The 109,001-nt window shown below is 55.0% G+C and carries 82 protein-coding genes and 2 pseudogenes; 33 read left to right on the top strand and 51 right to left on the bottom strand.

Annotation, left to right across the window (positions count from 1 at the left end; translation table 11 throughout):
• Both OSC10802_RS42915 and gloA2 read left to right on the top strand, forming a co-directional pair.
• Positions 1–2,263, top strand: a 2,263-nt coding sequence (locus OSC10802_RS42915; RefSeq protein WP_044172143.1) for a CHAT domain-containing protein, incomplete at its 5' end; no start/stop codon positions are given.
• 160 nt (positions 2,264–2,423) lie between these two features.
• Complete coding sequence (gloA2, locus tag OSC10802_RS0132570) at positions 2,424–2,810, top strand: SMU1112c/YaeR family gloxylase I-like metalloprotein (RefSeq protein ID WP_017720957.1); 387 nt, start codon at positions 2,424–2,426, stop codon at positions 2,808–2,810.
• Between the two features lie 527 nt (positions 2,811–3,337).
• Here the strand turns inward: gloA2 and OSC10802_RS0132565 are convergent.
• The 11 genes from OSC10802_RS0132565 to OSC10802_RS0132520 form a co-directional block, all read right to left on the bottom strand.
• The gene (locus tag OSC10802_RS0132565) at positions 3,338–4,609 is read right to left on the bottom strand and encodes a glycoside hydrolase family 10-like protein (protein WP_017720956.1); all 1,272 of its coding nucleotides are present in this window, start codon (positions 4,607–4,609) and stop codon (positions 3,338–3,340) included.
• Between the two features lie 142 nt (positions 4,610–4,751).
• Complete coding sequence (locus OSC10802_RS45100; protein ID WP_017720955.1) at positions 4,752–6,530, bottom strand: S-layer homology domain-containing protein; 1,779 nt, start codon at positions 6,528–6,530, stop codon at positions 4,752–4,754.
• Positions 6,531–6,751: 221 nt separating this feature from the next.
• Entirely contained in the window at positions 6,752–7,015 is a 264-nt protein-coding gene (locus OSC10802_RS42905) for a BrnA antitoxin family protein (RefSeq protein WP_026099014.1), read from the bottom strand.
• Positions 6,978–7,256 carry a BrnT family toxin gene (locus OSC10802_RS0132550; protein WP_017720953.1) on the bottom strand — a complete coding sequence of 93 codons (279 nt, stop codon included), beginning with the start codon at positions 7,254–7,256 and terminating at the stop codon, positions 6,978–6,980. The genes OSC10802_RS42905 and OSC10802_RS0132550 overlap by 38 nt, the downstream gene beginning before the upstream one ends.
• A gap of 264 nt (positions 7,257–7,520) precedes the next feature.
• Positions 7,521–8,408 carry an alpha/beta fold hydrolase gene (locus OSC10802_RS0132545; protein WP_017720952.1) on the bottom strand — a complete coding sequence of 296 codons (888 nt, stop codon included), beginning with the start codon at positions 8,406–8,408 and terminating at the stop codon, positions 7,521–7,523.
• A 296-nt stretch (positions 8,409–8,704) separates the two neighbouring features.
• A complete protein-coding gene (locus OSC10802_RS0132540) occupies positions 8,705–9,049 on the bottom strand; it encodes a DUF1815 family protein (protein ID WP_026099012.1) in 345 nt (114 codons plus the stop codon).
• 656 nt (positions 9,050–9,705) lie between these two features.
• Positions 9,706–9,918: a DUF2839 domain-containing protein gene (locus OSC10802_RS0132535; RefSeq protein WP_017720950.1), complete on the bottom strand. Its 213-nt coding sequence runs from the start codon at positions 9,916–9,918 to the stop codon at positions 9,706–9,708.
• Between the two features lie 220 nt (positions 9,919–10,138).
• Positions 10,139–11,710, bottom strand: coding sequence for an ATP-dependent DNA helicase (locus tag OSC10802_RS0132530; protein WP_026099011.1), 1,572 nt, complete (start codon positions 11,708–11,710; stop codon positions 10,139–10,141).
• 261 nt (positions 11,711–11,971) lie between these two features.
• The gene (locus tag OSC10802_RS51815; protein WP_155969003.1) at positions 11,972–12,151 is read right to left on the bottom strand and encodes a hypothetical protein; all 180 of its coding nucleotides are present in this window, start codon (positions 12,149–12,151) and stop codon (positions 11,972–11,974) included.
• A 390-nt stretch (positions 12,152–12,541) separates the two neighbouring features.
• Complete coding sequence (locus OSC10802_RS0132525) at positions 12,542–13,393, bottom strand: hypothetical protein (protein ID WP_017720948.1); 852 nt, start codon at positions 13,391–13,393, stop codon at positions 12,542–12,544.
• Between the two features lie 58 nt (positions 13,394–13,451).
• The gene (locus OSC10802_RS0132520) at positions 13,452–14,024 is read right to left on the bottom strand and encodes a hypothetical protein (protein ID WP_155969001.1); all 573 of its coding nucleotides are present in this window, start codon (positions 14,022–14,024) and stop codon (positions 13,452–13,454) included.
• Between the two features lie 126 nt (positions 14,025–14,150).
• Here OSC10802_RS0132520 and OSC10802_RS0132515 point away from each other — a divergent pair, with 126 nt between their 5' ends.
• From OSC10802_RS0132515 to OSC10802_RS51810, 3 genes are all read left to right on the top strand, one after another.
• The gene (locus OSC10802_RS0132515; RefSeq protein WP_017720946.1) at positions 14,151–14,360 is read left to right on the top strand and encodes a hypothetical protein; all 210 of its coding nucleotides are present in this window, start codon (positions 14,151–14,153) and stop codon (positions 14,358–14,360) included.
• Between the two features lie 45 nt (positions 14,361–14,405).
• Positions 14,406–17,051, top strand: coding sequence for a response regulator (locus OSC10802_RS42900; protein ID WP_017720945.1), 2,646 nt, complete (start codon positions 14,406–14,408; stop codon positions 17,049–17,051).
• A gap of 319 nt (positions 17,052–17,370) precedes the next feature.
• Positions 17,371–17,550: a hypothetical protein gene (locus tag OSC10802_RS51810; protein ID WP_155968999.1), complete on the top strand. Its 180-nt coding sequence runs from the start codon at positions 17,371–17,373 to the stop codon at positions 17,548–17,550.
• Positions 17,551–17,580: 30 nt separating this feature from the next.
• Here OSC10802_RS51810 and OSC10802_RS0132505 read toward each other — a convergent pair whose 3' ends face one another.
• The 3 genes from OSC10802_RS0132505 to OSC10802_RS0132495 form a co-directional block, all read right to left on the bottom strand.
• On the bottom strand, positions 17,581–18,180 hold the full coding sequence (locus tag OSC10802_RS0132505; RefSeq protein WP_017720944.1) for a DUF1517 domain-containing protein: 600 nt from the start codon (positions 18,178–18,180) through the stop codon (positions 17,581–17,583).
• Between the two features lie 276 nt (positions 18,181–18,456).
• The gene (locus tag OSC10802_RS0132500) at positions 18,457–20,022 is read right to left on the bottom strand and encodes a pentapeptide repeat-containing protein (RefSeq protein WP_017720943.1); all 1,566 of its coding nucleotides are present in this window, start codon (positions 20,020–20,022) and stop codon (positions 18,457–18,459) included.
• Positions 20,023–20,086: 64 nt separating this feature from the next.
• Positions 20,087–21,613, bottom strand: a complete 1,527-nt coding sequence (locus OSC10802_RS0132495) for a pentapeptide repeat-containing protein (RefSeq protein WP_017720942.1) — start codon at positions 21,611–21,613, stop codon at positions 20,087–20,089.
• 105 nt (positions 21,614–21,718) lie between these two features.
• Between OSC10802_RS0132495 and OSC10802_RS0132490 the strand changes: the two genes are divergently transcribed.
• The 3 genes from OSC10802_RS0132490 to OSC10802_RS0132480 all read left to right on the top strand — a co-directional run bounded on the left by OSC10802_RS0132490 (position 21,719) and on the right by OSC10802_RS0132480 (position 24,555).
• On the top strand, positions 21,719–22,567 hold the full coding sequence (locus OSC10802_RS0132490) for a prephenate/arogenate dehydrogenase (RefSeq protein WP_017720941.1): 849 nt from the start codon (positions 21,719–21,721) through the stop codon (positions 22,565–22,567).
• A 283-nt stretch (positions 22,568–22,850) separates the two neighbouring features.
• Positions 22,851–23,636: a hypothetical protein gene (locus OSC10802_RS0132485; RefSeq protein ID WP_017720940.1), complete on the top strand. Its 786-nt coding sequence runs from the start codon at positions 22,851–22,853 to the stop codon at positions 23,634–23,636.
• 1 nt (position 23,637) lies between these two features.
• Entirely contained in the window at positions 23,638–24,555 is a 918-nt protein-coding gene (locus OSC10802_RS0132480) for a DUF1822 family protein (protein WP_052334372.1), read from the top strand.
• A 162-nt stretch (positions 24,556–24,717) separates the two neighbouring features.
• Here OSC10802_RS0132480 and OSC10802_RS0132475 read toward each other — a convergent pair whose 3' ends face one another.
• From OSC10802_RS0132475 to OSC10802_RS42885, 6 genes and pseudogenes are all read right to left on the bottom strand, one after another.
• The gene (locus tag OSC10802_RS0132475; protein WP_017720938.1) at positions 24,718–25,914 is read right to left on the bottom strand and encodes a DUF8738 domain-containing protein; all 1,197 of its coding nucleotides are present in this window, start codon (positions 25,912–25,914) and stop codon (positions 24,718–24,720) included.
• 725 nt (positions 25,915–26,639) lie between these two features.
• Positions 26,640–28,049: pseudogene (locus OSC10802_RS46905) on the bottom strand (transposase).
• Between the two features lie 217 nt (positions 28,050–28,266).
• A complete protein-coding gene (locus OSC10802_RS0132460) occupies positions 28,267–28,488 on the bottom strand; it encodes a hypothetical protein (protein WP_017720936.1) in 222 nt (73 codons plus the stop codon).
• 110 nt (positions 28,489–28,598) lie between these two features.
• Positions 28,599–28,745 carry a hypothetical protein gene (locus OSC10802_RS51805; RefSeq protein WP_155968997.1) on the bottom strand — a complete coding sequence of 49 codons (147 nt, stop codon included), beginning with the start codon at positions 28,743–28,745 and terminating at the stop codon, positions 28,599–28,601.
• A gap of 47 nt (positions 28,746–28,792) precedes the next feature.
• Positions 28,793–28,984 carry a hypothetical protein gene (locus tag OSC10802_RS0132450; protein ID WP_017720934.1) on the bottom strand — a complete coding sequence of 64 codons (192 nt, stop codon included), beginning with the start codon at positions 28,982–28,984 and terminating at the stop codon, positions 28,793–28,795.
• A 119-nt stretch (positions 28,985–29,103) separates the two neighbouring features.
• Positions 29,104–29,328, bottom strand: a complete 225-nt coding sequence (locus OSC10802_RS42885) for a hypothetical protein (RefSeq protein ID WP_052334371.1) — start codon at positions 29,326–29,328, stop codon at positions 29,104–29,106.
• A gap of 214 nt (positions 29,329–29,542) precedes the next feature.
• Here OSC10802_RS42885 and OSC10802_RS51800 point away from each other — a divergent pair, with 214 nt between their 5' ends.
• Complete coding sequence (locus OSC10802_RS51800; RefSeq protein ID WP_017720932.1) at positions 29,543–29,698, top strand: hypothetical protein; 156 nt, start codon at positions 29,543–29,545, stop codon at positions 29,696–29,698.
• A gap of 131 nt (positions 29,699–29,829) precedes the next feature.
• Here OSC10802_RS51800 and OSC10802_RS0132435 read toward each other — a convergent pair whose 3' ends face one another.
• From OSC10802_RS0132435 to OSC10802_RS42875, 7 genes are all read right to left on the bottom strand, one after another.
• The gene (locus tag OSC10802_RS0132435; RefSeq protein ID WP_017720931.1) at positions 29,830–30,030 is read right to left on the bottom strand and encodes a hypothetical protein; all 201 of its coding nucleotides are present in this window, start codon (positions 30,028–30,030) and stop codon (positions 29,830–29,832) included.
• Positions 30,031–30,898: 868 nt separating this feature from the next.
• A complete protein-coding gene (locus tag OSC10802_RS0132430; RefSeq protein ID WP_017720930.1) occupies positions 30,899–31,474 on the bottom strand; it encodes a Uma2 family endonuclease in 576 nt (191 codons plus the stop codon).
• A 776-nt stretch (positions 31,475–32,250) separates the two neighbouring features.
• Entirely contained in the window at positions 32,251–33,276 is a 1,026-nt protein-coding gene (locus OSC10802_RS45095) for a PIN domain-containing protein (protein ID WP_155968995.1), read from the bottom strand.
• A 188-nt stretch (positions 33,277–33,464) separates the two neighbouring features.
• Positions 33,465–34,997, bottom strand: a complete 1,533-nt coding sequence (locus OSC10802_RS0132420; RefSeq protein WP_017720928.1) for a site-2 protease family protein — start codon at positions 34,995–34,997, stop codon at positions 33,465–33,467.
• 768 nt (positions 34,998–35,765) lie between these two features.
• Positions 35,766–36,704, bottom strand: coding sequence for an N-acetylmuramic acid 6-phosphate etherase (gene murQ / locus OSC10802_RS0132415; RefSeq protein WP_017720927.1), 939 nt, complete (start codon positions 36,702–36,704; stop codon positions 35,766–35,768).
• Positions 36,705–36,773: 69 nt separating this feature from the next.
• Positions 36,774–37,142: a DUF3110 domain-containing protein gene (locus OSC10802_RS0132410; protein WP_017720926.1), complete on the bottom strand. Its 369-nt coding sequence runs from the start codon at positions 37,140–37,142 to the stop codon at positions 36,774–36,776.
• 295 nt (positions 37,143–37,437) lie between these two features.
• Positions 37,438–38,322: a calcium-binding protein gene (locus OSC10802_RS42875; protein ID WP_017720925.1), complete on the bottom strand. Its 885-nt coding sequence runs from the start codon at positions 38,320–38,322 to the stop codon at positions 37,438–37,440.
• Positions 38,323–39,110: 788 nt separating this feature from the next.
• Between OSC10802_RS42875 and OSC10802_RS45090 the strand changes: the two genes are divergently transcribed.
• Positions 39,111–45,707 carry a translocation/assembly module TamB domain-containing protein gene (locus tag OSC10802_RS45090; RefSeq protein ID WP_017720924.1) on the top strand — a complete coding sequence of 2,199 codons (6,597 nt, stop codon included), beginning with the start codon at positions 39,111–39,113 and terminating at the stop codon, positions 45,705–45,707.
• 249 nt (positions 45,708–45,956) lie between these two features.
• Here OSC10802_RS45090 and OSC10802_RS0132395 read toward each other — a convergent pair whose 3' ends face one another.
• From OSC10802_RS0132395 to OSC10802_RS0132370, 6 genes are all read right to left on the bottom strand, one after another.
• Positions 45,957–46,607, bottom strand: a complete 651-nt coding sequence (locus tag OSC10802_RS0132395; protein ID WP_017720923.1) for a GNAT family N-acetyltransferase — start codon at positions 46,605–46,607, stop codon at positions 45,957–45,959.
• A 251-nt stretch (positions 46,608–46,858) separates the two neighbouring features.
• The gene (locus OSC10802_RS45085) at positions 46,859–47,863 is read right to left on the bottom strand and encodes a GUN4 domain-containing protein (RefSeq protein ID WP_052334370.1); all 1,005 of its coding nucleotides are present in this window, start codon (positions 47,861–47,863) and stop codon (positions 46,859–46,861) included.
• Positions 47,864–47,896: 33 nt separating this feature from the next.
• Entirely contained in the window at positions 47,897–48,889 is a 993-nt protein-coding gene (locus OSC10802_RS42860; RefSeq protein ID WP_017720922.1) for a hypothetical protein, read from the bottom strand.
• Between the two features lie 611 nt (positions 48,890–49,500).
• Positions 49,501–51,942: an adenylate/guanylate cyclase domain-containing protein gene (locus tag OSC10802_RS0132380; RefSeq protein WP_017720921.1), complete on the bottom strand. Its 2,442-nt coding sequence runs from the start codon at positions 51,940–51,942 to the stop codon at positions 49,501–49,503.
• A 34-nt stretch (positions 51,943–51,976) separates the two neighbouring features.
• Entirely contained in the window at positions 51,977–53,542 is a 1,566-nt protein-coding gene (locus tag OSC10802_RS0132375; RefSeq protein WP_017720920.1) for a sensor histidine kinase, read from the bottom strand.
• Entirely contained in the window at positions 53,539–54,120 is a 582-nt protein-coding gene (locus OSC10802_RS0132370) for a Rab family GTPase (RefSeq protein WP_232731864.1), read from the bottom strand. Before OSC10802_RS0132370 ends, OSC10802_RS0132375 begins: the two co-directional genes overlap by 4 nt.
• A gap of 383 nt (positions 54,121–54,503) precedes the next feature.
• On the opposite strand from OSC10802_RS0132370, the gene OSC10802_RS0132365 reads away from it, so the two are divergent.
• Positions 54,504–56,276 (top strand): putative bifunctional diguanylate cyclase/phosphodiesterase, encoded by a 1,773-nt coding sequence (locus OSC10802_RS0132365; RefSeq protein ID WP_017720918.1) that lies wholly within the window; start codon positions 54,504–54,506, stop codon positions 56,274–56,276.
• A 786-nt stretch (positions 56,277–57,062) separates the two neighbouring features.
• On the opposite strand, the gene OSC10802_RS55105 is transcribed toward OSC10802_RS0132365, so the two are convergent.
• From OSC10802_RS55105 to ychF, 5 genes are all read right to left on the bottom strand, one after another.
• A complete protein-coding gene (locus tag OSC10802_RS55105) occupies positions 57,063–64,232 on the bottom strand; it encodes a PAS domain S-box protein (RefSeq protein ID WP_017720917.1) in 7,170 nt (2,389 codons plus the stop codon).
• Positions 64,233–64,393: 161 nt separating this feature from the next.
• On the bottom strand, positions 64,394–64,927 hold the full coding sequence (locus tag OSC10802_RS0132355) for a Rab family GTPase (protein ID WP_026099009.1): 534 nt from the start codon (positions 64,925–64,927) through the stop codon (positions 64,394–64,396).
• 17 nt (positions 64,928–64,944) lie between these two features.
• Entirely contained in the window at positions 64,945–67,971 is a 3,027-nt protein-coding gene (locus OSC10802_RS45525) for an OmpA family protein (RefSeq protein ID WP_017720915.1), read from the bottom strand.
• 79 nt (positions 67,972–68,050) lie between these two features.
• Entirely contained in the window at positions 68,051–68,665 is a 615-nt protein-coding gene (locus OSC10802_RS0132345) for a hypothetical protein (protein ID WP_017720914.1), read from the bottom strand.
• Between the two features lie 508 nt (positions 68,666–69,173).
• Positions 69,174–70,265, bottom strand: coding sequence for a redox-regulated ATPase YchF (ychF, locus tag OSC10802_RS0132340; RefSeq protein ID WP_017720913.1), 1,092 nt, complete (start codon positions 70,263–70,265; stop codon positions 69,174–69,176).
• A 126-nt stretch (positions 70,266–70,391) separates the two neighbouring features.
• Between ychF and OSC10802_RS0132335 the strand changes: the two genes are divergently transcribed.
• The gene (locus OSC10802_RS0132335; protein ID WP_017720912.1) at positions 70,392–70,751 is read left to right on the top strand and encodes a hypothetical protein; all 360 of its coding nucleotides are present in this window, start codon (positions 70,392–70,394) and stop codon (positions 70,749–70,751) included.
• 55 nt (positions 70,752–70,806) lie between these two features.
• Here the strand turns inward: OSC10802_RS0132335 and OSC10802_RS0132330 are convergent, their stop codons facing one another.
• Entirely contained in the window at positions 70,807–71,109 is a 303-nt protein-coding gene (locus OSC10802_RS0132330) for a hypothetical protein (protein ID WP_017720911.1), read from the bottom strand.
• A gap of 335 nt (positions 71,110–71,444) precedes the next feature.
• Between OSC10802_RS0132330 and OSC10802_RS0132320 the strand changes: the two genes are divergently transcribed.
• The 3 genes from OSC10802_RS0132320 (at position 71,445) to OSC10802_RS0132305 (ending at position 74,999) form a co-directional block, all read left to right on the top strand.
• Positions 71,445–72,938, top strand: a complete 1,494-nt coding sequence (locus OSC10802_RS0132320; RefSeq protein WP_017720910.1) for an aminotransferase class I/II-fold pyridoxal phosphate-dependent enzyme — start codon at positions 71,445–71,447, stop codon at positions 72,936–72,938.
• A gap of 278 nt (positions 72,939–73,216) precedes the next feature.
• Positions 73,217–73,810, top strand: coding sequence for a precorrin-6Y C5,15-methyltransferase subunit CbiT (gene cbiT / locus OSC10802_RS0132315; protein ID WP_017720909.1), 594 nt, complete (start codon positions 73,217–73,219; stop codon positions 73,808–73,810).
• A gap of 319 nt (positions 73,811–74,129) precedes the next feature.
• On the top strand, positions 74,130–74,999 hold the full coding sequence (locus tag OSC10802_RS0132305) for a phosphatidate cytidylyltransferase (RefSeq protein WP_017720907.1): 870 nt from the start codon (positions 74,130–74,132) through the stop codon (positions 74,997–74,999).
• Positions 75,000–75,413: 414 nt separating this feature from the next.
• On the opposite strand, the gene OSC10802_RS0132300 is transcribed toward OSC10802_RS0132305, so the two are convergent.
• A complete protein-coding gene (locus tag OSC10802_RS0132300; RefSeq protein ID WP_017720906.1) occupies positions 75,414–76,241 on the bottom strand; it encodes an LmeA family phospholipid-binding protein in 828 nt (275 codons plus the stop codon).
• A 364-nt stretch (positions 76,242–76,605) separates the two neighbouring features.
• Between OSC10802_RS0132300 and OSC10802_RS0132295 the strand changes: the two genes are divergently transcribed.
• Both OSC10802_RS0132295 and OSC10802_RS0132290 read left to right on the top strand, forming a co-directional pair.
• A complete protein-coding gene (locus OSC10802_RS0132295; protein WP_017720905.1) occupies positions 76,606–77,397 on the top strand; it encodes a pseudouridine synthase in 792 nt (263 codons plus the stop codon).
• On the top strand, positions 77,394–78,200 hold the full coding sequence (locus tag OSC10802_RS0132290) for a helix-turn-helix domain-containing protein (RefSeq protein ID WP_017720904.1): 807 nt from the start codon (positions 77,394–77,396) through the stop codon (positions 78,198–78,200). Before OSC10802_RS0132295 ends, OSC10802_RS0132290 begins: the two co-directional genes overlap by 4 nt.
• A gap of 209 nt (positions 78,201–78,409) precedes the next feature.
• On the opposite strand, the gene malQ is transcribed toward OSC10802_RS0132290, so the two are convergent.
• Positions 78,410–79,912, bottom strand: a complete 1,503-nt coding sequence (gene malQ / locus OSC10802_RS0132285) for a 4-alpha-glucanotransferase (protein ID WP_026099005.1) — start codon at positions 79,910–79,912, stop codon at positions 78,410–78,412.
• Between the two features lie 690 nt (positions 79,913–80,602).
• Complete coding sequence (locus OSC10802_RS0132280; RefSeq protein WP_369797140.1) at positions 80,603–81,013, bottom strand: 4-alpha-glucanotransferase; 411 nt, start codon at positions 81,011–81,013, stop codon at positions 80,603–80,605.
• A 374-nt stretch (positions 81,014–81,387) separates the two neighbouring features.
• On the opposite strand from OSC10802_RS0132280, the gene OSC10802_RS0132275 reads away from it, so the two are divergent.
• The 10 genes from OSC10802_RS0132275 to OSC10802_RS56230 all read left to right on the top strand — a co-directional run bounded on the left by OSC10802_RS0132275 (position 81,388) and on the right by OSC10802_RS56230 (position 91,574).
• The gene (locus OSC10802_RS0132275; RefSeq protein ID WP_017720901.1) at positions 81,388–81,816 is read left to right on the top strand and encodes an NUDIX domain-containing protein; all 429 of its coding nucleotides are present in this window, start codon (positions 81,388–81,390) and stop codon (positions 81,814–81,816) included.
• A 346-nt stretch (positions 81,817–82,162) separates the two neighbouring features.
• Positions 82,163–82,654, top strand: coding sequence for an ankyrin repeat domain-containing protein (locus OSC10802_RS42850; RefSeq protein ID WP_198525337.1), 492 nt, complete (start codon positions 82,163–82,165; stop codon positions 82,652–82,654).
• A gap of 84 nt (positions 82,655–82,738) precedes the next feature.
• Positions 82,739–84,880 carry a trypsin-like peptidase domain-containing protein gene (locus OSC10802_RS45070; RefSeq protein ID WP_017720898.1) on the top strand — a complete coding sequence of 714 codons (2,142 nt, stop codon included), beginning with the start codon at positions 82,739–82,741 and terminating at the stop codon, positions 84,878–84,880.
• A 169-nt stretch (positions 84,881–85,049) separates the two neighbouring features.
• A complete protein-coding gene (locus OSC10802_RS0132255; RefSeq protein ID WP_026099004.1) occupies positions 85,050–85,337 on the top strand; it encodes a hypothetical protein in 288 nt (95 codons plus the stop codon).
• A gap of 13 nt (positions 85,338–85,350) precedes the next feature.
• Positions 85,351–85,701, top strand: coding sequence for a hypothetical protein (locus OSC10802_RS0132250; protein WP_017720897.1), 351 nt, complete (start codon positions 85,351–85,353; stop codon positions 85,699–85,701).
• A gap of 84 nt (positions 85,702–85,785) precedes the next feature.
• Positions 85,786–87,147 carry a protein kinase domain-containing protein gene (locus OSC10802_RS0132245; RefSeq protein WP_017720896.1) on the top strand — a complete coding sequence of 454 codons (1,362 nt, stop codon included), beginning with the start codon at positions 85,786–85,788 and terminating at the stop codon, positions 87,145–87,147.
• 264 nt (positions 87,148–87,411) lie between these two features.
• Entirely contained in the window at positions 87,412–88,383 is a 972-nt protein-coding gene (locus tag OSC10802_RS0132240) for a phosphate/phosphite/phosphonate ABC transporter substrate-binding protein (protein ID WP_017720895.1), read from the top strand.
• Positions 88,384–88,393: 10 nt separating this feature from the next.
• Complete coding sequence (locus OSC10802_RS0132235; protein WP_017720894.1) at positions 88,394–89,116, top strand: phosphonate ABC transporter ATP-binding protein; 723 nt, start codon at positions 88,394–88,396, stop codon at positions 89,114–89,116.
• Positions 89,117–89,185: 69 nt separating this feature from the next.
• Positions 89,186–89,977, top strand: a complete 792-nt coding sequence (gene phnE, locus OSC10802_RS0132230) for a phosphonate ABC transporter, permease protein PhnE (protein WP_198525336.1) — start codon at positions 89,186–89,188, stop codon at positions 89,975–89,977.
• A 433-nt stretch (positions 89,978–90,410) separates the two neighbouring features.
• Positions 90,411–91,574 carry a Rid family detoxifying hydrolase gene (locus OSC10802_RS56230; protein WP_369797139.1) on the top strand — a complete coding sequence of 388 codons (1,164 nt, stop codon included), beginning with the start codon at positions 90,411–90,413 and terminating at the stop codon, positions 91,572–91,574.
• Positions 91,575–91,846: 272 nt separating this feature from the next.
• Here OSC10802_RS56230 and OSC10802_RS0132215 read toward each other — a convergent pair whose 3' ends face one another.
• Both OSC10802_RS0132215 and OSC10802_RS0132205 read right to left on the bottom strand, forming a co-directional pair.
• The gene (locus tag OSC10802_RS0132215) at positions 91,847–93,856 is read right to left on the bottom strand and encodes a glycoside hydrolase family 10-like protein (RefSeq protein ID WP_017720891.1); all 2,010 of its coding nucleotides are present in this window, start codon (positions 93,854–93,856) and stop codon (positions 91,847–91,849) included.
• A gap of 508 nt (positions 93,857–94,364) precedes the next feature.
• Positions 94,365–96,533 carry a glycoside hydrolase family 10-like protein gene (locus tag OSC10802_RS0132205; protein WP_017720889.1) on the bottom strand — a complete coding sequence of 723 codons (2,169 nt, stop codon included), beginning with the start codon at positions 96,531–96,533 and terminating at the stop codon, positions 94,365–94,367.
• 243 nt (positions 96,534–96,776) lie between these two features.
• Here OSC10802_RS0132205 and OSC10802_RS0132195 point away from each other — a divergent pair, with 243 nt between their 5' ends.
• The 3 genes from OSC10802_RS0132195 to OSC10802_RS0132185 all read left to right on the top strand — a co-directional run bounded on the left by OSC10802_RS0132195 (position 96,777) and on the right by OSC10802_RS0132185 (position 97,978).
• Positions 96,777–97,151: a hypothetical protein gene (locus OSC10802_RS0132195; protein ID WP_017720887.1), complete on the top strand. Its 375-nt coding sequence runs from the start codon at positions 96,777–96,779 to the stop codon at positions 97,149–97,151.
• 124 nt (positions 97,152–97,275) lie between these two features.
• Positions 97,276–97,527 (top strand): hypothetical protein, encoded by a 252-nt coding sequence (locus OSC10802_RS0132190; RefSeq protein WP_017720886.1) that lies wholly within the window; start codon positions 97,276–97,278, stop codon positions 97,525–97,527.
• Between the two features lie 10 nt (positions 97,528–97,537).
• Positions 97,538–97,978: a hypothetical protein gene (locus tag OSC10802_RS0132185; RefSeq protein ID WP_017720885.1), complete on the top strand. Its 441-nt coding sequence runs from the start codon at positions 97,538–97,540 to the stop codon at positions 97,976–97,978.
• 86 nt (positions 97,979–98,064) lie between these two features.
• Here OSC10802_RS0132185 and OSC10802_RS0132180 read toward each other — a convergent pair whose 3' ends face one another.
• The 4 genes from OSC10802_RS0132180 to OSC10802_RS51795 all read right to left on the bottom strand — a co-directional run bounded on the left by OSC10802_RS0132180 (position 98,065) and on the right by OSC10802_RS51795 (position 100,338).
• On the bottom strand, positions 98,065–98,328 hold the full coding sequence (locus OSC10802_RS0132180; protein ID WP_017720884.1) for a hypothetical protein: 264 nt from the start codon (positions 98,326–98,328) through the stop codon (positions 98,065–98,067).
• 114 nt (positions 98,329–98,442) lie between these two features.
• Positions 98,443–98,748: a Mo-dependent nitrogenase C-terminal domain-containing protein gene (locus tag OSC10802_RS0132175; RefSeq protein ID WP_017720883.1), complete on the bottom strand. Its 306-nt coding sequence runs from the start codon at positions 98,746–98,748 to the stop codon at positions 98,443–98,445.
• A gap of 567 nt (positions 98,749–99,315) precedes the next feature.
• The gene (locus OSC10802_RS42840) at positions 99,316–99,942 is read right to left on the bottom strand and encodes a helix-turn-helix domain-containing protein (RefSeq protein ID WP_017720882.1); all 627 of its coding nucleotides are present in this window, start codon (positions 99,940–99,942) and stop codon (positions 99,316–99,318) included.
• Between the two features lie 255 nt (positions 99,943–100,197).
• On the bottom strand, positions 100,198–100,338 hold the full coding sequence (locus OSC10802_RS51795) for a hypothetical protein (RefSeq protein WP_155968989.1): 141 nt from the start codon (positions 100,336–100,338) through the stop codon (positions 100,198–100,200).
• A 165-nt stretch (positions 100,339–100,503) separates the two neighbouring features.
• On the opposite strand from OSC10802_RS51795, the gene OSC10802_RS0132160 reads away from it, so the two are divergent.
• Positions 100,504–101,430: a hypothetical protein gene (locus tag OSC10802_RS0132160; RefSeq protein WP_026099002.1), complete on the top strand. Its 927-nt coding sequence runs from the start codon at positions 100,504–100,506 to the stop codon at positions 101,428–101,430.
• Positions 101,431–101,778: 348 nt separating this feature from the next.
• On the opposite strand, the gene OSC10802_RS51790 is transcribed toward OSC10802_RS0132160, so the two are convergent.
• Positions 101,779–101,931, bottom strand: a complete 153-nt coding sequence (locus OSC10802_RS51790) for a hypothetical protein (RefSeq protein ID WP_155968987.1) — start codon at positions 101,929–101,931, stop codon at positions 101,779–101,781.
• Between the two features lie 28 nt (positions 101,932–101,959).
• On the opposite strand from OSC10802_RS51790, the gene OSC10802_RS45065 reads away from it, so the two are divergent.
• The gene (locus tag OSC10802_RS45065; RefSeq protein ID WP_155968985.1) at positions 101,960–104,407 is read left to right on the top strand and encodes a HEAT repeat domain-containing protein; all 2,448 of its coding nucleotides are present in this window, start codon (positions 101,960–101,962) and stop codon (positions 104,405–104,407) included.
• 542 nt (positions 104,408–104,949) lie between these two features.
• Here the strand turns inward: OSC10802_RS45065 and OSC10802_RS0132150 are convergent.
• A complete protein-coding gene (locus OSC10802_RS0132150; protein WP_017720878.1) occupies positions 104,950–105,222 on the bottom strand; it encodes a GlsB/YeaQ/YmgE family stress response membrane protein in 273 nt (90 codons plus the stop codon).
• A 559-nt stretch (positions 105,223–105,781) separates the two neighbouring features.
• Here OSC10802_RS0132150 and OSC10802_RS45060 point away from each other — a divergent pair.
• Complete coding sequence (locus tag OSC10802_RS45060; RefSeq protein ID WP_017720877.1) at positions 105,782–108,448, top strand: HEAT repeat domain-containing protein; 2,667 nt, start codon at positions 105,782–105,784, stop codon at positions 108,446–108,448.
• Between the two features lie 415 nt (positions 108,449–108,863).
• On the opposite strand, the pseudogene OSC10802_RS51780 reads toward OSC10802_RS45060, so the two are convergent.
• Positions 108,864–109,001: pseudogene (locus OSC10802_RS51780) on the bottom strand (pentapeptide repeat-containing protein); the annotation flags it as partial.

Here is a 109,001-nt window from a genome sequence, read left to right as displayed (position 1 = left end):
CAGCCTTAACAATTTGGCAGCACTCTACGGTTCCCAGGGGCGCTACGAGAAAGCGGAACCGCTGTATGAGGAAGCTTTGGCGATGTATAAGCGCCTATTTAAAAGCGACCACCCCAATGTAGCCCTCAGCCTCAACAATTTGGCATTGCTCTACTATTCCCAGGATCGCTACGAGAAAGCGGAACCGCTGTTAGAGGAAGCTTTGGCGATGTATAAGCGCCTGTTTCAAGGCGACCACCCCGCTGTAGTCACTAGCCTCAACAATTTGGCAGGATTACTGGCGGCGACAAATCGCCCCGTTGAGGCGCTGGCACGAATGAAACAAGCCGCTGAAGTCGAAGATAAGATGATTCGCCGCGTGTTTTCCTTCAGTTCGGAAAGCGACCGGCTTGCTTATCTCGAAACCATCAAAGGTAATTATTGGGTGTTGCTCTCCCTCGTCTGGAAATACCTGCGCAACTCACCCGAAGCAGTGCAAACTGCCCTAGATGCAGTGTTCAAACGCAAAGTCCTCACCGCCTCCGCTTGGGCGGCGCTCTCCGAGGCACTTTACAGCGGGCGCTACCCCCACATAGCGGAAGAATTCCAGAAATGGCGCTCTTTAAATACGGAGATTGTTCAGCTCACCTATCCTTCCCCCCTCCCCGATCCCAGCCTGACTTTGGAACAGTTGAAAGCCCAAGAAGCCGCCCACCGGCAGCGGCTCGCCGAGTTGCAAAAAGAGTCTGACAATTTGGAAAAGCTGCTCGCCTCCCAAGTTCCCGAAATCCAACTGCAAGAGCAACCAACGGATCGCCGCGCCGTGGCGCTGGAATTGCCTGAAGGCAGCACCCTGCTGGAATTTGTCTGCTTTAATGTATATGATTTCATCGCCAAGCAAATGCAACCGGCTCGCTATGTAGCGTTTGTCTTGCCTTCCCAACAGCCCGACGCCGTGCAAATGATAGACTTAGGCGAAGCCGAACCCATCGACCGGCTGATTAAGGTGTTTCGCGCGTCAGCGTCTCTCGGCGGCGACAATCTCGGAAGCCGGCTGGAGATGTGGGACACCAACCCCGAACCCGCCCCCGCCTTCCCGCAATACAATCCCGCCGGCTTTATCCCCCTGCGCCAAGCCATTTTCGACCGCATCCGCCCCGCACTCACCGGCTGCAAAGCCCTGATCGTCTCTCCCGATGGCGACTTGAACCTATTGCCCTTTCAAATCCTCCCCAACGACGACGCGGGAGAAACCCTGCTGAGGGACGAATACAGCATCAGTTACCTCAGCGTCGGGCGCGATATTCTGCGCTCCACAGTTCAGCCAAACCGCCCCGCTTCTGTCCCTCTCATTATGGCAGATCCCGATTTTGATTTAGCTGTTCGCAGTCAGGACTTTAGTCCTCCAAGCGCTAAAGCGCTTACTACAAACCGGGATCAAATTCTCAGCACCCTTGATGGCAAAGCCTTTGAACGCGCCCCCGGTACGCGCTATCTGGGAGAAAGCGTTGCCAAAAAGCTGAACCAACAGCCCTATCTCGATAAACACGCCCTAGAAACCCACCTGACAACCAGCCAGTGTCCGCACATTTTGCTGCTCGCCACTCACGGCGTTTTCTTGCCTGACTCGCAAGATCCCCCCCAACCCCCCCTTAAAAAGGGGGGGCTATTAACTACCTCCTTTTCAAGGGAGAGAGATATCTTCAATCGCCTTTCCGCCCCCAAAGCAAACAACCCGATGATGCGCTCTGGAATCGCCCTTGCGGGAGCGAATACCTGGATAGCCGGTGGGGATCTCCCCCCAGATGCCGGGAAAGGATTGCTGTTCGCGCAAGACGTGGCAGCACTGGACTTGTGGGCCAACGAACTCACGGTTTTATCCGCTTGCAATACCGCCATAGGAGATGTTAAAATAGGCGAGGGCGTGTTTGGATTGCGCCGCGCCTTTGCGATTGCCGGTGCCAAAACCCTGGTGATGAGTTTGTGGCCGGTTCCCGACAAGCCAACTGCCCTCTTAATGCAGCGCTTCTTTGACAACTTGCAGCGCGGTTTGGGGCGTGCGGATGCCTTACACGATGCCCAGAATTACCTTCGCACCATTACCGTGGGAGAATTGCGGCAGTTTCCCCTTGGCATGGAAGTCCTGGATGAATTATTAGCAGAAAACAGCCCGTGTTGTCAAGAGGATGATACCCCTTTATCACACCCATATTACTGGGGCGCTTGGGTTTGTCAGGGAGACACCACTCCCTTTAGGGTGGAATTTGCCGGTGCTCCTAATTAAAGGTAAACGGTGCAACCCCGCCCCACCCTCTTGTAGGGGCGGGTTCACCCGAAATCTTTCGGACACAGCGCAGAATCTTCATAAACCCGCCCCCACCACACGCTAATTCCCTAACTGCTATCATCGTTTATAATAATAGCTGTAGCCTGTCCTGTCCCCTATGAAAACAACCGGCATCCATCATGTAGCCATCATCTGCTCCGATTACGAAAAATCCAAGAAATTCTATACAGACATCTTGGGCTTTTCCATCATCGAGGAAACCTTTCGGGAAGCGAGAAACTCCTACAAACTGGATTTGCGAGCCGGCACCGGCGACCAAATTGAGCTGTTTTCCTTTCCCAACCCCCCTGAAAGACCTAATCGCCCGGAAGCGTGCGGATTGAGGCATTTAGCCTTTGAAGTCGAGGACATCGACGAAGCTGTCGCCGACTTGCAATCCAAAGGCGTGCCGGTGGAAGATATCAGAATCGACGAACTCACCGGCAAACGCTTCACCTTCTTTAAAGATCCAGACGGCTTACCCCTAGAAATCTACGAAAAGTAGGGTGCGTTAGCTTCGCTAACGCTACAAATGCTCTAAAAAGTCCGCGAAGGCGGACGAAAGTTTGTGTAGCCGCGATTTCCAATCGCCGGGAATCTTAGAAAAGTAGGGTGGGTTAGCTTCGCTAACGCTACAAATGCTCTAAAAAGTCCGCGAAGGCGGACGAAAGTTGACGAAGCCCGCCTTCGCGGGCTAAAGAATAGAGGGAGACTCTCACAATCTGCGCGGTTTTTTTTTCCAGGAAAGACAAGGAAAGGGGGGACTTTGCCTGCCAGAAAGCTCCCCTCCCCGTGAACGGGGAGGGGTTGGGGGTGGGGTAAAACCCCCTATCAATTCTCCAACACCATCTTTCCAATCGCCCGGGAGCTTTAGCGCGATGCCCTCGCATTCTAAAAAGGGTGGGTTACGCTTCGCTAACGCACCCTACAAATGCTCTAAAAAGTCCGCGAAGGCGGACGCAAGTTTGTGTAGCCGCGATTTCCAATCGCCGGGGATCTTAGCTTTAGCGCGATGCCCCTACCTGATACTCTTTAACTATTTGCCGGTTTCCACCCCTGCAAAACATTAGGTCGTCCCACCGGCACCGAAAACATTCCCTTAAACGCAGCCTCCCGATCCGCCGGCGTCTCCGTCGCCCAACTCGACAAACTTTCGTAGAAAAAGAACGACACCCCAGCCAACCCCCGCTCCCGAACAGCCTTGACTTGCTCCTCAATCTGTGATAGAGGTATAGACCGACCCTTCAACCCCGTCAAAATCCCAATACCCACAGGGATGTGACTCTTCGCCAGATCCACTTCCGCACGCTCCAATTCCTTACTAAACCGCTTCAAATCATTGCGATACACCTGCAAAACAATCTCTTCCGCAAAACCCCGTCTCTCCCAGGTAAACCAGTCCTGCAAATGAGCCGGTAGCGAGAAATGCAGCGGGTTCGGAGACACAGAAATAATGCAGTTAGGCTTTTGCGCCTTCACCGCCCGAAAAACCCGCTCCATGAACTCATTCAGCTTGTCCGCTCGCCAGCGCACCCAGAACGTTTCTTGGAAGTTATCCGACGGAGGCTGCTTAATTTCCTCCTGGTACATCCCAACCGTCAGCTTGTCATAGCCGAATTCCACCGGCAGCGCGAAATGGTCATCAAACTGAATTCCATCCACATCATACTTGCTGACAACCTCCATAATTAAATCTAGCACAAACTGCTGCACTTCTGGGTGAAAAGGATTCAGCCACACTCGCTCGTCAGAGCCTTCCTTCCAAATCTTGGAACCGTCGCGCCGGCTCGTCAGCCAATCCGGGTGGCGCAGCGCTAATTCCGAATCTGCCGGTGCCATAAACCCAAACTCAAACCAAGGAATAACAGCCATCCCTCGTTTGTGCCCCTGCTCAATCACTTCTTTCAGCATATCTCGCCCGCGCACCCCTAAATCTGGGTCGAGAGAGCTGTCTGCCGGCGTTACGAGACGCACCGCACGCCCGGTAACTCGTTCCGCAACTTTGCTAGGATAAAGTGTATACCCCCAATTCCAAATTGTGGGATAGACCGTGTTAAAATTCATCTGAGACAGCCGCTGAATTGACCGGGCGACGCCCCGGCTGGAAAACAGCGCGTCACTGTCAATATTAGTCAGCCAAACCCCCCGGATCTCTTTTGACTGAATGGCAGGCACCTGTGACAGCACCGGCGCTCCAGACGGGAATTTCCTCTCCGCGAAGGCGGGAGATAGAAGCAAAACAATTGTTACAGTCAAGGCAGCCAAGAAAGCAAATCCTAGCTGCCATTTGCGCGGGTAGAACATGTTATCGCAACTTAGAAGTATCTAGGTGGACAGGATTAAATATAACTCAAGTTGCTACTTAAGGAGGCAGAGCCTCCAAAGCGGCGTTCCCAGGCAGAGCCTGGGAACGAGGGTAACGAGGGGAAAAAATCCCAAATTAATATTACCGCCAAACCTGCACGCCACTGCCGGTCACAGTGCTGACAAACAGCTGGCCATCAGGGCTGAAAGTAATAGGCCACGCCGCCGGCTCAAGAGTGCGAAGGGTTCGTCCCGTTGACATATCCCAGAGCACGACTTGATTCCTCCCCGTACCTCCCGGTGGCTGAATATAAACATAGCCGGCAACAGTCTGCAAATCAGAGCTTATAGATGTCACCCAAGCACGCTGATAAGCAGCACCGGCATTCAGGGAAATCGCTCTGCCGGTTCGCCAATCCCACAGTTTAACTCCCTGGATATTCCCCGAATTAGATGACTGCGTAAAGCAGGTATAATCGCAGGTGCTAGCAAGCCGTTGCCCATTGGCAGCAAAAGTAAGAGTACCCACGCCCCCACCATTATTCAGCCGGCGAATTAACCTGCCATTTCCAAAATCCCACAGGTTAATCGTCTTATCCGAAGAACCGCTAGCTAAAGTAGTGCTGTCCGGACTGAAAGCCAAAGCTGTAACTCTCCCTGAATGCCCCGTAAGCGTGCGGATGAGACGACCGGAATACAGATCCCACACCTTAACAGTGCTGTCGGAACTTCCGCTCGCCAAAGTTTGCCCATCCGGACTGAAGGCAACAGCGTGAACGCCGTAGAGGTGCCCAGTGAAGGTGTAGATTTCCGTGCCGGTTTCCACCTCCCAAACTTTAACAGTTTTGTCCGACAAACCGGCAGCAACCATCTGACCGTCGGGACTGAAGGCAATGGCGCGAGCGAAAGTGCCGGTGAGGCTGTTTTGTGGCTCTTGATCCGACGCCCCAAAAGACTCAGCAGCCGTTCCCCGCAACAGAGTTCGCCGCATTTTTCCAGTTTGCAAATTCCACAGCGTCAGGTGAGTTTTTCCCTCGCCCGCCGCACGCTCGTAATTGTGGCTGCTAATCGCCAGCGTTGTGCCGTCGGGGCTAATTGCCACAGCCTGAATTGTAGTGTTACCGCTATTATAAAGCTCGCGATCTACCCGCAGCGTGCGCAGCAACTGGGAATTCTCCCACGAGTTCACCGGCACTTCTTCCTGCGACTGCGCGACATACTCCGCCGGCACCGGCGAACTGTCTCCCAGCAAAGCTTGACACAAAAAAGTTGCCACCTCAGCTCGCGTAGCTTGCTGATTTGGTCTGAGCAACTCCACATTGGGGTAATTGACGACGAGCCGGTTTTCCGCAGCAGCCGCCACCGCACTCACAGCATAGTCCGGAATCTGCGCCGCATCGTTAAAGAGTGTCATTAAATCGAGAGAGGAAAACCCTCCCGAACCGTAATTCATCCCACTCGTCAAAGCCACCAAAACTTGCACGCGGGAAATGTTTTGATTGGGCTGGAACACCTGCCCCGGATAGCCAGAAAGGAAGCCGGTTTGATAGGCTTGCCGGATCGCAGAGAAAGCCCAGTTTCTCTGAGAGACATCGCGAAAGAAAATTGCTGGGCGCACCGTCGTGGCAAAGGGGAAAGCTTTCCGAATCATCGCCGCAAATTCCGCTCTTTTCACCGGCGAATTGGGGCGAAACCGGCCATCCGGGTAGCCGGCGAGTACCTGTTGACTGGTGAGCTGTTCAATACAAGGTTGCGCCCAGTGCCCTCGCATATCGGTAAATCTGCTTTGCGCTGTGGCGGGAGTCCCCAGCAGTGCCGGTGTCAGGGACAGAGCAGCCAGCAGCCAAAGCGACCGCCTCTTGCTGCCGGTGCGGCGGCGTACCCCACCCCTGCCGGTGAGGGCTTTCAAAAATTGTAACATATTCTTGAATTATAGTTATGTCACAATTAACGAAAGGGGCTGAGAGCCATCAGGAATTCGTAGAGTGCGTTTCTCCGGAAAGCACCCTAGAGGGATATCCCTTTGCATCCTAACCGAGATTTGGGTAATAAACCCGGTTTCTCACCCCCCACACGACTGCAAAGAAACCGGCTTTCTCTAAGAAACCCGGTTTCTGAAACTTCCCGGTTTCTGTTCCCCAGCTATCTCCTACTCTCTATATAACGCCGCAACACCAAATTAATCGCGCTTCTATACTCCGCACCTTGCTCTCGAAACCATGCCATCACATCAGCATCTAGCTGAATCAAGTTACTAGCTTGGGCTGCTGGTATTCTCAGAGTAGCATTCTCAAAAAACTCTTCCGTCAGAGGGGGAATATCAGAGTAATCGATTTCCTCATCATTCATCGCCTCTAGTGCAGCCCAATCAGTCCGAGAGGTATTGTTCAAATCGTTGGCGCTCATATCGGTTAGCCCTTCGTGCTGATATAATTCTAATTATATCATATTGTCTTTCTGTCCAAACAATAACCGCTACAGTATTTCGCAAAAAGCCGATACCCAGCCAGCGCTCCTCCCCATAGTCAGTACGCTTATCAAGCTCACTTAGCATGGGGCCATCAAACATCTGAGGAACATCTGCGAAGTCAATCCGATGTTTGATAATGTTTTCCTCTCTCTTCGCTTTGTCCCATTCAAATTGCATAGAGTTTATATCGACGCTAAGTCAACTGTAAATCTATAATAAGCTATTTGGCAGTTATATAAACACCGGGTTTTTGATTTGAAGCGCTCGCCCCTCGTCCAAGAAATCGGGTTTCTCCGACAATTTTGACCGACCAACCGGGAGATTTACCGGCACTAGCATCTCCCCCGCACAATAATCAGAAACCGGGTAACTCCTGCGAAACCCGGTTTCTACATATTCGCTAACTCAGGCACCGGCAACTCGCCCGCACCCACCGGCACCTCAAGATTGCCGCAGAAAACTCAACAATTCCCGATTCACCGTATCAGGAGCTTCCTGCTGAATCCAGTGCCCGCACTGAGGTATAAACTTCAATTTAAAAGGAGCCGAAATCAACTTTTCCAACCCCTCCGTGAGTTTCTGACTCCACAAGAAATCTTCCTCCCCCCACAGCACCAAAGTCGGCACCGTTACCGGCACAGGATCTCGCCCCAAATGCGACAGCCAATTCTGCGGCGACAGCAGCTGCCGGTAGTAATTCAGCGCCGCCGCCAGCACCCCTGGCTTTTCCAGCGCCTGCTGGTATATCTTATTCGCCTCAGCAGTAAAAGCTCCTTGGCGAATCGCAGTTTGCCGAAACAAATTCTTAACAAATTCTCTCAAATTCTGCTGAATCAGCCACTCAGGTATCCCCGGGATCTGAAACGCCAACACATACCAGCTGCGGCGCAACTGGTCGGCATTATTTGTCAGTTCTTGCAAAAACCGCTGCGGGTGCGGCCCATTTAAAATGGCCAGCCGGTGCAAATATTCGGGGAATTTCTGGGCTAGGTGCCACGCAATCGCTCCCCCCCAGTCGTGACCCACAATGTTGGCTCTCACATATCCCAAACCGGAAATCAGACCCCGAATATCCGCACTCAGTGTGTCCAAATCATAGCCACTGGCGGGCTTGTCGGAATCATTGTAACCCCGCAGATCCGGCACCACAACCTTGAAATGCCGCGCCAGAGCGGGGATTTGATACCGCCAAGAATACCAAAACTCCGGAAATCCGTGCAGCAAAATAACCAGCTCACCCTGTCCTTGGGTGACGCAGTGCAAGCGGATACGGTTTGTCTCAACAAAATGGTGCTGCCATCCAGCTTCTTCCAGGGCACTGATCAACACTCGCTCAACCTCCTGCGCTCTGAGCCCACCGCACAGAGCAGTATCTCGTCAAGTACGCTCTCGAGAGGCTTGACAGCGCGGATGGCGAGCGCGTTGCTGCTGCGCGAGGGCGCAGCTGTCGCCCCAAAAGTCTGGTGACACTTCCAATTGCCGGCTCAAGCCCCCATTTTCTAGAGTACCACTTCCGGCATAGAAATGAACCGCACAGCCCACCTCAAGCCGGCTGGCGTCTCCCTTAAGACAGAAGACACCAGCCCGGCGCAGCGCCGGTGGGCAGAGCGTATCGCAATCGCGCCTCAGACCTTTTGAGCCAGGGGCGGGCAGCATTCAGCGGGTGCGATCTGGTACTTCACCAAATTGGCCAATTCCTGCAGCTGGCTGATCGCTTCAGCGCCTTCTAGCTTCATCAGTTCCCGGTCATCCCGCATCTCCGTCCAGGTTATGCCGTAATCCGACACCAGAAACCGGATCAGGTGGTTGTCCGCGAGGCTCACCATGAAAGAGGCACTGTTCATTTGACCGCCGCAGGTATAGCACGATGCCAGATAGCCCCGCCGCTCCAGCACGATGGCCAGGGCCTGAAGGTTCATCACTAAATCCTGGACGAATTGTCTGTGTTGTTCTGCAAGTCTGAGAAACACGGTTGTCCTCCTATCACCACACCTACGATTTTAAGGTGCATTTTATATTTTCTTAAGAATTCAGCAGGCTCGTGGAACCTCCTCGCTGATCGTGACCCCCGGAAACCTGAAAGCTGAGTGCGGGACTTTCCCAGAGCATATCCCTCGGAGCCTGGAGCAGTCGGGGCGTTTGGCGCAAGGCAAAAGGGAACCCTTGCGACTTTGGCCTCTGGCGGGTGTAACTTTTGACTGTTTACTTCCCTCAACTCCCTCACCCTACCGGAAAATTTATCCGGATACTGCAGTTCTAATGTGCGTGGCTGAGCTACAGGTTCCTCCTCTAGGTAGATTGACAGCCTGCCGGCTGTCTGACGATTGGCTGATCCTTGCATCAGCTTAACTGACCGTCCCTGACGTCAAAGTATCAGGAATAACAATTATCAGCTCAATCTCTCTGTTCTCCCGACTCCAGCCGCTCAGATAGAGTTCCATCTATAAAATCTCTGGAAGCAGACCGCTCTGACCGATAAAAAAATTAGGATCGGCTTGAGTCAAGCTCTCTCACTCGCTGGCCGCAATGAACTCCCCAAGCTGACCTAATTTGTTTAGACTTTGTTATCAGATGTATTTAGAATTTATATAGGTCTTCTGCTGGCTAGCGTGTCAGGCCGACAGCTCTAGTTCATGTGCCACCAGCCCAGCCCTGGACCGATGAAGACCACTGTTACCCACGTTACAATCAGCACCCCAATGCCGATCCAGGTTCCGCGAGTCGTCCATTTCATGAACTCGTCAGCTTGCCTTTTGCTGACCGGCAGCCAGGGAAGGATAGTTGGTTCTTGGCCGTATTTGTCCCCGAGGGCAGTTTTGCGGCGCTTGGATTCACCCATAACTTTAGTGAGCCTGTTTACTGTCAGATAGATGATAGCGCTTGCCTTTCTCCGATCGCTCAGTTTCTTAACAAAATTACAGCTTTCCCTCAGGGCCACTCCGATCCGCCCTCACCCATCTGTTAGATTAATTCCATAAAAAAATAAATGGCAGCAGCCATTTTCATGAGTTTGCCGCCAACGTATAGAACAATTATACAAACAGATTTCCTGCCAGTCTCTATGAGCGGTCGGGTTGGGCAAACCAGCTGGGATCGAGATAGTCAGTGCGGGCCAGGGGGCTGAGGGCGGCCAGGACTTGATGGCCATAGCTGCGGTGCAGGACGCGGCTGTCGAAGAGGGCTACCACGCCCTGGCAGTCCCGCACCGGCCTGATGGCCAGCTGCAGCGTGCTCAAAGCCTTGGGCAGCAGGTACAGGCGAAACCAGTCCAGGCGCTGCTGCTTGTAGTGCGCCACCCGACCGGCAACCAGAGGGTTTTCCAGAGAGGGCACCGGCAGCGTGGCGATCGCCAGCAAGTGCGGTGCCGGCAGCACCCCCTGATTCGCCAGCCAAAACTCCCAGCCGGTCACCAAAATCCCCCGGTCATCCAGACAGGTCCTCTCCACCTGAACCCGCGAGCCAAACTCAGCCGCCAGAGCCGCACCGGCGCGAGCCTTGAGCGGCACATCCCCCACAATCAGAACCGTCAGTCCAGCTTCCGCATCGCCGGCACCCAGCAGCGCCCGAAACTCCCGCATCAGGGCCTCTTGAAACTGCGGCGTATTGGGCAAAGGCAGCCGGTCGGGCAAATACAGCTGAATTAACTCATTTTGCCTCGCCGGCGAGAACTTCAGGCAGGTTAGCTCTCCGAGACCCAGCCGCTGGCGGTAAATCGGAGCCCCCACCTCCAAATCCATTGCCGCGCCAATCAGCACCACCGGCTGCTGTTGCCACACGGGGCTGAGCGCCTCAGCCACCTCCACCGGACTGCAGAACAGAGAAAACAGCCCCTGGCGGCGAGCGATTTCCGCCCACAGCAGCTGGCCATTGGTTTGCCAGCGCTGCCAGAAGCCGCACCAGGCAGCCGGCAGGCCCCAACTGCTGTCCGGGCGGAGTTCCGGCCCACCCTCTGTCTGCGCTGATGAACTCGGCTGCAGGGCCCGAAAAAGGCCGGTCAAAATCTCTCGCTCCTCAGCCTCCATCAAACAGCACTCATAAGGATTGGCGGGATGCTGGAACACCGCCCGCGTCAGGCGCACGCGGGCGTCCCTGATCGCCTCCGCCCGGTCCGGGCGGGCCAGCATCAGCTCATTCCAGTCCCCCGGGTGAATGCCGGCACTGAGCAGGCGTTCCGCCCACTCCTCCAGATCGTCCGCGCCATCCACCACCGTCACCACCCCAGCTGGAAACCCGCCCCCACCTTCGAGCCGGTCTTTCAGCCAAGCTTCCGGGGTCGTCAGCAGCAGCCCCTGGAACCCCTCCGAAGGCCAGCGCGAGCCGGTGCGGATGGCCTTGGGCTTGTCAAGCCACTGCTGCAGCTGGGGAATTTCCACATTGAGCACGCGCTGCTGCACCTCCTCAGCCGCCACCAGCACCGCCCGGTTTGGCCACATCAGCAGGGGCATCAAATAGCTCAGCCGGTATCGCCCGCCGGCTGCTGTTGGCGAAACGCCGGTCTGCATCAGGGCGCTGCGCTCCAGCCGCAACGCCCTCGCCACCAGCCGCGCCATCGTCAAATGGTGTGGCCACATTGGCTCGCCGGCTGAGCGCAAGAAAGTGCGCAATGAGTTATGGACTTCTACCTCTATCACGAGTTTGTCGCGCTTGGAATACTGCAATTGTTCCCAGCAGTCAGTGGCTCCTGTACCTTCGGCGCACCGCGCTTGAGCTGTCTGCGGAAAGAGTGCGGTCAAATCTGAACGCGCATCTGCGGAACGCTCTCTATTTCCAGAGCTAAAACCCGCTTTTCGACTGCGCCCGCGACCTGCTGTTACTTTCTCCTCAAATATTATAGGCAGGATTCAATCCTTTGTCGAGCCGTATCGTTTTGGACGTCCCGCCAGGGATTTTTTTTACCGCCAAGACGCCAAGGTCGCCAAGAACAGAGACAGGATGTCATGTTTTGGCGAATCGTTGGCTAGCTCCCACCAAAAGCCGGTGCAAGCAGAAGTTGCGCTTGCCTGTTCGCAATCTTTTTTATCCCCCGCTTGTACCTGCGGATATTTCCTTGGGTTTTCCCCCCATTGTAACATCAACTATTCTGCTCTGTCAAGCCTTTCTTAGAGGCAGATTTTCTGACCGGAAAGTTTTGAGTTCACTGTCTCTTGTCGGGGCGCGATAAATGGCGTCTCCAGGTGCGTTGCGTCTCTACAAGAACGACTGGAAGGCTCAGCTTACAGCCTTGAGAGTCTGCTGCGCAATTTATGCTGGCAGTCCTTGGGAATTGTCACTAGCATTAATTGCACTGGTTTCCTTATGGTAAGCGCATTCCCGGCAGGCAACAAAACCGAAGGGTTAATTAACATTTGTTGCGAAAAGTGCGTGCGGCCAGTGGCAGGTGCGGCTGACACCGGCCCCCCGCCCAAACGGTGGCTCGGACGGGGAAACCCAGAAAGCGGAGTGCGCCTTTTGGCTTTTCAGAGTTACCGGCGTCGAGCGCCGCTGCCAAACCCAGAAGGGCGAGAGGAGCGCCCACTGCCAAAACTGCCGGAGCGGGGCTTAGCGCCGGCAGGGCGGGATTGGCCAGAGGGTTTCAAGGTACTGCTGCCAAAACCGGAGCCAGTGGCTCTGTCGCGGGAGGAAGTCCCAGAAGAGGGGCGAGAGACTCCCGTCTGGGGCGAACTGATCCGGCCCGTCGTGCGCAGTTGGGTGCGATTTCGCTCAGCCACAGGCGGCGCTTGGTAGCGGGTTTGGTAGCTCTGAACCGCTTGGCTGTAGGTATTGCCATACCCACCATAGCCGGTGAGCGGCACTCCGGGCTGGTACACCGGCGGCACATAGTAGCGGGGCGTAAACAGCATGCTGCCTATCGCCTGTCCCGCTAGAGCGCCGGCAAAAGGTGTCCAAAAGCTCGATTCCTGGCGCACAACGACCGTTTGCGGCTGGCCCGTTTGCGGGTTGGTGCGGGTTTCCGTCACCGCGTGGACGTACTCGATCTTGAAATCTTCGCTCAGGTGCAGGGATGCCTTCCCGCCCTCCACCTTCAAATAACTCTTTTGGCCCCCTGAAATTTCCTGGTCGGTCAGGCGAGCCATCTGCAAGTCCGCCGTGTTAAACACCGGCGGTGAGGTGTTGAGCAAAAACAGGCTGTATTCGCCATTGGCGTCATTATAAGTGGCCTGCTGCACGGGATACTGGCCATCGGCCAGCCGAGTTTGAGCGCGCTGAGTGCTGGCGCTGGAGTTGGGAGACCCGACAGCGGAAGGCCCGCCGCAGGCAGCGGTTGTGTACGAGAGCGCCACAACCATTAACAGGGCGATCAGTTTGCGTAACATGGAGCGGGTAAGAGATGAACAACAGCACAGTTTGGGTGCCGGTGCCGCTAAACGCGGCTCAACAGGCACCACTCCCCTCGATCTTAAAAGAGAACTGAAATTGCCATGCGGGCCACCGTTGCGCCGCCGGCGCGGGAAGGGGGGCACCGGCAGCCGGTGCCGGTGCCCTATGCGAGTGGTGTTTTTTTTCAGCGGCAAGTTTTGCCATCCGGTCGATTGACCGCAGTACACCAGAGCAAAAATTGGTATTATAATCAAAGGTTTGTGGGTTAGACTTTTTGTGGTATGTTCTGGTTCGTGCGGGCAGCAACCGAGGCTGCCATCCGGGTAATCCAGTCTCGTGAATCAGAATTAAAGCCCACGAGCCTGGGCAAGCGCCAAAATGACGCACCGCTGAGCTGGTGTCTGTCTCAATCAACTCCACCAGGGCAAGCAACCAATTGTCACAGGCTTTTTCCTGCGCCGCCTCGATCAGATAGAGGACTGCCCGCACTTGTTTTGGCAGCAACAGGCATTTGACGCCAACCTGGTGACGCAAGCAACCGCTGACAGGGGGTTTCAGCGTCCCAGTCTGACCGGTCGGCTGTTCCGTGGCCCCGCTGAGAGTGCCAAGGAGTCGGTTCTTTGGCAAGACGCCCGCCCTGCGGGCTGTGCCGTAAAGGGAGTTACAGCAGTATGCACTTAGGTTAGGACAGGGGGACAGGCGAGACGCCTGTCCTACGCCTTTTTTCCCTAGTTCACTGATGTCCTAACCAATATGACTTTGCGGGTCCGGCTCCGAGGATTGGGGTTTGTGCACTTCGCAATTTTGCCAGACCGGCAAGGAGTGGGAAAAACGAAAGCCAGTTGGGAACAAATGTTTGGGGGCGGGTGGTGGGGAAACCGACAGATGGAGAGCTTTTGCCGCCTAAAATTTAAAGTGGGCCGGCGTGTGGCGGGAGGGGAGTGGCGGCTGGGGCCGATCTGATTTTCTCGCAGCTTTGCAGTCAATTGTCGGGCGTTCTGGGCAAGCATGGAAGAGATTCTGAAAATACTGGTGGTTGATGATGATGAAGTGGACCGTCTGGCGGTGCGGCGAGCGCTAAAGGCGGCGGGCGTGCGCATGGAACTGCACGAGGCCAAAGACTGCGCGGAAGCGATGGCCACTCTCAAAGACCAGAACTTTGACTGCGTGTTGCTGGACTATCACCTGCCCGATGGAGACGGTCTGGCAGTGGTGCGAGCCCTGCAAAAGGCCGGCGTCAGGACTCCCCTGGTGGTGCTCACCGGTCAGGGAGACGAGGAAATCGCCGTCGAGCTGATGAAGGCGGGCGCTTCTGACTATCTCTCCAAAGCGAAGGTATCGCCAGAGAATCTCTCGAAAAGCCTCCACAGCGCCATTCGCCTCTACCGGGCGGAAATGCAAGCCGCAATCGCCAACCTGGCGCGCACCGAAAGCGAAGAGCGCTACCGGTTGGTTCTGGAAGGAGCCAACGACGGGATATGGGACTGGAATATTTCCCGCAACGAAATTTACTGCAATGACCGGTTTTTTGAGATTACAGGGCTGGACTCCGGGTTCTCGGCGCTGACTTACGAGGCGTTTTGCCAGCTGGCGCATCCAGAAGACCGGCAAAAATTTATCTCGGCAGTCACAGCGCACTTGGAGCGGGGCGTTGAATTTAACGTGGAGCTGCGGCTGCGCCACGCTTGCGGGGGCTATCGCTACTGTATCGCCCGCGCCCGCGCTCGCCGGGACGCTTCGGGAGAGCCGTTCCGCATGTCGGGGACAGTCACGGACATGACGGAGCGCAAGCAGGCCGAAGATGCGCTGCGGTTCCTAGCGGAAGCCAGCGAGCTGCTTTCGGCTTCGCTCGACTACCAGACGACGCTGAAAAACTTGGCGAACCTGACGGTGCCCCAACTCGCCGACTGGTGCGCCGTCGATGTCGTCGAGGGCAGTGGGGCGTGGCAGCGGGTGGCGGTGGCGTGCGCCGACTCGTTAAAGCTAGAGTCGGAGTCTGCAGGTTCAGCCGGCAGCGCCGGCGGCATTACCGGCACGCTCTGCAAAACCGCCCCCGCTGCGGGGTTCAGGAGTGACCGGCAGCCGGCTGCCGGTGCGCCAAAAGTGAGAAGCACCGGCCAGTCGGAGTTCTATCCGGAACTTCCTGAGGAGCTGCTAGTCAGTTTTGCCGGCTCAGCTGAACACCGCCAGCTGCTGCGAGAGCTGGGCCCGCTGTCTGCTATCTGTGTCCCCCTTCAGGTTCGCGGGCGGACGCTGGGCACCCTGACTTTTGTCTGTGCGGCGCAAAAAAGGCGCTATGACAGCGGGAGTCTGGCTCTGGCTGAAGACTTGGGCCGCCGCGCCGCTTTGGCGATTGACAACGCCCGCCTTTACCGGGAAGCTCAAGAAGCGAATCGCATGAAAGATGAGTTTCTCGCCACTCTCTCCCACGAACTCCGCACTCCCCTCAACGCCATGCTGGGCTGGGCGCAGCTGCTCAAGAGCCGGAAGCTGGATCAGGAAAAGACGGTTCGCGCCCTGGAGACGATTGAGCGCAACGCTCGCTCCCAGACGCAGATGATTGAGGACCTGCTGGACGTGTCGCGGATTATTCGCGGGCAGCTCAACCTGAATATGCGCCCAGTTGAGCTGGCACCTGTGATTGAGGCGGCTCTGGAGACGGTGCGCCCTGCGGCTGCGGCTAGGGGGATAGAGCTGCTGGCAATTTTTGAGCCAACCTGCGGTCTGGTTTTGGGAGATGTCAACCGCTTGCAGCAAGTTGTGTGGAATTTGCTCTCTAATGCGGTTAAGTTCACGCCGCCGGGAGGGCGAGTGGAAGTGAGGCTCTCGGTGGGAGTGGGGCACCGGGAATGGGGAATCGGACATGGGGAATCGGGCACCGGCTATGCCGGCAACGAATCCTCAGCGCCCTGCTCCCAACCCTCAATGCCGAGCAGCCACGGCGCTGCGCCCTGCGCCCTGCTGCAGGTGACCGACACCGGCATTGGGATTAGCAGCGATTTTCTGCCATTCGTCTTTGAGCGCTTCCGCCAAGCGGACGCCACAACTACTCGGTCTTACAGCGGTCTGGGTCTGGGTCTGGCGATCGTCCGTCACTTGGTGGAACTCCACGGCGGCAGTGTCGGGGCGTACAGTGCCGGTCCGGAGCGGGGGGCGACTTTTACGGTGCGGCTGCCCCTCCTGGAAGGGAGCGAGAAACCCCAGCAGGGCGTGCGCGACGGCAAATCCCGCTCTCAGCCGGCCTGCGGCGGGCCGGCTCACCCCCTCACCGGCTTGCGGGTGCTGGTGGTTGATGACGAGCCCGACACCTGCGACTTGCTCAGTGTCGTCCTCAAGCAATACGGGGCCAATGTCCGCGCTGCCGCCAGTGCCGGTGAGGCGCTAAGCGCCCTGGAAATGTTCAGCGCGGACGTGCTGGTCAGCGATATTGGCATGCCCGGTGAGGACGGTTACGCTCTGATTCGCCGGGTGCGGGCGATGGAAGCCGAGCGAGGTGGGTTCCTGCCGGCTGTGGCCCTAACGGCCTACGCCCGCGAGTCAGACCGCCGGCAGGCCATCGATGCCGGCTTCCAGATGCACGTGCCCAAGCCGGTGGAGCCGGCTCAGCTAGTGGCAACGGTGGCCCTACTGGCTGGCCGCACCGCACCCGTTTGAGATAGGTTTCTTATTTTTTGCATACTTTCGATATTTTGGATTTTGGATGCAATGATTTTGGATGCAATGATTTTGGATGCAATGATTTTGGATTTTTAAAAACGGCACATTCAGCCAGAGTCAAAAATACTGTAAGCTTTTAGGCTTTTAATCTTCCTATCTGCCCAAAGGAGGCAGAGCCGACCGGATGCCGTTCCCAGCTTGAGCTGGGAGCGAGGATAAATGCTTACTGCTATATAGACGTAGGGCAGGCGGGACGCCTGCCCTGAAGGTCTAATGTCCTAATCTAAGTGGCTGCTGCTATAACGCCCTCATCTAAGTGAATACTGCTATAGATGTTTATTGCTATATAAAATTGGGACGCTTTTGGTGGGTGACGCACAGCGTCACCCACCCTACTGTAGAAACGGGATCGATCGCGTCTTCTGGCATCGGAAGCGACAGCTCGCGTCTTTTAGAGAGGGCTAGGGCGGGGCAGGGGGCGGGGCGATGCTGGTGATTAGGCAATTTAAATGTTTACAGCCCGGATTCAGAGGGGGATTAATTCCGGGAAATTTTGCAGCAGCTGGTCGTCGGTGAGTTCGTCGCCGAGCTGAGCCGGTGAGAAATGCACTTGCACGGCGAGCAGGCGGTGGTTGTAGTGCAGGTTAATCAGGGCTTTCAGCCCTGCTTTGAGGGCGGCGATATGGGAGAGGTCGGTTTCGAGATCGGCAACTTCGCCGTCGTAAGCCACTGCCAGCATGACCACCAGGTTGCTCGTCACCGGCAAGGACAGGGGCGCGTCTGGTGCCAATGGGCTGAGGTCGGGCTGGCTCAAATAGCGCTGAGCCGAGTCGGTAAACAGTTCGTTCACATAGTCACCGGCTTCCCCCTGGTTCCAGAAAACATCCCCTTCATTCGCCGCCGATCGCCAGTAGACATCGCACTGCAGTAGGTTCTGGCAGATTTCCACCAGCTGGGAGCCGGCCACCTCGATATCGCCCTCGGCGGCGATAACCTCTCTGCCGGCGCGATTGAGGACGCCCAACAGGGGGGCGACTTCTTCCCCGGCTAAATGGATAAATAAGCGGCAGACCACAATCCGAGTGCGGCCCATCATTTGATTGAACTTGTCGCGCCAAGCGTTCATGTGATTTCCTCACCACTACAGTTAGTTTACCTTGAGCTGTAGCCGGCGGTGGCGCACCCTGAGGGAATTGTCAGTTCAGCGGGCCAAACAAGGCAAGCACCCCAGAAAACACAAATAGCAACCGCAGCCGGCAGCAGGAATATGGCGTTGGCTTGAAACCGGGTTTCTTAAAAAACCCGGTTTCTGGATGTTCCGTTTATTTTTGCCGGCTGCTTGCCGGAGGCGATCCGCGCCTGAAGGTGGGGGCAGCCGGCGGCACGCCAAGACGCCCGCTGCTTACTGAGACTCGATCGAATAGAAACCTTTAATAAAATCGATCACAACAGTGAGGGGGGGGATGGCAAACTGCTGGCCTGACGGCATGCCGGCTGGGCCCTGAGTTGGGGAGCCGGCTTGATTCATAAACCGCTTGCCGAAACTCGGGTGGTGGTAGACACTCAAGCTGCGGTCGCTGGAATTGAGTAATATTGTGTGCGTGGGGGCTTGGAAAAAGCTAGCTCTCTCGACCATTGGGGGAAAAATTTTCGAGAGGTCAATAGCAGCGATCTGGTTGAGGGCTTGACTCATCACCGCACTTAATTGCTGGACGCGCCTGAGTTCTGGGATGCTGAGGTGGGTGGTGGCGTGGGCGCGGAGTTGCTTGACCGAGGTGATGATATTTCTGTGAGTGGCGGAGGCGTTTTCAAAGGGAAGAATTGCCACATAAGCGGTGGGAAATAATTGCTCGTCGCTGTCCACCCTAAAAGTGATCACCGTTCGGCGATAGCCGACTGCAATGCTGGGGGGCTGGCTGAGGCTGGGGTATTGCTGAGCGATTTTGTGATAGCTGGCGGCTAAGACAAAATTAGACTCCTGATCTAGGGGCGCGTCGATGACAATGCGGACAGTTGGCGGCGTTTGATTAAAAAACTTTTTCGAGTCTTCGCCGGTGAAGCGGTAAAGCTGGGTGTGATCTCCGTGGGGGCTGATATCAACCCAGTCGCAAATAATCCCATCCGTTTTCAAACCAAAGCGGGAAACGCCATAAAGCTTGGCACCCGTTAAGGTGGCACCGCTGAGGTCAGCACCCACCCACTCAGCGCGGCTCAAATTAGCTTGAGTGAGATCGGCGTGAACCAAACTGGCATTGAGCAAATTGCTGTTGCTCAAGTCAGCCCCTATCAAATTGGCCCCGCTGAGCTTGGCGTCACTGAGGTTGCCCCACTGCAGGTTGGCACCGCTGAGAACCGCCCAGCGGAGATTGGCCCCGCTGAGGTCGGCTCCGCTGAGGTTGGCGCGGTTGAAGCTCACATGTCTGAGTTCGCAATTATTCAGATTCGCACCGCTGAGGTCGGCTCCGCTGAGGTCAGTTTGGTTCAATTTGGCTTGCTCCAAATTGGCTCCCGCCAGAGATGCGCCCCGCATGTCGGCTTCACTGAGGTTGGCACCGCTGAGGTTGACCTGTCTGAGTTTCGACTCCCTGAGGTCGGCTCCGTTGAGGTTGGCCTCGATGAGATTGGCTCTGCTCAGTTCGGCTCGGATCAGCTCAGCGCGAATCAGGGAAGCTTGAATCAGTTCCGCGTCCGACAGGTTAGCCCGCACGAGGTTGGCCACATTGAGAATTGCGCCGTTTAAATTGGCTTTGCTGAGATTGGCACCGCTGAGGCGGGTGACATTGAGTTTTGCCCCGCTCAGGTTCGCTCCGCTCAGATTGGCTCCACTGAGATTGGCGACACTCAGGATCGCACCACTCAAATTGACCCCACTGAGGTTAACTCTGCTGAGGTTGATCTCGCAGAGGTTGAGACCTGCAAAGTTTCTTTCTCCCGCTGCATATTTTTGTAAGATTTCCTCAACTTCCATCAGAGTTCCCGTTCCAATACTTTTCTATTCTGTGGTGAAAACAAGCAGCTAGCTAGGGGTTAGTTCAAAATTTACTGGAGAGCAAATGCAAGCCCTGTATAAAATTTACAATTACACTGACAGGAGGGAGAGCGAGTTGCTGGCTTTCATCCAAACTGCCCGGGTAGAGTTCGATGAGTTCAGAGGTGTTCATCCAGCGCTTGCCGAAACTGGGGTGGTGGTGGACATCCAAGGTTCGGTTGCCAGAGTTCGTTATCACTGTCAGCGTGGGAGATTGAAAGAACTTTTCGCGCTTTACCAGCCTGGAAAACGTCTCCGATTTTTTGATCTCCTCGATTTTCCCAACCGCTTTATTGAGCAGATTGCTGATATCTTGTGATTCGATCATTTGCACCAAATTGACAATTTTCTCTTGGGTTAATCCGCCATCCTTAAAGGGCAGTATGGCCACATAAGCCGTGGGAAATAATCGAGTGTCGCTGCTGGTCCTAAACGTTAGAATGGTTCGGCGACCGCTGACTTCGATGTTGGGGGGGTAGCCCATCGCTGGGTAGTGGTAAGCAATTTGGTGGTAAGCGACCGCTAAAGCCAGATGGGCGTCGGGATTGAGCTGTGAGTCGATGGTAATTCGGACGGTTGGCAGTGTTTGATTGAAAAATTTTTTCGACTCTTCTGGGCTGAGGCGGTAGGTCACGGACCGGTCGCCGTTCGGGCTCAGGTCAACCCACTCGCAGATCAGCCCTTCTGTTTTCAGACCGAACCTCATCACCTCATACATTTTGGCACCGGTCAAGGTGGCTCCCGACAAGTCCGCTCCTGTCCAATCGACTTCAATCAAATTTGACTGCGTTAGATCCGAGTAGACTAAGCTGGCATTGAGCAGGTTGGCTCCGCTGAGGTCCGCACCTCTTAAATTGGCCCCACTCAATTTTGCCTCGCTCAGGTCCGCCCATCTCAGCGTCGCCCCGCTCAAATCCGCCCATCTCAAATTTGCCCCACTCAGATCCGCCCCTATCAGTTTAGCTTGCGAGAGGTTGGCCCGTCTGAGTTCGGCGTTTCTCAGGTTCGCCCCACTCAGGTCCGCACCCCTCAAATCCGTTTCCCGCAGCGTCGCCCTCTCCAAGTTGGCGGCTTTCAGCGAGGCATTGGTCAGATCCGCCTCGCTCAAGTTGGCACCGGCCAGATTCGCGTGCCTGAGTTTGGCCTCTCTCAAGGTGGCGGCGTTCAAGTTCGCCTCGCTGAGGTTGGCTCTGCTGAGCTCCACTCGGATCAGTTCTGCCCGAATCAGCGCCGCTTGAATCATCGATGCGTCACTGAGATCAGCCCTGATCAAGTTGGCCACGTTGAGGTCAGCGCCGTTCAGGTTGGCCCCGCTGAGATTGGCTCCATTCAGTTTGGCGACGTTCAGTTTGGCGTGACTCAGATTGGCTCCATTGAGATTTGCACCCCCTAAATTCGCGATACTCAGATTGGCCTGACTCAAATTGGCCCCGCTCAAGTTGACTCGACTCAGGTTGGCTTCACAGAGGTTAACAGCAGTAAAGTCCCTGATGCCAGATGCATATTTTTCTAGGAGTTCCTCGGTTTCCATCGGGGGTCCCTTTTAAACATCCCGACTTTACAGTCATAGGACTGGGCATTACCATGCTAGCGTTAAGGCTCAAAATAGAACTCAGTAGCTTGCAGTGGGTGGCAGATGCATATTGGTATTGTGGGGCTGGGGCTGATTGGTGGCTCCCTCGGTTTAGACTTGCGAGCGTGCGGGCACCGCGTTTTGGGGAACTCTCGCCGCCAAGAGACGTGCCAGTTGGCTGTGGCACGCGGGATCGTCGATGATGCTGGTGTGGATTTGACCCTGATGGCAGCCGCAGAGGTGGTGTTTATTTGCACGCCACTTTCCGTCATTGTACCAACGGTCGAGCAACTCATCCCCCATCTCTCACCAACAGCAGTTTTGACCGATGTGGGCTCGGTAAAAACGCCGGTGGTTCAGGCCCTCTCCCCCCTGTGGCCCAACTTTGTCGGCGGCCACCCTATGGCCGGCAAGGCCGAGAGCGGCATTGAGGTTGCCGAGTCCAGTTTATTCGCCGGCAGACCTTATGTCACTACGCCGGTGGCTTCTACCCCACCGGCAGCTCTGGAAGCCGTGGAACAACTGGCCCGCTCCCTCGGCGCTCGCCTCTACCGCTGCAGTCCGGAAGACCACGACCGAGCCGTGGCTTGGATCTCTCACCTGCCGGTGACAGTTAGCGCCAGTTTGATTTCCGCCTGCACCGGCGAACCCGACCCCGCTGTCCTGTCTTTGGCCAAACAGCTGGCCAGCACCGGCTTCCGCGATACCAGCCGCGTCGGCGGCGGCAATCCCGAACTGGGCCTGCTGATGGCCAAGTACAACCGCCGCGAATTGCTGCGAGCCCTTCACGCCTATCGCGGTCAGCTTGACCAGTTTATCTCCCTGATTGAGCGAGAGGACTGGAGCGCCCTGGAGCAACAGCTCACCCAAACCCAACAGGCTCGCCCTGATTTCTTGGAGTTTGATTCATAAGGCGGGGTTTTCAATAGCATTCAGCAGGGACAGGCGAGACGCCTGTCCTACGTCCGTTCCCTAAGTGGCTAGTGCTATTAGAGGAGTTTGGGCGGTGGCCACCGGCAATCCCCCATGCTCCATGCCCAATCCCCCATGCCCAATGCCTAGGGCTCAACTGATAATCTCTACTTATCAAATAGGCGGCAGAGATTAGCACAAACAATTTAAAATTTGTAGAAAACCGGCTCTCGCGGCAGATAAACCCTTAGAAACCTCGGTTCGCAAGGAGACGCAGTGATTCATGCCACTCCCGAAACAGCAGACACCGGCTCAACGGTTGCCAGAGAGTGCCGGCGCAAGCCCACCCCAGCTACATGCTAGCCCCAAGGACACCCGCCCTATGGACGAACTGGACAAGCTGGCTCTGGAAGCCCAGAAGCACCCCGCTAACAGTAAAGCCCGAAAGAAAGCTTTAACCAAGCTGGTTATGGCGATTCAGGCATCGGGCAAGCTTTATTGCGCAGACAGGTATGACTGCCCGCCCGAAGTCTACAATGAAGCGCTGCAGGAACTTTGGCTATATGTGTGCAAAAATATTGACAGCTATGACCCAAGTAAAGGCAAGGTGATCTCATGGGTCAACAATACGCTGAAGTGGCGGTTTCGGGACGCCGCTGACAGGCATCTCAATCGCAAGAGAGTGAGCCAGGACAACCAAAGAAAATGGGTGCAAACGCTCTCTCTAGACGTACATGTGAGAACTCCCGACAGTGACGGCGAATCGGGAGAGACTTATCTGGATAGCATAGCACAAAACCAGCCGTCTATGCTTTTGCAGGAGTTGCGGGACTATATCCAAGAAGACCCGGAGGGTGTTTTCCAAAAGAGGCATATCCGAAATCACCCTGAAGCGAATTATCGCACCATCGCCCTCTGTTTCCTAGAAGACAAGTCATGGCCAGAAATTGTAGCCAAGTTTGGGAATAAAATCCCTTATGTGACAATACACAGTTTCTTCAGGCAAGCGTGCCGGCATTTCGCACCGCAATTTCAGGACTATTTGGACAGCAAGGAGGGATTAGGTTAAAATGATGACTAACCTCACAGAACATTTGACTTTCAACGTTCCCCTGACGGCGGATAACTGCCGGCAGGCCGAAACGTTTAGCCGGCTGCACAAAAACCCCGATAAGGCGCGACAAGTTTATCTTAACTCCCTGGCGGTACAGGCGGTGAACTTTTACTGCCGGTGCGTGGGGATTGAGACTGATTTGCCGGCAAGTCACAGCTGGCAACCGGCTATGCAGGCTTTTCTGGATACAGCAGACTTGCTCGTAAAAGACTGGGGGCGACTGGAGTGCCGGCCCGTTTTGCGGGGGGCCAAAGTTTGCCCGCTTCCTGAAGATGTTCGGGAGGACCGGGTTGGCTATGTGGTGGTAGAAATTGACGAAGATGCCAAAGAAGCCAAGCTGTTGGGCTTTGCCAAAACCGCACCGGCTGGGGTGTTGCTCCTCAGCGAGTTGCGCTCTCTGGAAGATTTGATTGACGAAATTCCAGAACCTATTGACGAACCGGCACCCCCTGTGGTAAATTTACTGCAATGGCTAGAGGGTGTCTTTGATGCCGGCTGGCAGGCAGTTGAGGAATTGGTTTCTCCAAAACTGATGCCGGCTTTTAAGAGCCAGGTGGCTAAACGCGCTAAGCTGATTCGCGATTTGGGAATCGACGTTCAAGGACATCCCGTCGTTTTAACGATCAATGTCTGGGAAGAAGAGAAGGGAGCAGTTGGTGTCAAGGCGCGGGTTTATCCCAGCGGGGAAGACACTACCCTACCGCCGAATCTCAAACTGACGGTGCTGACTGACACCGGCGAGGTGTTCAAAGAAGTTACCGCGCGATGCGATGATGAGTTCATCCAATATGAGTTTGAGGCGGAACGGGGGGACAAGTTTGGCGTGCGAGTCTCTCTGGGGGATGCCGGTGTCACTGAACAGTTCTCGATTTGAGGAAAGCGATTAGCTAGGTTCCTGGCGATTGAAAGTTCGCCAACAGTCTCTTTCAATCGCCAGGCTCTAAATTACCCCGGTATAAATATCCCCGATCTCAATCCCCAGGGGAGCAACCACCGGCACTAGAATTGCCCAATCAAAATCTCCCCATCACCCCGATCACCGGCTAGCAATTCTATTCCAAGCTTCCACAACCTCCTGTAACCCTTCAGGCAGCCGGTCTTGAATAATATCGGCATAGCGAGTCGTACCGGCTCGACTGGTGAGCGTCACCGTGATATAGTCCGCAGAACCGCGAGCCGGCGGGTAATACAACCCATCAAACTGCTGCCAATCCACCCGCTGTAACAGCCGCTGAAACTCGCGCACCTCTTGCAAAGAAAGCCGGCGAATCTCCGTTGCACCACCAGTGCCAGTCACGCGAGTCCGAATCACCCGCCCGTCGCTCATCAGAATAGTCTCATAAGTCAAACCGGCAAACCCACCACTCGCATTCCCCCGAAAAATCGTCTCTCTGTTCAAAGGAGGCGGCAGTTCACCGGCAGGAATCCGAATCGGCCTCACCGTACCGCCACTATCAGAAAAACCGCCTGACTGATTCAGCTTCACCACAGAACCCGATTCGTTGGTGTGATAAACCCAGCGTTGCTGTGCGTTTCTCCCTCGTGCGATCTCCGCAGTCACCACCCAACCCGGCACAATCGCCTGAGTGCAGAACACTCCGGGACTCGATATGCCCAGACAGCCATTTGGCCACTGCCGCCGTTCCGCACTCACAATCCGCACCGCATCCGCCGGCACCCGCAACCGCCCCGACAAGTCCATCTTCACGGCGTCAGCCACACGCTGGGACAGGGAAGCCCCAGAGTCAGGGTCATTGGCCAACCGCACATTCCTGCCGGTGGCATCCGTGTAATAAGTCCACTCTTGGGACCCGTCAGACACCACAACCCGCCAGCCTTCAGTGAGCCCTTGAGCGCAGCGCTCGTCCCGGCGGGGCGAACCCAAGCAGCGATCGCGCCAAGTCTGCGGCTCCGCCTCCACAATCCGCAAGTTATCAAGCGGAATTCCCTCCCGGCGCGACAGATCCTGGCGAACGGCGAGAGCGATCTGGCGGGGTAAGCGACTCGCTCGTTGCGAGTTCTGGCTGACCGTTAGGGGGGCGGTTTGTGGCCCTACCTCAGCCGCCGCACCGGCGACACCGGTACCCGCACACAGAATGCCGGTCAGCGCCACCGCGCAAACAAGCCCGGTACGCGAGCCGGTTTTAGCAAAGTTAACTCGCGGAAACCGTTGCGGTTCCGCCACTGTTGCGCCAACTGCAACACCATTCTTTTCCGTCTGAAAGAAGTTCATATCACCCCTCTCCTTCACTTATTTTTACAATGACAGTTCAGAAGTCAGAAGACATTCTGACTTGTTTAGAACTTACGCAGAAACCGATTTTATGAACCAGACTCCTTGACTTTCAGCGCCGAGTCTCACACCATAAACCCAGTTTCTTTCAGTGTTTTAGAACTTACGCAGAAACCGGTTTTATGAACCAGACTCCTTGACTTTCAGCGCCAAGTCTCACAAAACCCGGTTTCTTTCAGGTCCTAAGTCCTAAAAAAGTGATTCCCCGTAAATTAGTCAATTTTCCATAAATCGTAATGCCGGCACCTCAACCGCTTACAGTTTCCACGACCACTAAAAGTAGGACGGCAGCAGGGTGCCGGTAAGTTCCGCAGGTTGGTGCGAAATCGGCACGACTTTCAAAGTGGGACAGGCTCGGCAAGGGCCTATTTTCACAGAGGGACTCAACCGGCGAAAATGGAAAGCTTCACCGGGGGCGTTGCACCAGGATAATTGAAACTTTTTCCAAGCAGCGAAAATCCCTTTAAGCTCCCCCTCCCCGCACACGGGGAGGGGGTTGGGGGGTGGGGTTCTTCAACCGGCGAACATGCAAAGCTTCACCGGGCGGCTCCACCAGCTAGGGCGATCGCACCTGTCACAAAAGTAGGGTGCGTTCCCCGAGACGCACCCCAGTCACTTGTCCAGGGACTGAGAAACCCGGTTTCTTTAACAATACCTTCGCCAAATCAGCTGAGGTTGCTACAAGCGGGTGGCCGGTGGATACGACCTAGGCGGGATATACGTTGGAAAATCTGAGCCAATAAAACTGGCTCAGGTTTTTCCGGAAGGAGTTTTATGATTTCGGCCACATATTTTGAGCCCCGACAGATGGCTTTGAGATCCAGCACACTGTCCCCACAATGCTTCCCCCGGCCAGTCCCCAGCAGGTGATGGGACAGGTTGACCATGAAAAATGAGAGATTGGCCGCATTAGTTACTGCCGTTTGGCTGACATTCATAAAATCTTCCAGGCCCCAGAATTGTTGTCCCGAAAATTAAATTCGATTTGAAAGCGCCGGCTGTAAAAATTTATTAACTTGTCGTAAGGCAAGTCAGGGTCACTGGTAAATAAAATGACGTGGTGGCGAGCATTAGTGCTTTGATGAGTCTTGACCAGAATCACCACATTCAGAGGTTGAGCAAATTCCTTGTGGAGCAGTTGCGCTTGATAGATATCAGTGAGAATTGGCCCATCAATCGTGCTGTTTTTCAGGTATTGAGCGGGCATGTTGCGTAGGTCAAGCTTATCTCCATATTTCCGGCGGCATGTTTGGCCAGGCTCGGGGTTTTGATAGGGGATATAAAGCGCCGAATCGTAACGGAGCTTTGAAATTAGATGTAAATTCAGCCGGCGGGCCATTTGCAGAGATGCATTATTGCCAAAGTGACCGTCCAATAGCAGATAAGTCAGGGGCAGCATACCGCCCAACAGTTTAAGCAATGACTCTATCCAACTTTGGATTTGCAATAATTCAGGATTGGGAGGGACGGCGCTTTTATTTTGATTTTTCCTGCCGGCAGGTCGCCCCCTCGATTTTTAGGTATTGGGTCGGTCGCCGTCGGGACCGTTTGATTTTTACTCCGACTTGCCTTGGGTCGTTTGACTTGGCCTTTGGGCGGGCTAGACTCTGTATTTTCAGACCCCTGCCTCAACTTTTCACGGTCGTTCTTGATGACTTGTTCGACCCTTATAGGGAATGAACGTTTTTCCTGAACACTTACTAATGATAGTGTGAAGAAAGATAGCCCGGTTAAGGATTTGCCATACAGACTAGAAAAGAAGCGCTCAAGTCCGTAGGTTTTTTACCGGCTTTGGTGACGACCACTTCATCTCCTGCCAGAAGATAGACTTCAGAACTCCGGTATAAATGCTGGCGAAAAAATATCCAGAACAGAGTGGCCCAAGGTCGGGCCGTGTGGAAGAATCGTTGGACAGTTCGATAACTCCCACCTTGGCCCGCCCAGCGGGACAGGCTCAGCATGGTCACTCGTCCTGTCATGGCCAACATGGCAAAGGCAATCCGGCTTAGTTGACGCACACTGGTGGCCCCAATCTCTGGTTGCAGGCACTGTAAAAGTGGTAAGATGTCAAGCATGGGCTTTTGTGGAGTTCTCAGTTGTCGTTGTAGTAAACAACAACTGTACTACAAAAGCCCTTTCCTTTTTTGGCGAAGGTATTGTAAAAGAAACCCGGTTTCTGGCGTCTTCACTTTTCTTTACAACCACTCTCTAAAGCCAGCCGGTGGGACAGAGCAAAAGGCTTGTCAGTGCCACCGGCAGCCGTCACCTGACGCCAACTCGGGCTTTTCCAGATCAGCCCTGCCGGCCTTCCTTCATTGAGTAGAAGCGCTCAAGAGCCAGCAGGATCACCAGGAGCAACAGCTGTAGATGCCAAGGTGCCAAAGCAAATCCCCAAATAAAACAAATGATACCCACTGCTGCCGCCAAAACTATGTAAACGTCCTGTGATGTTTTGACAAACACCCAGAGCGCTCCCAGAGACATTGCCAGTGCTATTAAATATATTGGAAACATAAAGATCGCCTCGTTTATTGGGGCTACAGCAAAAGCGAAGAGCCTTTGCAGTTTCAGACTAACATCCTATGGGGGAGAACTCAGTAGCCTAGCTAACATTAAGCAAGATTTCAGGCATCTGCGATGGCAACCCTCAACACGCCGCGCATCACGCTCAGCGGTCGGACCGGCATGACTCGATCCAGCGCGCGGATCGCTCCTGAGCGGGACTTGCCCCAACCCGCGCCGCGCTCACCGGCTTTTGCGGCGTCAGGCACGGCAAAGCCCACGGTGCGGAACTTCACCGTGCGGCTTCTAGGGAGGATTATTCCGCTGAGTAGCGCAGCCCTCTGAGAGTGGCCACCGTCAGAGCCAGCAACACCACTGTCCACGTCCACTCAGGGACATATTTCAAGAACATGAAGCATCCGGTAACAGCCAGACCCAGAAGGGCCCCGATATAGGTAGCAGCAATGGTTGCACTCGCCAGAATCAGAATCAAAATAATTTCCTGCATAATGCCGCTAAAGCTTGCTCTAGCACGATCCCCACCTTCAGCTTGTCACAACTGGCTGAACCGTGTCACCAAATTGTGAGAAAACTTCATAAAGGCGTGCTCAGAGCTGTGGCGAGCGCTCACCCCAGGCGGCGCTGATTCGGCAGTGAGACGTCTCTGGTGGCGAGCAGGACGAGCATCAGAATCAGCATCTGGATTGGCCAAGGTGCCAAAACCAGATCGAGAATAAAGCAGATAGCAACAATGGTTAAAGCCATGATGCGGGGGATCTCTTCCGAGACGTTCAAGTAGAAGTAGGCTGCCCCCAGAGCAGTCAGCAGTGAAATGAGCAATAGCGATGACATCTGGATCACCTCATAAGTTGGGAGCAGAAGCACACTGATGTCTTAAATATGCTGCTTTGTACAATCTATCACTATATCTCAATTTTGAGGGTGATGGCAATCCCCCGACTGGGCGATCGTCGTCGCCGCACCAGTATCCGGAGATCGCAAGTTTTTTATGACCGGCATCACTGGACTCGCTCCATGAAGATTGCCAGCCGTCAGGGAGACACTCGTGAAACTGGCAGCAGCCGGCAATGGCGCAAATCCCCTCAAAATCCTCCGCCACTGTCCGCCCCACTGGGGCATTGGGGGGTTCCGCCGGCTGGCTGCAGCTGACGAGTTTCTCCCCACCGGCGACGCCGCGACAGATAATTCAGCCCAGACATAACTGCGCCACCTCTTGTTCCCGGAGGGGCAGAGGAAGACAGCTGCGCAATGCACGTTCTAACACATCAGGGGCTCAACTGCTTGTAATATTGTTTTTTTAAACCTCCAAGGCGCTGGAAAAAGCCCCCAGAGTTAATCCACCACTTTCAGCCATCCCCTTCTAACTGCGTACAGCAGCCGGTCGATGGCACACAGCTCTTCTTGGCTGAGCCAGCCCCCTAACAGAGCCAGCATCAGCCGGTGGTGGTCCCTGCGAGTAATGCAGCGATAGCACCACGTCTGACTGGTAATTTCTGCCACAGTTACGGGCTGGAAAAGTGATTGAAGTTGCATGATATCGTCTGAATAACCTCTCCCTATAGCTAGACTGTACAGACCTTATTCTTGCCGGCACCCCACACGCCTGTCATCCGCCTGCGGTTTGATTCCACTGAAATTTTAGACCTTTTCCTCCCAATGTGAAGCTCGTGCTGTATCAAGGTTGCCAGCAGCCGGTCAACTTTATTAAATCTTTAAAAAACAGCCAGGTAATATGAAGATTGTGTGAAGGGCAGTCCCCCAGCACGCCCCATACTCTGTCAGAAGTAGGGTGCCTGCCCTCCTTTGAGAACGCACCCAAAGAAGGTCATGGTGCGTCTCTACAATTAGCCCCACTCAGCACGGACGAAAGCCTGTCCCAGTAGCTCTAGCAGCAGTCATATTGGTTAGGACATCAGTGACCTAGGGAAAAAGGCGTAGGGCAGGCGTTCCCTCCGTGCCCTCAATATTTCTGGGACAGGCGAGACGCCTGTCCTACGTCCTAACCTAAGTGCCTACTGCTATAGCTCCTGGGAACTAGCAAAAGTGACATGCTCCCTAAGCTGTTAGGCTTTTAACCTGCTTTTCGTTAAAAGGAGGCAGAGCCTCCATATTGCGTTCCCAGGCTCTGCCTGGGAACGAGATAATAGAGATGCGTAGTGCAAATTTAATGCGCCATAGCTTATCATGTCTCTGGTTGATTCAGAACCCAATGCCCAATGCGATGATGCCCAATGCGATGATGCCCAATGCCCGACAGAGAGCGAGATATAGCACTAGCCACTTAGGTTAGGGCAGGCGTCTCGCCTGCCCTACGTCGGAACTTGGTAGGATAGGCGTTTTTTTCCGACGAGTGTATCCGAACCTAAATGAATACTCCTATACTCTCAATACAGCTATACTCTCAATACAGGCGTAGACTCAAAGTAAATCCAGGCAATACGTCTTCACCGGCTAACGTTGCAGGAAGATTTCGCACATCCACATCTCGTCCTTGCCGGTAAATTTCTACCTGCTGGTTTTGGGGATTAATCAGCCACCCCAATCGCACCCCAGCATCGAGATATTCCTGCATTTTATCGCGGAGAATTTCTAGAGAGTCGCTAGCTGACCTTAACTCAATCACAAAATCCGGGGCGATGGGGGGGAATTTGCGTCTCTGTTCTGGAGTGAGAGCTTCCCAACGCTCCCGCCGAATCCAGGCGGCATCTGGGGAGCGGTCAGCCCCATTTGGCAATTTAAAAACCGTGGAGGAACTGAAGGTGAAACCCAAGCCGGTTTGCCGGTTCCAGTTTCCCAAATCGATAATTAAGTCTGCTTCTCGATTGCCGCTATCGCCTCCTACTGGTGCCATGATAATTAATTCTCCTTTTGCAGTTCGCTCAAAGTTCAATTCGCGGTTATTCTGACAGAGCTTGTAGAACTGTTCGTCTGTCAGGCAAACGGTGTCTAAGTTTAATGTTAAAGGACTGATAACCATACAGTTAACCTGAATAGCGATGACCATTCTTATTGTACCGCGCTGCTCTCTTATTGACAGCACAGCTTGCGGTAAAGGCTGTCGGGAAGCGCCCGGAGCCCCGTTTGTATAGCAGCAGTCATATTGGGCGCGGACATCAGTGACCTAGGGAAAAAGGCGTAGGGCAGGCGTCTCGCCTGCCCTCTTGATATAATGTCCGCGCCCTAAGTGCATACTGCTATAGTTGGGCATTAGCCCCACCCTTTGCAGTTGGGCGTCGGCCTTCAAACCGAGCGTTTCAAAAAAGCCGGTTGGGATGCGCGGCGGCTCCCCCCACCCTTCCCGAAAACTCGCTCATGTATATCAGCAGCAGTTGGCTGTGCGTGAATATCTTGAGCTGAAACCAAGTTGAGATAGATAAGCTGTTAGGCTTTTAACCTGCTTTTCCCTGGAAAGGAGGCAGAGCCTCCAGATTGCGCTCCCAGGCTGTAGGGGCGGTGCGGCACACGGAGACCGCCCCGGAACGAGAGTCAAAATTGCCGGCATTTATAGTCTTAAACCCTTGCCTTGCGGGTAAAGTTTGTCGCAGTATCTATAGCAGCAGACAGTCAGTTTAGGACACGCTCGACACGAGATACAAGATATAGGCGTAGGGCAGGCGTCTCGCCTGCCCTCAAAGTCTAATGTCCTAATCTAAGTGGCTACTGCTATAGTAGCCAGGAGCTATCCGCCCAAAGGGGATGCCCGATGCCCTTTCCCATCGCCGGGGCAAAAAAGGCGCGCTCCCCCACCGGCACTCACTTCTTGTGCGGTTTGTGTCGCGGCTGTCGCGGCTGTGCGGAAAAAGCCGGCACCACCTTTTGCTGCCAAACCGGCACCACCTGCTGCTTCCAAAACTTGTCAAAACTCGCCGGCTGAACCAACTTCCAAGCAAATCCCCCCGCCATCGCAAACCCAGCCACCGCCACCAGCGTATAGAGCAGATTCATCAACCAGGCAAAAAAACCGGGCTTCTTGTGAGATACAGCAGACCTGCGCCGCTGCACAGAAGGCAAATATACCGACCCAGACTTGTCCCGCACCCCCTCCTTATCCTGTGGCGAACCCAACTTGGAAGCCTTAATCGCCTGGCGCGTAAAGCGCACCCTAGACGCCAGAGCCTCCTCCTTATTAAAAGTTGCCGGTGGACTGACTGACATTCCCATTGACGAGCGAGGTTGAGTCACCGGCTGACTGACTGACACCGGCATCGACGAGCGTGGCTGAGTTCGCGGCGGACTATTGCCGGCTGCCCCCCCCTGCGTCTTAGGTCTAGCCTTAATCATCGCTTGCACCTGCTTTGTCACCAGCAGCGGTCGCTGACCCGAACGCGCCCACTGCATCAGCACCGTCGAATTAATGCAGCAAAGATTCCCCACCTCCAGCGATTGCATCCGCTGCAACAGCCGCAAACTGTCCGACACAAAAACCACCAGCTCCCGAGCGCGCTCCTGCGACAGAGCGTAGGCGCACTGAGCCACCGCCACCACCAGTCGCGCTTGCTTGCTCACTTGCGCCCCCGCAGCCGGCTGCAACAGCCGGTGGCTCGCCGCCGCATCACTCAGCAGCCAGCCGCTATACGGCCAAAAGCGCACAAACTCCCTCGCCACTTCCAGCTGGGTTCCTTCCTCAGCCCGCCGCGAGAGTTCCTCAATTTCCTCGTATACCACCTGCGGCAGATAGCAAGTTCCCAGCCGCGAGCACATTTCCCACTCCCGAGTCCTGCCGGTCATCAGGGCACCGAGATCGAAAACCACCACTATCGGAGGAAGTGCACTAGGCATAAGCAAATCTTCCCGCCACAAACTCCAGCGCCTACTAACTTCATACTACCTCGAACACCGGCTTTTTTTTCTCCTTCCCCTTCTAGCCCCAGACTCGGAGCGAGAGAAATCTTTCAAGGCTCTTTCTTGGCGTAACCGCAACCGGGGCGGTTCAAACCAAACAGGTCGCAGCGAAGCCGGCCCTGCAGTCACCCCCCGATGCCCAAACGGCCCGCCAAAGCCGGCGTCAGCGGCAGAAGAGTTGCCACCATCAAAAACAGAGCCAGCAACCCCAAAGCAGCGCGGGCGTCATCCGGTTCAGTCAAATCATTCAAACACGGGCGCTCCAGATTCCGCTGCAGGAACAGGATCGCAATCGCCCAGTACAGCGCCAAAGGATTGAACAGAGACACAATCGCAAGCACAATCAAAGTCGCCACCGTCGCCCCACCGGCAATCTTGCGCCCGTAAATCGCCTGAACAATCCGCCCCCCATCTAGTTGCCCAGCCGGCATCAAATTCAGGGCCGAAATCACCAGCCCCAGCCAGCCAATCACCGCCAGCGGGTGCACATTAACCACCGGCTTTTGCAGCGCCGAACCCAAAACAACTTTAGCCAAAGTTCCGACTAAAACCGAGCCTTGGAAAAAGTCAGCCGGAATTTCAAACAAACTCCCCTCACCGGAAAGCAGCAAGCCAACCAGGAGCATTGCCAAAGACACCAGCCCCCCCGCCGCCGGACCTGCAAACGCCACATCAAACAGCACCTGCCGGTTGGGCAGCAGCGACTCAAACCGGTTCAGCGCCCCAAACGAGCCCACTTGCCACGTCGGAATGAAAAATGGCCAGCTGAAGCGGACATGATTGCGTCTGGCCACTATCTGGTGGCCCATTTCGTGGGCCACCAACACCGCCCAGATCCCCGCACTCACCGGCAGCACTTCCGCCAGCCGGCTCATATTCTCAAAGAAATCGAACCCCAGCAGCAACCCTCCTGTCTCCAGGCTGCAGGCAATCGTCGCCAGCAGCAGCGCCGCCGCCAGGACTTTTTGCGGAACCGCCAGCGGTTGCGGGTCATTGCTGCTCGGGAGTACAATAACAGTCGGCTTGCCTTCTGGGGAAGCCACCAAAAACAGCCGGTAGCGCTCGCCCAAACGATCCTGCAGCGCCGCAGACAGCCGGTCGCGGACAGCCTCAGCCTCTCCCCGCAGATTGCCCTTGAAGATCGCCCCTTCCTGATAGGGGATAGTTTCCGTGGCAAAGAAGGTATCCACCCCAAAAATGCCCTGGATCGTCTTCAATTCTTCCCCTGGTATGGGAGCCACCTCGGGCTGGGCCACATTTCTTGTCCCTGCCGCCGGTATGTCCCGTCGATCTGTGCCGGCAGCCTCCTCCGCCGCTTTTTCTCCCGCCGGCGCTGGCTCCTCCTTGGACTTCAGCATCCCTTCCAGTCGCTCCCGCAGCGCCGCATCCTGACTTGCCGCACGCAAGCGATTCCCCAAAAAGATGTACAGTCCAGCACTCCCCGCCAGCAAAAACAGGATGCTGGCGAGGTTAATATACATGCCGGCGGCGAACAGCCCAAAGAAAATCAGCCAGGGAGTCATCAGCGACACCGACTGCAGCCACGCTAAAATTCCCAGTTTGCCGTCATGCTTGGCCCGGTAGTAGCCCCAGCCCAAAATCCCTATGGCAATCAGCACGATTGCAATTGTTGCCGTGTTTTCGGATGCAGTGTACATGTCCAACTCTTGAAGCCCTCTCACCAGACAAAGCCTGACCGACGTCAGGAATCCCAGATCGTTCTAGTTTGTTACCCTTTCACAAGCATAGCGCCAGAAGGCTCCTCCCACTCGCCTGCTGCCCGCCCCCCTGCATGCTTGCAAAGCAGCGACTGGCGCGCGCCTCCCCCCCCGCCCTGTGGGGCCGGTGTTTAACTCTCGAAGAATTCAGGTCTAAGCTGTTCCGCTTTCCGCTTTCAACCTGCTTGTTTTACTAATTTTGGATTTTTAATTTTGGAGAATGGAATTGAAAAAGGCGGCAGTAAAGCCTTTTCAGCCCCAGTTTAAATCCTATAAGCTAGGGCGCATCATCTGCGTGCGCGCTTACATCTCTATCCCTCGTTCTATCCCTCGTTCTCAGGCTCTGCCTGGGAACGCAATCTGCAGGCTCTGCCTCCTTTCAACTGAAAAGCAGGTTAAAAGCCTGAGAGCTTAGTCCCAACTTTGTATTAGAAACCCGGAGGCATATCCTAATTCCTTTCGTTCCCAAGCTCTGCCCCGGAGCGATATGGAAGGAGGAAAATTGTATTGCTGATATTTTTCTGAGTTTAGGCAGATTTTCCACTCGGCAGTATAGGGGTATCTTGAAAGTGTAAACCCGGGCAACCGGCCATACCTGTTTCGCACACTATGCAATTATATTGCTATTAAGCGTGCGTGACGCAGCACACAACCCTTAGTGGAGGAGCGTCACGCACGAGCAAGATCCCATTTTTATACAAATAATATTCAACCGGAGCTGAGCTTGTCGATCTTATTTTTGCCGCTGTTGGCAGCCGCCCTGACATTGCCCTGGTGTTCGTCGAGGAGGAGCTGAGCCTCTTGCATGTCCAGCCCTGTCCAGTGCATGAGCAGGGCCAGCTTCACCGACCGACCGCTGCGTTCCAGCAAATAGCCGGCTTCTTCGCGACTCAGGTCAGTGAGGTCTTGCAAAATGCGCAAAGCGCGGTCATGCAGCTTTTTATTCGTAACGGCCACATCCACCATGCGGTTGCCGTAGACTTTGCCCAGCCGAACCATGACGCTGGTGGAGAGGATATTGAGCGCCATTTTGGTAACAGTGCCGGCTTTCAGTCGGGTCGAGCCCGCCAGAATTTCTGGACCGACGAGCAAGCGGATATCGATATCCGCATCGGCGCTAACCTGTTCCGCCGGCACGCAGGCGATGAAAACCGTAGCAGCCCCTCGGGCTTTAGCCGCTTGCAGAGCCCCGTGGACAAAAGGAGTCGTGCCGCCGGCAGTAATTCCCACCACCACATCCAGTTCCGTGACCTGCCGGTGGGAGATCCCCTCCGCCCCATCCTCATACCGGTCTTCCAAATCTTCTGAGGACCGGACCAAAGCGCCGGCACCCCCGGCAATAATCCCCTGCACCAATTCCGGCGGCGAGCAAAACGTGGGCGGGCACTCAGCCGCGTCGAGAACGCCCAGCCGCCCGCTCGTCCCCGCACCCACATAAAACAGGCGTCCGCCGTGGCGCAGGGCCACAGCCGTGCGGTCTATTGCCAGTGCCAGCTCTTTCTTGGCGGCGGAGATCGCCGCCAGAGTTCGGGCATCTTCCCGATTAAACAGATCCACCAATTCCAGCGAACTCAGCTGGTCGAGATTCTGACTGTTGGGATTCACCTGCTCAGTCAGTAAATGCCCGCGCTCCTGCAAATTCTTCATTCTTGACACTCGATCCTTCTTTGGTTGCCCCTTCATCCTTCAACGCTTGCGCCTTGTTCCGAGATCCTGTCAGAGCAGCCCTTCCAGCTTGCGGCGAATCCGCTCTAGCTCAGAGTCAGACATCTCGGGTTCCTCAGACTTCTCAGCCTGCCAGTCTGTTCGATCCACATTATTTTCCGGTGGGAGTGCCAGCCCCCCAGTAGCCACGAGTTCCCAGTCGTAATCGCAGTCAGAGCAAAATTCCTTCACCTCAGAGTCCTCCACCGCTTCCACGGTCGCGGTGGGAAAATCTTGGGCTTCCAGCATCAGAGCGTAGCGCGTGGCGTCGTCTTCCGACTCAAACATCAAGACCTTGTTGCGCTCGGTTCGCAGATCCTTGAGCGTGTGAATTCCCTCATTTTCCGTTCGGGCGTTAAACAGCAAGACGAACACTCGCATGGGCTGACAAGAGTTTCTCAACTAAAACCTGTTATGTTGACATCCTACCACTTCCCCACCCCCAGCTGTCGGGGACAACCGCCAACCCGCGAGTCAGGGTTCTGGCTTTTCTCCAGAGCTTTATTCTCATTAGTTATGGCTTATTGCAAATCTCTCCGGGAGAGAAACAGAGCTAGAAGCAATACTTCTGAAAGTTTTCTGGGACTTGTGGGGAAGGGATAGCCCAGGAGGAGGGGCTGGGGGGGTGAGGGGGGCAATGCCGGCTCTCCGGGGCAGCCCCCCGTGGCTGCCCCTGTCATGCCTGCGCCGCCAAAGTGATAAAATCCCCCGCCGCCAGTGTCAGATTGGCACCCCCCTGCAAAATAGCGAGAATCTGAGTGGTGTTGCCGGTGCCCGGCAACTGAATAATCAGGTCGCCTGCCCGGTCGCCGGTGCCGCGAACAATATTCAAGTCTTGAAACGTCAGGTTCCCCGTCAGCGCAATCACATCCTGGCCCTGGTCAAAGTCAGTCAGCAGGTCCCCACCGGTCAGGCTGTCACCGATCGCGAATACATCGTCCCCATTGCCGCCGGTTAGCGTGTCCGCACCCCGGTCGCCCGAGAGGGTGTCATCACCGGCATCCCCAATCAGAGAGTCATCATCTCTGCCCCCCTGGAGCGTATCATTGCCCGCACCCCCCAGCAGCGTGTCGCTCCCCCGGTTGCCATTGAGATAGTCAGCACCTTCGTTGCCCAAGAGGCTGTCCCCGTCCTGCCCCCCCAGCAAGCAGTCGTTGCCCAATCCGCCCAGCAGCGAGTCAATGTCTTGGTTGCCGAAAATTAGGTCATTCCCATCGTCCCCTGTGATTGTGTCGTTGCCCTCGCTGCCCGCAAGGGTATCCTGACCGGCGTTGCCCACGATACTGTCATCCCCCGCCAGACCCTCAATGCTGTCATTGCCGGCAGTCCCTGTTAGGGTGTCATCCCCCTCCGTACCCGTCCTCACATTACTGCCACTGCCAGCTATGATGCTGCCCTGTACAGTGTCACCACCAGTCTGGCTGAGAAACTCTAGATACTCCGCGTACAGCCCCGCCAGGATCTCGTCTAAATCCGGCGGCACATCTTCTTTTAATGCCTCATTCCGTGCCTCCTCCAACGCTGCGGGCACTGGTATATCGCTAGAAACAGCAGTTGGCATAGCGCAAACACCTCACTAAGAACCTCTATACCCGAAGGGACTTCTAATTCCCCTAGCTGAAACTCAGTTTTCCTGGCCAGTCTCCCGGCTTACGACAGCGAACTCACAAGCGACTCCTTGCTGCGCCCAACTTTAAAGAAGATTTCAATCCCACTGCCGGAATGTCTTCTCAAGGCCACTCGCACCTTCATTTAACTCGCCTTATTTATTATCTACCACACCTTTGGCGTCTCCTGCTGGAGCCTGCCGGTGTGTGCAGCTGTACCGGCAGACAAAACGCAGGAGTGCCGGCTGTTTTTCTCCCTCTTATCCCCAGGCACGCCGGGGATAAGATTTTTGTATATATTGGAATGCCGGCACCATTCCCCACTCCTGCCGGGCGCGGCGAAGCGTGGGCCAACTCTTAACTCTACCGCACAGTAAAGAAATAGCGCTACTGAAACATGCTTCCAGCAGCCCTCAGTTGTGCCAGCAGCAGGAGCGGGTTCATCCGAAAGCTTTCAGACACAGCGCAGGATTGCACGCTTCCCCGCCCCTTGAGCGCTCTTTGAACAGATCCGCGCTCGAAACGTCTCTATAAATTGCTGCCCTTTGGCTGGCTGCATCAAACAAATGCGCAGGTCGCTGTTATTTGAAGCAATCAACGCTCCTGAGATAAATTCTTACTGGAGATATTAATCGCGCTTGACCCCAACCCACGCAGGCTCCCACTCCGATTTCCGGCAATCTCAACCGCTTTGCCGCCTGTGCGCTTTCCCCGCAAAACCTTGTTACAGCATGAGGGTGAGATGACGAACTCCCAAATTTCGGGCAACCAACTCGAGCTCAATACTAACCGGCCCCAAAAAACGCAAAGGATCTGGCTGGTTCTGCTAACCCGCACCGGCATCGCCCTGGGCGTCGCCGCACTGGCCGGCGGTACAGTCGGATTAGCATGGCTGTGGCATTTTGTCAATACAGACCTGGCACCCCTCGTCGCCAGAGAGCTGACCAAAACACTCAAACGCCCCGTAAAACTCGGGCGACTGGAAAGCTTGTGGCTCACCGGCCTGCGCTTTGGCCCCTCGGAACTCCCCCCCACTCCCACAGATCCAGACCGAGCCTCAGTCTCTGCCGTCAAAGTCGGCTTCAATATCCCTCAGCTGCTGTCAGCTCGCACCCTCAACCTGGACGTCACCCTCGTCAAGCCAGACGTCTACATCGAGCAAGACCAAAACGGCCAGTGGGTAATCATTCCCCAAATCGCGGCACCTGAACCCACTGGGCCAGTGAAAATCGATCTCGACACCCTGCGGCTGGAAAATGCCAGAGTCGTCTTGCGCCCGCAAGCCAAAGAGAGCCTGCGCCCACGCCAGGCCCCCGCGTTAGCCCCCACACCGCCGGCTCCCAATCTTAAAGAAAACTATGGCCTCCCCCCCGCCGGCCAGCCGGCTGCCCCGGCACGGCAAGCAGCAACTCCAGGCGCGCAGAAGCCCGCCGCACCCGCCCCTGCAGGAGCCGCCCCCCCAAACCGCCCCCCGGCAGCACCAACACTCGTCGAATTGCAACTTAGCAGCGGCAGCCTCAAACTCAGCGACCGCTACCAGAAATTCAACTACGAACTGCAAGGCGCAGCAACCGCCGGCGGCAACTTCCAAATCAGGGGCGACACAGCACTTCCCGACCTAAAAACCAATCTAACCGTCCAAGCGCAGAATTTTTCCGCCACAGAACTCGACCGGCTGGCCAAAAGCACCGTCAAACTCCCCATTGACTTGAGCGCCGGCGGTCTCGATGCCAACTTGCAAATCCAGCTGCAACAAAACGAACTCCTCGACTTCAAAGGAGTGGCCGGACTTCATACCGTTACAGCAAAAATCGATCCCTTACCCAAACCCCTCACGCAAACCAATGGTCAGCTGCGATTCAACAGCCCGCTGAAAGTCGCAGTGGAAAACGTCACGGCCACCTACGGCCAAATCCCCGTGCGAGCCAGCGGATTAATCGCCCTAAAAGAAAACTCCAACCTGGCCATTCAAGTCCCCCAAGTCAGCGTCAAAGACGCCCTAGAAACCCTGCAAGTTCAAGTGCCCTTACCCATCGCCGGAGAGGTGCAAGCCAACCTAAACGTCACAGGGCTGATCGCCGCACCGGTGATTTCGGGAACCGTTAGCAGCCTCTCGGCACCGTCTGCGCCGTTTAATCTCCCCGGAACCTCCGGGAGTTCGCTCGAAGCTAAACCGCCGTTGCAGGTTGACCGCATCGGCGTTAGCAGCTTTGGCTTTGGCTTCACCCTGTCTGGCGGAACCCTGCAACTGCGCGACATTAAAGCCACACCGGCTGTCGGTGGCTCCCTCACCGGCTCGGGCGCAATCCAAATGGGCTCCTCAAAAAATCCCCCCCAACTCAACCTGCAACTAAAAGCCAGCAACGTCTCCGGAGACGCCCTCGCCGCCCTTTATGGCGTCTACCTCACCGGCATGAGTACCGGACCGGTTGACGCACAAGCCACCATTGCCGGTCCGGGCGACAACCTGGAAACGGCAGCCCAGTGGCAGGCACCCAAAGCCACCTATCCCGCCAAAGGCGAAATCACCTTCATCGGAGCCAGCCAAACCGCCCTCCTGCGCAACACCGTCGCCCAAGTTGCCGGCGGCACTGTCGCCATCTCCGGGCAAATCACCGACAAGCAGTGGCAGCTCTATGCCGTCCCCACCGGCATAGAACTGGCTGAGATCCCCTCCATCCCCACGCTTGGCTCGCAGCCAGATCCCAGCCGGCAGGCTATCTCCCTTCCGCCTGCTGTCTACCGCCAAAAGCCTGTCGTCCTCACCGGTAACATCCGCCTTTCCGGCACTACAAAAGAAATTACAACAGAAACTATTCAAGCGGATGGCGGCGTAACGGTCAGCCTGGCCGCCGGCACCGCCAGCATCGAGGGGGCGCTGGAAAAGGGCCGGTGGCAGGCGACTGTCACTCCCTCCGCCATGCAGCTGAGCCAGCTGGCACAAATCGCTAACACGGAATTATTCCAAACGTCCGACTTCAAACTCCCAGCCGCCAGCCTCACCGGCAGCCTCACAGGCGGCACCATTCGCCTGGAAGGCACCGCACAGTCCATTACCCCAGAATCCATTAATGCCAGCGCCGATCTGGGCGTCAGCTTTGCCGGCGGCGCAGCCCGGATCGCCGGCACCCTATCGGACGGCGCATTCAGCGCCACCGTCTCCCCTGAGGGCCTTCAGCTCGACCGGCTGGCCGTCATCGCTGCGGACTTGAAACTCCTCAACCCCTCACAGCTGCGAGCTCTCGCCCCAGTCCTCGGTGTCGGCGCTTCCGGCGCAAAGCCCCGGCTTGGCGGCCAAATCACCCTGGCGGGCAACACAAAAAACTTGACAGAAACGACAATTAATGCTAGAGGGAATTTGCAGCTGAATGTCGCTGGCGGCTCCGTAAACATCCAGGATATCGCAGTCGCCGGAGGCCGGTGGCAAGCTGCTGTCCGGGCGAATTCTGTGCCGGTGGCTCCTTTCTTGCCGGCATCTCTGGGGCTTCCCGCAGGGGAACTCGGCGCTTTCTCCGGCAATTTCTTGGCCTCAGGCAGTGTGGCCGATATGGCGCTGAACACTCTCAGCGTCCGGGGGTCCGGAAGTCTCAGCATTGCCGGCGGCACTGCAACGCTCAGCGCCAATCTGAGCGGGGGACAGTGGTCCGCGACACTGGCGGCAGAAGATGTGCCGGTCACACCTTTCTTGCCCGAATCGGTCGCCCAGTTTGACTCCCAACTGGGCCGGTTCACCGGCAAATTCGCCCTCTCGGGCTCCGCCAGTGCCTTTACCGCAGACAGCATTCAAATTAACGGTTCTGGCAGATTGGCCATTGCCGGCGGGGCAGCCACCGTCACGGCTTCCACCAGCGGCGGCAGGTGGCAAGCCACTGTGGCCGCCGACGGCGTGCCGGTCAGCCCCTTCTTGCCGGAATTTCAGGGTGCCGGTGCCCTGTCGGGCTTCACCGGCAGTTTCGCCCTCTCAGGCAGCACAAATAACTTGACATTAGACGCAATTAGTGGTAAAGGCTCTGGCAGGCTGGGAGTGGCCGGTGGCGCAGTCACACTGGAAGAAGTGACAGTGCAAAATAGCCGGTGGCAGGCACTCGTGAGGGGCGCAGGCATAGGGCTGAGCCCCTTTGTGCCAGAATTGCCGGCAGTGGCCGACGGCCAGTTCAATCTGTCGGGCAGCCTCAGCCAGCTAACACCGGCAGGCATTCAAGCTGCAGGCACTGTGACAGTCGCTGCCGGCCCTTCCATCCCTCCGGATGTGCCTGCGGCCCGAGCTGCGGCCCAATTCTTGCCCCTGACAGCCTCAGTGCAGTGGGATGGCCAGCAGCTGCGGGTAGACCGGGCAAACGCTACGGGACTGACCGCCAGCGGCACGGTGAGCGTGCGAGCTCCTTCTTTCTCCTCTGTTGAGGTAACGGGCTTCGATTTCAACGTGGCGGCGGAAAGGTTCAATCTCGCCGCCGTGCCCTTCGACCTGCCCCCGGCACTGCAAGTCAGAGGCACTACAGATTTCACGGGGCGGATATTCGGAACGCTTCAAGCTCCGAGTGTGACAGGGAATCTCCGCCTGTATGACTTTGCCATCAATGAAGTGGCTTTCGATGCCGTCCTCGCCGGCAGCGCCGACTTTGCCTCCGGCAGGGGTGGCTCCTTGCAGTTGAGTGGCCCCACAGACAAAATCGAAGCTAGTGTGGACGCCAACAGCCAGCCGGTTGCCTTTTTGGTGCGCCGGGGTGAGGCCGTCGCCAGAGGCACGAACACGCCGCAACCGGACGGGGGCAATCGCCTGCGCCTGGAAATCGAACAGTTTCCGCTCGGAATTGTCAAACTGACGCCCCCTGCTGTGCCTGGACCCCTTGCGCCCCTGCTGGCTTCCGGGACTCTCTCCGGACGGGCGTCGGGAAGTTTTGACGTCAGCTTGCCGCCGGGGGGACAGGCGGGACGCCTGTCCTACGCCCAGGAAATCCTCGATCGCGGTATTATATCAGGTAATGTTTCAATTGTCAACCCCCAAATTGGATATTTATCGGCTGACCGGCTCGAAGGCCAGTTCGAGCTGTCGCAAGGGGTGGCAACGCTGACTTCTGGGGAGTTGCAGGTGGGGAAGAGCGTCTATATGGCGAGCGGTCGGGTGACTCTGGGTGAGGACCCGCAGTTCTTGGCAAATGTGAGAGTTGCGGAAGGTCGGGTGCAGGATGTGGTGGCGGCGGTGCAGCGGTTGAGGCTGCAGGACTTTATCGGGGGGCTGGGGCCGGCTGAATATGGCACGGCGGCTGACGTGCCGGCTTATGCGGTGGGTCTTCCCGGGGCGGACTTGCTGGCGCAGCTGCGCCGGTTTTCCGAAATCGACGCCCTGGTGGGAGCGGCGATGGAGCGCCGAGAGGCGGCTCCCCTGCCGGATATCGCGGAGTTGCGGGGCACTTTTGGCGGGGAAATCTCTGTGGCTGGCTCTCTGTCAGGAGGGGTGAGGGCGAATTTTCAGCTGGATGCAGAAAAATGGCAGTGGGGCAATTATGCGGTGGATAAAATCGCTTTGAATGGCAGTTTTGCGGACGGGACTCTGACTGTAGCGCCAGTGCGCTTGCAGGCGGGGGAGACTGTGGTGGCTTTTTCTGGGAAAGTTGGCGCACTGGAGCAGTCGGGGCAGGTGGTGGTGGAAAATTTGCCGGTTGAGGAACTGCAAGCGTTTGCGGAAAAGTTTACTGAGCTGCCGCCGGTGGATGTCACAGGCAAGCTGAATCTGAAAGCAACTCTGGCCGGCAGTTTGTTGCAGCCGCAAGTGAGAGGGGAGCTGTCGCTGGCGTCCGGGACTTTGAACCGGACGCCGGTGCGCAGTGCGGTGGCGAGTTTCCTGTACGGCGACTCTCGCTTGAATTTTGCTTCTACGATTGTGGTCACGCCCCCGCAGCCGATTCAAATTTCCGGCAGTGTGCCCTATCCGGCTTTTCCGGGCAATGAGCAGATTAATGTTACCGTGAACCTCAAGGATGAAGGTTTGGCACTGTTAAATTTGCTGGCGCGCCAGGAAATCCAGTGGGTGAGCGGGAAGGGGCAAGTTCAGGTGCGCGTAGGGGGGACTTTAGACCGGCCAACCGTTAATGGTGTGGCTGTGGTGGAAAATGCGGCGCTTGCGGCGAAGCTGCTGCCGGAACCGGTGACAGGCGTCACCGGCAGAGTTCAGTTTAACCGCGACCGCATCGCAGTGGCGGGGATTGAGGGCCAGTTCGGCGATGGCCGAATTGTGGCTTCGGGAGTGCTGCCGATTGTGAATCCCCTGCTACCGGGCGATCCGGATTTGCAGAATCCCCTGAAAGTTAGTCTGGAGCAACTGGCGGTCAATCTCAAGGGGCTCTATCGGGGCGGTGTTGCCGGTTCGGTTGGGATCGGCGGCACGGCGCTGGAACCGGAAATTGGCGGGACTGTCACGCTGAGCAATGGCCGGGTGTTGCTGGCTGACCCGCAGTCAGTGGCTGCTGCTAGTGGGGCAGGCGGTGGCGGCGCGGGTGGGAGTCCGGAGGTGAGTTTCAACAACCTGCGGCTGATTTTGGGCGATAATGTGCAAATCGCTCGCGAGCCGGTGCTCAGTCTGGTGGCGGCGGGCGACCTGACACTCAATGGCCCGCTGTACGATCTGCGCCCTTCTGGGACGATTCGGCTCAAGCGCGGTGAGGTGAATCTGTTTGCAGCTCAGTTCCGCTTGGCCGGTGGCTACGAACAGAAGGCTACTTTCTCTCCTGAAAGGGGTTTGGACCCCTACCTGAATGTTCGGTTGCGGGCAAATGTTTCGGAAGTGACCCAAGCTCGCCGGCTGCCTTCTGCGGCGACTCCTTCTGAAATTGCTGACGTTCCCGCTACTAGCCTCGGACAGACGCAAACTGTGCGGGTTGAAGCTCGGGTGGATGGGCCTGCCAGCCGGCTCTCGGAGAGTCTGCAGCTAACGAGCGAGCCCTCTCGCAGCGAATCTGAAATTGTGGCTTTGCTGGGTGGGGGGTTTTTGAATACTTTGGGGCAGGGGGACACGACTCTGGCTATCGCTAATTTAGCCGGTTCGGCTTTTCTGTCGCCGGTTGAGTCTTTCCTGACTGAAGCTTTGGGGCTGAGCGAGTTTCGCTTGTTCCCAACTGCGATTACTAAGGATGGGACGCGCAGCTCGACTCTGGGGTTGGCGGCTGAGGCTAGCTATGATTTGACCGGCAAGATTTCTTTCTCTGTGTTGCGGGTTCTGACTGACAATCAGCCGGCTCAATTCGGTCTGCGCTACCGGCTCAATGATGATACTCTGCTGCGCGGCACAACTGATTTGTCTGGGGACAGTCGGGCTACGGTTGAGTACGAAATCCGGTTTTAGGGCATGGGGCGTGGGGCATGGGGCATGGGGCATTTAGGAAACCTACATTCCGGCCTCCCTTGCTCCAGAGCTCCCGAAGCTTCTATTGTTCTAACCAATATGACTGCTGCTATATTTCTATTGTTTCGCCCCCAGACTTCTTGTGGTAAGGCAATCTGGAGGCTCGGCACCTTCTCGACAAAAAAGCAGGTGAAAAGCATAACAACTTAGACTGGCAAAATCGGGAGCGTCCCGATTGTGCCGGCCTGCTTATTCAATTTTTTTGGACATCAAAATGTAGCTGGTCGGGTGTTCGATGCCGCGAAAAACCTTCTCGCCATTAAAGGTGTAGGATTTGTATTCTATGGCCACCTTCTCTTGAAATCCCAGACTCCGAAATATATGCTGGGAAACAGCGCCGCTCGCTTCTGCAATGGCTGCGGTAAACTTATGATTTTTTGCTAGGTTCAAATTTTCTGTTACTAGGGTCTTGGCGATGTTCCTTCTTTCGTAACCCTCTGCGACTCCCAGCAGAAAAATGTGCAGCACTTCTCCTACTTTTAGGGGCTGGTTCGCTTTATATTTGTCCTGCAATTCGGATATGCAAGCTAGATCCGCTTCAATTTTTTTACTGAAGCTATAATTCTCTTCTTGATGCGGGTTCAGCAAATCCTCTGATATGCTGAAACCGACAATCTTTCCAGTTGCCTTGTCTGCCGCTACAACCGACAGTCCTTCTTCTGCGGCTCTCTCGCAGTGAAATTCAGCAAAATTCCGGTACTCATCGCAGGAAATGCCCAGGGCTAGGAGGACCGGCTCTTTTGCGGAGAAAACCTGGCACACCAGCTCCGCAGTCTGTTCGATATCGCAGCGCTCCATTCTTTTGAAAACGATTCCATCTTTTTCAGCGAGAATATCCATGAACTTTTCCAGTACCTGAGGTGTATTATAGCAGCAGTCATATTGATTATAACAATAGAAGCTTCGGGAGCAGGGGAGCAAGGGAGGCCGGAATGTACGTTCCCAAAATGCCTACTGCTATATAGACGTAGGGCAGGCGTCCCGCCCCCCCTGAAGGTCTAATGTCCTAATCTAAGTGGCTACTGCTATATTAAACCCCCGACTGGCGGATTAACTCTGCTGGCACCGGCATTGCGAGCCGGCAGGTTTAGTTAACTCGGCAAGTCGCGGCGCGAGAAGAAAACCCTCAATCTGTCCTCGATTTTCCCGTCTCCGGGCTTCATTAAAGAAGGCGCAGACGGGAGATGTCCGAGGGCGGCTGTGTCGGGGTAAAAATTGAAGTCACCGGCATCAATCCAGCTATGGAACGCACGCCAGCCAACCCGCTCGCCCAAACCTTTCTCGGCTTCAAAATGGCTGCTATTGGAAGCAATAAGGCTCTGCCATATCCGCTTTTGCACGCTAAATCCAAAGCGCCCGTTGCTGAACTCCACCCAAAGCCGGTTGATAATGCGCAAATCTTGCCAGGGTAAGGCGAGAATATCTCTCCTGTCTAGCCAACCCTCTCTGTCTTTACCAGACAGACTGAGGATTAAGGCGCGAGTTTCTTCATCCGCTTTTTTCCACTCGCCGGCAGCTAGCAGATCCCGCAGGTGGGTGAAGTCTGCGCCAGAAGCGAGAGAGACAAGCGTCAGCTCATCCGCCAATTTAGAAACTTGCGAGCGGAGTTCTGAGAGAGATTGCAGGATCTGCCTTTGAAAATCCTCCTGTTCGCACAGGCGCTGGGAGTGAAGGTGCTGCCATTGAGATTCCATGCGAGATTCCATGCTAGAGAATTGCGCTTTGAGTTGGGAGAAACCTTCAACAACCTGAGACGTGTTAGCGGTTTGAGCTTGTTCAATGTTCGCAAAACGCTCCCTTGTCTCCTCAAGCTCGGCTTTTAGGCTGCGAACTGCTTTCTGAGCTTCCTCTGCGGTTTGTTCGACAGCTGCAAGGCGCTCCTTTGCAGCTTGGCGCTCCTCATTAAGAGCTTGAGTTACTGTGTGAGAGTTCTGAAGTTCCGCTCTCAGGTGTTTCAGAGCTTCCTCAGCAGCCTGTATATCTTTCAGGTTTTGGAACTCCGCCAGAATTTCTTCCCGCAGCCTTGTCAGTTCGGCAATCGCTCTTTCGTAACAGCCTAGCGGCGTTTTCCAATCAGCAGAACCTGTTTGAATCATAACACATCTTTCTCCCATAAAACGAACGATATTCTAGGGATTTGACTCAACAGCTTGATCTGTCAAGAGTTCTTGTGCCTTCTGAGGATCTAGCGCCAGAGGAGCGGTGCAGTCATAAGTTTTGAGTGTGTTGCGCCAAAACTGGCAAAGTGCGCCATACTTGAGCCAATCTTGAATGGCTCTCTTTTTTCGGGATGGAACTTCTTTAGCTAACGCCGCCATTTTCGCTGCGTTCAGCTGGAGCTCTTCATAGGTTTTCAGAACTTCTTCTACGGAAGTGTGTTCGCTCAACTGGCTCAATTCGTGGCACTCGGTCAGTTCGTAAAGCTCAATGTCAGAAAGGCTGGGGCCAATTTTTCCTGAGATGTTTAGCAGCCGCCTGCAGTTATCAAAGGGGTTGGGCAAAGCGTGTGCCAAAAGACGCTTGAGGAAATTATTTTTCAGCTCCTCATTGGTTTTGGCAACCACTTCATCGAGTTGATCGATAATCCCCTCAGCGTCGAGAAATAATTTATCTTCCAGCGCCTCTAGTTTGTTAAAGGCCGGCTGCAACAGTTCGGTTCTAAACGCTTCGGGAGTGAAGCGAACGCTGATTTCTCTGACTTGCTTTACAGTTTCCATCACGGTCAGGGAAATGCGGTCGATTTGATGTTCTAAAGAGGAGTCTATTTCCCCGAGGGTCGCTCGTAAGTCCCGGATGGCTTCTGCCCGCGCTTGATTAATGGCTTCAAAGGTCAAGTTTAGGTTATCCTTGTACGTTTCATCCCCGCTTTCGAGCCAAGTATCAATATCATCCTTAACCGCGTCTTTTAGTTCAGAGATATCTTGAACGGCTCGGGTAGAGACTTGACCGGCTTGAGCGAGCCGTCTTTGAAGCATGTAATCGAACTGGTTAGCGAAAGGGTAGAGCCTTTCATCAAACAATTTCCCCATCTCTTCCCCGGCTGATGCCACAAAATATCGTGACAGGTTCTGGGCGGCGCGCTGCAATTTCCTAATCAGACTTCCAAAGATAAACCCCAACATATATCACTGTCCTCTCACTGCTTAAATAGTGGCAAAGCGCGAAAATATACCCCCGATTTTTGGGGCTAAAAAGAATGCTCAGCTTGGCGTCTAGCTTTCCTCCAGAGATTCCCTCGCTCCGCTCGCCCGCCTTTGGGAAGGGGAATGATGAGCGATGAATCAGGTGCGATGAATTTTCACCCCCGATTCAGGGCTGGCAATTCCACATTCCGGACAAGGTGAGGGGGAAGCAGACACCCTGCGGGGCTAGCACGCCCGCCTCTGGCGTCGGATTTCGCGTTCCCAAGCTTGCCTGTGAGGATTTTGCCTCTATATATTAATATTTCGCTTTTTTGGATAAATAAAAACTATCTAAAGATAGAATTTTCTCGGTTGCTGCGTTGGAGGTGTGGCGGGCAAGGCTTTCGGGGGCATAGGGCTTAGGGCTTAGGGCACAGGGCATTGGGGATGCAGGGGTTAGGGGTTAGGAGTTAGGAGTTAGGAGTGGGATATACCACCTAAGACCTAAAAGCGAAAACCTAAAACCTAAGGTTAGGGGTTAGGGGAAAGCCCATGCCCAATGCCCCATGCCCTATGCCCCTTTCCCCATGACCCACGCCCATTTTCTCATGTTAAATGTCTTTCAGCTTATCGTCAATCAGTTCTATCAACCGCTGGGTAGATTCGCGCACACGCTGGAGGCTGTTTTGGGTTTGGATGTCGGGACTTTTGGCTTTGTCGCACTCTTTTCTGCCGAGGAGGAAATAAGTGGTCATTTCGCCCTTGCCTTTGACTTGGATCGCACCCCGCTTCTCCAGCAAGTAATGCTCGCGCAATAGCTGGTAGGTTGCGTCGGAGACTTGAATTCGCCCCGCCAACCCGTGCGATTCCATGCGGCTCGCTGTGTTCACCGTGTCCCCCCACAAGTCGTAAATAAACTTTTTGATGCCAATGACTCCCGCCACCACCGGCCCGCTGTGGATGCCGGTGCGGATGCTGAAGGCTAAGTTGTTCTTGGCGTTGAATCGAGCGATTTCTGCTTGCATATCCAGCGCCATTTCAGCGATGGCATGCGCGTGATCCTGCCGTCGCACTGGCATCCCCCCGACCACCATATAGGCGTCGCCAATGGTCTTTATTTTTTCCAAGCTATACTTTTCAGTCAGCCAGTCGAAGGCGGAGAAAATTTCGTTGAGTAAGTTGACCAGTTGAATGGGAGAGAGATAGGAAGCGAGCTGGGTGAAGCCAACGATATCAGCAAAGAGAACCGTCACCTCGGCAAAGTCTTCTGCAATAGTGCTTGGCTTTTGCTTCAAGCGATCGGCAATCGGCTCTGGCAAGATATTGAGCAGCAAGCGTTCGGTTTTTTCCTGCTGGTGGCGCAGGGCTTCTTCCGCCTGCAGGCGCTGGGTGATGTCTCGGAACATGGAACGAATAGCAACCTGCTTCCCCTCTACGAATTTACAGTTGATGCTCCCTTCCACAGAGATTGTCTGGCCGGCTTTGGTAATTAATTCGGCTTTAACCGCACCCAGCTTTTCGCCTGCAATCAGCCGATCGAAGATTTGCAAACAGTACGCTTGACTGTTGGGATGAATGATGTCGAGCACCGTCAGGTCAGCCACTTCAGCTTCGCTATATCCCAGGGTTTCGCGCCAAGCGCGATTCACATACAAAAATCGGCCATTGGGAGCGACGGACTGAATCAAGTCGCTGGCATTTTCAAACAAGTCTCGATATCGCTCTTCGCTCTCAGCGAGGGCAGCTTCCGCCTGTTTGCGCTTGATAAACTGGCCTAGCTGGCTGCCAAGATAAGCCATCATCTCGATCAGGTCTTCATCGGGACTTTGTGCCTGGCGGCTAAAGAAAATCATCACCCCCAGAACTTCGCTGTCGCTGATGATGGGAAACCCCAAAGCGGCGTGCAGTCCCAGTTTGGCTGTGACTTCCCGGCGCAGGAAGTTAGCCTCACTGGCGACATCGACAATCCACTGCGGGGAATTTGTCGCCCAAACTAAACCAGGCAACCCCTCCCCAGGCGCAAAGGCGAGCTGCTTGGCGAAGGCTGTATATTCGGCGACGCCAGCTGCCGGTCTCGACCAAATTTCCGCACACCGCAGCAATTTTGGATTTTGGATTTCTTTTTGGCTCTGACTTCCTTCTACCATCCACAGCTCACCTAGAGCCAATCCCAGGCTCTCACACAGTGCAAGCAGGATTTTCGGAGCGGCTTCTTTTAGGGTGGGGGACTCTGACAGGATTTGAGCTGTAGCGGACTGCGCCAGCATGCGCTGTTGGGCCCGCACCCGGTGGGTGATGTCCCGACCGATATAGATAAAATGTTGCAAGTCCTCCAGGTCTGTCTCAATAGCTGAGCAGGAAAATTCAACGGACAGCTTTTTTCCTTTTTGGGTCTGGCAAACCACTTCTATATCCGTCAAGTCCCCCTCGGATAGGATATCTCCCTCAGTCACCAGGTTGAAAAAGTTACTGTCAGCTACCAGCATTGAGATGGGCCTGCCCTTGAGTTCGTCCTCGCTGTAGCAAAACAACTTTTGAGCGGCTTTATTGACTGCCTTGATAGTTCCTTTTTTCGTCGTTACTATCAAGGCATCTGCCATTGACGTAATGATTTTATTCAGGGAATCCTTGGAAGCAGATAAGGCACTCAGCAGCAGGGCTGTTTCGTTGGTACTCTGCACTAATCGCTGCTCCAAACTCATCCGGTCGCTGACATCTTGGAACAGAATAATCAGCCAGCTCTCATAAGTTTCTTCATCGCGGTAATGGTTGACATAAAAGTCCATGTAGAGAGGAGGCCCATGTTCGGGAAACCGCCCAATCCCTTTAAACTCGAAACTCTCTTGCTCTCCTTGCAAGACAGCCATTAGGATATCTTCAGTTCCGATCAGTTCGGGAAAGCCCGACCGGACATCCTGGCCAGGAAACACCTGATCGGGACAGTCGGCAAACTTGTGGACATCGGAGGAGGTTTCTAGGATAATCAAATCCGGCCCCACTATCAGGTACTCCAGGTGAAGTGGGACTAAGAGTTTCTTAAAAAGTTTCTTCATGCGGGCTCTCTCTCATGTTTCACACACCCTACCCTTAACTTATAACATCATTCTCCTTGGTTTGGCGACCGCGATCTAATGGAATCGTGACTCTAAACGTTGTTCCAACTCCAGACTCACTGGATACCGAAATTCGGCCCCCGTGCAATTCTACCGCTTTTTTGACAATGGCTAGGCCCAGTCCTGTGCCGGGAAGCTTGCGTGCGTTTTTGGCGCGATAGAAGGTTTCAAACAGTCGTTTTTGGTCTTCGGTAGGGATGCCAATCCCCCGGTCCTGAATCTCAAAGGTTGCCTCTCCATTTTCAGAAGTGATTTCAAAACGGACAGGGTTGCCTTGGGGTGAATACTTGACAGCATTGGAGAGCAAATTGGCCAGGATTTGCCGCAGCAGCTTTTCATCCATGCAAGCCTTGATGCATTCTTCTTGGCAGACAAAGGTAATTGCCGGCGCAGAAGCTGTACCGGAGGGACTGCGCTTCTGCGCCATCTCCATTTCTAGCGCGAGATGGCGGCAGAACTCTGCCAAGTCAAGGGGTTCTGGGTGAAACTCCAGTTTTCCCGCTTCGGCTTTACCGATGACCAGCACGTCCTCCAAGAGGTCGGTCATTTGTCTGACCGATGTTTGAATCATCTGGAAATACATTCGGGTGTCGTCATCAAGGATTTGATGGCTGGCATATTCCTCTTTCAGTAAAGCTGCTGCCGTTAAAATAGTGGTCAGAGGGTTGCGGAATTCGTGGGAAGTCATCGAAACAAAGCGGGATTTGAGCTCGTTGAGCTCTTTTTCTTTTTCCAGCGCTTTGCGAATTTCGGCTTCAGCCCGCTTGCGAGCGCTGATATCCCGCCCGATATAGACCAAATCCTGCAATCCCTTTATCTCTGTCTGAATGGCTGCGCAGGAAAAGGCGACGGTTATCTTTTCTCCAGTTTTTCTGTGACAGACGACTTCCACATCTTTCAACAATTCCCCTTCAGATAGAAAGCCCAGACGCTGGCTCGACCGGCGCAGGAATGTCTCATCGTCTACCAGCATTGATAAGGGCTGGCCAATTAATTCCTCTTCCCTATGCCCAAATAACTCTTGCGTGGCCGGATTGACGGTTTTTATGTGCCCTGACAGCGCGGTCACGATCAAGGGATCGGCCATTGAGTGAATTATTTTATCAATATAATCTTTTGAACTGGCTAAAGCGCTCAGCAGCAGGCTCGCTTCATTGGCCCTCTGCACCAAGCTTTGCCTCAAGACCATCATTTCTGTGACATCTTCAAAGAAGATAACCAGCTTGGGGTCTGGAGTCTCCTCGTCTCGGTCTGCAGTGGCATATAAATCAATATAGAGCGGAGAGCTTGGATCGGAAAAGCGGGCAATACCTTTTAACTCGAAATTCGCCCGCCGGCCCTGCAAAACTGCCCTGAGTATATCTTCAACGCCTATCAGTTCGGGAAAGCCGGCGCGGGCATCGGAGCCGGCCCTCACCTCAGAGGGAAGGTCGGCAAACCGCCCTGCGCCAAACGATGAATCGAGAATGATTAAGTCCTGATTCAATCTGACGTACTCGATGCGGGGGGGAGCTAAGAGTTTCTTTAAGAGGGGTTTCATGCCGGTGCTATGATTCTATAAGCTAACTGCAGAAAAATTTCGTCAGCGTATGCGCCTGTCTGGGACGAAGTTTTGTAAGTCCCCAGCACTCTATCCGGTGCCAGTTTGGGAGCTTGGGAAGCCAGTTCTTCTAGTTTTTTCTCATCCACGATGTCTGATTGATTCCAGGCAATAACAATAAACCCTTTCGGATTCACGGACAAAAACAGCTGAATGCGCTCACTCAAGATAGCCAGGGTTTCCTCTCGGCTGGCATCGGCAACAATCACTGCCCCGCTGGCCCCTTGCAAGTACCTCCGGGCGACGGACTTAAATTTGTTGCCGCACTGTAAATCCCATATTATAAGGTGTAATTTCAGCTTTGGCTGCTGATCCCCACCGAATACTTCTAGGCTCTTGTATGAAATTGTCACCCCCACGCTGGAAAGATAAGAATCGCTAAGCTGGCGCTTAACCAACCTGCTTCTATGGCTACTGTCCCCCACCAGCCCATCGCCAAGAATGCAGATTTTTTTAGAGAGCGCAGACATACGGTCGTTGCTGACACCGGATGTAATATCATCCAATTCTACCCGCACACCGGCTCCTTAGGAGGTTGATTTAAATCAACCTCAGGAGTGATCTGCCTCTGCGTCAGTTCTATTATCCAGGCTCAGGGAGACAAATTCAAGCCCGGGCGCACGTCGCAAGGCCCGCACCCTCAACCGCAGACGCCCAAATCTGGAGACTGCCCCGGGTGGCGTGCGGAAGTGGGCGACCCAGCAGGGGCTAGGGGTGCGCCGGCGTGCGGGGCACGCGAAACTTGGGACAATAGAGTACCAGAGGAGACTGCCAATCCTCGTGGCGATCTGGGGCTTCGAGACAAGAAATCGGGTCGCATCCACTGTTGCCAGCGCCTTCCGCGCTGTGAGGGGATTATACCATCAGGTCAGTAAACGGTCACGTCCGGGCATAGATAGCGATGAAAAAAATTCTGGTAATAGAAGACGAGCGAGCCATTCGCAGGCTGCTGGTGAAACTGCTCGCAGCTGAAGGATTTCAGGCTATTGAGGCCGAAAACGGCAGCATGGGGGTGCAGTTGGCTAAACAGCAGTGTCCCGATTTAATTTTTTGCGACATTATGATGCCCGAACTGGACGGGTACGAGGTGCTGGCCCGATTGCAACAAGATCCAGCCACAGCCACCATTCCCTTCATTTGCCTGACGGCTAGAGACGACCGAGCCGATCAGCGCCGGGGAATGGAGCTCGGAGCCAGCGATTATCTCACCAAGCCGTTTACCAAAGATGAGCTGCTCGGTGCCATCACCGCTCAGCTGGCCAAACAGGAAAGAGTCCGGCAGCAGCAAACCACAGCCCTCCAGGAGGCTATCGCCAAACTGGAATTGCAGGCTCATTACGACAGCTTGACCAACCTGCCGAACCGGCTGCTATTGCGAGAGCGATTTCACCAAATTCTCGCCACCGGCTCCCACCCCTGGCAATTAATCCCCGTTCTCGTTCTTAGCCTGGACCAGTTCGAGCGCTTCCACTTCAGTCTGGGGGAATACTACAGTGCCTTCCTGCTCAAACAGGTAACAGAGCGCCTCCTCTGCTGTGCGGGGGAGCGGGGTACGGTGGCGCGATTGAGCCCGGAGCAATTCGCTCTCCTCTTGCCGCCGGTGCCTTCCTCCGAGGTGGCGGCCACAACCGCACAAACTCTCCTGGAGACTTTATCTCGACCCTTTACCCTAGAGGAATATCAAGTCCTTCTCACCGGCAGCATTGGAATTGCCTTATATCCTGAGGATGGCAGCGACCTCGACGCTCTGCTCAAAAAAGCCAACGCCGCCATTCTGGGGGCGCAGAAACTGGGAGGCAATCGCTATCAGCTTTACACAGCAGCCATCCAGCAGAAATCCTACGAGCGCCTCATGCTAGAGATCAGCCTGCACCAGGCTGCAGAGCGAGGGGAATTCCAACTTTACTACCAGCCCCAGGTTGACTTGCGCACCGGCCAAATTGTCGGTGCCGAAGCTTTAGTGCGCTGGCTACATCCAGAGCGGGGGCTAGTTTCGCCCGCAGACTTTATTCCCATAGCTGAAGAAACTGGCTTAATTGTCTCTATAGATGACTGGGTGCTGCAGACAGCTTGCCAGCAAGCAAAAGACTGGCATGCCGCCGGAGTGTCCCTATCAGTTGCCGTGAATCTGTCGGGAATTCAATTCAATGAATCCGGTCTAGTAAAACGGGTATTAAAAATTTTAGAGACCACAGGATTTACCCCCAGCAGCTTGGAGTTAGAAATGACTGAAAGTGCCGTAGTGCAGAACCCGCAGGCGGCGATTGCTACCCTAAAAGAACTCAAAGCGCTCGGCATTCAGCTATCCCTGGATGACTTCGGCACCGGCTACTCTTCCTTAAGCTACCTGCAACAATTCCCATTCGACACCTTGAAAATTGACCGCTCCTTTGTCTGTGACCTCACCCAAAACTCCAAAAATGCCGCCATTGTCCTCGCCATCATTCAACTGGCGCACAGCCTGAATTTGAAAGTAATTGCTGAAGGGGTCGAAACAGCAGATCAACAGGAGTTCCTCCGCCAGTATCAGTGCGATGTCATCCAGGGCTATTGGTTCAGCCCTCCCCTGACCGCAGCCGCCTTGGAAAAGATGCTAAATGAGCAAGTGAGAAGTCAGAAGTCAGGACTTATCTTAAATCCGGACGCACCCGTCTTGCAAACAGGTGAGTGTTAGGCTGCAGTAGGGGCGCGGGCGATGGATGGCTTGGCTTTCAACGCAAGCAGCTGCGGGCAAAGGTCAAAACCGCGCACAATGCCTTTTATAGCAGCACACAGTCAGTTTAGGACAGGGCATTTCACTTGCTAGTAGGGGGAGGGACAGGCGAGACGCCTGTCCTACGTCCTAACCTAAGTGGCTACTGCTAGAGCAGCAGTCATATTGGTTAGAAAAATAGAAGCTTCGGGAGCTCTGGAGCAAGGGAGGCCGGAATGTAGGGTTCCTAAATGCCTACTGCTATATAGACGTAGGGCGGGCGTCCCGCCCCCCCTGAAGGTCTAATGTTCTAATCTAAGTGGCTACTGCTATATTATTGTAGCATTCCCTTGGGGAACGCACCCTACTTATCCTAAAACCATTGCCTTGCGGGTTTGGTTTGTATATAGGAGTTCTCAATTCTGTGAAGTGCGTCTTAGGAACCCGGTTTCTTTAAGAAACCGGGTTCCTTTATAAAAGCTATAGCTGCGGTTTTATAGCAACAGACAGCTCAGTAATAGACACGCTCGATCGGAGGGATCGCCTGTCCTGCGAGGTATAGCAGCAGTCATATTGGTTAGGACACTAAGGGCCCAATTGCCGGCTGCTATATCAGAGGTTAGGGGCGGGTTTATCGGTGTTGTAGCTGTGTGGCACAGGTTGTGGGTGAACCCGCCCCTACATCATGTTAAACCCCTTGTCCTAACCTAAGTGCCTACTGCTATATAGACGTAGGGCAGGCGTCTCGCCTGCCCTGGGCGCAAGATATCAGTTAAAATTTTCAATGAATACTTTGACCTCCTGCAGGAGTATTCCCACCCTCGCTACCAACTCCGCCGCTCCCTCTAACCGGCTCTCATTCGCCTGACTTTCCAGTTGAGCGGCTAGCTCTGGCACAGTGCGGACAGCCACCATAGCCGAAGCACCTTTGAGCTGGTGAGCGCGACGGCTGAGCGCAACACAATCACAAGCTTGCAGCGCACTCTCAATCCCCTGCAAATACATGGCAGCGTCTTCCATAAACGTTTGCAGCAGTTCCAGCTGAAACTCGACGTCCCCTCTGGTGAGTTCCCCCAGTCGCTGCAAATCTACCGGACAGTCGCCACCGGCAACCGGCTCTGCCAAATCCCCGCTCTTTTCCCGATCGGGCGTCACCCCGAGCCCAACTCCCCGCTCTGCAGCAGAAAGGGGAGCCCTGTCTCCCTCCTGTTTGGGGGAAAGCATTGCCGGTGCGCTCGAAAGAGAAACCGAGGGGATTTCCACAGACGCCCCACCCCTGAGTGCTGACGCCCAGCGATGGAGAACAGCCTCCAAGGTTTCCAGCTCAATCGGTTTGCTGATGTAGTCATCCATGCCGGCTTCCAAACACTTTTCTCGCTCACCTTTCATGGCGTTAGCCGTCATGGCAATCACCACAGTATGGCGGTATTCACCTTCATAGAAGCGAATCGCCTGCGTGGTTTTGTAGCCGTCGAGAACCGGCATCAGACAGTCCATCAGCACGATGTCGTAGTCAGTTTCTGCCATCCGGTCGAGAGCTTCCTGACCGTTGCTGACACAATCCGCTTGATAGCCGAGCACCTTCAGTTGATTGAGCGCAACTTTTTGATTCGTGGGCGTATCTTCCACCAGCAGAATTTTCAGGTTTGTTTTCAGATTTGCCCGCTGTTGGCTTTGAGAACCCGCTGTTTCGCCCCCCCGCAGGACAGGCGTCTCCCCTGTCCCTTGCGGGGAGGTCAACACGGGGGGGTTGACTGCAAAGGGCTTTTCGCAAACAGCGGACGACTGACTGAGCACGCGCATCAGGCAGTCCAGCAACTTGGACGGTTTCACCGGCTTGCTCAAATAGCCGGCAAACCCCAGATCCTGCGGCTGTATGGCTCCGTCGCGCCCCTGGATAGAGGTCATCAGAACCCACTTAGTCTGAGCCAGCACCGGCTCGTACTGGATCAGCTGGCCCAGCAATGCTGCGTTCACCCCCAGGATGTCCGCGCTGACAACCGCCACATCATAGGGCTGGCCCTCTGTGGCGGCTCGCCGCACAGTGGCCAAGGCCACCTCCCCATTTTCCACTTCATCGGCACGCACGCCCCAGGAGTCGCAGTAACTGCGGACAACCTGGCGATTGGTCGCACTCCCGTCGGCCACCAGCAGGCGGATGCCGGCGCAGGAGACCGGCACCGGCGCGGAAGGGCCAGCCGGCGTTTCCTGGAGTTCAAGCGTGACAGTGAACCAGAAGCTTGACCCCTCACCCACCACACTTTCCACCCCCATCTCACCCCCCATCAGCTCGACCAGCTGCTTGCAGATGGCCAGCCCCAAGCCGGTGCCGCCATACTTGCGGGTGGTGGAGGTGTCCACCTGCGAAAAAGATTGGAACAGCTTCTCAAGGTCTGCCGGTGCGATGCCAATGCCGGTATCCCTCACCGAGAAGCGAATCGCTGTCAAGAGCCGGTCGTCGCCCCGCAGGAGGGGCGTCCCGCCGGCTGTCCCACCGGCCAAAGACACCAGGACAGCCACCTCCCCGGAATCGGTGAATTTGATCGCGTTGCCCACCAGATTCACCAGAACCTGGCGCAGGCGACCGGCATCTCCCCTTAAGGCCAGAGGAACGTTGCTGTCAGCGACAGCGAACAGTTCCAGCCCTTTGCCGTAGGCTTGTGTGGCCAGCAAATCAGTCACTTCTTCCAGGCAAGTATTTAAGTCAAAGTCCAGCGTCTCCAGCCGCATTTCGCCTGCTTCCAGCTTGGAGAAGTCGAGAATATCATTAATCAGAGTCAGCAGGTTCTGCCCACTGACCTCGATCGTCCGCACGAAATCTTGCTGTTCCGGATTGAGAGGAGTTTTCCGCAGCAATTGGGCCATCCCCAGCACGCCATTCATGGGAGTGCGGATTTCGTGACTCATATTTGCCAAGAATTGGGATTTCATCCGCGAACCTTCCAAGGCAGCTTCCCGCGCTTCTACCAATTCGTTGATCGCCTGAGTCACCATCACGATGCCGCCGATACGGCTCTCTGAGGTGTGCCAGGGCTGCACAGCCCAGCGGAGATAGAGTTTGGAGCCATCCCCGCGCTGAAACAGGTCTTCGGATTTAGAGAGGACTTCCCCTTTCAGGGCGCGTTTGTGAATCCCTCGCCACTGAGCGGGAATGTCTGGGAAAACTTCATAGTGGGAGCGCCCGATCAGGGATTGCCCCTCCAGACAGTAATCTGTCAGCCACTGATTGCTGTGAGCGAGATAGCGCATCTCCGTATCAAACATGGCCATCGCCACCGGCGCATTGGCAATAATTTGCCGCAATTGCCGCCGCTCTTGCTCCAGAGCTTCTTCGATCCGCTTGCGGTCCGTAATGTCATTGAGCGTGCCAGAAGTGCCCAGTATCTTCTCCCCCTCCCCGCTGGCGGGGAGGGGGTTGGGGGGTGGGGTTCTGCGCGTCCCGTCCGCAGCTAAAATTAATCGCTTTTGAGCCTCCATCCAGCGGTAGCCGCCGTCTTTAGTCCGGTAGCGAATCTCGTGGCGGACGTAATCTTTTTCCCCTGAAAGCAGAGCTTGAAAACTCTCCAGACACGCCGCACGGTCATCGGGGTGAACGAAGTCTAAAAAGTGCTCACCCAGACTCTCTTCAATCGTGAAGCCAGTAATTTCTGTCCAGGCGGGGTTGAGAAATGTCCAGCAGTTCCGCTCGTCCCTTTGGAAAATGACTTCTTTTAAGCTGTCAACAACAGAGCGATACTTGTTCTCGCTCTCTTGTAGGGAGGCGATTAATCGCGTCTCTACAGCTTCCGCTTGCTTCCGCTCCGTGATGTCGCGCTGAACGGTAGCGTAGCACATCGGCTCCCCGGTTTGCGGGTGCCTGACCACAAACATACTGATCTGCATGTCGATGGGGCCGCCGGTTTGAAAGTGGCGCAGCGCAACCTCTCCCTCCCAGTGACCGCTTTGCACCACGGTAGGGATAATAACATTCAGGAATTGCTCCCAAGTTTCGGGAGCGTAATATTCCGAAAGGTTCTTGGACAGAGTTTCTGGCAAGCTGTCCAGACCCACCAGTTTCCGCCCCGCTTCATTGAGATACAGGGTTTTGCCTGACAGCGTTGTCATCCCAATGAAGTCGCTGCTGTTCTCGACCAGGGAAACAAATTTTTGCTGCTCCTCCTCCGCCCGCTTGCGCTCCGTGATGTCGCGAAAATTCCACACCCTGCCGAAAATGTTCTCTCCCTGGCGCTGCGGCTGGGAGTAGCACTCAAAAACCCGACCGTCTTTAAATTCTAACAGGTCGTAACTGTCGGCATCAAGCCGGTTGTACAGTTCTTTTACCTTTTTTAGAAACGCTTGCGGATCTTTCAGTTGCTTGAAGGCAAATGCCAGCGCTCTGGACTCCTCCCGTGAGGCGGCAATCCCCTCCGGAAGCCGCCACATTTCTACAAACTTGCGATTGAAGGTGTTAATTTTTCCCTGGCTGTCAACGGCCAGAATCCCGTCTGCAGTGGAGTCAAAGGTTGCCTGCAGCAGCGCCAGCGATTTTTGCAGCGCTGACTCCGCTTGCTTGCGATCCCGCGCCTCCATTGCCAGAGAAGTCATGTAGGCCAAATAGCTGGCAAAGTTCTCCTCTTCCAGCCCCCAGCGCCGGGGAGGGCCCACATGCTCGTGACAGATGACTCCCACCGTCCGCCCGCCGAAACGTACCGGCACGTCCAGCATGGATGTAATTCCCAGGGGTGTGAGATAGCTGGCGGAAAACTCCCGAGTCCGGGGATCGCTATGGGCGTCATCAGCGGCGATAATGCTGCCATAAACCAGCGCTTGAAAATAGGCGGGAAAGTCAGCGGCGGCCAGTTCAAAGCCCTGCAAATGCTGGCGCGTGTTCTGATCGTACAGGTCAGCGCAGCGCAGCGATGAGCCATCATCGCTGTAGAGCCAGACGCTGACTCGCTCTACGCCCAGGGTGTTGACTGCGATCTGGGTAATGTCGCGCAAGGCGGCGCTGAAATCGCCGGTGTAGAGTGGCTGGCTCTTTGCCAGCGCCATCAGCCCCGCCTGCTGCCTTCTCAGCCTCCTTTCACTTTGCTGCAGCGCCTCTTCTGTGCGTTTGCGGGCTGTGATGTCTTGGAACTGGCAGACAAAGTAAAGCAGTCTGCCGTCAGAGTCCTGCACTCGGGAGACATTCACCAGCACCCAGACGACGCGCCTTTTCTTGTGGGTGTACCGCTTTTCTATCTGATAGGTGCTAATTTCACCGACTAGCGCTTGGCGCAGATAGTGAAGATCGACATCTGCATCTTCTGGATGGGTGATCTCTTGGAAGGTCATTGCCTGCAATTCTCGCTCTGAATAGCCCAGGATCTCGCACAAGGAGCGATTCACCTGCAACCAGCGACCGTCAGTTCCCACCAGCGCCATGCCAATCGCTGAATACTCAAAGGCGCTTCTGAACCGTTCCTGGCTCTCCCGCAGCGCTGACTCTGTCTGCACCCGTTCGGTAATGTCAAAAAGGGTGGAGCGGCTCATCAGGTAATTCCCATTCGCATCTCTGACTGCAGTTGCGCTCAGCAGTGCCGGCAGGACCGTGCCATCCGCTCGCACCAGCTCCAACTCCACATCGCTCACCCAGCCTCGATCCTTCAAGCGGAGAAAGCTTTCCTCAAAAGTTGGCAAACTCTCTGCTGTCAGCAAATCGGAAAACTTTATCTTCCCAATCAGTTGATCTCTGGCATACCCCAGCCAATTGAGTTCGGTATCGTTGACTCGGATGAATGTGCCGCTTTCGTCGAGGGAGTGATACCCGCAGGGGGCGTTGTTGTACAGGTCTTGCAGTTCACAAGCGAAGCTTTGCAGCTCTAAATCCGCCCGCAAGCCCTCGGCGATTTCCTCCTGCAGTAATTGGTTAATTTCTACTAACTCGGCGGTGCGCTCCTCAACTCGGATTTCTAACTCGTCGCGAGAGGACTGCAGGGACTCTTGCGCCCATTTGCGTTCCAGTTCTGCCGCCGCCCGCGCCGCAAAAACAGTTACCAGCGATTCGGTCCGCCGGTCTTTTAACAGCGGCTTGTCATCCAGCACACACAGGAGGCCAATCGGCTTTTGCGATGTGTTAATTAGCGGCACTCCCAGGTAACTTATCGCCCGCAGAGGATGTATAATGGGGTCTGACGGGAACAGTTCCTGCAGTTTGTCCGGATAAAAACACATCTTCGCTTCTTTGATGGCGGCCTCACAGGGAGTCCCTGCTAGGCTGTAGGAGCAGTTTTCTCCCAGACGGTCCCCCGCCCACAAGGCCAGAGTCTGCAGCAATTCCTGCGGGCTGCCGGCAGCTAGACAGCAGACTGCGGCGTAGCGGACGCCCAGCGCTGTGGCCAGATGCCGGACAAGCGCCGGAAAAAATTCTTCTCCCGTCACTGAGGCTGTCCCCGCCACAATATTTTGCAGGGCGGCAGTCGCGAGCCGGCGTTCGGTAATTTCCGCCTGCAGCGCTGCGTTGGCTGCCGCCAGCTCTGCAGTGCGGCAGCGCACCAGGACTTCCAAGTTGTCGCGGGCAAAGCGCAACTCCTCCTCTGTCCGCTTCCGCGCCCCGATTTCTAGCTGGAGCTGTTCGTTGGTTTCTGTCAGTTCGGCAGTCTGCTCGCTTACAAGCTCTTCGAGCTGGTTCTGGTACTGGTGCAGCAAGACTTCTGCCTGCTTGCGCTCGCTAATGTCGGTGATTAACCCGTCGATGCGAGTCTCGATCCCGCTGTTATCCCCAATCAGCCACCCCCGGTGATTCACCCACCGCACCTCACCGTCGGGGCGGACAATCCGGTACTCTGTTTCTGCGCTGCCGGTTTCTAGAATTATTTCGATAAAGTGGGCAATGGCAGCTCTGTCCTCCGGGTGAATCACTTCTTGCCACAGGTGCCGGTTGTCGTGGAATTCCACCACTGAACGACCGTAAAGCGTTTCTGTGGCTGGGTTGAGGTAAAATACCTCAAAGTTCGTGGCTGAAATTGACCACACTACGTCTTGCAGCGAGTCCATCAGGCTGCTCAGTCGCGCTTCGCTCTCCCGCAAGGCGGCTTCCGTTTGCCGGCGCTCCCCAATCTCACTCTCTAACTGCTGGATTGTCTGCTTTAATTCGGCGGTTTGCTCCTCGACTCTTTGCGCTAGGGCGGCATTGATCTGGGCCACTGCTGCCTCTGTCCGCTTGCGCTCGGTAATGTCCCGACCGATATAAACAAAATCTTCTACCCCCTCTGCCTCACTCTCAATGGCAGAGCGAGAAAAGGCAACGAGAATTTCTTCTCCTGTTTTCGTCAGACAGACAACTTCCAGCGACTGCGGCGCGTTCGCTCCAGATGGCTGGCGGTAGAACAGTCGCTCCCCAGCAAGAATCAGGGAAATGTGATGGCCAATCAATTCGGCTTCTCTGTACCCAAATAAATCTAGTGTCGCTCGATTCACCGTTTTTATTTTTCCCGAACTAGCTGTGACTATCAACGCCTCAGCCATTGAGTCAATAATCCGCTCTATATGATTTTTTGAAGTCGCTAAGGCGCTCAGTAAAAGATGGGCTTCATTGGCTCTCTGCACCAAGCTTTGCTTCAAGACCATCTTTTCAGTTACATCTTCAAACCAGACAGCCAACTCGGGTTCCTGCGCCTCTTCATCTTGGCAGTCTGTCACCCATAAATCAATATATAAAGGAGAGCTATTTTCTGAATTTCGGGCAATCCCTTTTAACTCAAAACTGGCCTGCCGCCCCAGAAGAATTTCTTTTAATATATCTTCAACCCCTATCAGTTCAGGGAAGCTGTCGCGGACATCAAAGCCGGCCCTGACCTCTTCAGGCCGGTCGGCAAACCGCCCCACACCAAAGGAAGTCTCTTGGATGAGCAAGTCCTGATTCACCGTCAGGTATTCCATGCGGGTTGGCGCTAAAAGTTTCTTTAACAGTGGGTTCATAAACTTTTCCTTTGTCCTCCGTCCCTCCCTAAGTGCCTCACCGGCCATCCGTCACTGCTGCCTTGTGCGGGTGAGTGGGAAAATCCCATCAGGCCATCCCGGTGAGACTGTCCCGGCGAAACCGTCCCGGCGACCGGCACCCCCACCGGCCTCAATTGCTATTATGTCGCTTCTACCATTTTGTACGCTAATTTTTGAAACATTTCGTCAACATCTTTGCCGGTCTTGGCCGAAGTTGTGTGGGTGGCGATGACTCGCTGCTTCTCTGTAAACTGAAGAGACTGCGCCAGTTTGGCGAGTTTTTCCTCATCCACCAGGTCAGCTTTGTTCAAGGCGACGATCACTGCCGCTTTGGGATTCACCGATAAAACCAGCTGTATCCGCTCTGCCAGATTCTCAACGGTTTCTGGGCGGGTCACATCGGCCACCACGATAGCGCCGCTGGCTCCCTGCAGGTACGAGGGCGCAATCGCCTTAAATTTTGTGTGGCCTTCTAAATCCCAGATTAACAACTGTACAATCTTCTTGGCCGGCTGTCCTGCCTGTTCCAACTCAACGTTCTTGCGGGAGATCTTCACGCCCACGGTTGACAGGTACTGGTCGCTGAACTGGCGGTCCACAAATCGGCGAATCAGGCTGGTTTTCCCCACCCCAAAGTCGCCTACAAGGCACATTTTTTTAGATACAGTTGACATTATTTTCTGTTTGCCCCCTAGTCGAGCGGTTCAAATCGCACGCATCTACTTAACAATAGTGGCTGACTGGACTCCACATCTGCGGGAGGGTTTGCGCTCCCGGCGACAGTGAGCCGCCTGGCATCTATCCCTTGCCTGACGAGGGCGTCTCGCACCTCGCTGGCCCGGGCCAGTGCCAGCTCCTGATTTTGGGCGGGGGTGCCGGTGGGATCGCTGTGCCCTACTATCCTAAGAGATTTTTGGGGATATTGATTGAGAAACTCTTTTATCTTGACAATTGTCTGGAGATATGCTGGGCTCAAGGTGGCCGAGCCTGGATCGAAGTAGATCCGGCTGGAGATCGCGAGCGGATTGATTTCTACAGCGCTCAGAACAGACTGAACCCCTGGAATTTGCTTGAGGGCAGCGGCGATTTTCTCGGCGTCCTGCCGCCGGCTCACCGTTCCGCCCACCGTTACAGTGCGTTCATTGTAGCTCGTTGAAATCTCAACGCCCTCCATTTTATTCAAAACCGCTGTCAGCCGTTTCACCTCACCGGCGACCAGCACCGGATCGGGAGGCACATCGACAGTGATGATTTTATTCTCCAACCTCACACCCGGTGCGGCAGCCAGTGCAATTTGCTCCGCTTTCGAGCGCAGTTGTGGGTTGGGCAACTTTCCCGCCAGCTTCAAGGTCCCTCTCTCGGCGTCCACAGTGAGCAGGTAAACCGCAAGCTCCGGGGCTTCGGCTAAGGCTGTGGCAGCTCTGTGCGCAATGCGCCGGTCAATCCCGCTGCGATATTGAGCAATCCCCCAAAGCACGAGAATTAAGCCCAGTATCCCGAAGCCAATACCCAAGAGAGCGGTAGGAGCTTTTGCCTTATTTTCCTTTGTGGCGATTGCCATTAACGCTTCTAGAAGCTTCGGAACTGCCGGTGGGACAGTATCGGGATCGCCATCAAACGTTTCGATGGCTTTGCCATACTTGAGGACAATGGTGCTCAGCGTGTCCCGCAGCTGCCCGATCAGCGTCTTGGGCGGCTCTCCTTTAATCACCACCGCTATATAGCAGTATCCCGCCACCTCCAAGACGATTTTGGAACCGCCATAATCTATCTGGTCGAGTTCGGCGATTTCCCCAGACTGGACAATACAGTCATTCACAAAGCTGCGGATAGCGGTCAGCATCCCCGCCACCATCTCAGATTCCAGTCTCTGGCTGTCAGAGCGCTGCGCCTCAGAAATCACCAGACCCGATCCTTTGTGAATCAAAAAAACAGCCTGGACGATATAGGGCATCGACTCCTTGAGGATTAATTCCCCCTCGGAAACTCCCAGCATTCTGGCGCGTATCTTGCGGGAGATTCCCTCTGGGCTAAATGCATTCGCCACCTTTTCATTGATAGAGCGAATGGCTTCCGCCAAGTATTTAGAAATGGTGCTGCCAATCACCGGATACAGGGCGTCCACCATCGCGTCCCGCTCCAGGTTAATCTGTTCCTTGATGGCTGAGCCAATCGCAGGTGCCAGAGTGCTGACGATCTCCTCCCGATCCAGTCTAATCTGCTCCCTAATGGCCGCGCCCATTTCAGGCCCGATTGCCTTGGCGATTTCCCTTGGGGAGTCGCTGATCTGTCTGGAAATTGCCGCTGGTATCAAGTCGGCTATGGCCGCACTCATTGCCTCCTTGTCTTCCAGGCTCCTTCCCTTAATCACTTCATCAATGATTGGCACGATCGCCCTGACCACTTCTTCTTTTGAATCAGCGACCTTCAGACTCAAGATATCAGCAATCCAAGGCAGCAGCAGCTTAATCAATTCATTGGGATCGTAAATCTGGTGTTCCAAATTGCCCAGTTTATGTTCAATCGTTGCCAGCAGGTGACGCACCCCGGGCAGTTCAGAATCCAGCAGCAGCTTTTTCACGCGCTCGAAGTCGGACACGACGGAGCCGACAAGAATATGCTGCAAGCGCTCAACCGGATTGCCAAGATCATCCTCGGCGCTCCCCACCGGCAGCTGGGTCTTTTCGGCTCGCCTCACCTGCCTCTTGGGCAGATATCGCACGACAGGCACACTTTCAAATGCCGCTTTCGGCTCGTCTAAATTCTCCTGAGATAGCCGGGACTGTTCCGGCGTCATCCCCCAACTTTGGAAGGTTTCTAACAAATCTGGAGAATTATCAAATGCTGCAATTATTTCGTCTGTATTATCCTGATATAGCGGGAACTCTTCTGCTTTTTCCTCCCGCCTCTGGCGGGGAGGTGACACGATTGGCAGCTTTTCAATAGCCGCGATTAGAGCATCTAAATTCTCGTTAGATGCCAGGATATTTTCTGCCGGCGCTGACTGCGGCGGCTGAACTACAGGGCTATCTGTCCTCTCAGCAGGAGTCTCCTGAACCTCTAGCGCCGCCGGCTGGTAGGGGGGGCTTTCTGGGGCTGGCTCAGACCCCTGTGCCGGCTCTCTGAGCCGGTCTGAACCCTTACTCACAGATGTGAGTCCAGGGAGAGGCGGAGATAGCCGGTCCGAATCCCCCCTCACAGCAGTGAGTTGTTCGAGAAGCTCCGCCGGCTGGTAGGGGGGGCTCTCTGGGGCGGGCTCAGCCCCCTGTGCCGACTCAGATAGTCGGCCAGAACAGTCACTCACACCAGTGAGTTTTGCGAGAGGCTCCGCCGGCTCACTGGGGGGGCTTTCTGGGGCTGGCTCAGACCGCTGTGCCGGTGGGGATAGCCGGTGAGAATCCCCCTCCACAGCAGTCAGTTCTTCGAGAAGCTGTGCCCGCTCGTGCTGCGGGTGTTCTTGTGCTGGTCCAGCACCGGCAGGCGGTAGTTTCAGCCGGTCGTGCCCGAAAGCGTTCCCGCCGGCTTTACCATTTGAAGCATTGCTGTGCGGGGGGAGTTCCAGCTCAGATGCCTGAATTGAGTCAGCGCCCAGCAGGTCAGCCAATAGCTCCACCAACTCTTTAAGCTGCTCTGCTGAGCCCTCACGGGAGTCAGCAGAGTCAGGAAGCAGATCCCCAGCCCGATTCATATCACCCTGATTTTCTTTCGATAAAGCCATACTCTGCCATCCCTACAATTGCTGCTACTCTCCCCCCGTTCTCACTCGCGAGGTGTGGAGACGCCACCGACCCCTGTCTCTACTTTGAACTCGCCGGCGTTGGCTCTATTAACCGCACATCGGTATAGAGATTCGTGTCGGCAGCTTCTTTGAGTTCAGGAACAAACTCAGTGCCTTTCAACCGCATGCCAAGTTCAAACAGCAGTTCTGCCATATCGTCCTTAGACACCTTGTCGCCTTTCATCATCGTCAGGCGTTTCTCTAGCTCATCAAACACCTGATTCCTCAAATTACGAACTTCATCTTGAAGCCGATCTCTTGTTATCGCAAATTCGTCTCGGAGCGTGGAGTTCTGTTTGTCTACAGCCTCATCCAGCGCTTCAATACTGGTAGAGAACTTCCGGTTTATGCGGTCGAGCTGTTGCCGCAGATCCGCCGCTTCTTCCTGAGTGCTGATGGTCAGAGACTTCAGCTTCTTCTCAAAGGACTCAATCGCCGATCGCAGCTCGGTTGAGAGAATGCTCTTCACCTGCGCCGCGTAATCGTGCATCTCCTGCTGCAGAACAGACAGTTCCGTCTCCAGCTTCTCGAAGCGATTGTTAAAATCGCGGATCTGAGCGCCAAATATGATATCGCGAATCTGGTCAATGTTGCCCAGTCTTTCACGCATTTCTTCTTTGGTAATTTCCGGCATTTATACACCTCTAATTGGGTAAAATCTCGCTAGAATAGCCCCATTTTAATAACAGAGGGCCATCTGGGCGGCTCGGAAGTGGAATTTACAGAGATCCCGCGCATCCGCTCTGGAAGGCTAAAATAACCTGAGCGGAAATCTGTCGCCAGTTCCCGGCTGCGGGGCATTCAGGCAGGGCAGGACAGGGGGGAGTGGCGAGCGGGGGAAAGGCAACCCGACACCTGAAACCTGTGCGGGAGAAATTGCCCATTTCTGCCCCGATGCAGTCATCAGTTACATATATTGTACTAATGATGCGCTGCCTGCTGCTGTTACAATTCTGACTCTTGCGGCTGTATGATAGCAGGGGAATTGCCAGAAGGCAAATCTACCTAACCAGTTGCCCGACAGGCGGGACGCCCCGTCGAATGCCGGCGAGCGGGACGCTTGTGCCTGCGCTCCAATGCCCGCCTTCCCCACTTGCAAGCCTTTGAGGAATCAGAGGAAATGCGGACAGCGGGATAGCCACTCAGACATTAAACCGGAACAGCATCACATCGCCTTCCTGCACCAGATAATCCTTACCCTCACTGCGGAGCAAGCCTTTTTCCCGAGCAGCGCTCATGGAGCCTGCTCCCACGAGATCCCGGTAAGCAACCGTCTCCGCCCGAATGAAGCCCCGCTCAAAATCCGAGTGAATCACACCGGCAGCCTGCGGCGCTAGCATCCCGGCCTTAATTGTCCAAGCGCGGGTTTCCTCGGGGCCGGTGGTCAAAAATGTCCGCAAGCCCAACAGCTCATAAGTAGCGCGGATCAGGGATTTCAGCCCGCCTTCCTCAACCCCCAGGGATTGCAGGAAGTCAGCCCGCTCCTCTTGTGGCAACTCCACCAGCTCTGACTCAACTTGCGCCGAAACCACCACAACTTGGGCGCTCTGTGCAGCCGCAATCCCCCGCACCCGCTCCACCCACTGGTTTCCCGCCGCCAAATCGTCCTCAGACACATTGGCGGCATAGATAATCGGCTTGCCGGTGAGCAAATTCAGCGCCTGTATGGATTCCGCCTCCTCAGGCGTCAAACTCACCCCCCGCGCCTGCTTGCCCTCATTCAGGGCAGCCGCCAGTTTTTCCAGCGCCAAGAGTTCCACCTGAGCGTCCTTACTGGTGCGAGCTTGCTTGCGGGTGCGCTCGATACGCCGCTCAACCTGCGCCAGATCGGCCAAAGCCAGCTCCAGGTTAATGATTTCAATATCCCGCTCGGGGTCAACATTCCCGGCGACGTGGATAATGTCGTCATTCTCGAAACAGCGCACCACATGGACAATGGCATCCACTTCCCGGATGTGGGACAGGAACTGGTTTCCCAGCCCTTCTCCCTGGCTGGCACCCTTGACCAAACCCGCAATATCGACAAACTCGATGCGTGCGGGTACAATTTGCTTCGACGCCGAAAGTTTGGCCAGCACGTTTAACCGCTCGTCTGGCACGGCAACCACCCCGACATTGGGTTCAATGGTGCAAAAGGGAAAATTAGCCGCAGCAGCCTTGGCGTTTGCCACCACGGCATTAAATAAGGTAGATTTACCAACATTAGGCAGTCCGACAATCCCGGCTCTCAGCATGGCAGTTTAGCAACGTATCACCTCTGTCAGAATACCAAAAGCTATCGCGGGCATATCGGGAGCGGTGCCTTCCAGGGTGCTTTGACCACGACTGAAAAATCTATTAACTTCAGGAAATTTCTGCCCATGGCTCACAAATCGTTCCGCAACGTCACCCTCGCTGCCACCCTGGCCCTGCCACTGGTAACGCTGGCCGGCAGCGCCCTGGCTCAAGACATCATAAAAATCTCTGTCATCAACAACAGCGGCAAGAACATGACCGCACTGTACATGTCCCCGCCCGACAAGCAAACGTGGGGCAAGAACGAACTAGAAGGCACTCGCGTGGCTGACCGCGAGAAGGTGGACTTCGAGTGGGACCCAGCTGACTACGGGGGTTCTGAAGCCGGCTGCGTCTTTGACGTCCGGGCCGAATACGAAGATGGCAAGTCCACTGACTTGTACAAGATAGACGTTTGCAAGGAGACTGCCCTCAACTTTAACTAATCCTCACCGGCTCGCTCAAAACGCCGCAGCACAGGCGTTCCACCTGTGCCCCGCTTTATACCGGCCCGGGAATGGTTTGCGGTATTGGACCGGGCACCGGCTGGGGAATGGGCCCGGGCACCGGCTCGGGCACCGGTCCCGGCACCGGCTCGGGCACCGGTCCCGGTATGGGCTGCGGAATCGGTCCCGGCACCGGCTCGGGCACTGGCCCGGGTGCCGGTGGGGGTTGAGGCAGTGGCGGCAGAACCGGCTCCGGATTGGGAATCTCTGGCTGGGGATCGATACTGGCATTAATCATAAATTGCTGCTGAAATAACTCCATGCTTTCAAAGTAGTTAGAAACCAGCAGAAATGACATCTATCTAAATAGCTAGATTCTGTGCCGCTTTAGGTTAAAACAAGGCAACTTTCCCTCTGGGGGAAGGCCGGCACCCCCAGAGGCGGTGGGTTTCATCGAAATATGCCGGCAAAAATCAAGGGAAAATAGCCCGCATGAAAGCCGGTTTGATGCCACTTCCAATCAAATATATGAGGTTGATTTGATGGGGTGTGATGAGTTATCAAATAAACCGCCAAGACGCCAAGATCGCCAAGAAAAGAAAAGAGAGAGAGGTGTCACAAATTATTGAGAAGTGCTGTAAAATGAGAGATTGACAGCTACGGACGCCAACAGTCAAATCCCTACTGCGCCGATTGGAAACTGATAAATTGCCCCCGCAAGACCAAACCAGAGCGCCCTTACTGGAAGCCCTGCAAGAACTCGCCCACCGGCAGCACGCCCCCTTCTACGCCCCCGGGCACAAGCGGGGGCGGGGAATTCCCCAGCCGCTAGCTGACCTACTCGGGAAAACAGTGTTTGAAGCCGACTTGCCGGAACTCCCAGAACTGGATAACTTGTTCGCCCCAGAGGGCGCGATCCGAGAAGCGCAGCAACTGGCAGCTCAGGCGTTTGGCGCAGCACAAACTTGGTTTCTTGTCAATGGTTCTACGGGTGGAATTATTGCCTCAATTTTGGCGACCTGCGCTGCCGGCGACAAAATCATCCTGCCCCGGAATGTCCACCGCTCAGCGATTTCCGGTCTGGTTCTCTCGGGTGCGGTGCCGGTGTTCGTCAGTCCCGAATACGACCCAGCTTGGGATTTGGCTAACAGCATCACGCCGGCAGGAGTGGCGGAAGCCCTCGACCGGCATCCGGACGCCAAGGCGGTGATGGTGGTTTACCCCACCTATCACGGGGTTTGCGGCGATGTGGCGGCTATTGCTGAACTGGCGCACCGGCACGGCATCCCTTTGCTGGCGGACGAAGCTCACGGGCCGCATTTTGCCTTTCATCCCGACTTGCCGTCTCCGGCGCTGGCTGCCGGTGCGGATTTAACCGTGCAGTCGGCCCACAAGGTCCTCTCGGCCATGACTCAGGCATCGATGCTGCATGTCCGGGGAGACCGAATCGACCGGCAGCGCGTCAGTAAAGCTTTGCAGCTTGTGCAATCCACAAGTCCGAGCTATTTATTGCTGGCGTCCTTGGATGCGGCGCGGCAGCAAATGGCCACACAGGGGGAGCAACTGCTGGCGCAGGCGCTGGAGCTGGCGGAGGGAGCCAGAAGCCGGCTGGCCCAGATTCCGGGACTGTCGGTTTTACAGCCCCCATCCCCCGAGGCGGTGACGCCCGGTTTCGCCGCCCTCGACCGGACGCGCCTGACCGTGAGCGCTGCCGGTTTGGGGCTCAGCGGGTATGAAGCGGATGAAATCCTGCACGGGCAGCTGGGCGTGACCGCTGAATTGCCTTGCCTGCGGCAGCTGACATTTATCGTCAGTGCCGGCAACACGCCGGCAGATATTGAGCAATTGGTGCGGGGTTTTACCACACTAGCGGAGAAAGAGAAAAGGCTTGAGGCGGGACTGTCCTGTGCCGGTGTGCCGGTGCTGCCGTGTTCCCCCGCGGCTCCTGCCCTCACCCCCCGTGAAGCCTTCTTTGCCGAGACAGAAACGCTCCAGAGCGAGCGGGCGTGCCACAGGATCAGTGCCGAGATAGTCTGTCCCTACCCGCCCGGGGTGCCGGTGCTGGTGCCCGGTGAAATCATTACAACAGCGGCCCTCGACTACCTGCAGCGGGTGCTAAGCTCAGGTGGGACAGTCACAGGGTGTGGCGACCCCAGCTTGCAAACGTTAAAGGTTGTGCGAAAGTGAGGGGAGTAGGGGCGGGTTCACTTACAATATCTCTACGAAGTTCAGATGTTGGTAAACCCGCCCCTACTGCAGCGCCAAGAGCGCCACTGATGAAAACTATGCGCCCCTACGAGGCCAGCCGATTGGGCTCGTAGGGGCGGGTTCACCTAAAATATCTCTACGAAGTTCAGATGTTGGTGAGCCCGCCCCTACAAACGGTCAGCTGCCAGCAGGCAAGTGGCTCGCGGAGCTAACAATTCAAAATTAATTATTAAGAATTTACAGGGTGAAAACTTTTTATGCTATGGCCTTACGTTACCCCGGGTATCCCGGATGAGCTGTTCGAGCGGCTGCCCGGGATTCCCCTGAGCAAGCGCGAAGTGCGGCTGCAGATCGTCTCCCAGCTGCGGCTGATGCCAGACTCCGTGCTGTGGGACATTGGAGCCGGCACCGGCACGATTCCCGTGGAGAGTGGGTTGCTGTGTCCCCAAGGACGGATTGTCGCCGTGGAGCGGGATGAGGAAGTGGTCAGCCTGATCCGCCGCAACTGCGAGCGTTTCGGCGTCAGCAATGTAGAGGTGATTTTTGGCAGCGCCCCAGAATGTCTCAAAGACCTGCCGGAAAGACCCCTGCGGGTTTGCATTGAGGGAGGACGCCCCATCAAAGCCATCCTCCAGGAAGTCTGGCAGTACCTGCTGCCCAAAGGCCGGATTGTGGCCACAGCGAGCAATCTGGAGAGTCTCTACGCGATTTCAGAAAGCTTTGCCGAACTGCAAGTGCGCAATATTGAGGTGGTGCAGTCCGCTGTGAACCGGCTCGAGACGCGGGGCAACCATCAAGTTTTTGCCGCAGTCAATCCGATTTTTATCCTCAGCGGCGAGAAGTTAGATTGAGCCTCAAACGGGCCGGGGGCGGGGGAGAAATGGCTAAGCAGCGCCGGCGCAACGCCTGAGCTTCTCGGGGGCATCGAAACAGCGCCGAACTGCCCCACTGTTCCCCAAAATATGCCAAATTGGATTGGTTAACCCCAGGTTAACCCCCTCGCCCAATCGGTTGCTCCGGGCCAGAAAAGAAATTCTCATATCCAGTCCGGCTGATTAATTGCAATTAAAAGCCGGGCGAGGGGGATTCGCTTTTGCGTGATGCCCAATGTCCAATGCCCAATAAGCCTTAATGATTAATGAGTTCCTCTATTAAAGAGAAAATCGTCCTATGCCTTGGTCTCGAATCCTGAGCGGAATTGTCGCGATCGCCCTCGCTCTGGGGATGACTGTACTTGGGGGTTGGTACTTCACCCTCTGTTTTGGCATTATTGTCTATCTCGGCCAGCTGGAATACTTTGAGCTGGTGCGAGCCACAGGAATTGCGCCGGCAGGTAAAACGACCCTGGCCGTCAGCCAAGCCTTACTGGTGATTTCTACCATGTCAAGCGATCTAGCTGACGCCGTACTGCCGGTGGCCGGAACATTTATATGTTTCTACCTGCTGTTTCAGCCTAAATTAGCCACGATAGCCGATATTTCAGCGTCAATTTTGGGGCTATTTTATGGCGGTTATTTGCCCAGTTACTGGGTGCGGTTGCGAGCTACAGGCAGTGAAGTGTCCAGCAACCTGCCGATGGGCGGTTACTGGCCAGAAGCCGGGACCGATATCAAGGCGCTGCCAGAGGGACTAACTGTCACACTGCTGGCATTCATCTGCATCTGGGCCGCTGATATTGGGGCCTACACTTTCGGTAAGTTTTTCGGTCGGACTCGCCTTTCCGACATCAGCCCCAAAAAGACTGTTGAGGGAGCCGTGTTTGGAGTCGCCGGCAGCGTGGCGTGTGCGGCGGCAGGCGCTTGGTATCTCGACTGGCCCAGCTGGCCGGCAACCGGCATCGCTTTGGGCCTGCTGATCGGCATCGCCAGCTTGCTCGGCGACTTAACTGAGTCGATGATGAAGCGGGATGCCGGTGTCAAGGATTCTGGGCAGCTGATTCCAGGTCACGGCGGCATCTTAGACCGCGCCGACAGCTACGTTTTTACCGCTCCCCTAGTCTATTACTTCGTCACTCTCCTGTTACCTTTGCTGTCGGGCTAAAGGGCTTGTCAAGACATCTCAGAAACCGAGTTTCTTGAGGCTTGACCTCGGACAAATTGGTCAATACCCGCGATAGAAACTCGGTTTATTCACCGCGATTTTAATACAATACCGGCACGCTATAAAAGCAGCGGCAGCCCGGGTAAATGCTGCCGCAGAGGGCACTCTAGCGCGTCTAAATCCTTTGGATAATTCCTGCTGGGGCAGTTCCCCCGTGGCACTGGGGCCTTCCTCTTGGCGTTCTTGGCGTCTACCCTACGGGAAGTCGCTGACGCGCCTATGGCGGTTCCTGATTAACTTTAAATTATTTAAGTGCATATCATCCCAAGAAAACCGGTTTATATTTTAGCATAAAACCGGTTTCTTAAGTTGATTTTTTCATGCCAGACCGGCGCTGTAAAGTGCCCTTCACCCTTAACCCGGAAGCACGGTGATGCTGCCGCGACAAACCAGCTGGCTTTGGCGGAGGGTTAATTCCTGGATATCAACTTCTGGCCCTAAATCCAGTGTGAAGTCATCGGGCTGGGGAGCGGGCGATCCGGGCGGGGTCTGGAAATGGGGGCGGACAAACTGCAGCTCGCGGTTTGCGCCCGACAAGCCGGTGCCGAAGACAAAAGGCAGCTCAGTGCCGGTGGCAGACAGCAAAATGCCGCTGAGAGCCAGCTGGCCTGAATCAATGCGAATCTCAGGGTTTTGCAAAGTAATGGGAAGGGAAGCCATCTTGGCAAAGGCAGATGCCGGGGGCAGATTTTTGCACAAAAATTCGGTGAGAGCTATAGAGAGTAACGGCGCTGACACAGAAGCGTTGAGGTCGGCTTCTCGCAGCAGCAATTCCCCGGCAACCGGCAAAGGGGAGAGCAGGCGGAGGGGTTTGCCTTTGAGAACCTGACCGATATTGATGCGAATGCCGGTGGCGGTGAGTAGAAGTTGGCTCAGGTGCAGTCCTTGATAGACAGCACCCTTAGCGGAAAGGGAGACTGAGGGGATCTCACCTTGCAGGATCTGGCGATCTCCGCCCTGAATTTTCACCTGTAAGTCTTCGACGCGCTCAACTTGCGATAGCAGCCACAGCCGCACCGCCGGTGAGAGCACCTTACTGATCAGGCGGCTTTGCCGAGCCGGCTCGGCTGGTGAGGCCGCTTTGGCAGCGGCGGCGGCAGAGCGCTGCTCCTGCGGAGCCCCCACGGAACGGGCCTGTTGGCGGTCGGGATGGGACGGCGGGGAATCACCCTCGAAAAGCATGTTCAATTTTCCTAAAAAATCAGCAAGGAGGCAATATTAAGTCACAAAATAGTAAATATACCGCAAGCATTCAGTCTCCAACCGTCGAGCCCGAGCCTGAAGGGGTCAAAAGTCAGGGGTCCGCCGAACAATAACTGACAGCCTGCCGTTGCGCCCCCAACTTGATATCGGGGAGAAAGTCGGGGGGTGAGGGCCAGAGGCGACAGCTGACAGTCTGACCTTCAGCCGGTCGAGGAACATGTATAAAACAGTGAGATCCGAGGCTATCATCCTTCTTCTTGTAATATTTGTACATAATCGGGGCTGCTCTGAGGCCCCGATTCAGCCTAAACCTTATTGATTCGGAGCTGAAGCTAACACGAGCATGGAGGAAAGACTGCAAAAAATCCTCTCTCAGTGGGGCATTGCCTCGCGCCGTCAAGCCGAGGAAATGATCCTGGACGGACGGGTGCGACTGAATGGCAGAGTGGTGCAGTTGGGGGAAAAAGCAAATCCAGAGCGGGATCTGATTGAAGTTGATGGCGCACCCCTGAGGGCTGCTCGCCCGCAGCCGGTGTATCTGTTGCTGAACAAACCGGCAGGGGTGGTGTCCACTTGCAGCGATCCCGCAGGGCGCAAGACCGTGCTGGATCTGCTGCCCGGGCCACTCCGCAGCGGTCAGGGCGTTCACCCGATTGGACGCTTAGATGCGGAATCCACAGGCGCATTGCTGCTAACCAACGATGGGGAGCTGACGTTTGGCCTGACGCACCCCCGTCACGGCATTCCCAAAACCTATGAAGTGCTGGTGCGGGGGGCTCCGACGGCTGAGGCAATGCAAGCTTGGCGCAATGGGGTCATGCTCGACGGCAGGAAAACACTGCCTGCTTCTGTCCGCGCTATCAAGCAGTATCCGGACTCCCAGACGCTTTTGCAAGTAATTCTCGTAGAGGGCAGAAATCGACAGATTCGACGTGTCGCAGAGCAGTTAGGATATCCAGTGGTTAACCTGCACCGCACGGCGATTGGCCCCATTCAACTGCAACCGCCCGGAGAACCGCTGTTGCCCAGCGGTCGAATCCGCCCCCTCAAAGACTTTGAGCTGAGGTTCTTACAAGCCCAACTCGATCTCACATCAGTAAATCTGCCAGCCGACATTGAGGACCGCACTTTATGAATATTGTCAAGAGGCGTAAGAAAAAAAATATACGCAATTTTGAGCAAGAACGCGCAGAAAAACTGTCAGAGCTGGGGGCTCGCCTGCACCGGGTGCGCCTGGAGTTGAATTTGTCCCTAGAAGAAGTTTCGATGAGGACAATGATCGGGGTCAGGCACCTGCAGGCGATTGAGGAGGGCCAGCTGGAACACCTGCCGGAGCCGATCTACATTCGGGGCTTTATTCGCCGCTTTGCCAACGCCCTGGGGCTGAACGGGGTCGATCTGGCAAGTGATTTTCCGGTCGAATCGAATCTGCGATTGCTCAACTATCCCTGGATAAATTGGCCATCGGCGCAATTGCGACCGATTCATCTCTATCTCCTGTACATTGTGCTAATTATGTGTTCTGTCCAAGGTCTGTCGCAGATGCTCGACCGCTCGGCAATCCAGGCGAGCCGGCCCGACATCGAGCCGGCACCGCCGGCCAAGCCGGTCGGGCAAAAGGAGCGGCGACCGGCTCCCAGTCTGGCTAAGTTAACCGCTAAAGAATCTCCGACTCCGAACACCACAGCTGGAGCAGTGCGGATTGGCCTGACCTTAAAGGCAGAGTCTTGGATCGAGGTTGTGGCAGACGGGAAAACCCAGTTTGAGGGCGTTCTCCCAGAGGGCACCAAGCGCACTTGGGAGGCCAAGCAGGAACTGGTGGTGCGCGCCGGCAATGCCGGTGGCGTGCTCGTGGCTGTTAATGACGGACAGGCCAAGCAAATGGGAGCGCCCGGAGCGGTGGAAGAGGTGACCGTTAAAGCCAACCCTGAATCTTGAATCAGTGCCCAGTGGCTTCAGAGTCCCACCGCAGTTGCTTTGAGAGCGGGCGAAAGGCGGGGGCGGGGAAAGTGAGCAATCTTGGCGCTTGTGAGAAATATCTCCAGTCAGCCCGCCCCTGCTTGCAACCAACCCCTGCCACAGATATCTCCGGTGAACCGGCCCCTACTTTTGAACGCCACCGGCTGTCAGCTCGTCGCTTTCAGCTGTCAAGTGGCGCGGCCAAAGGTTTCCGTCATGCTTTTCAAACGGTGGCGCACGTCGCCGGTCAGAGCGCCATACCCGTATCGCCAGCCCCAGTTTCCCTCGGCAAGTCCGGGAGTGTTCATCCGCGCTTCGCTCCCCAGCCCTAAAATATCCTGCAGGGGGATAATCGCCAGATTCGCCACAGAAGAAAGGGCCAGCCGGATTAAATCCCAGTGTATGCCATCCGGACTGACGTGCCCCAAATAGGCCATCACTCCCTGCCGTTCGTGTTCGGCCAGCATGCTGAACCAGCCGGCTGTGGTGTCGTTGTCGTGGGTGCCGGTGTAAACCAGACAGTTGCGCTCGTAATAATTAAACGGCAAATAGGGATTGTCGCTGCCAGAGCCAAAGGCAAAGTGCAAAATCTTCATCCCCGGAAACTCGAACTTATCTCGCAGCGCCTCCACCTCTGGGGTAATGACGCCCAAATCCTCCGCCAGCACCGGCAGCTTGCCCAGCTTTTTATTGAGCGTCTCAAAGAAAGCCTCTCCCGGTGCCTTCACCCACTTACCCTTAATGGCAGTGGTTTCGCCCTGACGGACAGACCAGAACGCCTCGAACCCCCGGAAGTGGTCGATGCGAATGATGTCTACATAATTGAGCATCGACTGGAAGCGCTGCACCCACCAGTCGAAATCGGTTTTTTGCAGCTGCCGCCACAGATAGACGGGGTTGCCCCACAGCTGGCCGGTGGCGCTGAAGTAATCCGGCGGAACTCCCGCTATCCCCGCCGGCTCGCCAGTCTTTTTGTCCAGGCAAAAGATTTCCGGATGCGCCCAGACATCGGCGCTGTCGTGCGCCACATAGATAGGAATATCGCCGACGATCTCGATGCCCCGCTCATTGGCGTAGCGCTTCAGGGCTGACCACTGGCGGAAGAACTGAAACTGCAAGAATTTCTGGAAAAAAATCTCACCGGGCATCCGCCGCAGGCATTCCGCCAGGGCGGCGGGCTGGCGCTGCGCCAGTTCCGGCTCCCACTGGTGCCAGCTGGCTCCTTCTTTGGCCTCTTTGATGGCCATGAAGACGGCGTAGTCATCCAGCCAGTACGCCTGGGCGTCACAAAACACCTTAAATTCCTCTTGCTGCTCTTCCGACGCCTTGGCTGTAAAGTTCTGGCTGATTTTCAGCAGCAGGGGGATTTTCACTTTGGCCACCAGATCGAAATCCACTCTGCCGGCGGGAAATTCTGGCACCCCGCCAAAGTCTTCATGGCTGAGGAACCCCTCGTCCCGCAGCCACTCCAGGTTGATCAGCAGCGGATTGCCTGCCATTGCTGAGTAGCACATGTAAGGGGAATTGCCAAAGCCGGTGGGCCCGAGGGGCAAAACCTGCCACAGCCGCTGGCGCGTCTCTACCAAAAAATCAATAAAGTGATAGGCTTGCTCTCCTAAGTCGCCAATACCAAACCGGCTGGGAAAGGATGTTGGGTGGAGCAATATACCGCTGGATCTGGGAAAGGGCATGATCGGATCTGGGAAATAAAAACTAAACAGTTGCAGCTCAACTAGGGGAGCCGCTGGCACACAGCGACTGCCCGAGCGTATGCTGCTAAATGCCCTGACTTTATCACGGAACGCCCGCCGGCACATCGAATTGAGCCTGTATTGTAACAATTCTTACTTATATTTCAGGTAACTTTGTATGTATATTTACATTCGGAAATGCTTTGTTGGGGTGGGTTTCGCCCGAAGTCTTGGCCCCCGCAATCTATTCACAAACCCGCCCTCACCCCGACGGGTGCCTGTTCTCTAGCGGCTCTCAGTTGGATGAAATAGGCCCCTGAAACCCGGTTTCTTAAAGAAACTGGGTTTCTCAGTACCTCACTAATATGTGAGACGCCATATATTAAATTTTTATAAAATTTTCGGGACGGAATTCTGATAGAAATACTGCCAGAAAAATTGCCCAACCCCTCGCCAATTTCTCGCCCAACGGGGCGGAGCGATAGAAAGACCCTCCTAGACTCCGGGGAATTGCTTGCCATTTAGCATTCTCCCTTCTCCCTTTCCTCCTTAGCGTCTTGTCGTCTTGGCGTCTTGGCGGTTTAAAACAAAGAAAATTAATCTATCGGAATTCCGAACAAGCAAACAGGGCGGCAGCCCGAAACGGCGAGCGGAACGGTCAAGATTGGCGACCGCAGGTTCGCGTCAGAGTCAGCAGGCGGTGGCCGATGTCTGGCGTCTTGGCGTCTGGGCGGTATCGCACAAGCCCATCTTTACGGCAGTGACTCGCTCAAAATCCACCTCGCCGGCAGGAAACTCCGGCGCACCGGCCAAGTCTTCCTTGGAGAGCAAGCCTTTCTGGCCCAACTCTTCCGGGCTGATCAGCAGCGGGTTTCCAGCCATTGCGGAATAGCACATGTAGGGGGAATTGCCGTAGGCGGTTGGCCCCAAAGGCAGGTCTTGCCACAGGTTCTGGCCGCTTTCTGCCAAAAAATCTATAAAGCCATAGGCTTGTGGCCCTAAGTCGCCAGTCCCAAAGCGGCTGGGCAAGGAGGTGGGGTGGAGCAAAATCCCGCTGGCTCTGTGAAGCATATCCGTGCTGATTCCTGAGTCCTGAGCCATCTTATACTGGAACTGGGCGGCAAACACTCTGCCCCTAGCTGTATTTTTCCTTTTCAGATGACTTGCGGCTGATTGGTGTCGCTGTTTACTGACCGGCTTTTTGCATAACCCTCTATAATATCATGTCTGTTCTATTGAGCGCAATTAGAAGCGTGGGAAAGGAAACAGTATGCAGTTCCAATGCGATGATGCCCCATGTTAGGGGTTAGGGATTAGGGGTTAGGGGTTAGGGGTTGAGAGAAAAGTTGATAATTAACTTCATGCCCAATGCCCCATGCCCAATGCCCCATGCCCAATGCCCCATGCCCCATGCCCAATGCCCCATGCCCCATGCCCAATTCACTAAGCTGTAAAATCTAGCCTCTAAAATCGATATGGCTTATAGAAACCCAGTTCCGACTGTAGATATAATTATCGAGCTGATTGACCGGCAAGACCGGCCTATTGTGCTGATTGAGCGCCGCAATCCGCCCTACGGGTGGGCGATTCCGGGGGGGTTTGTGGACTATGGCGAGCCGGTGGAGGCGGCGGCGCGGCGAGAAGCTCTAGAGGAGACGGGGCTGCCGGTGGAGCTGGTGGAGCAATTCTATGTCTATTCTGACCCGAATCGCGACCCGCGCCAGCACACGCTGAGTGTGGTGTTTATCGCCACGGCGACGGGGGAGCCTGTGGCGGCGGATGACGCTAAAACTCTAGGGATTTTTGAGTCTTGGCGGGTGCCGGCTAATTTATGCTTTGACCACGATAAGATTTTGCGCGATTACTGGCACTACCGGCACTACGGGTTGCGCCCCAGGCTGTGAGCGCTCGCCGGTGCCGGCGACCGGCACTTTAGATAAGTGTGCAGCCGTAATTCATAAAAGTTTATTTGCGGTAGCGCATCCAAAAGTCAGGAAAGGAAAGCGGTAGCCGCAAATACTTATTATGTTTTGTTCAAGAATCCGGCTAATGACTCATATAAAATGCCGGTGGGGGGAGGGGAGTGATATAGCAGTATGCACTTAGGTTAGTACATGGGCATCAGGCATGCATGGCATCACGCATGCAGGCAAAAGCTGGTAGGGGCGGGTTTACTAACATCTGGTAAAACCCAGAGACATCTTGGGTGAACCCGCCCCTACTTACCCCATGCGCATGAGCCCCATGCGCATGAGCCCCATACGCCATATCATTAATGTCCGCGCCCAATATGACTGCTGCCATATGTCTCTCCTCCGGTGCGCTTTGGGCAGAAAAGATATCGAGCTGGCGCAGCTGCTGATTGCTGCCGGTGCTAATGTTGAGGACAGGATCAGCAACAGCTTTTTTCCCCCAGAAAACAGCAACAGACTGGGTGAAACCCTCTGGCACCACGCTGTGTGGGATCGCGACATTGAGGGGGTGGAGTTGCTGATCTCCAAGGGGGCAGATATCAATGCTAAGTTTGACTGGAGAATCCGGTGTCCCAAGTGCGAAAAAAACGAGATAACGCCGCTGCACTTGGCAGTGGAGAGACGCGATCGGGTAATGGTCTGGGTGCTGGTTGCCAAGGGGTCAGATGTCAGCGCGAGGGACAGCAACGGCGACACCCCGCTGCGCTTAGCGGAAAAAAAGGGCTATACAGAAATCGCTCAACGGTTGCGGCGCGGCGCGACAAAGTGAGCTTGGCTGTGTTAAGCTAAAGGGGAAAAAATTTAATGTCCGGGGAGTGACCGGAGATTATATGATTCAGGAGGAGTGCGTTTCGTGAATTTTTCTTATCAGCTCTCGGCGGCGTTAATTGGTGCGGCGATAGTGCTGGCGCAAACCCAAAGTGCTGTGCCGCAAACTGTGGGTGAGAAAGCCATCGCAGCGATGGCGAAAAGTGTCACCGTGGCGCTCAACGGTCAGAACCCGGGTTCGGGCGCAATCGTGGGCAAAGACGGCAACACTTACAGCGTGATAACCGCCAAGCATGTGGTGGCGACGCCGGATGAATATGAGATTGTGACTTCGGACGGAACCAAACATATCCTGCACTACCGCACGGTGAAAAAATTGCCGGGGATTGACTTGGCGGTTGTGGAGTTTACCAGCGAGAAAAATTATCCCGTCGCGGCGATGGGGAGTTCGGAGGCGGCGACAGAGGGGGCGAGCATTTATATTGCCGGTTGGCCCCATCCGGGACAAGCCATTACTCAGCGCATCTTTCAGTTCACATCGGGAAAGGTATCGGGGCGAACGCTGGGTGCGGGAGAAGAGGGGTACGAACTGGTGTACACGAATACCACTCAGTCTGGCATGAGTGGCGGGCCGGTGTTTGACGAGAAAGGTCGCTTAATTGGCATTCACGGACGCGCTGAGGGGGAAGTTATCTTTAATCCGGATACGGGAAATTCAGTGGCGATAAAATCTGGCTTCAATTTAGGCATCCCGATTGAGGTACTGTACAAACAATCCGACGTAACTCTCTTGCCCAAGAATCCCTCGCTGGCTGAAATACTGGCTGACTGGGCTGTATCTTCTCACAAACAAAAGGAAATTAGCCAAGCTCTGACATATTATGAAAAGTTGCTGTTTGTTAGCCCCAACAGTGTCTTTGCTAATATGAATATAGGGTTGATAGAATACGAGAGGGGAAATGCAGAAAAAGCAATCCAGCGCTGGCAGAGAGCAGCTGAAATTGCTCCAAAGGGAGGAGAAGCTAAATTGGCCCTTGGAGTGGCACTCTATGCCAGTGGGGAACAGGAGCGAGGATTAAAACTGTCTGCGGAAGCTCTCCAATTAGAGAGTAGTTCTTTTATTGATGAGAAGAATCTCCGCCGGAATCTTTGGGGCTCTCGTTTAATCGAGGCAGCAAAAGCAGTGGCGCAGAACTTTTCGCCGCTCAAAAATTTTGAGATTGCTGAGTTTCCGTGGCAGCACTGGGCAATCAGCCCTCAAGGGACTGTTTTGGCTACTTTACAGGCAGAGGGCAGCAATGGCAAACCTCTTGACGGTATTCCCCTCATCGATTTAGTCTCTGGGCAAGAAATCCGCCGCTTGTCCAAACCGCCACAGACGGTTAAATATAAGAGAGATGAAGGGATAATTCATGACAGCGTGAGGCCCAATCTGGCCATTAGCTCTGATGGGAAAATGCTGGCCGGTGTTTTTAGTACGAACAGCGGAGGTGGACAGGACGAGGAAAATATAAATCTACTAAAAGTGTGGGATTTAGCGTCAGGGAAAGACATTCATGCCATACCGTTTTCTTTAGACAGCGCTGATTCTCTCGCGTTCAGCCCGGATAGCAAAATTCTGGCGATAGGGGGGGAGAAGGCTATCCAAATCTGGGATGTAGCCTCTGGGCGAGAAATCCGCAAACTGACTGGACTGCCGGCAAACACTACCACTAAATCCCTAGCGTTTACTCGAAACAGTCAGAGATTGGTCAGTTGCCACGAAAACGGCACTCTCAAAGTCTGGAATCCCAGCACCGGCACTGAACTGAAGGGGTTTAGCGAGCTTGCCGGTGCAAAGTGCAATATCTCTATCAATGCAAAGGGCTTTGATATCAGCCCAGATGACAGGACAGTTGCCGTTGCCATTTCTCCTCAAAAAGAAGATGGGGATTATATTCAGCTTTTAGACCTGAGTAGCGGGGGAGAAATCCGGCGGCTCACTTGGCGGAATAAGCAAGATAAAGCCCGCTGTCTTACTTTCAGTCCGGACGGCAAAAATTTGGCGGCGGTTATTGACAATGACTACCTGTTGGTGTGGGATGTAAGCAGTGGGCGCGAGCGGCAATTTTTTCTGGCTAACGCCCGGGGCAAAGACTGTAAAACCCTGGTTTTTCAACCTGACGGGAAAACCCTGACTGGCATTTATGAAAGTCACGGGCTAGTTTGGCAGATTTCAAATCGCTGAAGTAACGGAAAACGTCATGAATAGCTCACCAAAACCCTTGGAAAAGTCGGGTGGGGTGGGGCGGGTTTATTAAGATTATCAGCTGTGCCCGAAAGATATCGGGTGAACCCGCCCCTACTGGGTAGTGGGGGGTTAATCCAACCTACATCATATTAGATATTAGACGTTTATGAGCAGTTCTTCAAACTCTTCGGACTCTGGAACTCAAAGTAGCAGCCAGCGCCCTCGCTATCAAAAAAATCGAGAACTGGGGAACAATCGCGCCGGCGGGAGAGTCTCCCACCTCGCCACGGACACCCAAACAGGACAGCCGGTGGTTATCAAGCAGTTTCAGTTCGCCCAGTCAGGCGCAGACTGGAGCGGATTCAAAGCTTACGAGCGGGAAATTAAAGCGATCTCCTCGCTGAATCCCCCGGCATTCCCCGCTATCTCGATTCTTTTGAAACGTACAGTCTAACAGCACGGCAAGGGTGCCAGAAGTTCAGCAGATCCAACTGAGCAAAGTTCCGCCTGCTCCCCTTACTGGAAACAATAGCCCACACCGGCTGTTGGATTTTTTCAAGGGGTTGATATCCCCTGAACCCCCAAACAGCTGGCAGCAGATATATAATCCTACTGAGGAGGGGGTGACGCTAGCCCTCACCCGGCGCGGCACCCCCACTTGGACAGAGGAGGATTTTCAACAGCTGCTCGTCACCCTGGGGTGCGCCGGCTACGGCTGGCTGATTCCTGTTGGCGTGTGCCGGCAGTTGGAAGAGATGAGACAGAAGAAACAGCTCGCGCAATCGCGCCCTCGCAGGAAAGGGCGGGGAAAACAGTAAACGCAGGTGCGTTCCCCCAGGGGGAACGCACCCTGCTGTGGGGGATGTTTTAAAGAAGTTTGCGCAATTATTTAGAAGACCCAGATGCCAGCTAAAATCACGCTCACTGTCACGGAAGGAAGCCTGAAAGGGCAGATATTTGAATTCAGCGACCGCACCACCTGCATTATCGGTCGCGCCGGCGACTGCTATGTGCGGCTTCCAAATGACGAAACGCATGGCAGCATCTCTCGCTATCACTGCAGGCTCGACATCAACCCCCCCCAGGTTCGCGTGCGCGATTTCGGCAGCAAAAATGGCACTTACGTCAACGGCAAAAAAATAGGGCAGCGCCAAAGCGACCAAACCGCGAAACAAGCCGTTATGATGGAATTTCCTGAATATGAACTAAAGGATGGCGACGAAATAAGGCTGAGCAAAACTGTGTTTCGAGTCAGCATTGAAACCGGCACGGCGGCGCAAGAAACGGAAACTCTGGAAACAGTGCGAGCCGGTGGCAATCTTCGGGAACAGACAGAAACTTTGGTCAGCAGGGGCGCGGCAGTTCTGCCAAGCAAAACAAAGGACTCGAATCTCCCGGAGATTGCCGGCCACACGACTTTGAAACTGCTGGGGACGGGGGGATGCGGCGCTGTTTACCTGGCTCGCCACAACGGCACAGGGGAGAAAGTGGCGCTCAAAGTCATGCTTCCGGAGCGAACAAACAGCCGGCGGCAGATAGATTGGTTCCTGCGGGAAGTGGAGAACACCAAAGCCTTAAAGCATCCCAATGTTGTGCGGCTGCTGGATTCGGGTTACTGGGACGGCACTTTTTTCTGCTTGCTGGAATATTGCGACGGCGGCACTTTGCTAGATTTAATGCGGGCTAGGGGTGGGCGAGTGCCGGTGGGTGAAGCGGTGCCGATTTTGCTGCAAGTGCTGGAAGGTTTGGAATACGCCCACAGCGCCGAGATTCCCAACGTCAGGCAAGCGGATGGCAGTTTTGTCAGGGGGCGGGGTTTGGTGCACCGGGATCTCAAGCCGGCGAATATTTTCCTCGCTTTTGCCGGCAATAGCCGCACGGCCAAAATTGGCGACTACGGGTTAGCAAAGGCGTTTGATTCAGCCGGTTTGAGCGGTCAAACGGTCAGCGGCACCACGGCGGGCACACCGGCATTCATGCCGCGACAGCAGGTAATTAATTTCAAGTATGCCAAACCGGAGGTGGATGTTTGGGCGGCGGCGGCGACTCTGTACTACACCCTCACCGGCACACCCCCCCGCGACTTCACAGGCAAAGATCGCTGGCTGGTGGTGCTGCAAACCGACCCCGTGCCGGTGCGCCAGCGCGACGCCTCCATTCCCCAACCCCTGGCGGATGTGATTGACTTCGCCCTGGCTGACAGGCCAGAAATCCGCTTTAAAAGCGCTGCCGAATTCAAGCAGGCCCTCGAAAGGGTGCTGTGATACCCACTTCCGGTTAATTACCTTTAATTAATTTATGTCGCACCTCAGCCTCTACCGCATTTTCTGCTTCTCCCCCTCTTTTTTTATTTAAGTTAATCAAACGGATATGCTCTCACCTCATCGCTTGGCAAGTGGCCACGGCTTGCCAATGACTTAAGCCTGTAAGTGTTGCGATACTTTCTCAAAAAGCTGTATGCTTATCAAGACTGTATTGCAACTGCCCGATCGGGAAGGCAATTGGCCCAAGTAAAGGAGTGAGCGAACGTGAACAAACAGATTTTCTGGGGTGCCGGTGCCGGCTTTCTGCTGCTGGCCGGTTTGGCCCTTAGCGCCAGCGAGGGGACGCAACCCGCCAGCGCCCACCACCACCCCGCCCACCAGGTGCAAGCCCCGATAGCCCAAAACTCCCTCACCCGTCTGGTGATGGTGTTTCCCTCTCGCCGGGATTCCACCGACTTGCAAAACAAAGCCACTGCTGTGGCCAAGTTCCTCTCCAAGGAACTGGGAATGCCGGTGGAAGCGATCGTTTCCGACGAAACAGCCGCCGTGGAAGCCTTAAGAGCCAACCGCGCCGATGTGGCTTTCTTGAGCAGCCGGCCCGCCCTGAAAGCAGAGCAATTAGCCGGAGCGAAGCTGGCTCTCGCCGAAGTGCGCTCCGACTATTCCGGCGGGCACACCTATAACTCCGTGCTGGTGGTGCGCAAAGACAGCCCCCTGCGCCCCCAAGGTTCGCAAAAGCAAACCCTGCAACAGCTGAAAGGCAAAAGAATGGCCTTTGCCTCTCGCACCTCTGGCTCCGGATTCATCATCCCCACCGGCCAGTTTGTGGGCCAAGGCTTAGTGGATGGCCCCGACCGCTTAGAGAATTTCTTTGGCCAAGTTACCTACGGCGATGGCTACAGCAGCGCCCTGCAAGCCGTGCTGCGCAAGCAAGCGGATGTCGCCGCTGTCTCGGAATACGCCCTCACCCCCCCCTGGATTACCGCCGAGGAAGCCAAACAGCTGCGGGTTCTCCAGGAATTCCCCGGGGTGCCGGCGCACGGGATATCTATTGATGACGACGTGCCGGCGGCAATGCGCGAAAAGATTGTCAGCGCGCTGCTGAAACTGAACCAGCCGGCGAACAATTCCATGCTGCGGGCTCTGTACAACTCCACCGAGCTGGTGAAAGTTGACCACAACAGCCACTTAGCGCCCATGCGCCAGGCGCTGCAACGTGCCAAAATTGACCCCTAATCGGTGAGAAATGCCTGCAATTGAGTGTGAGAACCTGGAAACGCCCTACGCAGCGTCGCTGAACCGTCCCATCCTCAGTGGGATTGACTGCGCGATCGCCCAGGGCGAGTTTGTGGCGCTGCTGGGACTGAATGGGGCCGGCAAGTCCACCCTGCTGCGATCGCTGGTGGGGCTGGTTCCGGTGCGGCGGGGGGAGATCCGGATTAATGGCGTGCCGGTGACTCCCCGCACCCTGGGGCGGATTCGCCGCGATGCCGGCTTGATATTTCAGGGAGGGGGGCTGGTGCGCCAGCTTTCCGCCCTGGACAATGTGCTGTGCGGGCGTTTGGGGGCGCTCTCCGCCTGGGAGACGCTCTGGGGCTTTGGGGAGGAAGACCGGCGGCGGGCGCTGGAGTTGCTCGCTGAGTTGGGGTTGAAAGACCTCGCTCAGCAAAAAACCGGCTCCCTCAGCGGCGGACAGCAGCAGCGGGTGGCGATCGCACGGGCGCTGATGCGATCGCCTCAAATCCTTTTGGCCGATGAGCCCACCGCTGGGCTGGATGTGATGGGGATTAAGCAGGTGATGGAGATTTTCGCTCAGCTGCACCGGCAGGGGATGACGGTTGTGCTGGTGTTGCATGACTTGGCGCTCGCAGCCGCTTATGCGGAGCGAGCGATTGTCCTCGATGCCGGTCGGGTGGTTCATGATGGCCGGTGCGAGAATTTGTCGGAGCGATTTGCGCAGTTGATTTGAACCGCCATAGACGCAGAGGACGCCAAGGACGCCAAGGGAGTTTAGCGGAGGGATTTAGGCGGAGTTTTTATGATGAAGGATTTGGTGAGTTTTTGGAGGCAGAATGTTTGGGTGAGGCGGCTGGCGGTGGCTGCCGGGGTTTTCCTGGTGTATGGTTGGGCGTTGAAGGGGCTGGGGATTGACCTGGAAATGCTCAAGACGAGCTGGCCATACATGGTTGATTTTCTGTCGCGGCTGTGGCCACCGAATCTGGAAATCGTGGATGTGGCGGTGAAGGCGCTGATTGAGACGATTCAGATGTCGCTGTGGGGAACGACGATTGGGGCGGCGATTTCTCTGCCGGTGGCTGTGTGCAGCGCCCACAATCTGGCACCTCGCTGGCTGCGAGCGGTGGCCAATTTTGTGCAGAATGCAGTGCGCTCGGTGCCGTCGATTGTGCTGGGGCTGTTTTTTGTGGCGGCGACCGGCTTGGGTGCGCCGGCGGGCACGCTAGCGGTGGGAATCTATACGGTGGGCTATCTTGCGAAGTTCTATCAAGAGGCTATTGAGGCAGTTGACCCGCGCTCGATTGAGTCTTTGCAGGTGGCTGGGGCGTCTTGGGTGCAAATTGCCCAGTACGGAATTTTGCCGCAAGTGCTGCCTTTGGGGCTGGGGTACACATTATATATGTTTGAGTACAACATTCGCGCGGCGTCGGTGCTGGGCGTGGTGGGTGCCGGTGGGATTGGCTTTGAGCTGGTGAGCTATTTCAAGAGTTTTGAGTACACCAAGGGAACCACGATGATGCTGGTGCTGCTGGTGGTGGTGACGGCGATTGATGCGATCAGCAGCAAGTTGCGCCGCCGGTTAGAGGCGATGTAGTTTCGCTGGAGGGAAAAAGAACCCCACCCCCTAACCCCTGCCCCTTATCCCCAGAGGGGGCCCCCCCTTCCCCGCTCGCGGGGAGGGGGAACTGGGAGTTTAAAGTTTTTGGGACAGGCGAGACGCCTGTCCTACGCCATTTCGGGGAACCGCCTTGAAAAGGTTTGTAGACTCGTAGGGTGCGTTCCCTCTTAGGGAACGCACCCTACCTCGGGCGAAACATGGAAAATTGGCATGACTGGGGATTTGTGTATAAACCGAAGCCGCCTGCGGGGAGGCTTTTGGGACAGGCGGGACGCAATTCCTACGCCACCGGCGGGGGGTGGGGTGCCTGGTTTTTGCCGGTGCGCCGGCGACTCCCGCTTAGAGGGAGCGCGAGGATTGCCGGTGTACCCCTGGGCAGTACACTGATAAAAAGGTGATTTTGAGGCGGATGATGGACGCGAAGGAGCTTCTAGCAAAGTACGCAGAGGGACAGCGGAACTTTCAATCTGGCAATCTCAGAGGGATAGACCTCAAAGGTGCAGACCTCAGTGGGATAGACCTAACGAGTGCAGATTTGACCGGAGCGGACTTGAGTGAGACAAACCTAACCAAGGCGGCAATGTCCTCGGCAAAGCTCAGTAGGGCAGAGCTGACAGGTGCAAATTTGAGTGGGGTAAATTTGAGAAGTGCAAACTTGAGTAATGCCAGCCTGGACAAGGCAAATCTGGGTGGGGCAGACCTGCAGAGTGCCAACCTAAGTAAAGCCTCCTTGGATAAAACAGACTTAAGTAAAGCCAATCTGAGCAGTGCATATCTAACAGGCGCTTCTTTGACAGAAGCCAACTTAACTGAGGCTGTTCTGACTAAGATGGACTTCCAAGATGCAAATCTGCAGGGCGCTAGACTCCCTTTAGCCAATCTGTCTGGATATGATTTCTCAGGCATAAATTTGGCTGATGCGGATCTGACTGGAGCAAACCTCAGCGGGATAAAACTCAAAAAAGCTTGTTTGCGAGGAGCGAGTCTAGCGGGAGCAGATATAAACGGGGCCGATTTGACGAATGCCAACCTGGATGGAGCAAACCTGAGAAAGGCAGACTTGACCGGCGCAAACATCTATGGGGCAAGCCTGAACGATACAGACCTGAGTGGTGCGATAATGCCCGATGGAGAGCGCAACAAGCAAGCCGACTCTCCGAAAACCTCAGGAAAAGTGACATCAATGACACGCAAAATCATCCGTAGCGAACAAGCACCGGCACCCGTGGGGCCATACAGCCAAGCCATCGCAGCCACCGGCACCATGATTTTCCTCGCCGGCCAGATTCCCCTCGACCCGAGAATCAACGAGATTGTCCACACCGGCGATGTGGCCAAGCAAACCGAGCAAGTCATGGCAAATATCGAAGCCGTGCTCGCCGCTGCCGGTGCCTCTTTCAAGAATGTCGTCAAAACTACCGTATTTTTGGCGGACATGAACGATTTTGCTGCCATGAATTCGGTTTATGCGCGATATTTTGAGGCGGGGAATGCGCCGGCTCGCTCTACAGTACAGGTGTCCCGCCTGCCGAAAGACGCGCTGGTAGAGATTGAGTGCGTGGCGGTGATTTGAAAAGCCGGTAAGGTGGGCAAATTAGCCGGCGATTGGAAAGTTCCCCGGCGATTGGAAATCGCGGCTATACAACCAAAACCCGCCTGCGCGGGTTTTATAAGCTGTTAGGCTTTTAACCTGCTTTTTCGTTGAAAGGAGGCAGAGCCTCCAAATTGCGTTCCCAGGCAGAGCCTGGGAACGAGAGAACTGCTATACATGCCAGAAACCCGGTTTCTTTAAGAAACCGGGTTTCTCAGTACCTTACTCAGATGAAAACCGCTATAAATGTGTTTTTATTTCACTGCAACCACCACTCCCTCACTCTCATTCGCCATCCTGTCAGCGGCGCACAGGGCGTAAGTTCCCGGCTCAACACTGACAGAAGTTGTCGCCACCGGCAGCACGCGCAGCAGCTTCCAGCTATCACCATCCTGCTTGTAAAGCGTCCACGAACGAATATCCCCACCGGCAGCCGGTTTCCAACTTATCTGCCCATTTTTCCCCGCGACTCCTGTTGGGGGTGCGGGGGGTGCCGCATCCAGTTCCGGCATGGTTGGCACCAGTGCCGGTGTGGCGTAGGTCGAATCTTTGAAATTGTCATAAACCCCTTCACGGTTGTCCTTAAAAGCCTTTATACTGTAGAAAATATTCCCCAGAGAGAGCTGATTTTTGTAGCCGCGAGAAATGTCAACCTGCTTGGTAATTTCCTCAACTTTCCAGCTTTTGCCGTCCAGCAGACTTAAATTGTTCCCCACATAAATGTGCTTGCGCTTGGGGTTCTGCTCAAGCCACCACTTGAGCAGCACGGGATAGCTCTGCGCCGGCGGATCGATGCGCCAGTAGAGTTGCGGCGCGAAATAATCCACCCAACCCTCTACCAGCCATTTCTTGGAATCGGTATACAGTTCCTCGTAAGTGTCCAACCCCCGAATTCCAGCCGGCTCTCCGGGGCGGAAAATGCCAAACGGACTGATGCCAAATTTGACGTGCTGCTTTTCGGCGTGAATCCCTGCGGCGAGGCGCTGAATCATTTGATTGATATTGTCCCGCCGCCAGTCGCCCAGGCTCATTTTGCCGCCACCCGCCTGATAAGCTGCATAGGTTTTACTGTCATTAAAAGACTGGCCGGCTATGGGATAGGGATAGAAATAATCATCGATTTGAATGCCATCCACATCATAGCGGCGCACCACATCGAGAATCACGTCGTAAGTTCTTTGCTGAACGACAGCTGCTCCCGGGTCCATCCACATGGCATTGCCATATTGGTAAACGTATTCCGGATTGGTTACGGCCATGTGAGGGGAAACTGTTTGGGAGCCGGTTAAGGTTGTTTTGGCTCGGAAGGGGTTGAACCAAGCGTGCACCTCAATATTGCGCTTGTGGCTTTCTTCAATCGCAAAGGCTAGCGGGTCATAAAAGGGCCAAGGTGCCAGACCTTGGATGCCGGTGAGCCAGTGACTCCAAGGCTCCAATTGAGAGGGATAAATCGCATCCCCTTCTGGGCGGACTTGCAAGACAATGGCATTGAAATTCATGGCTTGCACGCCGTCAAGAATCTGGATGAATTCAGCTTTTTGCTGCTCCACCGGCAGTCCTGGCTTTGATGGCCAGTCCCGGTTCCAAGCTGTTGCCACCCACACTCCCCGAAACTCCCGCACATGCCCAACATTAACCCGCTGTGCCCCGTCGTCGGGGGGAACCACAATATAGCCGGATTGAATGCTGGGAAGCTTGCCGGCATACACTAATGCTTGATAGATAAAAGCGGCAACATCGGCGCGGGTTGCTATTTGATTCGGTTTGAGGGATTTCAAGAGCGGGTAGTTAACCACCATTTTTGCGCCGGTGGCTGCTGCTACCTTGTCTGTTGCGTAGCCAGGAATCTGACCGGCATCTTCATACAGCTTTGGCAGTTCTGCTTTGAGGTTAGATGTGCTATTATAAGCAATATCTAAGCCACTGACTAGGGAAACTAAGGCTTGCACCTTTGTGATTTTGTCGTCAGGGCGGAAGCGCTTGTCGGGATAGCCGGACAAAAACTCACTTTCGTAAGCTTTTTGAATCGCTGCAACTGCCCAGTGCTTGGAAGGAACATCGACAAAGCCGGCATACTTCCGCTTGGAAGCTTTCTGAAAGGCTTTCTGGAGCATGGCCGCAAACTGAGCCCGGGTCATGGCTTCGCTGGGCCGGAAAGTCCCATCGGGAAAGCCGCTGACAATGCCGCGCTGGGCTAAGCCTTCTATGAACGGGCGCGCCCAACTATTTTTTATATCAGAAAAGCGAGGAGAGGTGGCTACCATATTTTACTTGAACTATATAAAGGAGGGCGAAAGGAGATGAGTGGCTGGAAGAAAGTTGGGAGATTATCACTTTTGAAATAAGATTTACTCCCTGAAGCCGCAGCTATCCGGATGGTTTCCCCAAAGCCAGAAACAAAGCCAGAAACAAAGCCAGAAATCAAGCCAGAAACAAAGCCAGAAACCCGGTTTCTTGGAGAAACCGGGTTTCTAAACCAAAGCCAGAAACCCGGTTTCTTGGAGAAACCGGGTTTCTAAATCATCGCCAGAAGAAAGCCGCAAGGGGGCGGGCACGGGGGCACTGGACTCAACTTAAGCTCCCGGCGATTGGAAATCGCGGCTACACAAACGAAGTCCGCCTTCGCGGACTAAGAGAAGAGCAAGAATCTTAAAACCCGCGCAGGCGGGTTTTGTTTGTATAGCTGCGGTTTCAACCGCCCAGAACTGGGAACAGCTTAAGTTGACACCAATGGGGACGGGACGCGCCCCTACGCTCATCGGGTTTCTAAACCTATTTGACGGTGACGGTTACGGCAGGACTTTCGTTCGCCATCCTGTCAGCAGCGCAGAGGGCGTAGGTTCCCGGATCGACGGTGACAGAAGTGGTCGCCACCGGCAGCACTCGCAACAGCGTCCAGCTATCGCCAGTCTGCTTGTAAAGTGTCCAGGAACGAACATCGCCACCGGCAGCCGCATTCCAGGTTATCTGCCCACTGTTTGCGCTGACTCCTGTTGGGGAAGCCGGCGGAACAGCATCGAGTGCCGGCATGGTGGGAACGAGTGCCGGTGTGGGATAAATCGAGGCTTTTACAGTGTCAGAAATGCCCTGACGGTTTTCACTCAAAGCCTTCATGCTGTAGAAGATATTCCCGACAGCGAGCTTGTCCGAGAGGCTGCGAGTAATCTCAACCTGTTTGGAAATTTCCTCAACCTTCCAGGCTACCCCATCCAGCAGGTTTACATTATTACCGGCATAAATCTGCCGGCCTTTGAGGTTATTGTTCGCCCACCATTGCAGGAGCACGGGATAGCTTTGGGCGGCTTGGTCTGTGCGCCAGTAGAGTTGCGGGGCTAAATAGTCAACCCAACCTTCTTGCAGCCATTTTTTGGAGTCGGCATAGAGTTGGCTGTAGGCATCTAGCCCTTGAATTCCTGCCGGTTCTCCGGGGCGGTAAGTGCCAAAAGGACTGACGCCAAATTTGACGTTTTGCTTGGCAGCGCGAATGCCGGTGGCTAGGCGCTGAATGATTTGATTAATATTGTCCCGCCGCCAATCTTCCAGGCTCAGTTTGCCGCCACCGGCTTGATACGCCTGGTAGGTTTGGCTGTCGGGGAAAGGCACATCCTTGATAGGATAGGGATAGAACGAGTCGTAGATGTGAATGCCATCTACGTCATAGCGGCGCACGACATCAAGAATCACGTCGTAAGCCCGATCTTGAACAACTTTCGCTCCGGGGTCCATCCACATCTGGCTGCCGTAGGGATAGACATATTCCGGATTGGTGACTGCGATGTGCGGGCTGACAGGAACCGTCTTCGCCGAAACTTTGGCGCGGTAAAGATTGAACCAAGCGTGCAGTTCAATATTGCGCTTGTGGCTTTCTGCGATGGCAAACTCCAGCGGGTCGTAAATGAGGGAAGGTGCCAGACCTTGTGTGCCGGTGAGAAATGCGCTCCAAGGCTCCAGTTGAGAGAGGTACAGGGTGTCTCCTTCGATGCGGACTTGCAAGACAATGGCATTGAAATTCATTGCTTGCAGCCGGTCGAGTATCTGGATGAGTTCAGCTTTCTGTTTGTCAGCTGAAAGTCCAGATTTGGATGGCCAATCACCGATGACTGGTGTCACCCATACGCCCCGGAACTCCCGCTTGTGACTAATATTAGCCAGCGTTGGAGTGGGAGTGGGTGTGGGAGTTGGAGTTGGAGTTGGTGCCGGTTTTGGTATGGGAGCCGGTGCCGGTGCCGGTGTGGGAATCGGTGCCGGTGCCGGTGCCGGTGCCGGTGTGGGAATTGGTGTGGGAGTGGGAATCGGTGTGGGAGTTGGTGTGGGAGTGGGAGTGGGAGTGGGTGTGGGAGTCGCACCAACGATGTAGTCAGATTTAATAGCAGGAACTTGTTTGAGATAGGCTAGGGCTTGATAGATAAAAGCCGCTACCTCTCCACGGGTTGCCCCATTCAGGGGTTTGAGCGACTTTATATTGGGGTAGTTAACCACCATCCCAGCGCCGGTGGCAATTTTGATTTTATCCGTTGCGTAGCTGGGAATTTCACCGGCATCTTGATAGAGCTCTGGCAGGGTTTTGAGCGTAGCTGCGCTGCTGGGAATCCCAAGACCGCTGACGAGGGAAACGAGGGCTTGCACCCTTGTGATACTGTCGTCAGGGCGGAAGCGCTTATCGGGATAGCCCGACAAAAACTCAGTTTCGTAAGCCTTTTTTATCGCAGCTGCTGCCCAGTGCTTAGCAGGAATATCTGCAAAGGAGGTGTACGGGCGTTTTGAAGGGTTTTGAAACGCTTTCATTAGGATGGCCGCAAACTGAGCCCGGGTCATGGCTTGGCTGGGCCGAAATGTCCCATCCGGAAACCCGCTGACAATGCCCCGCGCTGCTAAGCCTTCTATGAATGGTCGCGCCCAGTGTTCTTGAATATCAGACAGTTGAGTTGAACTCGCTACCATATTTTAATCGCGCTATACAAATAGGGTTATCTGGAAAGCAAAGTGACCGCTCTAATCCATTAGGTGCAGCGGTTGTTGGAATCCTACCGGAATGAAGGGGAGCGATCCGGATTTTTTTCAATTCAAAAATTGCTTCAAAGAGTTGTATAAATTCTACCGGCATTCGGGAAAGCTATCCGGAGTTTTTGCCAGGAAATATTTGCCGGCACTGAGGGATTGGCCCCTGCAATTTTAACGAGTCAGATGCAACCGGAAGTGATATCGCGAGTTGCCGGGTGGCGCACGCCGCACCTTCTCCCTCCGTCCCCGCTCTGGGCTGTGGCTGACTCGACGCTCGCCATGTCCTCCGGCGTCCGCGAGCCGGCACACCAGCTGGCCAATCTGGCGCGCGCTCGCGGAAAGGCATTGCTGCCGGCAAACCGAACTGTACCATTGAGGCGGGGCGAGGTCGCACAGGTGAGAGGTCGATTTCTCGCGCCAGTCTTTGCGGCTGCGCAGCCGGGGATTTCCCACCCGATGGAAGTCTGTCAGGTAGAGAGAGTGCCCAAAGAAAAAAATGTTGATGAAAAACTTGCTATCCCGGGCCTAACACAAACCAAAATGGCGCGACAAAATTGAGTTAATTATGGCTAAATAAACCTTTTGATAGAGGTTCAATTTTAATTTTATTAGTTACTGTATAGGTAGGGTATGGCCCGGAGCTTACCCCCACTCCCACTTACAAGAAAATAGGAAATTGAAAATGTTCGAAAAATCAAGAAAATCTCGCAATTCCCTTGAAATTGCCAACCTGATTGACAGCGCCGTTTCTAATGCTGCGGCGCGGCGAGCCAAAGTTGTAGATTCAGGAGATCCCTTGACAGCGCTGTCTGATGAGGAGGCAAACGCTATCAGTGGGGGTGCAACTTCTATCTCGCCTATTGTACAACCTCCCATCATTATGGGGATTATCGCCGTGGACAAGGAAGTATCTAATCTATCTTCCATAAGTTGAGGATAGTTTAATGGAAGACGTCACTGCCAACAAGACTGGGCCACTTTGCCCCAGTGCCCGACCAGAATTGGCGGACAGTGCTGTATTCGGGGTGGTGACTGGGACGGTGGAAGAACCCCGCGTAACTTATCTGCACCAGCCCTTGCCTGTCACTGATGAACTGATAGCCCTGTCCGGCCCAGTTACGCCAACCGAAGTTTTTCGGATTACGGCACCGTGCGCCGGCAAAGGTTGCCAGCATTTTGATGGCCAAGATTGCCGTCTCGCAAAGCGAATTGTAGAGCAGATGCTTGCGGTCACAGAGCAACTGCCGCCCTGTCCCATTCGCTCACACTGCCGGTGGTGGCAGCAAGAAGGCAAGGCGGCTTGCATGCGCTGCCCGCAAGTTGTTACGGATATCTACAATCCCTCTGAAAAAATGCGTCAGGTGGCGGCACCCACTGCCGGTTAAATCGACCGGCCCCACTCCGGACAGGTAATTTAACTTAAGCCTTGACTGATTCTGTTTCAGCCCGAGCTCCATCTCGGGTTGATTTTTTATGGCTGGGGAAGGCGGTCGAGAGAGGAAAAAAGACAAAATTTAGGGAATTTTGGCTGCCAAATAGTCCTCAGTTGGCTCATTAACCGGAGCTTGTCCGCTGCCTGTTGCAATTCTGCCGGCTCCACTTGAATGCCGGCTCCTGCAGCTGCATCAGCGATAATCTTGCGAGTCACGATCCCTTCCACGACAGAAGGAATTTGGCAGGATATCTGGAGCTGATGAAAAATATCCTCTCGCGAAATAGTTAGAGCTAGCAACATTTTTAAACCTGCACTTAAGGAGTTTCAATGGTCACTCATCAGATGAGTGACCTCTTTTTTCTCACGCCAGCACCTCCCCTGAAGCAGCCTGCCGGCGCTCCCAGCGGGTGCCGGTCACGCTCCAACCATACATTCCTCGCCTTTCTCCGCCAGAAAAGTCAAAGCCTGAAAACGCAATTCCATCAACTGATCGTAGAGCGGATTCAATTTACACAGTGGCGGGATGTGCAGGGTGCGCCCGAAGAACCGAATATCTCGCGCAAAGGGGCAAGAAGCAGGGATTAGCTCGCACACTCGTTGCGCCACCTTGGCGTCACGAATCTCAATCCCTTCAATCCACCGGCGCACCAGACCCAATAGTCCTCCCCTCTTGCTTTCAATTTTCCGGTAATCTTGCGGAGTCCTGTTGATGAATTGCATAACTCACCTCGTTTCTTTCCACCTGTAGTAATTAGGTCAGTTAAGGACAAACTTCTCGCTTCAATAAAATTTCCCCTGACCCATTCAAGACTTCTGTAAACTTCACTTTAGCCTTAATTAACCTTGCAAACCTCTACTCACTTGTCAGTCCCAAACCCAGGGATTACGCTAATATTTACATAACTTTACAGAGGGTCGGGGGAGAGGGTGAGGATTTCTCCCGCGTATTAGAGCGCCCGCGATCGGAGTCCCCAACGTCCGCCAGCAGCGGTCTGCCGGCGTCACTTCCCTCATCTGCGCGCGCCGGAAGCGGTTTGTGTGAGTTCAATGTATGAGGCCCAGTGGCATCTTAGATGTTCTATTTGGGCTCATGGCACATCGTTTCTAGTAACTTGAGATAGAGAGGATTTTACCTCTGGCTGAAAAGGCTAAAATTAGCGGCTAAAAAAGAGGCGTAACCCGCCCAAAAATCTGGATGAAGATTGAAGCGATCGAGACTTCCAGCAGCCGACTGTGATGCCAGCAGTTCTCCCAAAGGGTGCAGATATTTCAGCCATAAATCCAACCTCAGCGGATAGAATTGAACGGCCACAGCCCTGCCAGTTCTGGCGCATCAGCGGCGGTCAAGTCGCCAATCACCAGGCGGGTGCCGGTCTGCGGCGCAGTCCCGTCCGCTGGGGCGGGTTGCGATCGGGTAGACAGCCCTGAGTTTTTCAGCAGCCGGCTGATGTGGCGATCGCTCAGTTCAATGCCAAACTCTTTCGCCAAATGCTTGCCCAGCCATTGCGCCGTCCACCGGCGAAATGCGTAGCCAAACTCCCTCGGACTCTGGCAAACCAGCTGTTTCAGCCGCTGCAGGTATTCTTCACTCACCGTTTTGGGCCGGCCAATCGGGGTGTCATTCCAGCAGTGAGCCATGCCGGCTCCCGCCATGAAAATCCAGTGCCGCGCTGTCCCCTGAGAGCACCCCAGCGCTTTGCAGATTTGGGTTTGCGATTTACCCTCATCTGCCATCAGCATAATTTCGATGCGCTGCCGGTATTTCTCTGGCAAATCGTCTTGCAGGCTTTTTTGCAGCTGTTTGCGCTGAAATGGGGTCAGCAACTGGCGCTGACTGCGAGATGAAGCGACGAGAGCGCCGCTGGCGGGCGAATTGCTCCTGCCGGTGTCGGATTCAGAACGATGGCGTGACATAAGCAAGCACAAGGATTTGCGCCAGGAATTGAGCTAAATAGATGAGTGGAGATCCCTAACTTGCCCGGGTTAAAATCTGAGACTCCGCTTTCAACGGGTTGCGTTTCTGTTTACCTGTCAGACGCAATTGCACGATTTATGCAAATTTTTACAAAACTTAATATTATGCAGGCATTGTTTTCCGGACTGTTCCGTTTCCGCGCCACTGGCTGGCATCTCCCGCACATGTTTGTTCTGCTGTCAGTGAGTAATTTTTCACAGCAACCGGCGCAGCTCCCCTTTTGTCGTTTCCAGCTGTCTGCCGGCACCCCGTACCGGACTGCGCCAGCAACTCTGCCAGAGGCTCTCAGTGGGAACCATTGAGCCGGCACGCTCGAAGGCACCGGCCTCACCCAAAAGCGATTCTAGTTCTTTTAATTGTAGATTTACGCTGTGTATTTTACATTAAAAACGATTGTTTGGACAGCTCCGATGTAGCCTTCAAGATTTGGTTCAGCAACTTCACAAGACGCTCAGTCATGTATAATTAATATACCAGCCAAAAGTTACATCCCAACTTGAATGACAAGATTCGTCCATGACCAATTCGCAAAGCAATATCTCAAAGAGCTATTAAGCCCTATGGGACAAGTAGAAACCAGCCGGGATATGGCGGGAGAAGTCCGGCAAATCGATGTTTGGTTTGCCCCCTCATCCCAACAGCCGGCAGCCGTGGCGGAAACCCTGGGCTTGCTGGGAAAATTTGCGGCAACACCGGCAGTCTTTGAGCCTTTTCGCAATGCAGTTACGCCGGCGCACGTTCGCAGCTGCATGAGCAAACTTTTCCAGTTTTATGCCGAATTAGAGCGCAACCGGGAGAGTGGCCGAATTGCCGAGGCAGACTTGCCGCAGCTCTGGATACTCTCTCCTACCGTTTCCGCCTCCATCTTAGAAAGCTTTGGCGCTATACCAGCCCCAGATAACTGGATGAGCGGGGTTTATTTTCTCGCCTCCTCCCTCAAAACAGCAATTGTCGCCATTCACCAACTGCCGCGCACCCCAGAAACCCTGTGGGTGAGGGTTTTAGGTAAGGGAAACGTTCAAAAACAGGCCATTGCCGAGCTGAAAGCCCTTCCAAAAGATAACCCGTTTCGGGGAAATGCGCTAGAATTGCTGTATAACCTGCGAACGATTTTAGAAGTCCGTCAAGACTTAGAGCAAGAAGACCGGGAGTTAATTATGGAACTGTCACCTCTTTATTTGCAAAGGCTGGAAGATGCCACGCGAGCCGGTGTCCAGGAAGGAATCCAGCAGGGCCTACAGCAGGGCGTCCAGCAAGGTCAGCGCCTGATGGTTGAGAGCATGCTTCAGGTCAAATTTGGGGCTCTCGATGAGGAATTGTCTCAAATTATTGAGCCTTTGATACAGCTCGAACCTCTGGAACGCACCCAACTCATCATGCTGCTCAACCGCCAAGAACTCTTAGCTCGGTTCAGCCGGCAACAATAACCGGCTGTGCGATAAACTGTAGGGGCGGGTCAAACGCGCCCCACGGGTGTCAACTGTGAGCTACCCTGCGAATGGAATTCGCGGCTATACAAACGAAGTCCGCATGACAAGGACTAAGAGAAGAGCGGGACTTCAAAAACCCTTGCCTTGCGGACTTCGCCAAAGCCTCTACCTGTAGGGTGGTTTAGCAATAGCGTAACCCACCCCTTTTTTTATAAACTGCGGCGGTTAAAAAAATTCACAAATCAATTATAAACGCTCCAGCCCGCATTCGGAGAAAATCCGCGACCCCACAGCGTTCCCTCTTGCAAAGCTCAATCCTGCGATCTACGAGATTCGGAATTCCCGCTAGGCAAAGGCGTGCACCTTACAAATACCGGCATTTCTGGGGACAGCTGAAGCGCCGGTGCGCGGCTCGCCGGTGTCCATCCCTTCTGCCACCGGCACCCCTGTCAATCGCCCCCGCCCGACTTTCCCACAAAACCGATTGACAAAACACAAATTCTATGCTAAAAAGTATAATAAAAAAATGCCGCCCTGGGGCGGTCGCGATTCCCTCTCACCTGAGTCTCACATTATGGCCAAGCCGTTTAAACAGACTTTCTTAACATTGCTTAAACTTGCTCTCTTGGGGGTTTCTCTTCCCCTGGCGGTGTCAAGTCAGAGCTGGGTGCGGGCTGCCACTGTGCGGCATAACAGTCCCGAATACGCTCAAGTGCAGGCGTTGCCAACACCGCAACCGGCTCAACCCCCCGCTGCGAAAAGCCCACCGGCAAAACCCCCAACCTCCAAACCGAGTCCCTCCGCTGCAACCCAACCGGCATTACCCCCCAAACCGCAACCGACTCCCTCTCCTGTTGCGCAACCGAGTCTGCCGGTGACACCGCCACCGGCTCAACCCCCCGATGCCAAAAAGACAGATAAACAGAAACAGCCGAATTGGCTGTTAATCGCAACAGTCGCTGTAGGTGCGGTTGTCTACTTGGGAGTTCTCCGGTTTCGTCCCCTCTGGCTGCTGCGGCTACCTTCAGAATTGAAAATCCCTAGAATCCCCCCAATGATTCTAGCAGAAATCCCTATCCCAATTTCTGTTTTGCTTTTTCTCAAGTACCGCCCCCGCGTGCTGGAGGCTTGGGTGGCTGAGCGCATTGACAGCGCCCGGAAGGAATTTCAGATAAAGAAGACGGTAGAGGAGCGCAAGATTCATATTCCCATGCCGGTTGAGCTGAATGGGAAGGTGCTTAAAGAGCTGACAGTAAACGACTTGCAAAAGACTTTTGCCGGAGAAGAGATTCGCTTGCTGATTTGCGGGGAAGGGGGAGCGGGGAAGACGAGTCTTGCCTGTCAGATCGCTCAATGGGCAATGGCAGAGAAAGAAGAAGACCGGCTGCGGGCGCACCTGATGATACCCGTTTTGATTGAGGAAGAACTGTCGGAGCCGGCGGAGGGCAAATCGCCGTTTTTGGAGGCGATAGCCGTGCAATTGAAAAATCTCAGGGATGAGGAGGAGGCTGTTTCTGAGGAACTGGTCAAGCAGCTTTTGAAACAGCGGCGGGTTCTGGTGATTGCAGACCACCTCTCAGAGATGAGCGAGACGACTCGCGCCGCGATTGCGCTCAAAGACCCAAAGTTGCCGGTGAATGCTCTGGCGGTCACCTCCCGCGTTGAAGACATCCTGGGGAAAGACGTGAATCAAACAACCCTCAAGCCCCAGCGGGTTTCTAGCGGCTCGCTCTTACAGTTTATGGACGATTACCTCAAACAGCGAGGGAAACGCAGCCTCTTTCCGGATGATTTCCAGTATATCGAGGATTTCAAGCGACTGTCGCAAATCGTCACGGATCGGCGAGATGTCACCCTTTTGTTTGCCAAGCTCTATCTGGAACTAATGATTGCGGCGGCGGAGGGGCGGCGGACAGACGACTTGCCGGCGAATGTGCCGGATTTGATGCTAAGCTATATAAACGAACTCAATCAGAATCTCCGAGATAAGGCTTACGACGACGCAACCGTACAGCAGGCTTTAAAAGTCGTTGCCTGGAAATGCCTCCAGCAGACCTTTAAGCCAGAAACCGCTGACCGCCAGGAGGCAATCGCTGCTCTAGCTGCCTTGCGGGGAGGAGAGGAGGAAGCTAAACAGCTCCTGAAGTACCTGGAAAAAAATCTTGCCTTACTCCGCACCCAAATTGACGCCCGGTATATTCGTTTTACCCTTGACCCGCTGGCAGAGTATCTGGCTGGGCTGTGTCTGGTAGAGGACTGCAAAGATGACGCGCAAAAGTGGCGCAATTTTCTGGCAGAAGCTGAGAGCAAACCAAACTGTCCGGACGACATTAAAGGGTTCTTGCTGGCGGTGAGAGACTGCTGTCTCACCAAAGGCTCCAAAAAAGTGCCCGATTTCGTGGCTGAGGAACTGGGAAAATTAGCTGGGCTAGATTTGGAAGCCCTAAAACAAGCACAGCTCAAACGCCGCATTCAGCGCCTGATCTCCGAGCTCTCTGTTCCAGAGGCAGAAGACCGGCAGCGGGCTGCTCAAGAAATAGGCTGGATGGGTTCAGAAGCCTTCTTTGCGGCGAGCGATCTTGTCAAAGCCCTCACGGATGAGGATTCTGGGGTGCGTTCGAGCGCCGCAGAAGCCTTGGGCAAGTTAGGCAAGGCCACAGAGCCGGTGCTGCAAGGGCTGCTGGGGCTGCTAGCAGATAGCGATTTTGTGGTGCGTTGGAACGCCGCAGAAGCGTTGGGCAAGTTAGGCAACGCCACAGAGCCGGTGCTGCAAGCACTGCTGGGGCTGCTGGCACATAGCGATTCTGTGCTGCGTTTTAGCGCCGCACGAGCGTTGGGCAAGTTAGGCAACGCCACAGAGCCGGTGCTGCTTGGGCTGCAGAAGCTGCTCACAGATGATCAGGATTCTTCTGTGCGCCGCACCGCCGCAGAAGCGCTGGCAAAATTGGGCCATCCTCCTTCTGAGCCGGTTTAGCTATCCGCTTTACAATCGGGTTCACCGGCACCACTTCCCTCCCTTCCCCGATCCTTTCAGCCGGCACTTCCCCCCAATAAGAAAGGTATAGCAGCAGCCACTTAGATTAGGACACAAAGGACAGGCGAGACGCCTGTCCTACGCCTTATATCCGTAGGGCACGTGGCAATGCAGCCGCTCAACATGCTCATGCAGCCGATAGGATTAGGTTTTTCTGCAGATATAGCAGTAGCCAGTTAGATTAGGACACTGGGATATGACGTATAGACGTAGGGCAGGCGTCTCGCCTGCCCTCAAGGTCTCTGGGACAGGCGTCTCGCCTGTCCTACGTCCTAACCAATATGACTGCTGCTATATTATCAGACGGTTCCGTGCGCGGGAAGGCTTCTCCCAAACTGGGAGACGGGTTATACAGCAATGGACACCTCAGGAATGGACACGCCACCGGCACCCATTGCTCATGTCGTAAACTCCATTCCCCTACCATTAGGAAATCTTGCGGTGACAGGCTCGAAGCCTGTCCCACAAGTCACAGCCTCAGTTTAGTGATAGGCTCGGCGGTTGTACATGTGCCACAGCCAGATGGCAATCAGTGAGCCGATGACAGCGACAAAAAGACCGGGAAGGCTAAACGCAGTCGCCGTCAGCTGCAGACTTCCTGTTTGCAGCAAAGTCATCAGGGTTCCGCCCAAGAACGCCCCGATAATGCCCAGCACCATTGTGGAAAGAATGCCGCCCCCTTGATAGCCCGGATAGATGGCTTTAGCAATGGCACCGGCCAGCAACCCTAAAATAATCCAAGCCAGAATATTCATGGTTTAGAGTCCTTGACTGTCTGTCGCTAATGTTTCTCACGTCTCAACCCTAGCACTGCAAGCTCTAGCGTGCCTTCTGCCTAAAGATATAAGCGCCGGGATAGAGTGCCGGTGGGCTCTAGGTGGCCATTCTTGAGTTGGGAAATTTTTTTTGTTTTCAAATAAATCACAAATCAAGAACCAACCTCTATCCCCGGCATTCCTAGTAATCTGTAGGGTGGGGAACGCGATAGCGTAACCCACCTCACACCACATTAAGTGGCGTAAGTCCCGATCATAAATCAAGAACGACCCGCTATCCCCGGCATTCCTAGAAAATCAGAAGCTGCCCATTAAGCAATTCGGACGCACAGACTATTGCAAAGAGCAATGCCCCGAGCTACCATATTCGCAATTCCCGCTTGGCAAGTGGGTGCACCTTACAAATACCGGCATTTGTCGGGACAGCTGAAGCGCAGGTCCGCCAGCGCCGGCGTCCATCCCTTCTGCCACCGGCACCCCTGTCAATACCCCGTCCGCCCAGATTTCCCACAAAACCGATTGACAAAATACAAATTGTATGCTAAAAAACATCCTGCTGTGGGGCAGTCGAGATTCCCTCTCCCCTCACTCTCAGATGATGGCCAAGCCCTCTAAACGGCGTTTCTTAACATTGCTCAAACTTGCCCTTTTGGGGGTTTCTCTTCCCCTGGCGGTGTCAAGTCAGAGCTGGGTGCGGGCTGCCACAGTGCGGCACAGCAGTCCCGAATACGCTCAAGCGGCGGAATCTCCGACGGCGCAACCGACTCAACCCCCCGCTGCGAAAAGCCCACCGGCTAAACCCCACACCCCCAAACCGCAACCGAGTCCCACCGCTACAGCCAAACCGGCTCACCCCCCCAAACCGCAACCGACTCCCACCGCTAAAGCCAAACCGGCATTACCCCCCAAAGCGCAACCGACTCAACCCGCCGCTGCGAAAAAGACATCTCACAAACAGAATAAACAGCCGGATTGGCGGTTAATCGCAACACTCGCTGTAGCGATGGGTGCGGCTTCCTACCAGGGCTCTCTGCGGTTCCGTCCCCTCTGGCTGCTGGAGCTACCTTCCGGATTGAAAATACCTAAAATACCCGGACTGATTCCAACAGAGATTACCCTACCCATTCCTGCTTTGCTTTTCCTCAAGTACCGCCCCCGCGTGCTGGATGCTTGGGTGGCTGAGCGGATTGACAGCGCCCGGAAGCAATTTGAGATAAAGCAGACGGTAAAGGAGCGCCAGATTCATATTGCCATGCCGGTTTATATGGATGGCAAAGAGCTTCAAAGCCTCACCGCAAAAGACTTGCAAGAGGCTTTTACCGCACAAGAAATTCGCTTGCTGATTTGCGGGGAAGGGGGAGCCGGCAAGACGAGCCTTGCCTGTCAAATCGCTCAGTGGGCAATGGCAGAGAATAAAGCCGACCGGCTCGGCGCGCACCTGATGATACCGGTTTTAATTGAGGAAGAACTGGAGAAGCCGGCGCAGGGCAAATCGCCGTTATTGGAGGCGATAGCCAGGGAATTGAAACATCTCAGGGATGAGGAGAAGCCGGTTTCTGAGGAACTGGTGAAGCAGCTTTTGAAGCACCGGCGGATTCTGGTGATTGCAGACCGGCTCTCAGAGATGAGCGAGACGACTCGCCAAGCGATAGCGCTGAAAGACCGAAACTTGCCGGTGAGTGCTCTGGCGGTGACTTCCCGCGTTGAGGGCATCCTGGGGAAAGACGTGAGTCCAACAACCCTCAAGCCCCAGCCGGTTTCTAGCGGCTCGCTCTTAGTGTTTATGGACGCTTACCTCACACGGCGAGGGAAACGCAGCCTGTTTCGGGACGATATTCAGTATATCGAAGATTTTAAGCGACTGTCGCAAATCGTTCCGGACGATCGAGATGTCACCCTTTTGTTTGCCAAGCTCTATCTGGAACTCATGATTGCGGCGGCGGGGCGGCGGACAGACAACTTGCCGGCGAATGTGCCGGATTTGGTGATCAGCTATACAAACAAGCTGAATCAGAATGCCCGATATGGCGCTCCCGACACTGCAAGCGCAGAGCAGGGTTTAAAAGTCGTTGCTTGGAAATGCCTCCAGCAGAACTTTCAGCCAGAAACCGCTGACCGGCAGGAGGCAATCGCTGCTCTAGCTGCGTTGCGGGGAGGAGAGGGGGAAGCTGAGAAGTTCCTGACATACCTGGAAAAAGACCTTGGCTTGATCCGCACCCAATTTGACAGCGGTTCTATTCGTTTTACCACCGATACGCTGGCTGAGTATCTGGCGGGGCTATATCTGGTAGAGGACTGCAAAGACAGCAGGCAAAAGTGGCGCAATTTTCTGGCAGAAGCTGAGAGCAAATCGGGCTTTCTGGAGGAAATTAAAGGGTTCTTGCTGGCGGTGAGAGACTGCTGCCTCACCCACGGCTCAAAAAAAGTGCCCGATTTCGTGGCTGAGGAACTGGGAAACCTGGCTGGGCTAGATTTGGACGCCCTAAAACCAGCACCGGAGAAACGCCACATTCAGCGTTTGATTTCGGAGCTGTCTGTTCCAGAGGTAGAAGACCGGCGGCGCGCTGCTGAAGAAATCGCTAAGATGGGGTCACACGCCCAATTGGCGGCGAGCGCTCTGGTCAGTGCCCTCACGGATGAGGATTCTCAGGTGCGCTGGAGCGCCGCGCAAGCGTTGCTCAAGCTGGGCAGCGCCACTGAGCCGGTGCTGGGAGCGCTGCAGGGGCTGCTGGCGGACAGCAATTCTTGGGTGCGCTTGAATGCTGCAGAGGCGCTGGTTAAGTTGGGTCAGGCTACAGAGCCGGTGCTGGGAGCGCTGCAGGGGCTGCTGGCGGACAGCAATTCTTGGGTGCGTTTGAATGCTGCCCAGGCGCTGGTTAAGTTGAGTCAGGCTACAGAGCCGGTGCGGCAAGGGCTGTTGGGGCTGCTGGCAGACAGCAATGCTCGGGTGCGTTCGAGCGCCGCACAGCTGTTGGGCGAGTTGGGCAGCGCCACTGAGCCGGTGGTGCTTGGGCTGCAGAAGCTGCTGGCGGATAGCAATTCAGGAGTGCGTTTGAATGCTGCCGAGGCGCTAGTCAAGTTGGGTCAGGCTACAGAGCCGGTGCGGCAAGGGCTGCAGAAGCTGCTGGCGGATGAGGATTTTTCTGTGCGCCGCCGCGCCGAAGAAGCGCTCGCAAAATTGAGTCATTCTCGTGAGCCGGTTTAGCTATCGGCTCTAGAATCGGGTGAGCCGGCGGCACTTCGCTCCCTTTATCCCTCGTTCCCAGGCGGAGCCGGGGACCGCGCCTCAGGAGGCTCTGACTTGAAAATGTTTGTAGGGGCGGGTTCACCCACATCTGAACTTCGTAGAGACATTTTGGGTAAACCCGCCCCTACAGCCAAGGGAGGCGGGAATGTAGGTTTCCTAAATGCTTACTGCTATATAGACGTAGGGCAGGCGGGACGCCCCCCCTGAAGGTCTAATGTTATAAACTAAGTGCATACTGCTATACCAGATGTTAGTAAACCCGCCCCTACCAGGAATGCCCAATGCCCAATGCGATGATGCCCATGTACTAACCTAAGTGCATACTGCTATAATTTGTGCCTTTTAAATTCTATCTACACGACTGGGCAGATATTCACCGGCACCCCAGACTCTCTCGCGTTGAAACTCCCGTGACTGGATTCACCCCATCAGCACGTTTGCACAGCTGGGCGATTTCGTACCGGTCGAGAATTGCATCCGTAAAGTCAGCTCCCGTAATATCTACCCCTTG

The sequence above is a fragment of the Kamptonema formosum PCC 10802 genome, from assembly GCF_000332335.1.
GTDB lineage: Bacteria > Cyanobacteriota > Cyanobacteriia > Cyanobacteriales > Oscillatoriaceae > Oscillatoria.
Note: the sequence above shows the minus strand (reverse complement) of the source record. Positions and strands in the feature narration are given on the sequence as shown.

Excerpts from the sequence above, each read along its gene's own strand:
- OSC10802_RS0132305 (WP_017720907.1), top strand. The coding sequence starts at position 74,130 with ATGCCTTGGTCTCGAATCCTGAGCGGAATTGTCGCGATCGCCCTCGCT.
- OSC10802_RS0132380 (WP_017720921.1), bottom strand. The coding sequence starts at position 51,942 with ATGAAGAAACTTTTTAAGAAACTCTTAGTCCCACTTCACCTGGAGTAC.
- OSC10802_RS0132215 (WP_017720891.1), bottom strand. The coding sequence starts at position 93,856 with ATGGTAGCCACCTCTCCTCGCTTTTCTGATATAAAAAATAGTTGGGCG.
- OSC10802_RS0132185 (WP_017720885.1), top strand. The coding sequence starts at position 97,538 with ATGGAAGACGTCACTGCCAACAAGACTGGGCCACTTTGCCCCAGTGCC.
- OSC10802_RS42850 (WP_198525337.1), top strand. The coding sequence starts at position 82,163 with ATGAGCCCCATACGCCATATCATTAATGTCCGCGCCCAATATGACTGC.
- OSC10802_RS0132460 (WP_017720936.1), bottom strand. The coding sequence starts at position 28,488 with ATGTTTCCAATATATTTAATAGCACTGGCAATGTCTCTGGGAGCGCTC.
- OSC10802_RS42905 (WP_026099014.1), bottom strand. The coding sequence starts at position 7,015 with ATGAGCGCCAACGATTTGAACAATACCTCTCGGACTGATTGGGCTGCA.
- OSC10802_RS0132300 (WP_017720906.1), bottom strand. The coding sequence starts at position 76,241 with ATGCTTTTCGAGGGTGATTCCCCGCCGTCCCATCCCGACCGCCAACAG.
- OSC10802_RS0132500 (WP_017720943.1), bottom strand. The coding sequence starts at position 20,022 with ATGGAAGTTGAGGAAATCTTACAAAAATATGCAGCGGGAGAAAGAAAC.
- OSC10802_RS0132480 (WP_052334372.1), top strand. The coding sequence starts at position 23,638 with ATGATGACTAACCTCACAGAACATTTGACTTTCAACGTTCCCCTGACG.
- OSC10802_RS0132430 (WP_017720930.1), bottom strand. The coding sequence starts at position 31,474 with ATGGTTATCAGTCCTTTAACATTAAACTTAGACACCGTTTGCCTGACA.
- OSC10802_RS0132485 (WP_017720940.1), top strand. The coding sequence starts at position 22,851 with ATGCCACTCCCGAAACAGCAGACACCGGCTCAACGGTTGCCAGAGAGT.
- OSC10802_RS0132190 (WP_017720886.1), top strand. The coding sequence starts at position 97,276 with ATGTTCGAAAAATCAAGAAAATCTCGCAATTCCCTTGAAATTGCCAAC.
- OSC10802_RS42860 (WP_017720922.1), bottom strand. The coding sequence starts at position 48,889 with ATGTTGGGGTTTATCTTTGGAAGTCTGATTAGGAAATTGCAGCGCGCC.
- OSC10802_RS56230 (WP_369797139.1), top strand. The coding sequence starts at position 90,411 with ATGATGGACGCGAAGGAGCTTCTAGCAAAGTACGCAGAGGGACAGCGG.
- gloA2 (WP_017720957.1), top strand. The coding sequence starts at position 2,424 with ATGAAAACAACCGGCATCCATCATGTAGCCATCATCTGCTCCGATTAC.
- OSC10802_RS0132495 (WP_017720942.1), bottom strand. The coding sequence starts at position 21,613 with ATGGAAACCGAGGAACTCCTAGAAAAATATGCATCTGGCATCAGGGAC.
- OSC10802_RS42885 (WP_052334371.1), bottom strand. The coding sequence starts at position 29,328 with ATGTCATCGCTATTGCTCATTTCACTGCTGACTGCTCTGGGGGCAGCC.
- OSC10802_RS0132475 (WP_017720938.1), bottom strand. The coding sequence starts at position 25,914 with ATGAACTTCTTTCAGACGGAAAAGAATGGTGTTGCAGTTGGCGCAACA.
- OSC10802_RS0132275 (WP_017720901.1), top strand. The coding sequence starts at position 81,388 with ATGGCTTATAGAAACCCAGTTCCGACTGTAGATATAATTATCGAGCTG.
- OSC10802_RS0132565 (WP_017720956.1), bottom strand. The coding sequence starts at position 4,609 with ATGTTCTACCCGCGCAAATGGCAGCTAGGATTTGCTTTCTTGGCTGCC.
- OSC10802_RS0132235 (WP_017720894.1), top strand. The coding sequence starts at position 88,394 with ATGCCTGCAATTGAGTGTGAGAACCTGGAAACGCCCTACGCAGCGTCG.
- OSC10802_RS0132450 (WP_017720934.1), bottom strand. The coding sequence starts at position 28,984 with ATGCAGGAAATTATTTTGATTCTGATTCTGGCGAGTGCAACCATTGCT.
- murQ (WP_017720927.1), bottom strand. The coding sequence starts at position 36,704 with ATGAAGAATTTGCAGGAGCGCGGGCATTTACTGACTGAGCAGGTGAAT.
- phnE (WP_198525336.1), top strand. The coding sequence starts at position 89,186 with ATGATGAAGGATTTGGTGAGTTTTTGGAGGCAGAATGTTTGGGTGAGG.
- OSC10802_RS42875 (WP_017720925.1), bottom strand. The coding sequence starts at position 38,322 with ATGCCAACTGCTGTTTCTAGCGATATACCAGTGCCCGCAGCGTTGGAG.
- OSC10802_RS0132435 (WP_017720931.1), bottom strand. The coding sequence starts at position 30,030 with ATGCAACTTCAATCACTTTTCCAGCCCGTAACTGTGGCAGAAATTACC.
- OSC10802_RS0132150 (WP_017720878.1), bottom strand. The coding sequence starts at position 105,222 with ATGAATATTCTGGCTTGGATTATTTTAGGGTTGCTGGCCGGTGCCATT.
- OSC10802_RS0132255 (WP_026099004.1), top strand. The coding sequence starts at position 85,050 with ATGAGCAGTTCTTCAAACTCTTCGGACTCTGGAACTCAAAGTAGCAGC.
- OSC10802_RS42900 (WP_017720945.1), top strand. The coding sequence starts at position 14,406 with ATGGAAGAGATTCTGAAAATACTGGTGGTTGATGATGATGAAGTGGAC.
- OSC10802_RS0132550 (WP_017720953.1), bottom strand. The coding sequence starts at position 7,256 with ATGCAATTTGAATGGGACAAAGCGAAGAGAGAGGAAAACATTATCAAA.
- OSC10802_RS0132160 (WP_026099002.1), top strand. The coding sequence starts at position 100,504 with ATGACAAGATTCGTCCATGACCAATTCGCAAAGCAATATCTCAAAGAG.
- OSC10802_RS0132175 (WP_017720883.1), bottom strand. The coding sequence starts at position 98,748 with ATGCAATTCATCAACAGGACTCCGCAAGATTACCGGAAAATTGAAAGC.
- malQ (WP_026099005.1), bottom strand. The coding sequence starts at position 79,912 with ATGCCCTTTCCCAGATCCAGCGGTATATTGCTCCACCCAACATCCTTT.
- OSC10802_RS0132365 (WP_017720918.1), top strand. The coding sequence starts at position 54,504 with ATGAAAAAAATTCTGGTAATAGAAGACGAGCGAGCCATTCGCAGGCTG.
- OSC10802_RS0132345 (WP_017720914.1), bottom strand. The coding sequence starts at position 68,665 with ATGCCGGAAATTACCAAAGAAGAAATGCGTGAAAGACTGGGCAACATT.
- OSC10802_RS0132280 (WP_369797140.1), bottom strand. The coding sequence starts at position 81,013 with ATGGCTCAGGACTCAGGAATCAGCACGGATATGCTTCACAGAGCCAGC.
- OSC10802_RS0132490 (WP_017720941.1), top strand. The coding sequence starts at position 21,719 with ATGCATATTGGTATTGTGGGGCTGGGGCTGATTGGTGGCTCCCTCGGT.
- OSC10802_RS0132195 (WP_017720887.1), top strand. The coding sequence starts at position 96,777 with ATGCAACCGGAAGTGATATCGCGAGTTGCCGGGTGGCGCACGCCGCAC.
- OSC10802_RS0132355 (WP_026099009.1), bottom strand. The coding sequence starts at position 64,927 with ATGTCAACTGTATCTAAAAAAATGTGCCTTGTAGGCGACTTTGGGGTG.
- OSC10802_RS0132335 (WP_017720912.1), top strand. The coding sequence starts at position 70,392 with ATGGCTCACAAATCGTTCCGCAACGTCACCCTCGCTGCCACCCTGGCC.
- OSC10802_RS45095 (WP_155968995.1), bottom strand. The coding sequence starts at position 33,276 with ATGCCTAGTGCACTTCCTCCGATAGTGGTGGTTTTCGATCTCGGTGCC.
- OSC10802_RS0132330 (WP_017720911.1), bottom strand. The coding sequence starts at position 71,109 with ATGTCATTTCTGCTGGTTTCTAACTACTTTGAAAGCATGGAGTTATTT.
- cbiT (WP_017720909.1), top strand. The coding sequence starts at position 73,217 with ATGCTATGGCCTTACGTTACCCCGGGTATCCCGGATGAGCTGTTCGAG.
- OSC10802_RS42840 (WP_017720882.1), bottom strand. The coding sequence starts at position 99,942 with ATGTCACGCCATCGTTCTGAATCCGACACCGGCAGGAGCAATTCGCCC.
- OSC10802_RS0132410 (WP_017720926.1), bottom strand. The coding sequence starts at position 37,142 with ATGCGAGTGTTCGTCTTGCTGTTTAACGCCCGAACGGAAAATGAGGGA.
- ychF (WP_017720913.1), bottom strand. The coding sequence starts at position 70,265 with ATGCTGAGAGCCGGGATTGTCGGACTGCCTAATGTTGGTAAATCTACC.
- OSC10802_RS0132525 (WP_017720948.1), bottom strand. The coding sequence starts at position 13,393 with ATGTTACGCAAACTGATCGCCCTGTTAATGGTTGTGGCGCTCTCGTAC.
- OSC10802_RS51815 (WP_155969003.1), bottom strand. The coding sequence starts at position 12,151 with ATGTTACAATGGGGGGAAAACCCAAGGAAATATCCGCAGGTACAAGCG.
- OSC10802_RS0132535 (WP_017720950.1), bottom strand. The coding sequence starts at position 9,918 with ATGGGTGAATCCAAGCGCCGCAAAACTGCCCTCGGGGACAAATACGGC.
- OSC10802_RS0132395 (WP_017720923.1), bottom strand. The coding sequence starts at position 46,607 with ATGGATATTCTCGCTGAAAAAGATGGAATCGTTTTCAAAAGAATGGAG.
- OSC10802_RS45100 (WP_017720955.1), bottom strand. The coding sequence starts at position 6,530 with ATGTTACAATTTTTGAAAGCCCTCACCGGCAGGGGTGGGGTACGCCGC.
- OSC10802_RS0132515 (WP_017720946.1), top strand. The coding sequence starts at position 14,151 with ATGACTTTGCGGGTCCGGCTCCGAGGATTGGGGTTTGTGCACTTCGCA.
- OSC10802_RS0132375 (WP_017720920.1), bottom strand. The coding sequence starts at position 53,542 with ATGAAACCCCTCTTAAAGAAACTCTTAGCTCCCCCCCGCATCGAGTAC.
- OSC10802_RS0132205 (WP_017720889.1), bottom strand. The coding sequence starts at position 96,533 with ATGGTAGCGAGTTCAACTCAACTGTCTGATATTCAAGAACACTGGGCG.
- OSC10802_RS45525 (WP_017720915.1), bottom strand. The coding sequence starts at position 67,971 with ATGGCTTTATCGAAAGAAAATCAGGGTGATATGAATCGGGCTGGGGAT.
- OSC10802_RS0132295 (WP_017720905.1), top strand. The coding sequence starts at position 76,606 with ATGGAGGAAAGACTGCAAAAAATCCTCTCTCAGTGGGGCATTGCCTCG.
- OSC10802_RS0132505 (WP_017720944.1), bottom strand. The coding sequence starts at position 18,180 with ATGAACGCTTGGCGCGACAAGTTCAATCAAATGATGGGCCGCACTCGG.
- OSC10802_RS45090 (WP_017720924.1), top strand. The coding sequence starts at position 39,111 with ATGACGAACTCCCAAATTTCGGGCAACCAACTCGAGCTCAATACTAAC.
- OSC10802_RS0132245 (WP_017720896.1), top strand. The coding sequence starts at position 85,786 with ATGCCAGCTAAAATCACGCTCACTGTCACGGAAGGAAGCCTGAAAGGG.
- OSC10802_RS0132180 (WP_017720884.1), bottom strand. The coding sequence starts at position 98,328 with ATGTTGCTAGCTCTAACTATTTCGCGAGAGGATATTTTTCATCAGCTC.
- OSC10802_RS0132420 (WP_017720928.1), bottom strand. The coding sequence starts at position 34,997 with ATGTACACTGCATCCGAAAACACGGCAACAATTGCAATCGTGCTGATT.
- OSC10802_RS55105 (WP_017720917.1), bottom strand. The coding sequence starts at position 64,232 with ATGAACCCACTGTTAAAGAAACTTTTAGCGCCAACCCGCATGGAATAC.
- OSC10802_RS45060 (WP_017720877.1), top strand. The coding sequence starts at position 105,782 with ATGCTAAAAAACATCCTGCTGTGGGGCAGTCGAGATTCCCTCTCCCCT.
- OSC10802_RS45085 (WP_052334370.1), bottom strand. The coding sequence starts at position 47,863 with ATGATTCAAACAGGTTCTGCTGATTGGAAAACGCCGCTAGGCTGTTAC.
- OSC10802_RS0132290 (WP_017720904.1), top strand. The coding sequence starts at position 77,394 with ATGAATATTGTCAAGAGGCGTAAGAAAAAAAATATACGCAATTTTGAG.
- OSC10802_RS45065 (WP_155968985.1), top strand. The coding sequence starts at position 101,960 with ATGCCGCCCTGGGGCGGTCGCGATTCCCTCTCACCTGAGTCTCACATT.